The organism is Phragmitibacter flavus (assembly GCF_005780165.1).
Classification (GTDB): Bacteria; Verrucomicrobiota; Verrucomicrobiia; order Verrucomicrobiales; family Verrucomicrobiaceae; genus Phragmitibacter; species Phragmitibacter flavus.
Genome location: NZ_VAUV01000002.1, coordinates 1 through 115,343, shown reverse-complemented (window position 1 = coordinate 115,343; position 115,343 = coordinate 1). Strand labels below are relative to the sequence as shown.

Here is a 115,343-nt window from a genome sequence, read left to right as displayed (position 1 = left end):
TCAGACACGTTAGCCATATCGAAGTGGCGCTCACAAGAGCCACTCCGATACATCGAAATTTTGCTGCGAGAACGTTAAGCATCGTTTGATTCAATGTCCTGAAGAAAAAATACACAGATCCATAATCCTAGTAAATGTCTTTCTTGAATCCACAAAGAATGACCTGACGTGCCCAAAGCCAGTCGCTGAATTACGGACTAATAAAAAACGCGCCCAGGTTACTGGACGCGTCTCTCAGTGAAGAGGTGCGAACCTCTTGCGTGCGATGGTTTATTCAGCAGCCACTGGCTCAAGATCAGGAGCGGCGGCGGCGTCTTTTTCTTTCAAAACGGCTCTGCGGCTCATTTTCACGCGGCCTTTGTCGTCAACACCAACGCACTTGGCGGTAACGATGTCGCCGACCTTGACGACGTCTTCAACGGCCTGCACTCGGTATTCGGCAAGCTCGCTGATGTGGATGAGGCCGTCCTTCTTGCCACCGAGGGACATGAAGGCACCAAAGTTGGTGGTGCTGACCACACGACCCGTGTAGTTCTTGCCAACTTCGATTTCACCGACGGTGTTGTTGACGAGTTCAAGTGCACGCTCAAGAGCTTCTTTCGAGGAAGCGTAGATGAGGATGGTGCCGTCGTCGTTGATGGTGATGTCAGCGCCAGATTCCGCCTGGATGGCTTTGATGTTTTTGCCGCCAGGTCCGATGAGTTCACCGATCTTGTCAGGGTTGATCTTGGTCTTCTCGATGCGGGGAGCAAACTCGCTGAGAGCCGCTGGAGCATTGATGGCTTCGTTCATCACTTTGAGGATGTCGGTGCGACCAACCTTGGCCTTGTGAATGGCTTCAACGAGGATGTTGAATGGCAGGCCGGGAAGCTTGAGGTCAAGCTGGTAACCAGTGACGCCGAGTTCGGTGCCGCAAAGTTTGAAGTCCATGTCGCCGAAGTGATCTTCGCTGCCGAGGATATCCAGCATGGTCAGGTAACGGCTCATCTGATCGTTCGAATCGAACTCGGAGACAAGACCAACGCTGATGCCAGCAACCGGGCGCTTGAGAGGCACACCAGCATCGAGCAATGCCATGACACCGGAACAAACCGAGGCCATCGAGGTGGAACCGTTGGATTCCATCACTTCGCTGCTGACGCGCATGGCGTAAGGGAAGTCTTCAGCGGAAGGAATGACTGGAGCAACGGAACGCTCAGCAAGCGCACCATGACCGATTTCGCGACGGTTCTGACCGCCAAAACGACCGCACTCACCGACCGAAAACGGAGGGAAGTTGTAATGAAGGATGAAACGTTTGGAATCAACACCACCTGCGTAGGTGTCCATGTCCTGGGCCTCGTCGAGCGGAGCCAGGGTGGCAAGCGCCACGGCCTGAGTTTCGCCACGGGAGAACAAAGCGGAACCGTGGGAACGTGGGATGAGGCCGACTTCGCCGGTCAATACACGCAACTGGTCGATGCCACGACCGTCGCAACGGTTTTGTTTGTCGAGGATGCTGATGCGGAAGGCTTTTTTCTGCATGTAATCAAACGCCTGGCCGATTTCAAAACCGCCGGCTTCAGGGAAACGCGCTTTGATGGCGGCTTCCACTTCGTCACGCAATGCGCCAACGGCTTTGTTGCGTTCGACTTTGCTGGGACGATAAAGAGCGTCTTCAATACGGCTGCCGGCCACTTCGTAAGCCACTTCGAGGAGTTCGTCATTGACGACCATCAGAGCGACTTCGCGTTTTGGTTTGTTGACCAATGCGGCGAGTTGTTCTTGAACGGCGACGAGCACCTGAACCTGCTCCTGGGCGAATTCGAGGGCCTTGATGAAATCTTCTTCAGGAAGTTCTTCAGCAGCACCTTCGATCATGATGACGTCGGTTTTGTTGCCGACATAAACGAGGTCGAGGTCACTCACTTCACGTTGAACGTGGGTCGGGTTGACGACGAATTGACCGTTGACACGGCCAACGCGAACGGCACCGATCGGGCCTGCGAAGGGAATGTCGGACACGCAAAGGGCGGCGGAAGCACCGTTCATCGCAAGGATGTCGGAGTCATTTTCGCCGTCGGCGCTCATGAGGATCGCAACGATTTGGGTTTCGTAAAAATAACCTTTAGGGAACAACGGACGCAATGGGCGGTCCGTCATGCGGCAGGTGAGAATTTCTTTCTCGGTAGGGCGGCCTTCACGCTTGAAGAAACCACCAGGGAAGCGACCGGCGGCGGCGGCTTTTTCTTTGTATTCAACGGAGAGCGGGAAGAAATCGAGACCTTCTTTGATTTTGGTCGCGGAAACGGCGGTCACGATAACGATGGTGTCACCCATGCGGACGGTCACAGCGCCGTCTGCGAGTTTGGCGAGCTTGCCAGTTTCGATCGTGATGTCACCGCCAGGAAGCGATGCAGTAATGGTATGAATGGACATAAGTTAAAGAAATGAAATGAAATGAGTTGGCGTTTGCTTTGGCTTTTGATTGGGTCGCGTTAGGGCAACCGCTTTGGCTTTGGATAGACTGGGCCGGGATTTAGAATGATCCGGGTCCGGTGTTTTGAAGGCAGGAAATCATGTTCCTGCATGGAACCGTGAGAAATTCGTCTTCAAATCCGGGCAAGCCAAAGGTGGCGCAGATCATCAAGACCGGCGACCCGTGACTACCACATCCGAAGTGAAAAACGAAAGGCGAGACTTCGCGAGTCTCGCCTTTTCAAAATTCTCTAGCGGCGCAGTTTGAGCCCTTTAAGCAGGCTCTGATAGCGGCTTTCCTCAGTGTTTTTGAGGTAGTCGAGCAGCTTGCGACGACGTGCGACCATGCGCAACAGACCACGACGGGAGGAGTTGTCCTTGTCGTTGGTGCTGAGGTGCTTGGTCAGGTGCGTGATGCGGGCGGTGAGGCGTGCGACTTGCACGTCCGCACTGCCGGTGTCCTTCTCATGAAGTTGGAAGGACTGGGGTTCAGTGGTTGCGTTTTCGCTCATAGTATTGATTTTTGCCGCCTACCTGACGGCGAGGTTCCATATTAAGGGGCCGGTAATCAAGCATGCCGACCGTCAGTTGCAAGCGAAAATTGCCTTGGTTGGACCTGGAATTCGTGGTTAAGCCTCCCCCGAATCGTTGCGATGACGAAATTTTCCCAACACGGGCACGTTGGCATCTGTTCCCATCCGTATTGTCATTCGGTTTCGGATTCCCTACAGTCATTTTGAAATTCCACATGAGCCTTGAAGAAAAGCCACCAGAAGGACATGAGCACGAGGACGCTTCCATGCTTCTCAAACACCTCAAGGCAAGCGAGGAGAAGTTCCGCACCGCCTTCGACCAGTCGATCATGGGCATGGTGCTCTCCGATGAAAATGGGGTGGTCCTGAGTGCTAACGCGGCCTTCTGCCGGATCGTCGGCCGCACGGAGGCGGAGGTGGTCGGACGGAATTCGGAGCACATGACGCATCCCGATGACCAGCTTCAAAACGTGGAACAGCTGACACGAATCAAGGCGGGACAGCAATCCAGCACCACGTTTCAAAAGCGCTACGTGCTCAAGGACGGCCGCATCGTTTGGACCCAGATCAATGTCTCCTCCCTCCCCCGCGTTGAAGGGGAGGAAGGGGCTTTGGTAGTGACCATTGAGGACATCACCGCCCAAGTGCAGGCTCGCAAGGCCCTCCAGGAAAGCGAGCAGCACCTGCGACTGATCCTCGAAAGTGTGCGCGACTACGCCATCATGACGGTGGATGTCGAAGGCCGGGTGACCGAATGGAACTCGGGATCCCAGCGTGTGTTTGGTTACTCGGCGGCAGAAATTCTCGGCAAAGACTCCACCGTGCTGTGGACCCCCGAAGACCAGGCCGCCGGTGCCCCCGCGCGGGAAAGACAGCATGCCCTCAATCACGACGGCTGGGAGGGCGAACGCTGGTTGCAGCGCAAGGATGGTTCACGCTTCTTCGCCAGCGGCCGATTACGCCCGATGAGAGATGAACAGGGCCATCTGATCGGTTTTTCCAAAGTATGTCAAGACATCACCCAGCAGCATGAATCGGTGGTCGAGCTTGCCAAAGCACGGGCCAAAATCGCCGAAACCTTGGAATCCGAACGTCAACGCCTGGCTGACATCTTCAAACGATCCCCATCATTCATGGCGGTGCTGCTCGGCCCCAATCATGTCTTCGACATGGCCAATGATGAGTATTACCAGGTGGTGGGCCATCGGGAACTCATCGGCAAGCCGATCCGCGAAGCCATGCCCGAGATCGAGGGCCAGGGCTTTTTCGAATTGCTCGACCACGTTTTCAGCAGCGGCGAAACCTTTCACGCCACCGATGTTCCGATTGTCCTGCAGCGCACTTCAGATGCCCCGCCAGAAAAACGCTTCGTGGATTTTGTCTATCTCGCCACCCGCGATGCCGAAGATCAAATTACCGGCGTTTTTGTGCATGGGGTTGACCAAACCCATCGTCGCACCGCCGAGCAGGCACTGACGGTGGTTGCCGAACAACGTCGGGTCGCGCTGGATGCCGCCGGCATGGGCTGGTGGAATCTCAACGTCATCACCGGCGAGGTGCATTGGGATGACCAGGTCAAACGCATCCTCGGACTCGACGCCAACACCATTGAACTCGATGCCGTTCTTGAAGTGATCGAGCCGGTGGACCGCGAAACCATCCGCGAGTCGATCAGGGCGTCCTTGAACGTGGATGATCCACAACCTTACTCGGTCGAATACCGCGTCCGCCACTCCGACGGCAGTGTGCATTGGGTGCAATCTAGAGGACGCGCCTATTTTGCCTCCGAACCCACCCGTCATGCCACCACTCTGGTCGGCACCGCCGTGGACATTACCGAGATCAAACTGGCCCAGGACACGCTGCGTGAAAGCGAAGCGCGCTTTCGTCAAATGGCCGATGCCATGCCGCAAATTGTATTCATGGCGCAGCCCGACGGCCATGTCGATTACTTCAACGCCAAGTGGTATGACTACACCGGCTTCGACGCCTACACCGACACCGGCATTGAACACTGGCGGCATGCCCACAATGAGGACGGCTTCAATCGCGCCTCCATCGCGTGGCCAGAATCCATTCGCACTGGCAACCCCTACGAGATCGAATACCAACTGCGCCGTCAAGACGGGGAGTTCCGCTGGCACCTGGGTCGCGCACTGCCGATCCGCAATGAAAAGGGCGAGGTCATCCGCTGGTTCGGCACCAACACCGACATCCACGACTACAAACAACTCCAGCAGGAAAACGAACATCTGCTTCTCTCCGAACGCTCCGCCCGCGAAGAAGCTGAGCGAGCCAACCGCATCAAGGACGAATTCCTCGCCACCCTTTCCCACGAGCTGCGCACGCCGCTGAGTGCCATTCTTGGCTGGTGCACCATTCTCAGCAACGAACCCGATCCGGAAGACTACGCCAACGGACTGGAAATCATCGAACGCAACGCCCGCGCCCAGGCACAGATCATCGACGACCTGCTCGACATGAGCGCCATCATCTCCGGCAAGGTGCGGCTCAACGTCCAAAGCACCGATCTCGCCCCCGTGGTGCGCACCGCCGTGGAAACCCTGCGTCCAACCGCCGATGCCAAAGGCGTGCGCCTGCAGAGTGTCCTCGATCCCCTCGCCCGACCCGTCAGCGGCGACCCCAACCGCCTTCAACAAATCTTCTGGAACCTGCTCTCCAATGCCATCAAATTCACTCCAAAGGGTGGGCGGGTGCAAGTGCTGCTTGAGCGCGTCAACTCGCACCTTGAAGTGAGCATCAGTGATACCGGCGAAGGCATCGCCCCCGACTTTCTGCCCCTCGTCTTTGATCGATTCCGTCAGGCCGATGCCTCCATCACGCGACGCCACGGTGGTCTCGGCCTCGGACTCGCGATCGTCAAACAACTGGTCGAACTGCACGGCGGATCCGTGCGGGTGAAAAGCGTTGGACTCGGCTTCGGTTCCACCTTCACCGTCTCTCTTCCACTCACGGCGGTGCATACCGATCCTCCTCCCAATGAAACCCGGCGACATCCGCAGACCGGTAGCGGAACCGGGGCCGCTCCAGCGATCCCCGCCAGCGTGTTGAATCTCGAAAACGTCAAGGTGCTGGTGGTTGATGACGAAACCGATGCCCGCGCCTTGATCTGTCGTTTTCTCAAGGACCAGAAAGCCTTGGTGTCGATGGCAGGCTCAGTCAACGAGGCCATGGCCATCTTGGAGACCATCGTTCCCGACGTCCTCATCAGTGACATCGGCATGCCAGGCGAGGACGGCTACTCGCTCATCCGCCGCGTGCGCGTCCTTCCCGTTGAAAAGGGAGGAGCCGTCCCCGCCATTGCCCTCACCGCCTACGCACGATCCGAAGATCGCATGCGCGCCATCGTCGCCGGTTTCCAGATGCACATCGCCAAACCCGCCGAAGCCGCCGAGCTTCTCGCCATGGTGGCCAGTCTGGCCGGCAGAATGCAGCCCGGCGAAACACCCAAGTAAGCCGCTTTGTTTCGTTGTGGCACGAACTGCACAACCAAATCATCCAAAGCGCCGTAGAGCCGCGCACTCCAAAAGTTGCGGTTCTGACATTGACAACCTCAGGTGAAAATGCCGAAAACCCGCCGAACTCCTCAGCAAAATTCGTGCATACACACGCACAGTGCCCCGCTGCCCCGATTCATGGGAAAGGACAACCCATGAAAAACGCGCCTCCCAAAAACACTCCCGACATCGATCCCGTCAGCGCAGATTCCACCTCCGCCGATCCTGTCGATGAAATCGTCGAAGACCTCACGCAGCAGGACGTGCTGCCGAGTGTATCGGGCAGTCTTGACGAGCCGGAAGAGCCCATCGTCGGCGGCATTGATGAAACGGGGCGCTGGGACGAACCCATTGGCGAACGCGGCCATCGCGCCCATCGCAACCCGCTGGATGACGAAACCAATTATGCCGAACTGCTCGTGAATGACGGTCTGGATGAAGCAGATGAAGAACTTCGCGACCTGGATGAGGACGATGAAGCGGAAGAAAGTGACGGGGCAAACGTCTCCTGAGTCGTCTTCAACATCAACCAAGTGATCGAGACCACTGCCATGCCCACCGTATTCCGCCTGCTTCCCACTGATCGCCCCTCCGCATCAGTCAGACTGCTCCTGCGCCTGATGGAAAAAATTTTACCCTCCCCGCAACTGGCACCGCTGCCGGTCAGCAATCATTTGCGAGTCCGGGTCTCTGCCCAGGAGCAATCCCAAACTTTCAAACCCCCTCTTGAACAAACCCTACCAACACTAACCAATAAAAAACATGACTAAACTATCCTTGAAAGGCAACTGGAACGAAGTGAAGGGCAAACTGAAACAACAGTATGGCCAGCTAACCGATGACGATCTCACCTTCGAAGAAGGCAAGGAGGACGAACTTCTTGGACGCATGCAAAAGCGTCTTGGCAAAAGCAAAGAAGAGCTCCGCGAATTCATCGAACGCATTTGATTTCGCGACTCCGTTAAGCTAAAACCCAGCGTCCCCGGTCCAAACCCGCGGGCGTTTTCGCTTGACAAAAATGCTGATCTCCACTGCTCAGCGATTGAATTTAAACTGGCAAATTGCTTCCGCCAGAGCCATCTTTGGCATTCACGCGTCGCTCGACTTTTCAACGAGAACTCATTTCATCTCTTTTTATGATCTCGGCATCTGGCGCACATGATTCTGTTTCTAAGAGGATCCTAATTGTAGACGATCATCCTGTGTTTCGCAAAGGACTCGCTGCGGTGATTCAGGAGCAACCCGACCTGCGGGTTTGCGGCGAAGCGGAGAGTTCCCAAACCGCACTGGAGGCGATGCGCAATCTTCAACCCGACATCGCTCTGCTCGACATTTCCCTGCCCGGCACCAATGGCATTGAGCTGACCAAGATGTTTCTCGCCGAGAATCCAAGAATCATCATTCTCATCCTTTCCATGCATGACGAATCCGTCTACGCCATGCGCGCTCTGCGTGCCGGAGCCAGCGGTTATGTGATGAAGGCCGAAGCACTGACGCACGTCGTCACCGCCCTTCGTAAAGTCATCAACAAAGGCATCTACGTGAGCTCGCGACTGAGTGAAAGCCTCATCTACAAGGCGGTGCTGGACAAAGACGGATTGAATGCAAACCCGATCGACAAACTGTCGGATCGCGAAATGGAAGTTTTTCAATGGATGGGCCGCGGGTATGGCACCAAGGAAATCGCCAAAGCCCTCAATTTGAGCGCCAAGACCATCGAAACCCACCGTGTGCATATCAAGGAAAAGCTGGGCTTCTATGATGCCCGTGAGCTTTCCCGCTTCGCCATCGAATGGAACACCCAGCAAAGTTAGTCTGCCCCGCTTAAATTTCCCTTGGATACAACCGCTTGTGTCATCAACGGCGAATGTTTGTGAGCACATCGCAGCCACCGCGTGGATGAACATCAGGGATATGCCGGATGCGTCGCCGGGAATCATTCCTGATTGGCCAGCGTCTCCCAACCGCTAGGCTCCCGCATCCGCCTAGCTGATGAATTCCGCCTACCTCCCCAACGACACCCTCTTTCCACTCGACGAATCCCTCATCGAAGCCGTGGTTGAAGATCAATCCGAAGCCGCCCTCACCAGTCTCTACCGGCGCTATCGACACGTGCTCCGCAGTGTCATCATTCGGGTCATGCGCGACGAGGCCGATGCCGATGACGTCTTGCAAGACGTTTTTCTCCAGGTTTGGAATCGCGCTGAGAGCTACACGCCGGAAAAGGGTCGCCTGCTCGGCTGGCTGATCGTCGTCGCCCGGCGACGCGCCCTCGACCGCCTCCGTCAGAAGTGCGCCTACAACCGCGCACGTGATCGATTCGAATTCGAATACCGCATCCCTGTGGTTGAACAATCCCCCAACTGTGGAGTCGACCAGCAACTTTGCGAAGATGATCTCCGCAATCTGCTCGGCAACCTGCTTCAACGACTTCCCCCGCACCAGGAACAGGTCGTTCAAATGACCTACTTCAAAGGCATGAGCCAGCGTCAAATCGCCGCAGCTCTTGAATTGCCGCTTGGAACCGTCAAGACCCGGATTGAACTTGGCATGCGCAAACTGGCCAACAGCCTCCGCCCGCTTCGATTCAAGATCGCCTGATTGCTCCAGTCAGTCGTCCGCAGGAACCTCCTTCACCTCCGGCGCGGTCGTCTGCATTTCGGTGAAGGCCTTTTCCCTGTCGGTATCCGTAATCTCGGTGCGACCATCCCTTTTTGCCACTTCCGCGGCACGAACATCCACAGGGTCCGTCTTGTTTTCACTTGGGGTTGTGTCTTCGTTCATGAGCTGATTCCTTTTCAATGAAATCGCATCCCCTTGTGTTGTTGGGGGTATCTTCCAACCCCGCCGATTCGAAACACATCCGATTCCGCATCTCGGGGCGATCCTAAAGTGGAGTTGTAGTTGTGCAGCGCCATTTTTCCCGCATTTAGTATGCAGTCCCCGTAACGAGCCTCCGACCTTCCATCTCCTTCCATGAACCCTGCCACTGAGACATCACTGGAACACGCCGAACGCGTTCAGATCAAGGATCTCGTCCGCCACCATGTTCATGATCTTCGCAACTGCATCAACTGCGCGAACATGGAGGCTTCCCTTCTCGGCGATTCCGTCACTGATCCCGACATGCTGGAATCCCTGGCCAGCATCCGTCAGCAAATGATGGACATGGACAAACTCGCCAGCAGCTTCGCCAAAAACTTTGCCCATTATCCAGATCCCGAAGATCCAACGGATTGAAATCTTCCCCATGCTGGCTGATGGACACGCCCCCCTTTCCTATCAACGGACTAGCACCCCGCACGCACCATGCCTTCCTCTTCAAAACCAACCGCCGCCGTTTCCAAACCCATTCGAATTGCCGCCCTTGACGACCACTCCATCATCCGCGCCATCATCCGCACCATTGCTGAGGATGCGCCTGACATGGAGCTCGCCTGGTCAGCCCACAGCATTGCCGATGCCCGTGAAAAACTAGCATCAGATGTTCCCGATCTGGTCCTCGTCGATGTCACCCTTCCCGACGGAGAAGGTTATGAGTTCATCGAGGAAGCGTTAAAACAACATCCCCACGTGCCCATGCTGGTCATTTCCATGCACCATGAGGAGCGTTATGCCCGGCGCGCCCATGCCGCCGGTGCCCGTGGATATGTCATGAAAAACATTTCTCCCCACGACCTTGTCCATCTCATTCAACGCGTCCTCAGAGGCGAGATGGTGTTCGACCCCGCTCTCGCCCTTCATTGAGCCGGGATTCAGCCTCTCCCCTTCTTCGCAATCGCGAAGCCAATCTTCACGACGGCACCTTCTTCAGCGCCGTTATCCAAGCTCAAGGTCGCACCCAAACGATCCGCCGCACGTTTCGCCGCCGCAAGGCCAATTCCCAGCGTAGGTTTCGCCTTCTTCTCGTTTGCCGTGGCAATTCCCCGGTTCAAGTAGGGATGAAACGTTTGCTCCAGATAAGATTCCGGGAATCCCGGACCAGTGTCGGTCACCGTCATCACCGCACGTCCGCCGTCGCGTGAAATCGACACCTTCACCCGACCATTCATCGGTGTGTAATTGATCGCGTTCTGCAGCGCCGCATCGACGATCTGCCTGGCCATAAAAGAACTGCCTTCCAGAGGAACTCCGCGCGCTGTATCCTTCAAGACAATTTCCAAAGGCTTCCGTTTTGCGGTCGCATACCAGCGCCCCATCATCCGGCTCAAGTCATCACTGGTGAACGCTTCTTCACGGGCTTCACCGTCGCCATTCTCGTCTCCGTCTACCGCCCGCAATTGCAAAAACGCCTCAATCGAAGCCAGCATGCGTTCCGCAGACGTCGCCTCCGTCGCAAGCACCGATGCTGTCACATCATCCAACTTCCCACAAAGCATCTTCATCTTGGAGGTTGTCAGCACGATCCGCTGCAATGGCTTGTGCCACTCATTTGCGATCAGTTTCAACACCTGGTTGCGCTCCATCAACTGCGCCGCATGACGCTGATGCGCCCGACGCAACTCCACGTGAGTCCGCACCCGGGCGAGCAATTCCTCCTTGTTGAAAGGCTTCGTCACATAGTCCACGCCACCAACCTTAAAACCGTTGCGAATCGAGCCCTGATGATCATCTCCCGATAAAAAAATCACCGGGATGTCATGCGTCGCCGCGTTTTTCTTGATCCGACCGCATAACTCAAAACCATTCATTTCCGGCATCATCACATCCAGCAAAATCAAATCCGGCGTCCTCTCCGACAGCCAGCGCAGCGCCGTGGCGGCGTCCGTGGCCGTCTCCACCTCAAACCCATCGCGACTTAGGGCCGTTTTCACCAAACCCAGATTGCTGGCCTGATCATCCACCACAAGCACCAGACCGTCAGATTCATTGGAAGACATAAGCAGGAAGAAATATAGGACAATTCAATTCGATTTCTTTCAATCTCCACCGCACCAAGCAAAGATTGGAAGCATGTCATCAATCGTGAATGGGGAACCACCAAACCCATTGATCAACACAGAGTCTGGATCGCACAAACCGTCACCGGCGGTTGTGCATTCCTGATCAAATTGATCAAAAAATTACCCTAAACCATCACCACAACCCCGACTACAAAATCCAAGCGTGCCATTGCCCTCAATTCCGAATCCATTCCAAGCACCCGCACCATACACAACATGGACCTTCTCGCCCTCCAACAACTTGCCGTCTCCATCGGTCTCGGTCTGCTTCTCGGACTTGAACGCGAACGCTCCGAAAGCTCCATCGCCGGCATCCGCACCTTCCCCTTCATTTCGCTGTTCGGCACCGTATGCGCCCAAATTGGCGTCGCTACTTCCAGCGAAGGTTGGATCATCAGCGCCGGACTTCTTGCCGTCACCGGCATCATCGTCTTCGCCAACTACGCCAAACTCAAGAACGGAGCCGATGATGTTGGCACCACCACCGAATTCGCCGCCTTGCTGCTCTATGCTTTGGGCGCGCTCATCGTGGTCGGCAACATGCTCGCCGCTCTCGTGGTCGCTGGTCTCGCCGTGGTCCTGTTGCACTTCAAAGCCGCCCTCCACCGCACGGTCGCTGCCGTGGGCGAACCTGACATGCGCGCCATCATGCAGTTCGTCTTGATCAGCATGGTCATCCTCCCAGTTCTGCCGAATCAAGACTACGGCCCCTATGAAGTGTGGAACCCCTTCAAGATCTGGCTGATGGTCGTATTCATCGTCGCCATCAGCCTCTGCGGTTATGTCGCCTACAAACTCTTCGGCACCCGTGCCGGTGTCCTCCTCGGTGGCATCATCGGCGGGGTCATTTCCAGCACCGCCACCACCGTCAGTTTCGCCCGCCGCTGTGCCAGCAGCGCCGCCCTCGCTCCGCTCGGTGTGCTGGTCATCATGATTGCCTCATGCATCTCCATGGTGCGGGTGTTGATCGAAATTGCCGTGGTCGCTCCAACCATTTTCCCCGCCACCGCCATCCCGCTCGGCGTCATGCTCGGATGGAGCACAGTTATTGCCACCTTCCTGTATTTTCAAAGTCGCAAAAGTCAGGGCGAGATGCCCGAACAAAAAAACCCCGCCGAATTCAAGTCCGCTTTTTTCTTTGGCCTTCTCTACGCCCTCGTGCTTCTTGGCGTCGCCGCCGCCAATGACTATTTCGGCTCCGCCGGACTCTATGTGGTCAGTATCATTTCCGGTCTCACCGACATGGACGCCATCACCTTGTCCACCGCCCAGATGGCCGCCAACAACCAAATTGACGCCCCACTGGCCTGGCGCGCCATCCTCGTCGCCACCATGTCCAACTTCGTCTTCAAGTTTGGCACTGTCTGCGTCCTTGGCTCTTCCGCCCTTATCTGGCGCACCGCCATCGCCTTTGGACTCGCCATTGCTGGCGGCCTGCTGATTTTGTTCGCCTGGCCTTCGTGAGTCCTGGGGTTCAATTCACCGCAATGGCAGCCCATGCCGCAGCCAAAAACTCTGCATCGCCGCATACGATCCATTGAAAACATTGCGTTCCAATGGCCGGTCCATGTTTCCGAAATACGGGCTGAACCGATACGGACCTGCGTTGTAAACCTTCGCCCGCGAACGTCCGCCCTGCCACTCCACCCCGCCATACTGCCAGATGGTCCACGTGGGCCAGACCCGATACTGCGCCACCAAACCCTGTGGATTCCCCGGTGCCGGATACTGCGGTCCCGCACCGCTTTCATGCGAATACAGCGCCAGCCAATACGGCATCCGACGCAACCTCGCCTTCGTGCCTGGATCCGCATTGCCCAGCAAATTTTTCAAATGGCTGCTGTTCTCCAAATACGCCACCGGCACCACCCCAGTGCGCTGCTCCACCCGGTCCATGAATCGCAAGATGTCCGACATCCGCGAGTTCGCATCAAAGTCACCACAAAGCAGCAACGACGACGCATTCCACGACCGGCTCCTTGCCAGCGACTGCGCCCGGTTCACAAACTGATCCGCCTGCGCCACCGCATCAACATGGTTCTGAAGCCGGTAATAAATCCCCGGCATCAATCCCACCCGGTCCGCCGCCGCCAGAAAGTTCGCACATTTCGTATCCAGATTTCCGCCCTTCCCGGCACGGGCAATCAACGCCGTTGCTCCATTTGCCCTCAGCGCCGACACATCATTCTCCGTATACCCCCGCCCCTCACGCTGCTTTTCCTTGGGATCATAAGCCGACACATTGATGATCTGCGGCATCCCACGTGGAACCATCGGAGCCCTCCCCGCCGTCGGCGCTTCCACCGAAGAAACCACGCCCACCGTGGCGCACTGGGACAATAGACAAACCGCGGGGAGAAGCAAAAGTCGTTTCATAAGAGAAGTGCCTCCATCATCCAGCCATCAAGCCATTCCTGCAAGACTGCTCGACCTCATTCCGCCAAAACTTCCACTCCCACCACGCTCGCGCCCTCTCCATCCACCTTCACCTTCAACTCATAGGTTCTCCCCAAGCCCGTGTTGCCAGGACCATCCGCATTCGGCTTCTCAAAATAGTCATGACGCTGCACCATCAGCACATCCCCGTCCCACCGCAGCGGCTCGATCCTCGAAAAAATTAACTTCGCCCCTTTTAATTGCTTGTCCCCGGCACGCCCCGGAAGCTCATCCAGGTCCAGTTCCACGTTTTCGAACATCACCCCACGAGCACGCTGAAACACCAGCAGGTTCCCGTGCTGCAATCCGTCATGCACAAACAAAGCCACCTTTTGTGAGTCTTCCGCCCACAACGCCCTGCCCTCTCTCGACACGCCCATGCCAATATCCAGGTCGCTGAAATCCGCCACCACCCCGCCCGTGGTCTTGTCCACAATCTGCGCCGTGTCCACCTTCACATTCTCACGCGCATCCCAATCACTGAACACCTTGCGGATCGCATACTTTCCATCCGGCGACGCCCACGCCACCCGTTCCTTGCCCAGCAACAATTTTGCCGTCTTTGGGAAATGACGCTGCGCATAACCAAACGGCTCAAAGGGCCACAACGCCACCTCGCTCATCCACTGCGACCGCACGTCCAGTTGATACTCAATCGACTGCTTCGCCAGGAACGCCGACAATTTCTCATCCCCCAACAAATGCACCACGCTGTTGATCATCGCCGCATGAATCTCACCCGCCGCCCCGTCCGTGTCATTCAACCCAAAATACCGCTTCATGCCCGCCGCATCCCCCTGTGCCGCCTTTCTCGCCAGGGCAAAGTAGTTCACCCCCTTCGACTTCCCATACAGCTCCATCTCGGACGCCACATCACCATCCTTCAAATCGTCCATCGTCGCATGAAACTTGATGCGGTCGTAATACATCCAGCCGGATTTTCCCGACCCCAATTCCACCCTCCACCACGGCGACCCCTCGGAATCCGTAAACTCAAACACCTCACCCGTCTTTACCTTGGCCACCACCTTCGATTTGCCGTCCTGTTCCGACCGCAAATTCACAAATCCATCCGGGTCCACCGCCACCCCCTCAAACTGCGCCAGTGCGTTCGAACCCACGAGGCCCATGCCAAGGCCAAGCACCACTGCCTTCAACCAATTTTGAATCTTCATGCCACCTTCATGTTCACGACGCGCGATTCTGTGACATCCCCCCGCCCTCAACATCAAACATTCTTCACAAACCCACTTTTCTCTCTTGCCAAAAGAGCGTCCCTTTGGTTTTCTTAACTCACTCTCATGAAAAATAAGATCATCCTCTCACTGATCGGTGTGCTCGCTCTGGGCAGCTTCGCCTATGCTGACATCCAGGCCCCGCCAAAAGCGCAGTGGAACTGGAGTCGTAAACTTTCCCGCAGCGTGGCCAACCTCGCTTATGGAGTCTCCGAAATCCCGCTTCATTGGCAAAAAGTTGAGAGAGTTGATGGCGCCAACGCCGCCGCTTCTTCCATGGTGATCGAAGGCACCGTCCGCACCGCCGTCCGTCTTGGCTACGGCGTGTTCGAATTCGTCACCTTCCCGGCTCCCGTTTATAAAGGTGGTTACCGTCCCCCTTACTACGTGAACGACCGCTTTGATACCTGGTATGGCTACCAAGAGTTTCCACCACAGGTCGGCTTTATGTCCCAGACCCGCTACAGCCGCGGCCAAAGCTGGTAATTCAGCCATCTACTTAATTTTTCAGAGAAGCCCGGTTTCAACCACCGGGCTTTTTTGTGCCCTCGCGTCAAACCCAATATAACCGTGCCAACGCCACGAAGACCAGCCCCGTCCGCACCTTCTCTACCGGCAACCCCGTCAATCTCGACACTGCCAGCGCATACAACTTCAATTGCGGCTTATATCCCTCCGCCTTCGCCCTCGCCGATGCCTCATCGACCACCATGTCCGTCTTGAAATCCAATACCCACGCCGACGTCACCCTCCCCGCTCCATCACGCTCAAGCACCACCCGATCAAACACCCCGCTCACCCAGCCCTCCGCACTGAACAAATCAAACGACCGCTCCCGCCACACTTCGCGCAATCCATTCGCATTTCCAAACCAAACCCTTACCTCCGGCTCCGATAGCACTGTCAACACCCGTCCTCTCGCCTCCTCATAACCAGGCCGATCCTGCCAGCCCAATGCCGCCCAACGGTCCTCAATATCCTTAGGTTCCAAACCATCCAACCAGTCCACCGTCGAAAACAAATCGTGCACCAGCGTCCCCATCCGACGCGCTGACTCCCGCTGCGGCGAAAGCAAATCCTCGCCCAACATCCTGAACGACTCCTCGCCCGAAGGCGTCTTGCGCGCCGCCGGCCGATTTGCCGCATTCAACAACGCCCCCAACTTCGGCCCCTCCTCAACCACCGCCACCTCGACGCGCTCCCCGGCCTTCTCCACCTCTTCAAACCACGCACGGGTCCCCGCCTCATACCAGCAATCAGCCTCGCAAGTTTCAAAGCCCATCTTCACCGGCTCCGCATTTCCCAAAGCCTGCTTCAGCAAATCCGCTTCCGAACGCGCATTTCCTTTGCCTTTCCCCGGCAAAATCAAATACAGCCCCCGCTTCGCCCGCGTCATCCCGACATACAAGCGGCACAACCCCTGATAAGCCAGCCGCGCCTTGTCTTTCTCATACGCCGCCCGCAAACGTTTGTCCCGATCCCGCAAAATCCCCGGCGGCTCATCCAGCAGCCACACCAGTTCCCCCCGTTCATCGCGCTCCACCAGCAACCGCTCGGTGTCATTCTGCCGCATGGGCTGATCCAACGCCGTGCTCTGCAACTGCGGCATGATCACCACATCAAACTCCAAACCCTTCGCCTTGTGAAACGTCATCACCTGCAAGGCCTGACCCTGATCCACCGCACTGATCGCAAATCCCCGCGCGGCCTCCACAAACTCATCCACATCCCTTCGCCCTCCCTCATCAAACTCCGCCGCCAGATCAAAAAACTGCCCCAGCCGCATCGAACTAAACGCATCCCACTCGCCATCCCCCTTCAACCTCTCCGCCCACTCCTGCGCCACCGCCAAAAATCCATCGCGACTCACCCCGCGCCGCACCATTCCACCCAAGGTCCCCACCGCCATCGCCAACTCTCCCTGCTCATCAAACCAAGCTCCCAACGGCGACATGCGCAGATGCTCCCGCGCATAGCTATCCGCCGGATGAACCGCCAGTTGAAACACACTCAACAATGCCAGCGTCACCGGATTATCCACCGCTGCAAACACCTGCGACTCACACACCACCTCCACCTGCAAAATCCTCCGCAACTCCTCACTCACCCGCTCCGCCTCCTTGTTGGTCCGCGTCAACACCACACAAGACAGCCCCCGCTCCAACGGCTCCACCTCGCGAATGATCGCCGCCGTCATCTCATCACGCGCAGCATCCCCCTCCAATTCCGCATCCTCCGGCACCGACAACAACGCCGCATAACCACTCAACCCCTTCGTCTTCCCCGACGCCTCATGCTTTTCATAACGCCACCAACGCATCGCCTCCGGATACAACTCCCTCAACAATTCCCCTTTTCCAAACACCTCATTCACCATCCCCAACACCACCGGACTCGACCGATACGACGTCGACAGCGGTGCCCGCTTCTCCATCCGCGCATTGGCATACCGCGACTCCACATCCAAAAACAACTCCGGCTCCGCCTGCCTGAACAAATACAAACTCTGCTTCAGATCCCCCACCGCAAAAAAGCTCCGCCGCCCTTCCGGGTCCGTCGCCGCCTCGTCCACCAAGTTCGCCACCACCTCCCACTGCCTCCGACTCGTGTCCTGAAACTCATCAAACAGCCAGTGTTGAAACCGGCTGTCCAACCGGTATTCCCACTCACGACGCATCATCTCCAGCCGCTCCACCTCATCCTCATCTTTCGCCAATCCCGCCGCCTTGACCTGACCCGACAACAACCACGTCAAATCATCAAACGCCAGCCTTCCCCGACCTCGCACCCGCTTCGCATACTGCGCATCAAACCGCGCCACCAACGCCCTCCGACCCTGCGTCCGCTCCGCCCGACAGTTCATCTCCCGTCCGACCAGCACATCCAGCAAATCCGCCAGCGCCGTTCCTGTCACCCGATCCAGCGGCACGCCCTTCCGACTGTCCATCTTCCACTCCGCACGCCCTTCCCGAAGCAGCTCAAACTCCCCCCGCTCCGCCTTCAGCATATACTCAAACGGCGAACTCGGCTTCACCGGCTCCCCCGCCCGCCGCTTCGCCGCCGCCTCAAAAAACACTCCCCAGCGCTCCTCCGCCTTTTTCACAAAAGCCGTCACATCCAACACCTCGCGCAACCTCTCGATTACCTCCACCACGTCCCGATCCGCCATCCACACCGGCGCATCCTTCCCCGGCCAGATCCTCTCCGCCCCACCCCACACCGCCTCGTCCCGACTCTCCAAAAACAACGGATGCAGCGCCCGAAACCATCCCGCCAGATGCTTCGATGGCAAGTTCAACTCATCCCCCGCCGTCGCCCGCTTCCACGCCTCCAGCATCTCCCTCAACGCCGCCTCATCCCCATCCCGCGTCAACTCCACCAACAACCCGTTCATCACCTCATCCCGCGCCCGCGCCGTCTCATCCTCTGCCATGATCGAAGCCGCCCCCGACAACCCCAACTCAAACGGAAAACACCGCGCCACCGATGCAAAAAAGCTGTCAATCGTCCCCAACCTCAAGCGGTCCATCGACCCAATCACCCTCCGCAACAACTCCAGCGCCCGACCATTCTCCGCCAGCTCATCCACATAGCCCCGCGCCTTTTCCGGCGACTCCGCCAGCTCAGCCAGCTTCTGCAAAATCCGCTCGAAAAACTCCCGCGCCGCCTTCCGCGTAAACGTCATCGCCGCAATTCCCTCCGGTGCCTCGTCCAACGCCAGCAACCGCAAATACCGCTTCACCAACTCATAAGTTTTCCCCGACCCCGCCGAGGCTCGAATGATTGCATTGTGAATCTCCTTCTGCTTCATCGCTTCAACATCCCTTCCATCAACGCCGAAGGATCCACCGTCAGCAGCGGATCACCCAACAAAAACTCAAAATCCCCATTCCGCACCTCGTCCGCCGGTGGCCAAAAAATCCGCGCCTTAATCCGACTCACCGCCTCCTCCGCACAGCGCACCGCATCCGCCACCGTCCCGGCGTCGAGATCCTCCCACAAGGTCACCCCCGACTCCGTCACCGTCGCCGGCAAATGAAAATACCCCACCTGCACCCTCCGACCCGGATTTTTCTGCCCCACCGCCCACGCATACAACGGCAACTGCACCTCCACCCAACGCTTCTCCCCACCTTCCGCCATCTGCCACTCAAAACCCTCCATCAACTCCCCCGCCTTCACCTTCCCCCAATGCGCCTCCACCGGCTTCTTCCGCTTCCCGGTTTTGTAATCCAGCACCAAAAATTCCTCCACGCCGTCCACCGACCGACGATCCACCCGGTCCACCTGACCACTAAACAACACCCCACCAATCCGCAGCCCCCACACCTTCGCATTCTCCTCCACCATCACCGTGCGCCACCCTGCCGATCGCAGCTCCGCCAACCCCTCAGCCGCCGCCAGCAACCGCTGCCGCGCCGACTCCAACTGCATCACCACCGACAGCAACGGACGTTTCCCAAACTGCTTCTCCCAAAGTCTCGACACCGCCCCGTCCAGCCATCCCGCAATCGCCTTGGCATCCACACACTCCTTCATCCCCTCCGCCTTTGCATACTCCTGCAACACCGCATGCACCAGATTCCCAAAATCCATCGCCGAAGCCTCACGCAACCCCGACTCAACCTGCTCCATCCTCAGCACCTGCTGCAAATAATACCGAAACGGACAGCTTAAATAGGCCCGAATCCCCGTCGGCGAAATGCTCCCCAACTCCTTCTCCACCAACTTCGGCCTCAACAAAAACCCCACCGACCGCGGCGGATCGCTCTCCTTGCCTTCCTCCGCGTGATCCGGAAACAACCGTCGCACCCGACCCACCAGCGCCTCATCCTCACAATCAAACAACAACCTCGACGGCCTCAATCCCTCCCCCTGTTCATTCACCCGACCCAACACCACCCTGAACGCCCCACCATCCCGACGCTGCTCTACCATCGACCGCAACAAATATGCATCCCTCGCCCGTCTCGAATCCTGACACGCCAACCCCAACCTCTTGCGCAAACCATCCGGCAAAAACGCATCCCCCGTCACAATCCCCGGCACATACTCCTCATTAAATCCCGCCACCACCAACCCAGGCGCAGGCTCCCACGGCAACTCCAGCCAGCCGTGCAAAACGAAATCCACCTCACCCCGCACATCCGCCAGCCTCACCGCCGACAACTCATCAAGCAACACCCCCAACAACGCCCCCGCTCCCACCTTCAACCCCAACGCCACCCGACCCGCATCCAGCTCACCCGCCAGCCGGATCGCCTCCCCGACCAGCTTCGCATAATCCACATCCACCTCATGCGACGTGTCAAAAGTCCGTCCTCCATAAACCCAACCCAAAAGCCCCCGCAGCGCCACCTCCATTCCTGCCCCCTCCCACTCCCTCACCCGCCCTTGCAAACCCAGCAACACCGCACGCAACTCCCCTGCTTCCCCGCACAATCCCACCGCCTCCTCCAAGGTCGGCGGCAAATGCGCCTGCTGCAGCTCATCCAACAAACCCAACACCCGCGTCGGCCCCAATCCCACACCCTCACCCGCCACCCTCAAAACATCGTCCAACCTCAAAAACGCCGCCACATCCTGCCACAATCCCGACACCAACACCCTCTGCCACGCCTTCAACACCAACGTTAGCGCGTGCATCTCCGCCTGCCGCCCCGCCGGATCAAACGCTCTCACCTCTTCCGCCGCCAGCGCCGCCTCCAGATGCGAGGTCAAAGCCGGATCACCACTCCCCAACGCCATCTCCAATCCCTCCTGCGCCATCCCCCGCATCACCCCCATCACCGCCGTCGCCTGATCCCTCGGCGTCGCCACCATTAAGAGATCCTCATCGCGCATCGGCAGCACCAATCCCGCCCCCTGACCCCACGTCTCAAGCCTCGGCACGCCCAACCCATCAAACATCCCCGCCATCTGCGCATTCGCATAAACAAAAATCTCCATCTCCACGTCCAGCAACGACCCCACCTTCAGCATCCACTCCCGCAACAACCTCGGAGGATCTGCCATCGCAAAAACCGAAACCTTCTTCACCCCCTCCGGCAACACCGGCTCCATCGACCTCGACCGCTTCAATGCCTGCCCATCCTCCACCCCCAACCCCTTCAACACCCGCAAATATGTTTCCTCCAATCCCGCCAGCTCCCGCCAGCGTTCCCCATCCATCTCCTCGCCCATCTGCTCCGCCACCGAAGCCATCGTCTGCCCCCCCGCGCCCAGCGTCCTTTTCAACGCCGCCAATGTCTCCGCCATCCCGCTCACCCACCCCTCATCCATCCCTTCAGCCATTCCCGGAAACAACACCTTCACTTCCTCCGCCCGCACTCCCTGCAACACCATCATCCAGGCCAGCTGCTCCTGCACCGAACTCGCCGCCCGTCCCGTGGCCGTTCCAAAGGTCAGCGCCGCCTCTGGATGCCACACAAACGGCACCATCGCCGCCCCCTCCTGCTCCGCTACGGCCCGTGCCAGTGCCTCGCGCAATCTCCGGCCCGTCTCCGCCGTCGGCACCAAAATCACCCGGTCACTCAAATCCAAAAGCCCACCCATCCAACCCTTCAGCAATTCCCTCACCGCCCGCGTCAGCACCGGCTCATCCCACCCCCAAAAACTCAATTTCAGTCCACTCATCCCAGTCAAAAAATCTCAAATCTCAAATTTTAAATTTTCCATGATCACATCGACAATTTCTTCCGGCGTCCCCGACACCTCTACCACCAAAGCATTCACCGGCTCTTCCAACGTCGCAAACTGCGAATCCAACAACGTCGTCGGCATAAAATGCCCCTTCCTCGCCGCCATCCGCGAACCGATCAACTCCTTCGACCCCTTCAAATAAACCACCTTCAAAACCGCATCTTCATCCTTCCCCCGCAGCACCTCGCGATACCCCTCCTTCAACGCCGAACACGCCAACACATAAACCCCGCTGCTAGCACCACGCACCTCCTCAATCCTCGCCCGCATCGCCTCCAACCAGGGCCAGCGATCCTCATCCGTCAGCGCAATCTTTGCCGTCATCTTCGACTTGTTCGCCGCCGGATGAAAATCATCCCCATCCTCAAACAACCCGCCCAACCTCTCCGCCAGCATCTCCCCAATCAGCGACTTCCCCGATCCCGCCACCCCCATCACAATCAAAGTTTTCAAAGCCATCACGTTCATAATTTCAGCCCTTATCCCTTAGCCTTTATCCCTTATCCTTTCTCATGCCACTATCCACAACGATCCCAGCGGCAACAAAAACCCCAACACCGCCAGCCAAGCCGTCAACCTGCCGCTCAGCGTATGTCGCAGCATCAACAACCAGATCGCCGCATATATCCCCAATACTCCCCACGTCAGCACCATCTTCGCTCCACTGATCGGCTCCTCAATCAGAAACGTCGTCCCCATCATCGCCGCCAACACCAGCACCCCAAATCCCACCATCCGCACAATTGCCTTCGACAAATGGTGGATTGGCGGCAGCTGATAAAACAGCGCATGGATCTTGTGTTTTTTCAGCAGGAAATCCTGGATCAAAAACATCACCCCCGAGATGCACGCCAGCGCAAACGCCGCATACCCGATCATCGCCAGCGGTGCATGCAGATGCTCCCAGAAACTCAACTCACGCGGCAGCGGCCTCGCCACCATCGGCGTAAAAAACCCCGGCAACATCAGCAACGCCACCAGTGGTGCCGTAAAGACCCCGAGCAACGACAGCCGATACGCCGCCCCCACCAAAAAATACAACAACACAATGCACCAGCCGATGAACACAAACACCTCCGGTAAATTCGTCAGCGGACAGCGACCATGCACCTCCCCTCGCTGAGCCAGAAACGCACATTGCAAGCCAAACCCCACCACCATCGGCAACAAATGCCAGCGACTCTCCTTCCACGACCCTGCGCGAATGGACCACAGCGCATGCGCGAACCCGCCCGCAAAAACGAACATCGCCAGCAACAGCAGCAGCCTAGAAGATTCCATCATTTTTCCAATCGAAACGCCAGTATCAACCTAGCTCAGACACACGCAACCCTGCAAACGTTCCGCCTTCAAAAAACTCTTGCCGTCATCGGCCCTCAGTCCCATCTCCACCTCCTGATGATAGGGTTCCTCCATTTGCGATGTCCTCACACCAGCGGAGATCCGGCTGCTTTGAATCGCTTCGATTCCTGCCCAACGATTGGCAGCCATCATTGGCCGATTCGCCCGCTTGGAGCACCCTGCGTGTGGCGTGCCGTCGTTTCGCAAACCAAAAAGTCACCAACCCTCAACTCCCATCTCGCGCCGTGAGCTCAATAAAAAAAGACAGGCCGGACCACCCGGTCCGACCTGCCTTTTTCGCACGCTTCCTCACTCCGATGGTTAGTCGGAAATTCTTGTCAGCCTGGCTCTAGCTCCCGGTGATCGCCTCACGACCACGTTCCCCAGTGCGGATCCGAATGGCTTCCGCGACATCACTGACGAAAACTTTGCCGTCACCGATTTTTCCGGTGTTTGCGGCTTTAACAATGGCATCCACCACGGCGTCGGCGCGATCGCCCTCCACCACAATCTCCACTTTCACTTTAGGAAGAAAATCGACAGTGTATTCACTGCCGCGATAAATTTCGGTATGGCCTTTCTGGCGACCAAAGCCCTTCACTTCAACCACGGTCATGCCCTGGACACCTACTTCAGCGAGGGCCTCCTTGACGTCTTCCAGTTTAAAGGGCTTGATAATGGCTTCTATTTTTTTCATGGATGAGGATGTGGTGTGATGTAGGTTTAGGGTGATCGTTCAATCAGTAAATTCGATCGACTGACAATCTATTCTAAGCGGGCAGCGTGCCAAGTTCAGGCCGAAAATTAAAAATTTGCATCGCGCCTAATTGCACCCTGCACCCTTCAATTCCTCAAACCTAAACCCGAAATCACCACTTAGCAAAACTTGGCATAAGCCCCGCCTCGTGGTTTTGTCCCTCCACCATCGTTTCCCACATGATTCCAGCGCGTAAACTTTTATTTTTCAGTCTGTTTATCTTCGCATCCGCCGCCTCTGCCGATGAAAAAACCTCTCTAACCCAGCGCTACCAGCCGGGCAAAACCTACCAACTGGCGGTCGAAAGCACCATCGAAACCCGTCACTTGGCAACCGACGAAGTTGCGCATAGCACCGCCAAGATCAAACAAACTTACGAAATGCAGGCCAGCAAGGAAGCGACCGGGCAAACCCTCGTCAAAGTCCACATCGCCTCCATTGAAGCCACCATCACTTCGCCAGAACAGCTCCTCAAATACGATTCGGCCAATCCCGCCCTTTCCCCGCCCGCGCTCCAGCAAACCTTTGGAGCGATGAAGGACAAATCGTTCACCCTCGTCTACGATTCCAGCCATCGCCTCGTCGAAACCCGCGACGCCGCCAATGACGACACCACCCCACTCGGCACCCAAACCGGAATGACCAGTAAACAGCTCGCCGAAGCCTTTCATCGCTTGCGTGACCTGCCTCTCCCGGTGCAACCGATGGCTCCAGGGAAGTCGTGGACTTGGGAAAATCAGCTCGAACTGCCGCCAATTGGAAAAATCTTAATCAAAGGCATTTCCACCCTTGAGCCGCCCGCCTCACCGACCCCTCAAGGCATTGCCTCCATCAAAATCACTGGGCAAATTGAGTTCCCGCCCTTGATTGCTGCCGACTCCACCCCGATCACACTCAACAACGCCTCCTCCACCGGAACCCTGTTGTTTGATCAAGAACTCGGCCAGGTGAAAAAGCTCGAAACCGTCACCTCTCTCACCGTTCAGCAGCAAGGCCAGACCTTCCATCTTCGTCAGACCGAAAAAACCGAACTGATCTCCGTCACTGACACCGCCACTGACACCCCCTGACTCATCACCTCAGCAATTGCCCGCCATGGCCGAACACCCCCACGACCTGCTCTCAATCCGGGACCTTAAACAGGTCGCCAGCCCTACGCCCGAACCCGCCCGCATCCACGCACAAGTCGAGGCCTGCCACATCAAGGAAACCTCCAACGGCAAACCCTACCACGAACTGCGACTCAGCGATGGCAGCGAGTCCCTCACTTGGCGCGTCTTCGACAGCAATCCACTCTTCGCCCAGGTGGCCGATCTCAAACGCAGCGATTGGATCGAACTCAGCGCCCAGTGGGTCGACACCGGCAAATATGGTCTCGATCCCCGCTCCGCCGAGCTTAGTGCCCTTACCGATGACGAAATCGCCACCCTTCTGCACGGCGACCCCACCACCAGCGCCCGGCAACGCAGCGATTTCGACGACATCCTGCGTCTCACCGATTCCATCGTTGACCCCCGTCTCCACGCCCTCTGCCAGATCTTCTTCCAGCAACACAGTGACCGCTTCAAACGCGCTGCCGCCGCCCGGGAATACCATCACGCCCGACGCGGCGGCCTCGTTGAACACGTCGCCCAAATGATGCGCTGCGCCGTCAAGATCATCGAAGCTTATCCCCAACTCAATCGAGACCTGCTCATCGCCGGCGTTCTCTTTCACGACTGTGGCAAACTCTGGGAAAACAACTACCCCGAACAAGGTTTCAACATGCCCTTCTCCATCCATGGAGAAATGCTCGGCCACATCCCCCTCGGTCTTGAACTGGTGAACAAACTCTGGCGTCAGCTTCTCGAACAACCCGAAGCCGCCGCCTGGACCACCCTCGAACCCGCCAACGAACTCGTCCGCCTGCACCTCCTTCATCTCATCGGCTCTCATCACGGCGAATACCAGTTCGGTTCCCCCGTTCTGCCCAAAACTCCCGAAGCCATCGTCCTTCATCACGTTGACAACATCGACGCCAAAATGGAGATGTTCCGCCGCGCCTACGAAACCGGCAACGAACTCGGCCACGGCATTCACGAACGCGTCCGCCCCCTTCCTGCAAATGTCGTAACGCCCCTCGCTCCCTTCCAAACCGAACCCTGATTCGGACGGCAGTGGCAAACTGAAAGCGCGACACCGCCTACTCCTGGTCCGCCGCCATCACCTGCCGCACCAGCCACTCCTGAATCAGCGCAAAAAACTCATACCTCATGTAAGCCGCCAGACGTTCGTGCAGCGTTTCCCCCTCATCCAGACCGGCATCCAGTTGCAACTGCAAATGCTCCCCATCGGGATGCAGCGCATACTTCAAGTCCAACATCAAACGCGCCTGATTTAAACTGCTGAACCAGGCCCCCGCATGATCCAGCGGCACCTTCACCAGATAACGCGGATCGATCGGCTCCTCATCAGCCGTGTGATGAATCTCCACCCCGTCCAAATCCGCCAGCAGGGTCCCCACATCTTCTGCAAACTGCGTGTCCAGCTCCCCCGTCACATACTCGTTCCAGTCCTCCAAAAACTCCCCCTCCCGCAAACGCTGATCCTGCGGCACCGGTGAAGGAAAAAGCCGCTGCCTGCCCTCCGGACAATCCGTCATGCTCGCATCGTCCGCAGCCTGACGCAGCAACTCCACATGAACCTCCTCCATGTCACTAAGCTGCCACAATTCCTGTTCCTTTAACAAAGTCAAACGCATGATGATGATGATCAACTAACTGGCTAACTGACTAACCGCCCGCCTTTTCCATCGTGGCCAGGAGCTGGTGACCGTGCAATTCCTTCACATAAAGTTCCGCACGCTCCCGCGAACCACTCCAAACCATGCTCTTCCCTTCCTGATGCACTTCCAGCATCAACTTCTCCGCCTGCTTCGCATTGTAACCAAATATTTTGCGGATCACATGCGCCACATAACTCATCAAATTCACCGGATCATTATGGATGAGCACATTCCACGGCTCATCAAACGTCACCTCGGTGTCGGTCTCAAGTTCAGGCGTCGCAGTGGTCGAAGGCATGGGGTCGGACTATTTAATACAAACGCGTCGATAGGGCAAACCGACTCTGTCAATCCCTGCAACTTAGGCCTCCCATTTCTCTCCCCACCGATAAAACCTACTTGCCATATCGGAAAAAGGGTATTAGCCTCTTCGTCCCATGTCACCCGAGCAAATCGACGCCCTCAATCAAGAAGTTTCCGGCTTCAACGCCACCCAACTCATCGAGTGGGCCATCGCCCGGTCTGAAGGTCGCGCCATCGTCACCACCAACTTCCGTCCCTACGAGGCCGTCATCCTCCACCTCGCCACCCAAGCCAAACCAGACATCCCCGTCCTCTGGGCCGACCACGGCACCAATCTCCCTGAAACCTACCGTTTCGCCGAGCAAACCCGCACCCAGCTCAACCTCAACATCAAACCCTTCCTCCCCCAACAAACCGCCGCCCACTGGCTCGCCCTCAACGGCGGCAGCATCCCCATGCCGGATGAAGTCGAACGCGTCGAATCCTTCAGTCAGGTCATGAAGCTCGAGCCCTTCCAGCGCGGCATGCGCGAACTCGCCCCCACCGTCTGGATCACCGCCCTGCGCCGCGAACAAAATCCCCAACGCGCCGCCACCCTCCGCCCCGTGCAGTGGGACAGCGGCTTCAACACCCTCAAGGTCAACCCCATCCTCGATTGGGTCCCCTCCGACCTCGAAGCCTACCTCACCGAGCACCAACTCCCCAACGAGCGCACCTATTACGATCCCGCCAAAGGCGACGAAAAACACGAGTGCGGCCTCCACGCCCCCCTCACCACCAAATAATTCAAAGTCGGAAGTGGGAAACCGGAAGTCGGAAGTATTGCCCTCCCAGCCCCATCGCCCTCCGTCTTTATCCTTTATCCTTCATCCTTTAGCCTTTCAAGATATGACCCACCTTCAGTTCCTCGAAAGCGAAGCCATCTACATCCTTCGCGAAACCGCTGCCCAGTTCAGCAAACCCGCCATGCTCTTTTCCGGCGGCAAAGACTCCATCGTCATGGCCTGGCTTGCCAAAAAAGCCTTCCATCCCGCCCACCTTCCCTTCCCGCTCCTCCACGTCGACACCGGCCATAACTTCCCCGAAGCCATCGAATACCGCGACTGGTTCGTCAAAGAAGTCAAAGCCAACCTCGTCGTCGGCTACGTCCAAAAATCCATCGACGACGGCCGCGTCAAGGAAGAAAAAGGCATCAACGCCAGCCGCAACAAACTGCAAACCGTCACCCTTCTCGACACCATCGAAGAACACCAGTTCGACGCCGCCCTCGGCGGTGGTCGACGCGACGAAGAAAAAGCCCGCGCCAAAGAACGTTTCTTTTCCCACCGAGACGAATTTGGCCAATGGGACCCCAAAAACCAGCGCCCCGAACTCTGGAACATTTTTAACGGACGCAAACACTTCGGCGAACACTTCCGCGTCTTCCCCCTTTCCAACTGGACCGAAATGGACGTCTGGCAATACATCCGCCAGGAAAACATCCCCCTCCCCAGCCTCTACTTTAGTCACCAGCGCAAAATCATCGAGCGCCACGGCCAGCTGCTCGATACCGAAACCGGCTTCATCCCCCTCCTCGACGAAGAGAAGCCCAAGATCCAGGAAATGACCGTCCGCTTCCGCACCGTCGGCGACGCCACCTGCACCGGCGCCGTCCTCTCCACCGCCAGCAACCTCGACGACATCGTCGCCGAAGTCGCCGCCGCCCGCCAGACCGAACGCGGCACCCGCGCCGACGACAAACGCTCCGAGACCGCCATGGAAGACCGCAAAAAAGAAGGCTACTTCTAACTCCCAGCCCCTCAGTTTTTAGCCCTTATCCTTTAGCCTTTATCCTTTCCATAAATGTCCCTCCCGCTCAATCCCACCGAGTCCAGCCTCCTCCGCTTCACCACCGCCGGCTCCGTTGACGACGGCAAATCCACCCTCATCGGCCGCCTCCTCTACGACTCCAAATCCATCTTTGAAGACCAGCTCCTCGCCGTCGAAGAATCGAGCAAACGTCGCGGCGACGAACACGTCAATCTCGCCCTTCTCACCGACGGCCTCCGCGCCGAGCGCGAACAAGGCATCACCATCGACGTCGCCTACCGCTACTTCGCCACCCCCAAACGCAAGTTCATCATCGCCGACACCCCCGGCCACACCCAATACACCCGCAACATGGTCACCGGTGCCTCCACCGCCGACCTCGCCATCATCCTCGTCGACGCCCGTCACGGCGTCGCTGAACAGACCCGCCGCCACGCCTACCTCGCCTCCCTGCTGCGCATCCAGCACATCCTCGTCGCCATCAATAAAATGGACCTCGTCCATTGGAGCGAAGATACCTACAACACCATCGTCTCCACCTTCACCTCCTTCGCCAAAGGCCTCGAACACAACCCCAAAGTCACCTTCATTCCCATTAGCGCCCTCCACGGCGACAACGTCGTCGACGCCTCCACCAACTCCCCTTGGTATACCGGCCCCACGCTGCTCCATCATCTCGAAACCGTCGAAGTGCTCACCGGCGAAACCCAGGACGAAGCCCGCTTTCCTGTTCAATGGGTCATCCGTCCCCAGTCCGACGATTACCACGACTTCCGTGGCTTCGCCGGACGCCTTGCCAGCGGCAAATTCAAAGTCGGCGACGAAGTCATCGCCTACCCCGCCGGCATGACCAGCCGCATCACCAGCATCCACACCGGCGACGGCGACGTGACCGAAGCCGAACCCGCCCTCAGCTACGCCCTCACTTTGGCCGACGAGATCGACATCTCCCGCGGCGACATGATCGCCCAAGCCAGCGCCCCGCCCCAGCACAGCGCCTACATCGACGCCATGATCTGCTGGTTCACCGACAAAAAACTTCGTCCGCGCGCCCGCTTCCACCTGCGTCACACCACCCGCGACGTGCGCGTCACCGTCACCGACCTCGTCTATCGCGTTAACATCACCACCCTCGATCACGAGCAAGGCGACGAAGGCTTCGGCCTCAACGACATTGGCTGCATACGCATCCGCTGCGCCAGCCCCCTCTACTTCGATCCCTACGCCCAAAACCGCACCACCGGCAGCTTCGTCCTCGTCGATGAAATGACCAACAACACCGTCGCCGCCGGCATGATCCTGCGCGCCGTCGGCGACGACACCACCACCAGCACCGACGAGTTCGCCATCTAAGAAATTCCCCGTAGCAGCCGACGTGAGTCGGCTCTAACTCATCTAGTCAGCGATCCCACTCGCTTCACCGCAAGAGCCTCCACACGTCGGCTGCTACTTGCAACAAAACCATTCATGGCCGCGTAACCCTCGCCGCCATGAACATCAATCGCCGCGCCTTTCTCAAACCACTCGCCCTCAGCGTCATCCCCGCGAGCGCTTTCTCTCAAACCCCCTCGCTCCCGCCCCACGCCCAAACCGTCCCCACCACCCCCTTCGACGCTCCACCCGGCACCTGGACCCTCGCCGTTTTTCCCGACACCCAAAACCTCACCGACAAAGCCCCCGAAGTTTTCATCCGCCAGACCGAATGGGTCGCCGCCCACAAGGCAAGCCATGACATCCGCTTCGTCATGCACCTCGGTGACATCACCGACCACAACCGCCCCGACCAGTGGCAAAATGCCCGCAAAGCCTACGACATTCTCCATCAGGCAAAAATTCCTTACTCGCTTCTCCCCGGCAACCACGACCTCGGCCCAGACGGCAAAGCCGCCGACCGCAGCACCCTCCTCAACGACTACTTCAAGCCCACCGACTACTCCAACAGCAGCACCGTCCACTACTTCGAACCCGGTAAACTCGAAAACACCGCCCACACCATTTCCACCCCCACCGGCGAACTCCTCATCATCGCCCTCGAGTTCGGTCCGCGCGATGCCGTCATCCAATGGGCCGACAAAATCGCTGCCGGGCATCCCAACCACTTCATCATCGCCTCCACCCACGCCTACCTCTTCCACGACGACACCCGCTATCACCTCGAAAAATACGGCAAGGAGCAAAAGTGGAACCCAAAGACCTATCCCCTCGCCAAAGCCACCGACGTCAACGAAGGCGAAGACCTCTGGCAAAAACTCCTCTCCCGTCACCCCAACATCCATTTCATGCTCAGCGGCCATGTCCTTGGCGACGGCACCGCTCACCTCATCAGCCCCGGCAAAGCTGGACAAAACATCCATCAAATCCTCTCCAACTACCAGGCCGGCGTCGACCCCAAACGTCCCTACCAAGGCGGGGGTTACTTCCGTCTGATGCAGTTCCTCCCCGACAAAAAAACCGTCCGCATCAAAACCTATTCGCCTTGGATGGACCAATTTCTCACCGAACCCAACCAACAGTTCGAAGTCACCCTTTAATTGTTCGCCCAACCCTGTGAAACCAAGTGATTTTCCAAACCTGGTTGATTGTGGTTGGTCTCCCAAAGACAAGCCTGCCAACAACGATGAGGTAGCCCGCCTGGAGTCCAAGATTGGCGTAAGCCTGCCACCTGAATATCGGGATTTTATTGCCTTTATTGGTCCAGGCTTTTTGGATGGTTGGGTGCCATGTAGTTATCCAACTCCTTTCGGCAGTCACGGACTAACCTCGCTTCACTCTATTATTGAAGTGGAAGAGCTGTTGGATTCGCTTATTGTGCCCAGAAACATGATTTGCATAGGTTCCGGCGATTTTGGAGCCTTCACTTGCTTGTCTGTATGTGGTTTGGATCGAGGTGCTATTTACAGCCTCGACGGGGAAATGAACTACTACAAGGACATTGCCGACCCTCAACAATTCTACTCCAACAGTCCAAATGCGATCGAATTTTATCGACTGCGAGATGAAGACCAACTCCCTCCCCGTCCATGCGGTTATGATAACTGCTATCACATCACCGACTCGTTTGCCAACTTCTTAAAGGCGCTACAGTCTTCTACAATCGATGACTAATCTGGGCCTTTAAACAACTACCCTTTAACCCTAAACATGCCCATTCAAGGCGACCAGTGCTCCATCCGCGCCAATTCTTTGAAGATAGACTCATCTCCCACTACCGCCGGAAACCGGCCATAACCATCATGCGCTCCCTCATCACGCTCCTCTTTCTCACCGCCCTCACGCTTCACGCCGAGGACAAACCCCACTTCAACCTCCGCAACGGCCTTCCCAACTTCCAGAAAAAACTCACCACCCCGGGCGATGACACCCGCATCATCTACTTCGGCGGCTCCATCACCGCTGGAGCCGGTGCCAGCAATCCCAAGTTCTGCTACCGCGAACTGCTCACCCCTTGGTTGCGCCAGGAAAATCCCAAAGCCCGTATCCAGCCCTACAACGCCGCCATTGGTGGCACCGGTTCCTGGCTTGGCGCGTTCCGCTGCTGGAACGACGTCGGCTACTACCGTCCTGACCTCGTCATCGTCGAGTTCGCCGTCAACGACGGAGGCCTCCCCGAAGATCAGGTCGTCGCCAGCATGGAAGGCATCGTTCGACAACTGCGCTCCAAAACCCCTTCCAAACCCGACATCCTCTTCGTCTATACCCTTGTTGCCGGTCACCTCGAAGACTTCAAAAACGGCAAGCTCCCCCCAACCATGCAATACCACGAAAAGGTCGCCGAGCACTACGGTATTCCCAGCGTCATCATGGCCAAACCCGCCGCCGAACACATTCTCAGCGGCAAAATGACCATCGAAGCTTTCGCCAAAGACAACGTTCACCCCACCGACGCCGGTTACGCCCTTTACCTCGAATCCCTCAAGCCCTTCTTCCAAGCCAGCGCCACCTTCACAGGAAGCACCACCGTCTCACTTCCCCAACCCCTCAGCCCCCGCCCCATGGAAAACGCCCGGCTCGTTCCCTACGACTGGGCCACCCTCGACTCCGGCTGGCTCGGCTGGCAGCTCAGCAGCACCAATCGACTTCCTCATCTTGCGGTCAGCAACCAACCCGGCGCTACCATCACCCTTAAATTCAAAGGCAGCCAGGTCGGCATCTTTGACCTCATTGGACCCGACACCGGCAATCTCGAATACCGCATCAACGACGGCGAATGGAAACCCAAAGCCCGCTTCGACAAATACTGCCTCAACTCCACGCGCCCCCACGCCACCGCCCTCGAACAAAACCTTGATCCCACCAAGGAGTCCATCCTCGAACTGCGCATCTCAGAGATCACTCCGGAAGGCAGCAAAGGCCGCTACTCCCGACTCGGCTGGTTTCTCATCGATGGCGAAGCCAAAGATCCCAATGCCGGACTCGATCCCCTCGTCCGCATCGACAACATCTACCAAGGCATGAAGCCGGTCACCTGGACCGCCCCCACCAATCGCTGGCAAAACCTCTCCCAAACCAAAACCAAACTCGCCAATGGCCCCAGCTTCCGCATGGTCATGCTCGGCGACAGCATCATTGGCGACACCTCCGGCTCCGAATTCGAACACCTCCTCGCCCGCGACTACCCCCAAACCAAAATCAAAAAGACCCTCAGCGTGCGCGGCTCCACCGGCTGCTGGTGGTATCAGGAAGAAAACCGTGTCGAGGAATACGTCATCCGCCACAACCCCGACCTTCTCGTCATCGGCGGCATCAGCCAGCGCGATGACATCGCCGCCATCCGCAGCGTTATTCATCAATGCCGCGCCAAACTTCCCAACCTCGAAATCCTCCTCCTCAGCCCCACCTTTGGTGCCCCGCAAAACGCCCACAACAAAAACTGGACCCCGCAACCCGACGCCAAAGCCTATCCTTACCGGGCCAATTTACAAACCCTCGCCCAAGAAGAGAAATGTGGATTCTTCGACATGACCGGTCCCTGGTGGGAATACGTCAAGACCAGCGGTTACGCCCTCGATTCCTTCAAACGCGACCCCATCCACGCCAACGACCGCGGCAAACAAATCCTTGGTCGCCTCATGCAGAGATTTCTCGCTCCAGATAAGTAGATCAGCTATACAAACTGTCGCACTGCATCCAGTGGCACTGAAAACCTCGTCCCAACGGGACGATTCATCAATCGGGTGGCCCTGACGGGATTTGCACCCGTCAGGGCTCCCACACCACCGGACGTGCGGTTTTCCGCATCCGGCGGTTGGACACAACGCGGGGCTTATCCCGCGAGGTCAGATGGTGTGATAAACCCATATCGTTTCAGTCTCCGGTTGTTGAGCGCTTCCTGCATCACGGGGTGCCGCCCCATGCGCCAGGCTCCTCGACTGCTGTGAGCTATATCGACTCGACTCGGGGGGATTCCCAGTCGGACAAAGGCTGCCCGGCGTCCTTTGGCGTTGTGCCATCGGAGCCAAAAACACTTCCTGATGTGGCGGCGTATCCATCCGCTGAGTCTCAGGACGCTTTTGCGATCCTCCGCCTTCCCATAGTATGCCCACCAGCCTCGCTGATAGTTCCTCCATTGGTCGCGCATCTCTTCGCTGGTCATCGATTGTCTCGCATCCCATTTCGTCCGGACTTGGTCTTTAAACTTCGCCACAGCTTGCGGGGATATGGCGATGAGCAGCGCGATGGTGAGAATGAAGCCCAGGAACTTGCGTTCCCAAACCCGGCCTGTGCCGCTCTTCTCCACGTTGACTTGCAGCTTCAGCCTCTTGGCTATCCATTCCTTGATGCTTTCCATCGCTCGTTGCGCAGCCTTCTGGCTGCTCACGTAGATGTTGCAGTCATCGGCGTAGCGGACGTGTTTGAGGCCTCGGCGTTCCAACTCTTTGTCGAGCTGGTCCAGATAGATGTTGGCCAGCAGCGGTGATAGTGGGCCTCCTTGTGGGGTGCCCTCTTCGGTGCTTACTTTGCATCCATCTGGCAGGACGATCCCTGCTCTGAGGAACCGCCCAATGAGTTTTAGCACTCGTTTGTCCTTCACGACGCAACTCACCTGCGCCATGAGGATGTCGTGGTTCACATGGTCAAAGAACTTGGTGATGTCCATGTCCACCACCCAATCCCTCCCTTCCTGTGCGTGATGCCGTGCTGCTCTGACGGCTTGGTGCGCACTACGTCCGGGTCTAAACCCGTAGCTCGCTTCACTAAACCTTGGTTCAAAGCTCGGCTGCATGATTTGCAGCAGCAGTTGTTGCACGAACCGATCCAGCACGTTGGGGATGCTCAATGGCCGGGTGCCGCCATTGGGTTTGGGGATCTCTTTACGCCTTGCTGCAGAAGGTTCAAAACTGCCTCTCAGCAGCTTGGCTTTGATCCCTTCTCCATGCTTGGCGAGGTGATCCCGCAGTTCTTTAGCTCGCATGCCGTCGGGGCCTGGGGCACCATTGTTGCGCTCCACAGCGTGGAGTGCGGCATCCCAGTTGGCTTCCTCTACGGCAGCTTCCATCGTTACCTCCTGCATTGCTGGCCTCTGTCCTTCGCTACGCGTGGTTGCCGCAGTGCCACTCCCCTCACCGTTTACAAGGGCTTCACCCTCTGGGCGGTTCGGGTTCGTGCCGTGCTCGGTGGGGCTTCCACTTCCGACGGCTGACGTTTGGGCGGGTTCTGCGCGGTCCACAGTCGCGTTGGTCGCTTTGCAGTTGTTCCTTCGGCCCTTCGCTCCTTCCAGCTTTCGCTGGCTCTCTTCACTACTACGACCTCTGCTGACTCCTGTCTGATTTTCATCAAACAGGTCTCCTTGGGTAAGAACATGCACTGTCCTCTCGGGCCACGAGCCTTTACTTGATGCGTCTTGATGGGTTTTGGGCTTCGCGTTTGCTGGCACGCTCGCCGCCCGCATCCTGCCTCGCTGACTCTTCGTGTTCCTGTGGTCGAGATTTTGCCTCGGAGTTGCTGTCGCTTCGCTCCACCCCTTCGGGGCAGCCTGCGGCTGGCTGTCTCCCTTCGGTCGACCTTTCAGCCACGGCCTCGCGGTCCGCTACCTTGTCTCCGGCTACGGTTGACTCCCATCGTCTCCGATCAGTTCCTTTCATCTGATTAGTTCATGTTCATGCCAAGCACACCAGCCGGCACAAGGTGCCGGGTTTTGTCGAGGGTTTGGTTGCGTCCTACTGGGACGCCTCATGCGGAGTGCATCTCTCGCCACTTAATGCGCATGATTCGTTCCTTTAGAACGCCCCCTAATTTCTCCCCACCGGCACCCTGTGCCGGGCTTTGATGAATCGTCCCGTTGGGACAATGAGAGCCGCATCAGCGAACCTGTGCTTCCACAACTCGGACGACCAGTCAGCACCGAAGGCTTCTCGAAATAGAGGTTTCGACAAAAAACAGCCATCCCCTTTTGAGGGCGTCGATTTATCAAACTCACCTTTCACCACCCTAATGCCGCCGATGATTCTTAACATTGCCACTCTCTGTGCCTGTCTCGCCAAAGAACGATCATATGCCTGACCAAATCGTCTACTTCGCCGGCGGCAACATCGCAAAATACTGCTCACTGAGCTGCTTCACTTTATCCCGCAGCGGCTGCAAACCCGGCTCCTGTTTGGCTAGCTCCTGTTGGATCTCCACCAGCATCTTCTCGGAATCCGCGATCTGTTTCGTTGCTCCGTCAATTGACTTCTGCGCATCTGCCTGTCGCTGACGGACCGCCTCCGCATCACCTTTAGCCTTGGCCAACGCAGCACGTGCCCCCTCCACCGTTTTCTGATCCGCCGCCAGCTTGGCACGCACCTCGGCGAGTTGGGTTTCCATCGGTCCGACCACCGCCTTCACCTTGCCGATCTCAACGCGATGAGGCTGGGACGCTGCCGCAAACTCGGCATTCGCCTTCTCCGGCTCCGCTTTTTTCGCCGCGAGCTCCTGATTGCGAATCCCAATCTGCTTGTTCAAGTTCGCCTGCTGCTCGCGCAATGGGGCCGCTGCCTTAACTGCTGCTTCATGCTCCGCTTTCGACTGCGCCGCCGCTTTCTCACGCTGTGCCAGCAGTCCATTTCCTTGACCCAATGCGCCCTGCGCCTCCGACATCGATTTCCGAGCCGCATTCAATGCCTCCGTTGCCGCCTTCTCCGCTTCCGCATTGCCTTTCGCCGCCGCCAAAGCTTCCTCCGATTTTTTCACGACTGCTTGAGTCTCTTGCGCCCTTTGATTCGCCAGACCGGCAAGTGACCTCGCCCCCTGCAAGTCCTCGTTCATCTTGTTCATCGCCACCTGTTTGGCCTCCGCCGCTTTCGCCGGGCCATCGAGTTTGCCATTCACATCTCCAAGCTGCTTCTGCAAAACTTGGATCTGTTTGGTGATTTCTTCTGCTGCCTTGGCTGCCGCCGCAATGCGTGCATTCTTCGCATCATCCAATGCCTTGATCGCCGCCTCCTGGTCCACGACCTTCTTCTTCTCCGCATTCACCTGTCCCAGCAGTTGCCCTTCCTGCGCCTTGCCCGGCTCAACCATCTTCTCAATGGCTGGCTGATCCGCCGTCAATTTGGCGAACACCTCATCCAACGCAGGTAAAGCCGCAGCACTCTCCGCCATCACCTTGCGACTCTCATCAATCTTCGTCTTCGCCGCAACGAGCGTCGCATCGGTCTCCTTTTGAGCTTCCTGCAAACCTTTGACTTCCGCCTCCAGTTTTTCGAGGGCATCACGCTCCGCCAGCAATCCCAAATTGAACTGTGCCGCACGCAGCTTCACCGGCATCTGCTGTTGGAAAGCCAGGTCGCCCTGCACCTTCTTCAATTGATTCTGCGCAGCGGCAAGTCCGGCACTCAAAGGGGCCACTTCCTTTTCCAGAGCCGCCACCACCTCCGGCTGTTTGGCCGCCTTTGGCTTCAATTCATCCAACTGCTTTTTCTTCTCTGGCAGCGCTTTGTTCAACGCCGTCAACTGCTCCTGAATCTCGCGAATCTTGCCATCGACCTCAATCATCTGTTGCGGTGGTTTTGCCATCGCTGCTTTCGCCGCCTCAATCGGTGCTTTCAAATCCGCCAATTTTTTGTCGACTTCTGCCGCTTTCGGCTGCTGCTCCGGTGTGGTCAATGTCTGGCGTTCAGCCGTCAGTGCCGCCAAACTCGCTTCATCTGTTTTCAACTTGGCAGCGATGGCTTCATGCTTCTTCCACTCAGCCCCCAACTCGGCGCGACGCTGGTTCGTCTCCGCCAACGATTTTGTAAGTGCTTGCTGTTGACCATTCGCTGCAGCCACTTCCTGCTCCAGTTTTTTAACCCCGGCCGTCATATCCCCCGCCAGCTTCTTGGCCGCTTCGACCGCCGCGTTTTTGGCATTCAAAGCGTCAGTCGCTTTCTTGACCCCAGCTTCCGCCGTTCCGACCTGAGTCATCAATGCCGCCGCCAGTTTCTCGCTTTCCGAGATCCTTGCAGCAATCGGCTGTGGATTGCTCGACAAGGCACCCACTTCCGCGAACACCCCCGCAAACGACCACATCTTGGTGTTGCCAAGCCAGTCACCCGTCACACAGGTTTTGCTGTCATGAAGTGCTGCCACCTTGGTGACCAGGTCCGGCTGTTTCGGCGACTCCATCAGCTTTTTGCCGTTCACATCCCAGATGCGAACCACCCCGTCGCGTCCTGAAGAAACCACATTGCCATCTGGAGTGAAGCTTACCGAAAGACAGCCACCCGCATGGGCATCCCAAACCTTCACCACCTTGCCATTCGTCATTTCATAAGTGACAATTTTCCCATCTTCCCCCGACGTCGCCAGGATGTTGGAATCGGCCCGCCAGGCCACACTCGTGCAAGCCGTCTTATGCGTGTCCAACACATAAAACTCCGCGCCGTTTGAGGCTTCGCTCACCACCACTCCGCCGTTGCGATCCGCACTCGCCAGCAAGACCCCATCGGGACTGAAAGCCAGCGACATGATCCACTCGGTGTGTTTCTTGATCGCGTAAACTTCCTCATTGGTGGAAAGATCATAGACCTTGGCCGCTTTGGAAGGACCACCCAACGCCACCATGGTCTGGTTTGGACTGATGTCCGCCGTCATCACCTGGTCAAATTCATTGCCCACCTCGGCCACGCGTTTGCCGGACTTCACATCCCAAACCACGACGTTGCCTTTGCGACCACCCTGTCCGCCTGCTCCGACCAGCAAACCACCGCTCTGACTGAACTTAAGCGAACGAATCTGCCCTTCCTCATACGGATAAATGCCCGCGAGACTGCGCGTGTCGGTATTGTAAATCAACGCCTGTTTCTGGCCGCTGATCGCCACCAGAGGAGCCCATGAACTGGCCGCAATCGCCGTGATCGCGCTGGTGCGTGGAGCGACCACCACCGGCTCGAGCAACACGTGCTCCGGCATCGCCACCGGACCTTCCGGCTTACCTGAAGCACTTACCGTCAATGCAATGCTTGCTTTCGGTGCCGCCTTGCGGGCAATGCTGGATGCGGTTTCCAGAACTCCGCCATTGATCCATTTGGTCAAGATCTCAACCTCCTGAGGCGTCAGCGGAGAACCTTCCGGCGGCATGAACGGCTCCGCCTTTTTCGTCGTGGTGGTGATCAACTTGCTCCCCTCATGATCCCCAGGAATGACAATGGCACCCGTGCCACCACCGGTCATCGTCGCCGCAAAACTGGTCAGATCCAAGTCCCCGCGCTTTTTGTCAGGGTTGTGGCAGGAGAAACATTTATTCTCCAACACCGCCCGCACATGGTCATTGAAGTTGATCTTCTCCTGGGCATGCAAGGTGACCGCCTCCGCTGACAGCAGAGCAAATGACACAAAGGCAACGCGTCGCGCGATGATCACGGGTTTAGGGGCAATGCTTGGTCTCACGGAATGGGTCATGAATGATGGGTGAATGAGTCACTTAAATACGCGCAAAGCAGGCAAAATTTTACACAACTTGATTTGGCCATCTCAACGACAGCCGGATGGCAAATGTGGATGATCTTAGCCCCGATCTGAAATCAGGACCGAGTCGACCACTAAAGAAACGAAAGGGTCAGTGGTTGAAATAAAACTCCTTCGAGTTCAACAACGCCCAGAAAACGTCTTCCAAAACAGCGACACGTTCTTCAGGCACCTCCTGGATTTGTTTGATGACCGCCGCTTTTTCTTCAGGACGCACATCCCGGCCCAAGCTGCGCAGGAACAGTTCCTGAATGATTTCCTCATCCGATTTTTTGTCCTTGGCGACCATGTCGGCAACCACCTTGCCCTTCTTGATGTTGTCGTGAACCGCATTGCCATTGATGAAATGCAACGCTTGGCCCAGCGCAGGGTCCATCTTCACTTCACAGGAGCAGACCGTGGTGCGTTGAGCGCGGCCAAAGGTGGTGAGGAAATAGTCCGACACCGAACCATCGGCAATTTGCACCGCACGCGCACCGAGCGGCAGGCCCTGATATTTCATCGGCACGTTGGTCACATTACTTAGGGCATCCGCCAGCACTTCCGCGCGCAGACGACGCACCTGGGCTTTGGCAAAGTTGAACTTGTCGTTCTCGTTGCTCTCGTTGGCCTTGGTGCTGCGCTGATAGGTCATCGAGTTGCAGATGTCGCGCACCAGACGTTTGAAATCGTATTTGTATTCCGAGAGTTTCCCGGCCAGCGTCGCCAGCAATTCCGGATTGGAGGCCGGATTGCTCACCCGCACATCATCCACCGGGTCGATGATGCCAACGCCGAAGAAATGCGACCAGGTGATGTTGGAAAGGTTGCGGGCAAAGAACGGATTTTGATCCGAGGCAAGCCACTTGGCCATGACAGCGCGACGGTCTTCACCCTTCGCGATTTCAGGCTTGTCGCCTCCCAGAAATTTCGGCATCACCGCTGCCTTGGTCACCGGATGCACCGCATTGCCAGTGCCTCGGTCGAACACGATTTGTTCCCTCGGATCATCCGTCGTCTTGCGGCCGATTTGCGTGAAAAAGGCCATGAACCCGTAGTAGTCATCCATCGTCCACTGGTCGAATGGATGGTTGTGGCATTGGGCGCACTGAATGCGCATGCCCATGAACACCTGAGCCACGTTCTCCGTCACCAACAACGTGTCACGCTCCGTCTGATAATAATTGGTGGGCGGGTTGGCAATGGTGCTTCCCTCAGCCGACAGCAACTCGGCAACCACTTCATTCAAGGGCACGTTGTTGGCGAGCCGCTCCTGAAGCCATCCATAATAGAGCAGCACGTTTTTGTAGAAAGTGCCCTCATTGGCGTTGTCGACGCTGTGCATCTGCAACAACTCCGACCACTTCATCACCCACATCTCCGTGAACTCCTTGCGGCCCAGCAGTTGGTCGATCAACGCTTCACGCTTCTTCGGATTGGCATCCGCGACAAAGTTTTTCACTTCGTCAGGGCTTGGCAAAAGTCCAACCACATCGATATACACACGACGCACAAACTCCTGATCGGAACAGATGCCGGATGGCAGAATGCGCAGCTTGTGCAGCTTGTCATTGACCAGCGTATCAATGTAATTGTTCTCGACCAGCTTGGGCCGCTCATACTTCAAATTCTCTGGAATGACGATGAACTGCGACACGACCGAATAAGTGGAGAACCGCGCCAGCACAAACGCCTCACCGCGCTCATGCGAAGTCACCACGCCCAGCTTGGACACACTGGCACAAGGATCGTTGTTCGATGAAAACACCACCTGGTTTGTTACATCACGATCCGTTCCATCGGAATAACTGGCACGCACCGTAACCTGCTGGGTTTCCGCCTGCCCTTCCATCACGCACATCTTGGGGAAGATCTCGATGCCGGTCACCGTCGCCACCTCCTTCGCATCTTTCGGCACTCCATTGGCGATCCATTCCACCATGGTTTTGTGAAACTCACTGCCCGGAGCAAAACATTCATTGCCGGAGTGCGGCACCGTTCCCAGCGATTTTTCCACAAGCGTGCTTTCCTCAGGAAGCGCTACGTTCACCCGACGTCCAGCCAGTTCACGCGTGATGCGTTTGTAATCGCCATCAGGATCATACCCAAACAGCGAAAGCATGAATCCGTCCTTACCGCGGGCAGAACCATGACAGCCCCCGCCATTGCAGCCAGCCGCCATGAAAATGGGCATCACATCCAGATTGAATGAAACCGGGCGGTCAGTCCCCGCACCCACCACCTTCACCGGCGCGACAGCCGTCTTGCCATGATACGCCACCTGGATTTCCGTCGCTCCATCCTGAACGGGATACAAAACGCCTGCATCCAGTTTCGCGAACTGTCCATTGGCCACCTTGATCTCAGCAAACTCACTGACATCACGTGTCGTGTCATCATCAAAAGTCGCGAACACCATCACGCGATGTTTGTCGCGTTTGGTTTCCAGATTGAAGTTGGGTGGCAAAACCTCAATGCTGCGGATCCGGTTCACCTTCTGCTCGAGACGCGCAATCGCCTTCAATTCTTCCTTCGAACGGGCCTTCAAGGCCACGCCCTGCGGCCAGTTGGCACCTTCTGCAATCCAGGTTTTCAACAATGCCTGTTGCTCCGCAGTGAGTGGATCGCCCTTGGGCGGCATGATGTCACCATCATCATGAGGCAGCATCACCCGCGCGAGAATCTCGCTCTTGTCAGGCTGACCAGGAACCAATGAAGTTCCGCTGTCGCCACCCTTGATCATGCCCTGCAAGGTATCGAGAAGCAGACCTCCCTTGTCTTCACCAGGATGATGGCAAGATACGCACTGCGCTTCAAGAATCGGCTTGATCTGCCGGTTGAAATCCACCGTGACGGGATTGGCGGAAAGCGCGGTGGCAACGCCCACAGTGGCGAGGCTGAGAGAAATCCGGGTGAGTGATCGATTCATGAAGGCTGGTGCTGGTGCAGGGCTGCAAAGGTGGTCATCTTAATACGTCGAAATGGCTGGCGACATTTCATTGGGCACCGGCTTGTTCGAGACGCAGCTGCTCAAGACGTGAAAGTTGTTTGGGGGCCTCCGGCTTTGGAGGTGCTGGTTTGGCTGCATCCGCCACCGCAGCGGGTTTCGGCGGCGGGGCTTTGCGCGGTGCATCCACGCGCAGGGTGGAACCCACGGCAATACGATGCAATGTGGTGCCGCCACCGGCAGCAGGCACCTGGACCTGACAAAAAACCGTCGTGTGTTTGCCCACCGGAGTGACGGGCTCGGTCTTCAACTTGAAGGTGATTTCATTGGTGTCCTTCTTGATCCTGGCCGGCTCCGCAAGCACCCCGTTGGGAATGCCCACCAGCTCAGCCACTGCCTCGCCTTCGAAAGGCACCGCGTGTTCGAGTTTGCAAACAAACGTCGTCTCCTTGCCCTGCTCAACCACCGCCAGATCCATCGTCCCGGAAAGGTGCGCTGGAGCGATCACCACCTCACAATATGGTGCCGCTTGATAAATGGTTCCATTGCCCCCGTTGGCTTCGCCGAGCACCGTAAATTTATAAGTTCCAGGAGTGACGTTCGCATTGCAATCGAGATTAAAAACCGCTTCGGTTTGTCCTTCGGCAATGTCGATCTCACCTTCGGAATTTACCCCCGGTGGCTTCCAGGTCATCAACACACGAATGGGGGCCTTGAATCCTTCCTTGCGCTTGGCCACGACTTTCAAAGGAAGCACGCCATTCGCCACCATGGGAACCGTTGGCTTCTGGATTTCGAGTGTGAATGGCAACTCTTCGACCACCGCCACCGGCAGTTGATTGACTTCCTCAGTATGATAAACGGTGTTGCCATTGCGAACGATGTCGAACACCTGTGCAAGCCTGCCGCTCACTTTCTGTTCTTCGGGTTTGGTAGGTTCCAAAGTGATGGGCACCGCCGCTCCACCCAATGGGGCATCCGCTTCCGCTTTGAAAAGCAGCGGGTAGCTGGCAAAATTGCCGGGCAGGGTGTCACTGATCAGCGTCACACCCGGAGGAAGATTTTTGGCAGCGAACTTCATGTCGCCCGCAATGCTGTTGCGAACGGCATTAACCAAAATCGCGTAATAACCTCCGCGAGGCACCGTGATGAACTGGCGGGTATGACTGTCATTCACGCCAAAGTGCGGCGAGGAAAAGGTCAACTCAGGCACCGCACTCACGGCCTCAATCCGGTAAACATAGTTCGGACCGCCACGCGACAGATGGTCTTTGATGATCACACAATATTCACCGTCTTCAGGGGCGGTGATGGAAAGCTTGCAATCAAGGCGACGCCCGGTCCCACCATCGTCATTGGAACCAATGCCCGCGCCCTTCACGTTGGTCACCACCAACACCGGATCCAGCGGCGAACCGATGGATTGCGCATAAGCAAAGAATTCCACCTTGGTCCCTTTTTTCAGCGTGATCATGAACCGGTCTTCGTCACCTGGCTTTTCAATGATGCCATTCATCGCGCATGGGGCTGTCATCGCCGTTTTGTTGGCCTGCGGCATGGTGTCATTGGGTTCAACTTCGAGATAGTTTTCAAAGGCACTGACGCGAACCGTGTTGCCGGAGGGCGCAGGGTTTTCGTTCAGAAAAGCCACAAAACCATTGGTCGGTTCGGCCGGCAACTGCACCTCCTGTTCGGTCGACTCGCCATTGCCCTCAATGAAACGCACGTTCAGCTTGGATCCCGCCTTGCCTCCAGAAGGATAAACGACATCCGGCCGACGAAAGTTCCCCACATGCAGCCGGTAGAAGGCAAGATCAGAACCCCGGTAGGAAGCTTCCCGAATCTGGATAAAATATTCGCCATCTTCCGGCGCGATCACCGACAGATAACCATCCTGACGCAGCAGAATGGTGTCATCGCTGGAAGCGATCTCAAACCGATCCTTGTTCAGCACGCTGATGGCCGGATCAAACAAAGCATTGTTACCCGTCCACCCGAGGCGGACGCCTTCCACCTCAAGGCTAATGCGTTGCCCCTTCTTGGCTTGCAGCCTGAAATAATCCACATCCTCGGTCTTCACGACCCCTTCAATAGTTTGGTTAAAATTGATCAATTGAGTGGTGTCCAAATCGTTATTGGGCTCCACTTCGGCCACATTGGGATAGGGACCCACGAAAATTTGGCGAATCACGGAGATACCCGACTTGGTGCGCAGCCGGAACATGTGATTCCCCAGCGGCACTTCCGGAGCCACGTGAATGACCATGTCCACCTGATTTTTCGCCACCTTGTCCACTTTCTTCACGGTGAGGCCGGGCGAATAAAAAATGAGCCCTTCAAAATCCTCCAACCGATCCCCTTTCATCGTAACCACGGCCTCCGTGCCGCGCTGAATGCCCCGAGGTTCCATGGTATTCAACGCGGGGAGAGCAGCGCTCAAACTGACTGACAGCGCAACCAGGGATAGACAAACAAATGCAGCGACTTTCATGATGAGAAAAGAGAATGACCGACTAACGGGGCTATGAGCAAAATAGGCTAGAGATACGTCAAAGGGCGGCGGATTAACCTTACCGCCCTCGGACGTTGGAGATATTAAGATACATCAGTTGAAGCAAACAGACCGCCTGCCCCTGATCTTCCTTAGGCAAGAATGTCTTTGATCAACTCACCGCCATTCACGATGTCGATCGGACGTCCACCATCAGCCATCAGACGTTTTTCGGCATTGATGCCAACAAGATGATACATGGTTTTCGCGAGGCTCTCAGGACCCACAGGATTTTCGGCAGGCTCACCACCAAGGGCATCAGAAGAACCGTAAACCAAACCGCGCTTCACCCCGCCACCAGCCATGGCAACGCTGAACACACGTGGATAGTGGTCACGACCATTGGTGCTGTTGATCTTCGGCGTGCGACCAAATTCCGAACTGACCAACACCAGGGTGCGATCCAGCATGCCACGCTCTTCCAGATCGCGAATCAAACGGGCAAAAGCGATGTCGAACTGAGGAGCATTGCTTGCAAATCCCGCCTTGATGTTGCTGTGGTGATCCCATCCACCGTAATTCACGGTGACCAAACGCACACCAGCCTCGACCAGACGACGAGCCATGAGGAAACGCTGACCAGCCTGGTTGCGGCCATACTCATCGCGAAGTTTGCCTGCCTCGGCCTCAAGATTGAAAGCCTCACGAGCCGCTTTCGAACTGATCAAGCCATAAGCATTTTGATAAAACGAATCCATGGCCGTCAAAGCATCCGACTTTTCCACGGAGCTGAAATGGGCGTCCACCGACTCCAACAGCGTGCGACGGCGATTGAAGCGCGCTTCGCTCACATCCTTTGGCAAGGCGAGATCGCGAACACTGAAATTACTGGCGGCCGGATCACTACCCAGGGCAAATGGACCATAAGCCGTGCTCAAATAGCCGGTGCCATTCTCCGGAGCAAACATATTGGGAACCACGACATAGGGAGGCAAGCTGTTCTTCACGCCCAGCTCATGGGAGACCACGCTGCCGAAACTTGGATACTTGATCGCCGGACTTGGACGATATCCGGTCAACATGTTGTGCGTGCCACGCTCATGCGCCGCTTCGCCGTGGGTCATGGAACGAATGATCGTCAACTTGTCGGCAATCTCCGCCGTCTTCTTGAAATGCTCGCTGAAAGCAACGCCCGGGATTTTTGTTTTGATCGAACCCAGTGGTCCGCGATAATCGGCCGATGCAAAGGGTTTTGGGTCCCAGCTCTCCTGATGCGCAATGCCGCCGGGGAGGTAAATATGAATGATCGAATCTGCCTTGGCCGCCACGGAAGGCACATCGGCAATTTTCTGCTCGGCCTGCAGTTTCATCAGCATCGGCAGCGAAAGCCCCATCCCACCAATCAGACCGGTGTAAAGGAATTCACGGCGGCTGTGGCCCACACTGAGATCGATGTGGTTTCCCTGGCAAAGCGGATGCATTTTCATGGTGAAAAAAGAGATGGATTAAGCAGCTGGAATTAATTGGAGAACGGCGATTGGTTCTCTTGGGGAAAATACGCAAAGCGTTCAATTTTTCTTACACGGCGTTAAAAATATTTAGTTGGGAAAAATTAAAGCCCGCGAGGACAACGTCCCCACGGGCCAAAAATGAAACTTCAAATGCCTGTCCGTTACTTGGCAGCTTCGGCTTTCAAGTCGGAATACATCTGGAAGCCCTGCTCAGGGGTCAAACCTTCGTGAACCACGCCACGCACTGCGCGCATCATCGGAATCGGAGCGTCCGATTGGAAGATGTTACGGCCCATGTCCACCCCATTGGCACCTTGCTGGATGGCATTGTAGCACATCGTCAGCGCTTCAAGCTCAGGGAGCTTTTTACCACCGGCGATCACGATCGGCACCGGACAGCAGCTCGTCACGGTTTCGAATTCGGTGTCGGTGTAGTAGCATTTTACCACGTTGGCACCCAGCTCAGCCATGATGCGCGTCGCAAGACGGAAATACTGCGGCGTGCGGGCCATCGCGCGACCAACCGCAGTCACGCCCATCACCCCAATGCCATAACGGCTGGCGGCATCCACCAAGTCGGTGAGGTTCTTCAACGACTGACGCTCATAAGCCCCACCGATGAACACCTGCACCGCAAGAATGCTGGCGTTGAGACGGATCGCCTCTTCAATGTTCAAAGCGGTGCTCTCGTTGGAAAGCGGCTCAAACCCAGGACGACCGAACTTGGCTTTCTTGCCGTCGATCTCACCTTCCCACTCTTCAAATGGGCTGACCATCGAGGTGCCGCCGCTGGCGCGAAGGGCGATCGCCTTCTGCGTGCTGGCAGGAATCACGCTGCGCTGGATGCCACGGGTCAGCATCAAGCAGTCCGCATAAGGCTCAAGAGGGAGAATCGTCTGGTCAACACGCTCAAGACCGGTGGTTGGACCCTGGAAATAACCGTGGTCAAATGCCAGCATCACCGTGCGGCCGTCCTTCGGATTGAACACCTGGCTGAGACGGTTTTTGAGACCCCAGTCATACTGGTGCGAGCCTTTCAAAAAGAAGCCAGGCGCGGCTTGGGGAACATCGGAGAAAAACTCCTTTTCTTTCTTGTCGGATTTGCTGACGTCGATATCGGCCATGTTCGTAAGTAGGTTTGGTTTGAATAAAACGGGCGGCAAAATGGACGCTTTTGCGGCAGGTGCAAGCAATCAAAGTTTTCGTGCAAGCCCCCCGCAATGATGTAACAATGCCACCCACCCAAAACCCGGGGCCCGCCAGAGCCCCGTCCGCCATGCAAAAAACACAGCAAGAAATCGTCAACCTGCTGCTCGATTCCTACCGGGATATCGGCGGCATCAATCACCTCGACTGCGGGGATCTACCTTCAAAAATCGGCATCGCCACCCTCTGCGAAGACCTTCTCTGCCTGCTGTTTCCCGGATTCTTCGACTACGAAGCCGTCGCCTCCACCGAAATCTCCATGCGCACCAACGAACTCGTCGCCGGCATCCGCGAGCGGCTCAGCGTCGAACTGCGCAGCGTTCTTCGCGCCCAAAACGGCGGCAATGGCGATCACGGTGCCAAAGCCGACGACGTCTGCTGCAAATTCTTCAACTCCTTCCCCGAGGTCCGTCAGCTCTTGCAAACCGACGTGCAAGCCGCCTACGAAGGCGACCCGGCCGCCAAAAGCTACGACGAAATCATTCTCGCTTATCCCGGCCTCGAGGCCATCGCCATCCAACGCCTCGCCCATCTTCTTTACAGCGAGGGCGTGCCGCTCATCCCACGCATGATGACCGAATGGGCGCACAGCAAAACCGGCATCGACATCCACCCCGGCGCTCAGATCGGCAGCCATTTCTTTATCGACCACGGCACCGGCGTGGTCATCGGCGAAACCTGTGTCATCGGCACCCGTGTCAAACTCTACCACGGCGTCACCCTGGGAGCCCGCAGCTTCACCAAAGATGAAGACGGCCACATCGTGAAAGGCATCAAACGTCACCCCAATGTGGAAGACGACGTCACGGTGTATCCCAACAGCACCATCCTCGGCGGGGACACCACCCTTGGTGCCCGAAGCACCATCGGAGCCAACGTTTTCCTCATGCAAAGCGTCGACCCTGACACCCTCGTCATCCGCGGCGAACAGCCCAACCGCTCCCTAGACAAGCGCGTCGGCAAGAAGAAACAAAAGGCTGATCCTTTCGAGGAATGGGCCTTTCAAATTTAGTGCAAGTTTGGAGTGCGGGGCTCTGCACCGCTTTGGTTGCGCGGACGAAAAATTCGCCACGTATGCAGCCAATCGACGGTGTCATCAGCCCGAATCCAAAGCGCCGCCAAGCGGCGCACTCCAAATCTCCTCAATCCAGATCCAGCTCCGGCTTAAAATCCGCTGCATGATACGAACTGCGCACCAGCGGCGCACTCGCCACATGCCTGAAACCTTTTTTCAACGCGATCTGCTTGTAATTCTCAAACATCTCCGGCGTCACATAGCTCACCACCGGCAAATGTTGCGGTGAAGGACGCAAATACTGCCCCAAGGTCAACACCGTCACTCCGTGCTCCAACAAATCGTCCATCGCTTGAAACAACTCCGGCTCCGTCTCACCCAATCCCAACATCAGGCCGCTCTTCGTCGCCACCTTGCCGCCCAGTTCAACCGCCATCTCTTTTGCCCGCTTCAACACGTGCAGACTGCGATGATACATCGCCCGGCTGCGCACCAGCTTGGTGAGACGCTCGACCGTTTCGAGGTTGTGATTAAAAATGTGCGGACGCGCCTTCATCACCTCAATCAGCGCATCATCCTTCTCATTGAAGTCCGGCACCAAAATCTCAATCGTGATCGTCGGTGCCACCTCACGAACCGCCTCAATCGTCCGTGCAAAATGATTTGCCCCGCCATCCTTCAAGTCATCCCGCGCAACCGCAGTGATGACAATATGATTCAACTTCATCCTCTTTACCGCTGCCGCCACGCGCTGCGGTTCATCCGCCTCCAGCATGAATGGTTTCGCCGTCTTCACCGCGCAAAATCCACAGGCACGCGTGCAGCGGTCCCCCGCAATCATGAACGTCGCTGTGCCCTGGCTCCAGCACTCCCAGCGGTTCGGACACTGCGCCTCTTCGCACACCGTGTGCAGCCGCAAATCGGAAATCAGCGCTTTGGTGCTCCAAAACACCGGGTCGCGTGGCAGCTTCACACGGATCCAGTCAGGTTTCTTGTCGGTGTGAAGGTTGGGATCAATTTTCGGGACCATGAACAGAAGGAACGTAACGAGGAATACGCGTCCCACAAGTGCCAGACACCGGGAAAATGCCCCCGGCCACCCGACTGCTCAGAAACTCAAGCTTTTGCCCGTGCGCGTGTGTTTCAAAAAGGCACCCACATTGGCCCTGCCCTGCGGAAGCTCCACCACCTCCACCGTTCTCATCGGTCCAGTCGTCGGCAGCGACTTTCGATGGTTCACAAAAATGCGGGTTTTGATCGGCGTTTTGATCTTCATTTCCCCATCCGTTTCCAAAAACTCGCAGTCCACAAACATGCAATCCCGTGTCGCCAACAAAAAGCTCTCGGGGATTTTGCAGTTCACAAACAGGCAGTTGGTGATCTGCATCCACGGACGCTTCACCTCATCGCCCGCGTCCTCCCGGTATCCAATGCCTGAAAACTCCACCCCGTAAAATGTGCAGTTGTTCACCTTCACCCCAACGTTTCCCACCTTCCACTCCCGCACAAAGGATCCGGTGAACACACAGTTATCGAAAACCCACTTGCTGGAAAAATAATCCACAAACCATGCTCCGCCCTTGCCCACGGAAGTCTCCTCAAAAAGCGAATCCCGAGCCTCGAACTCCCCTCCTAAATCCACCCGCAATGCCATGTCCTTGAAGTGCGTCCCCTCCGCCTTCAAGAATCCCTCGTCGATAAAAATCTCCCCTTTCTCAAAACGGCATCCCTTCGGGCTCAGCACCTTTCCCGGATACGAACGCTGAGGTTCCTCCTTCTTTCCCTGCCTGCCCAGCACCATCCGCTCACGCAACAGATACCGCTTCGGCTCCAGGGTGAAATTTCCCACCCAAGGATCCTCGCTCTTGAACAGGGAAGCGTCCGGCACCTTGCCATCCACCACCAGTAAACTCGATGCCTCCGGTTTCCCCCCTTCCACCGCCCCTTCAATCGCCTTGATCTGTTCATCCACCGCCACCGCCGCTTCCACATTCCCCGCCTGCGTCAGTTGCGTGCGCAAAGCGCTCAGAGAGGTCACCGTATTGGCATCAATCCCTTTCACCGTCGACTCAACCGTCAACTCATACTTCGACAGCGTCTCCCCCAAAGTCTTTCGATAAGGTGCCAGCACTGGCGCGTCGGCATCCGTCGTCTCCCTCTGTTCTCTGGCCGACTCCTGCTCTTTCGTCACGGCCAGCAGATTTTGCAAATCGCCACCCTGCCGGTAATTCGCCACCTCACGCTCCAAAGCCGCTGCATACTTGTCAAAAAGATCCGCCTTCTGCTTGTCGAATTCCTCATGCACCCGGCCGATCGCCGCACTCCGCTCATCCAGCAATGCCTGCGCAGCCGGAGGAACTGACGCAACCAACCGACCAAAAGCTGAAAAGATCACCAAGACCGTCAGCCATGCCAGCCGCCGCAACCCTTCATGCTGAATGATGCCATCGTTCATCGGATCAACATAAAAAAATCCCGACCTTATTGCATCAAAACACTTCATCTCCATCAACCTACCCCCCTGACAGTTTTTTGTTTCATTGTCTTTTTCCCTTTGCGTCGCTTCCTACTCCGTGCTGCAATCTCTTCCATGACCAAGAAAACGCTCCTCACACCTCTGGCAGCCATCTTCATGAGCATGACCTGCGCTGTCATGGCTCAGGAACCCACGCCGGAAACCAAACCGGAAGAACCAAAAACCGATACAACCACCCAACCCGTTAAAGGAATTGTGAAAGCCATCATCGAAACATCCAAAGGAAATCTCGAACTCGAGCTCGACGCGGAAAAAGCCCCGCTCAGCGTGCAGAATTTCGTCAACTACGTCAACAAAGGCCACTACAACGGCACCATCTTCCATCGTGTCATCCCAGGATTCATGATTCAAGGCGGCGGGTTCACCCCCGACATGCAGCAGAAGCCGACTGACAAGCCGATTCAGTGCGAGTCCAAAAACGGCCTGAAAAACGCCAAAGGCACCATCGCCATGGCCCGCACCAACGATCCCCACAGCGCCACCACCCAGTTCTTCATCAACGTGAAGGACAACGCCAGCCTCGACTTCCCAAGCTTTGACGGCTGGGGCTACGCGGTCTTCGGCAAAGTGACCAAAGGCATCGAAGTGACCGACGCCATCGTTGCCTCTCCGACCACCTCCAAGGGCCCTCACAGCGACGTGCCTGCGGAAGCCATCACCATCACCAAGGTGAGCATCGTCGAGTAGACCGGTCGCGGTGCCACCCGGCCCCGATCCACTCATGAGTGTGGCGGAGATTCGTCCCCGTCACACTCTTCAGTTTCATCAGTTCCCCCACTCATTCATTTATTTCTCCCCACCATACATGCTTCCGCTCGAAGACCTTTTTAACGACATCATCAACAAGGCCCAGCGCGGCCTTGGTCTCAGCAACGAAGCCCTCGCCCAGCAAGCCGACGTCGCCCTCCCGCAGCTGCTCGCCACCAAGGATGGCGAGATCAACGAAACCGTCATCAGGCTCGTCAGCCCGGTCCTCCATCTCCATGCGCCCTCCCTGCTTGCCATGGCACACCAGAACTGGCACCCGCGCCCCGTCGAACTTCCCGGCCTCGCCCAGTTCAACACCCCTTTTGACGACATGACCGTCAATGCCTACATCGTTTGGGACAGCAGCACCCGCGAAGCCGTCGCCTTCGACTCCGGTGCCACCGCTGAGCCAATGATCAAATTCCTCTCCGACCGCGATCTCGTCCTCAAAGCCGTTTACCTCACCCATACTCATCCCGATCACATCGCCGACCTCGCCACCCTGCGCGAAAACGACGAGCCTCTCTTCGCCAGCGCCAAAGAACCCTGGCAGGGCGCCACGCTTTTCGACTGCGGCCAGACCTTCACCCACGGCAAATTGCGCATCGAAACCCGCCAGACCACCGGCCACAGCATCGGTGCCACCACCTATGTCATCCATGGCCTCGCCAATCCGGTCGCCATCGTCGGCGATGCCCTCTTCGCCAGCTCCATGGGCGGCGGTGCCATCTCCTTCACCGAAGCCCTCGCCACCAACCGCAGCGAAATCTTCACCCTGCCCGACCACACCATCCTCTGCCCCGGACACGGTCCGCTGACCACCGTGGGAGAAGAGAAAAACCACAATCCTTTCTACCCTGAGTTCAAGTAACTCGACTCAACCGACAAACCATCGCACCACCCCCTTCCTACCTTCCTCACCTAATATCATGAGCAGCAAAACCATCGCATTTGTCGGAGTTGGCCGCATGGGAGCCAACATGGCCCGCCGCCTCAAAGACCGCGGCTACACCATCAGCGCCGTGTTCGACACCCACACCGAAGGGGCCAGCACCCTCGCCACCGAACTCGGCTGCCAGCACGCCACCACCCTTGCTGACGTCACCGCCAGAGCCGATGTCATCTTCACCGTTGTCACCAACGACGCCTCGCAGCGCGCCATTTTCGCCTCCAGCGGCGACAGCCTGCTGACCAATGCCGGCGGCAAAATTTTCATCAACTGCGCCACCCTCAGTCCACAAGCCCATCGCGAAACTTACGACGCCGCCAAAGCGGTCGGTGCCCATTCCCTCGAAGCCTCCATGGCCTCCAGCATCAGCCAGGCACGAGAAGGAAAACTCTATCTCATGCTCGCTGGCGACGAAGCCATCTACAACGAAGTCCAGCCCATCATCGAAGACCTCAGCATCAACCGTCGCTTCATTGGTGGCGCGGGTCGTGCTGCTGAAGTCAAGGCACTCGTCAACATGGTCATGAACATCAACACCGCCGGCCTCGCCGAAGGCCTTGGACTCGCCGCCGCGCTCGGTCACGATCTCGACCTCATCCGCGAAGTCTTCTCACAGACCGGTGCCAACTCCCGCGTCCTCGAAACCGACGGCGAAGACATGGCCACCCGCTCCCACGACTGCTGGTTCAGCGCCGAACACGCCGCCAAAGACAGCGGCATCGCCGCCCAGGTCGCCCTCGAACAAGGACTCAATCTCCCTCTCAACGCGGCCACACAGGCCCAATATCAAAAAATGGTTACCCTCGGCCTGGGCGGTCTCGACAAAAGCGGAATCGCCGAACTCACCTTTAAAGGACGACATGCCTGAATCATCCGGGAAGAACAACATTCTCATCGTCGGCGCTGGCGGCCGCATGGGAGCCGCCCTCGCCAGGCACTACCGCCAAGATCATCAAGTCACCGCCCTGCGGAGGACCGATCTCGATGTCACCAAGGTCGACACCCTGCGTCCCACTCTCGCGCCGCTCGAGTTCGACACCCTGATCTACACCGCCGGCCTTACCAACGTCGACCAATGCGAAGATCAACCCGAAGAAGCCAGGCTCTGCAATGCGGAGACCCCGAAAATCCTCGCCCAGATCTGTGCGGAAAAAGGCGCACGGCTGATCCACATCAGCACCGACTACGTGTTCGACGGCAGGAAAAACCTGGCGCTCACCGAGACCGAGCCTCCGAATCCCCTCAGCGTTTACGGCAAAACCAAACTCGCCGGCGAAACCGCCGTCCTCAAAGTCTCTCCCCATTTCCTTGTCATCCGCGTTTCCTGGCTGTTCGGACCCGACCGCCCCAGCTTCCCGGACATGATCCTCAAAAATGCCCTTGCCCAGGATCACGTCGCCGCCATCGCCGACAAAGTATCCTGCCCCACCTACAGCGAAGACCTCGCCTCGTGGATCGAACCCATGCTCAGCGACAACCGTTATTGCGGCCTGCTTCATCTCAGCAACTCCGGCAGCACCAACTGGCAGGCCTACGGTCAGGCCACCCTCGACATCGCCGCCGAACTTGGCCTTCCCCTCAAGGCCACCAAAGTCGACGCCCTGTATCGCGCCGACTTCCCCATCTTCAAAGCCGAACGCCCCGAATTCACCGCCTTCGACACCTCAAAATACACCAAACTCTCTTCCATCGTCCCGCGCAACTGGCAGGACGCCCTCAGAGACTATCTGCAAAAGCAGTATCAAAGCTCCGCACGCTTCTTCATCGCCGTCAGCAGCATCGTCGCGATCTAACCGTAATCCCTTGCCCGACAGTATCCGTGGGATACAACCCACGGCAGGTCGGTGCCCACGTTCAACCTGCCAATTGGTTGTTGATCGCTGTTCCCCGCGCGAATTTACGAGTCCAACACAAAATCACGCATCGCGTCGATGATCACCGTCACCGAAATCGCGCCGGCGTCAGGGAACCCGATTGCCCCTTCACCCAAAGTCTTCGCACGACCAAACTTCGCCACCATGGCTTTGGTCGCCTCTTTCCCACCCTCGGCCCCTTTGCTTGCCGCTGTAATCGCATCCGCCAGCGAACCACCCGAGTGCTCCGCCGCCGCAACTGCCGCCGGTTCCATCGCATCCACCGTCGTTTTGTCGCCCACCGCTGCTCCACCGCGCGACTTCACCCCATCGACACCCGCCTGCAAAAACAACGCCAACCCCTGCGCGTCCAACTCACCGCGACCCTGCAAAGCCTTGCCGCCATTTCGGAAAAAAGTCCCAAAAATGGCACCGCTCGCCCCGCCCATGCTGCTCATCATTGCCATGCCCACGGCTGAGAAAGCCTTGTCCACACTCTCCTGAGGTGCGCTCGTCAATTTCTCCTTTGCTGCCGTCATGCCACGCTGCATGCCCAGTCCGTGATCTCCATCCCCCAAATTGCGATCCGCTTCGGAAAGTTCAGGTTCGGCGGCGATCACCCGGTCGCACACCAGCAACAACATGGAGGTGACTTCTTCTGTGGAAAGCGTGGTTTTTGGCATGGTCAGCCGATACAAGTCGAGACCCCGCCCAATGTCAAATCACCAGCACTTCGCAAGCAAGGTTTTTACCCCCACCAGACCCCGCGCCCGCCACTTTCTTCGGCATTGCGCATTTCATGGCGAAAATTTCGCTTCTCTTGGCTTGCCACCTGCGTCATTGTCCGCCTAAGCAATTGAACACCCGCATTCTCATGCTGCGTTCCCCTGCCTCCATACCCCCAATCATCGCCGTCCTCTGTCTCGGTTTCGCCTCCATCGGCAGCCTCTCCGCGCAGCAACCCGCTCCCGACCCCACCCAACTGACTGCCAACGAACTGCTCAGCGCCGCCCGTGGCGCTTATGATGCGGGCGACTGGCCCCAGGCCGAATCCCTCTTCCAATCCTTCATCGACACCTACGGCGGCACCCCCGAGGCTGCCGACACCTCGCGCAAAATGAAGCCCCTGCTGGTCATCAGCAAACTGCGCCAGAAAAAATACGCCGACACCCTCGAACTCCTCGAAGAAACCCTCAAGGATCCCGTCCTGGATCCCGTCTCTGCCGACGAACTCGCCTTCTGGCGCGGCATCTGCCATCTCCAAACCGAAGCCCACGACCCCGCCCTCGCCGCCTTCAACGAATTCCACAGCGGCAAACTTCCCTATGTAATTAGCCTCCCTCCGGCTCACCGATCCATCCACAACGGGCGCCGCGTCGAAGCCATCATCCTCCACGCCGTCTGCCTCATTCTCAAAGAAGACCACCCCGCCGCGGCCCAATTCCTCGGTGAACAAATCCCCAATCTCCGCCAGCTCAATCGCGAAGCCGCCGGACGCGCCACCGTCCTGCGACTCCACAGTCTTCTCGCCTCCAACGACGACAACACCGCCCTTCAACTCGTCAAGGAAACCTTCACCCGACTCGAAGAGATCAGCCAGATCGTTGCCTTTCAAACCCTTTCCCTACAGCTCGGCGCCAAGCTCCTCGAACAGGAGCGATTCTACGACTCCATCGCCTGCCTCCAGCGCATCTGGCCCAAAAAACGCCTGCTCGCCCATCAGCAAACCTCCCTCGCCAACTTCAAAACCCGCCTCGCCCAGGTCCAGAAAAATCCCGCCCAGGAATACCTCGCCTTTCAATACGACGGCCTCATCACGCGCATCGAACGCGAGATCAAAAACTTCGAATCCATCCCCAACTTCGACTCCGCCCTGCGCCTCCGCGTTGCCACCGCCTACCAGGGCCTCTACCGATACCGCGAAGCCGCCCTCATTCTCGACGACATGCTGCAAAACATGCCCGTCGACGACATCGTCATCGCCGCCAGCCTCAACCTCATCCAGTGCTGGCTGCAAGTCGAACGCTGGCCCAACGCCATCGCCGCCGCCGACACCTACCTCGAAAAATTCAACACTCCAGAGAATCAGGCCAACATCCCCACCGTTCACTTCCTGCGCGCCACCGCCTTCCACTCCGACCGTCAGCCCTACGAAGCCGAACTCGCCTTCACCACCGTTCACAATAAATTCCCCGACCACGAACTCGCCCCGCGCGCCCTCTTCATGGAAGGCATCACCCTCCTCGAACAGGACCTCAATCTCGAAGCCATCGACGCCTTCAACGAAACCGCCCGACGCTACCCCGACAGCGACATCATCGAAGACACCCACTACTGGACCGGCATGGCCCTCTCCTTCGACAAACAGCACGAAAAGGCTCGTCAACACATGCAGGAGCACCTCGCCCGCTACACCGACCATCCACGCTACCGGCCCGACGCCAAATTCCGCATCGCCCACGCCACCTTTGCCCTGGCCGACTACCCCCTCGCCATCACCGAACTCCGCCAGTTCATCGACGAACATCGCGGCACCCAGTTTGCCGAGGAGGCCAAACTCCTGCTCGGCGACGCCCTCGGCTCCGAAGGCAAAATCGACGAAGCCATCGCCGCCTACCTCACCATCGACCGCGACGCCAACCCCAAATTCTTCGAAGACGCCCAATTTCGTGTCGGCAACATCTACAAGCTTGCTGAGCGCTTCGATACTCTGCGCGACCACTTTCAAACCTTCATCGCCGACCATCCCAAAAGCCAGCGCATCGGTGAAGCCGTTTACTGGATCGGCTGGACCCACGACACCTCCGGCGACCGCGACCTTGCCCGCCAGACCTACTGGAAAACCATCGACCAATACGGGCCCAATCCCGAAATCACCGGTATTGAATCCATCCTCACCGCCCTCACCAAACTCTATCCAGGCGAAGACGGCCGCGAGCAACTCTCCAAAGAACTCGAGGCCCTGATCGCCAATTCCACCGACTCCAACCCCACTCTCACCCTTCGAGCCACCTGGGCCAAAGCCAATCTCGTCCAGAAAACCGACCCCGACGCCGCCCAAAAACTCCTTATCTCCCTCCGGCCCACGCTCGACCCCAAAATTCACGCCCCCCTCATCAGCGCCGACATCGCCGACGCCCTCCGTCAAGCCAACCAGCTCGACCCCGCCCGCGAGCTTTACACCGACCTCCGCAAGTGGCATCCGCGCGCCCTTGAAAAAGACCGTGCTTACTTCGGCCTCGGCATGATCGCCCTCACCCAAAAACAACCCGACGAGGCCCTCAAACACTTTCAGCGCTTCGAAAAAGAAACCCTCGGATCCAGCCTCCTAGCGCAAGTCTACCAAATCAAAGCCCAGCTCCATCGCGACAAAAATCGCTATGCCGAGGCACAGGCCGAATACGAAAAAGTCCTCGAAATGCCCACCGCCCCAAGGCAGATCAAAGCCCAAACCCTTCTCAACCTCGGCGAACTTCTCGTCCAAAGCAAAAACGACCTCAAAGCCACCGCCTATTTCGAGCGCGTCTATCTTTCCTACGGACGATATCTTCCCGAAGTCGCCTCCGCCTACTGGCAGCGCGCCCAAGCTCTCGACCGGCTCAACCAGCCCGACAAGGCCCTCGAAGTTTACCTCGAACTCGCGCAGCGCCCCGACCTCGTCGCCCAATCCCAACAGCAAGACGCCATCCAACTTCTCAACCAGCGCAACCCTCAATGGCGCTTCCAGAACAACGCCCCCGTTCAGGAAACCAAACTCGAAAAGTAAATCGCTAACGTGTTTCCGCATTCTCCATTCCGAAATCCGCATTCCGCATTTTTGCTGTGGCTCTTGCTCGCCCTCAGTTTCTTGTCTCACGTCAACGCCCAGCAACCATCCCCGCCTCCCACCGACATCCTCAATCTAAAGAACGGTGCCCGCGTTTCCTGCCGCGTTCTCGACATCACCGACGCTACGATCAGCATCGAATACCGCGCCCCCACCGGTGCTGGCCTCCTCAAACGCGACGTCCCCTGGACTGAAGTCAGCCATGTCGACTTCGCCATGGATTCCGAATTTCAATCCCTTCTCAAATCCACCAAGCCTGTCGTCGACACCCCCAAGTTCGCTACCCAATGGCAAAAATTTTTCCCCCTTATCAAACACCCGAACCATCCCGTCGGCGACCTCGGCCTCCTCTACATCCAGGCCCTCCTGCAAAACCCCGACCCTGCCGCACAGGGCCAGGCCCTCCCCATCATTGACACCATCATTACCAGCGACTGGAACCCCGCCCGCCGCCAGCAGGCCAAAATCCTCCACCTCCAGGCCCTCGCCATTCGCAATCGACCCGAAGAAACCCGCGCCGCCGCCAAAGCCTTCCTCGCCACGCCCGATCTCGATCCCGCCCAGGCCGCCAGCACCCATCTCATTCTCGCCAAGCTTGCCCACAAAGAACTCACCCAGCTCGAAACCGACAATCCCCGCTGGCAGGACGACGACCTCATCCGCCCGACCCGCAACGACCTGTTCCACACCCTCATCGACCACTGCCTCACCCCCTCCCTCTTTTACGGAACCCTCGAATCCCCTGCCTCCGAAGGCATCGCCCTCGCCATGCAATTTTTCATCGATCACCAGGACCTCCCCTCCGCCGCCGCCCTCGCCCGCGACCTCCTGCAACTTTACCCCAACGCCTCCCAAACTCCTCAAGCCACCGCCTTTCTCACCAAACACCAGCTTCCCCTCACCCCACCCACCGACGTCGAAGAAGAAATTGCCCCGGCTCCTGTCGAAGACACCCCGGACGACAGCACCGAACCCGAAATCACCCGACGCAAACGCTACGAACGCCCCCCACCGACCAAACCCTGATTCCCAGACTCTCAACCATCAGCCCTCGACTCTCACCTTTACTCCCTCCTCAACCACCATGCCCCGCTCCCTCATCACCATCCTGCTCGTCCTCTTCACCCTGCTCCCCGCCCTCGTTGCCCAGGAACCCACCGCACCCGAGCCGGAAGTTGTCGCGCAAAAAAGCCTTCTCGACCTCTACAACACTGGCGGCTCCCTCATGCACATCATTCTGTTGTGCTCCATCGGCACCATCGCCGCCGGCATTTACTGTTTCATCGCCATCAACCCCAAAAAGATGATGCCCAAAACCACCCACGCCAGCATGATCCAGTTCGCCCGTCACAAAGATGTCAACTCTGCCTACCAGCTCTGCGAAAGCGCCCCTTCCACCTATTCCAACATCATCTCCCCCTCCCTACTCAAAATCAATTTCGAGCGCGACCTCGCCAACAAATCCAGCATGGAACAAGCCGCCGCCGACGCTCTTGACCGCGAAGAAACCAAACAGATGACCTGGGTGAACTACCTGAACGTCTTCGCCACCATCGCCCCCATGCTCGGCCTGCTTGGCACCGTCACCGGCATGATTGCCTCCTTCGACATGCTCTCCGCCGGCAAATCCGAACCCTCCGACCTCGCCGGTGGCATTGGTGAAGCCATGACCACCACCGCCGCCGGTCTCATCGTTGGCATCCCCGCCATGTTCCTCTATTTCTTTTTCAAAGGCCGGCTCACCATCGCCATGTCCGACATCCAAAAAAACGCCACCTTCATCATCGACATCTTCTCCGGTGACGTCACCCTCGCCGAAGACGACGCCCGCGCCGAAACCACCCCGCCCGCACCAGCGGAAACCACCGAGCCCGCCCTACAATCATAAATCATAAATCATAAATCATAAATCATAAATCATCAATCATCAATCATCAGTCGCATGATTCGCCGCAAACATCGTCAGGACGATCCCGTCAGCTTCCAGATCACCCCCATGATCGACATGACCTTTTTGCTGCTCATCTTTTTCATGCTCACCACCCAGATCAGCAAAGAAAAAGTCAAACTCGACGTCGCCCTTCCCGCTGCCTCCGCCGCCATCACTCCCGACGACCTCAGCAACCGCGACATCATCAACCTCGACGCCGAAGGCAATTTCTACATTGCCAACGACCAGGTCACCCGCGACCAGCTCAACGCCTACCTCAAACAGCGCTTCATCAACGCCCCCCCACTTCGCATCTACCTTCGCGCCGATAAACTCACCCCCTCCAAAACCATTCGCGACTTCATGAAAATGGCCACCGAAGCCGGTGCCACCAACGTCATCTTCGGCAGCTACAGCCGCCCTTAAGCCAACTCCACTTCCCACTTCCGACTTCCCACTTCCGACTTCCCTCCCATGATCCGCCGCCGACGACGCAAAGATCCCCCTGTAGAAATGCAAATGGGCCCCATGATCGACATGGTGTTTCTCCTGCTCGTTTTCTTCATGGTCAGCGCCCGCCCCATCAAACAGGAAAGCGACATCAACCTCGGCCTCCCCGGAGCCGTCCCCCAGGACGAAGCCGTCGAGATCCCCGACGAACAACGCATTGAAATCCAGCCCAACGGCACCGTCGTCCTCAATGAACAACCCATGGGCGCACCCGAAGATCTGCAACTTCCCCAGCTCGTCGCCCATCTCGACCGCTTCAAAAAATCTGCCGACGCCGCCAAAGCCAGCGCCCTCGTCACTCTCGCCCCCGACGACGTTGTTCCGCACCAGCGCGTCGTCGACGTGCTCAACGCCTGCGCCAAGGCCAACATCACCGGTGTCACCTTTGCCGACTCCATCCAGCCTGAATAACCAACCATGCCCGCCGCCAGCATCACCGCCCTTGACGAATCCGCCCGCGAGAAAAAGCGTCGGCGCGGCATCATCGGCTCCGTCATCGTTGGTGCCATCGTCGTTCACCTCGCCGGACTGTTCGTCGCCGGCGTGGTCATCGTTGCCAAGTTCTTCGCCGAACCCAAAGCCACCTTTGAAATCCCCCGCGAAATTCGTGTTCCCGTGCAAACCCGCGATCACAAAATGACGATGGCCAAAAACGAGGCCATCGCCCCCAAACCCTCCTTCAACGACCGGCTCGTCAGCACCCGCCCCACCAACTTCGCTCTGCCGGAAATGCCCAAGATCGACATGGACCAGCTCCTGCCGCTCGATCCCAGCGAAATCGTTTCCGATCAAATCAGCAGCCTCGTCGGCAGCGCCGGACTCGGCTCTGGAGCCGGCAGTGGTGCCCTCGGCTCCGGGGGCATCGGTGGCACCGGACTCAGCTTCTTCGGACTCAAAACCGAAGGCAGCCGGATTCTTCTGATCTTCGACGTTTCCACTTCCGTCGTCAACAAAGCCACCAAAGCCGGAATCCCCCTCGCCCGCATCAAGGAGGAGACCATCAATCTTATCGACAAACTCCCCATCAACGCCCGCTTCTCCATCGTGCAGTTCGTGCGCAACTACAAACCCTTCACCGAGGAACTCCTCGTCGCGAGCCCCCCCAACAAGGACCTCGCCCGCCAGTGGATTGAAACCGAATGGAGCGACACCGGCATGATGGCCGCGAGTGGCAAAGGCGTCAAAACCGCGCCCGTGAACGGACTCCCCCTCGTCCTCGATTTCGCCTTCACCCTCAAGCCCGACACCATTTTCATCATCTCTGACGGCAGCTTCCAACAGACCACCCCGGCGAGCCGCAATCATACCGTCACCGCCGACGAATTTGAAGACCAGCTCAAACGCCTCCAGGACACCGTCGAAAAACCCGTCCTCATCCACTTCATCGGTTTTGAAATGAAACCCGAAGACCAGTCCACCTGGCGCCGCCTCTCCCAGCGCTCCGGCGGCAAACTCCGTGAGATCAAATAACCGAAGGGGGCGATTCTACTGCGCCTTCAAATTCGGTGCCCAGAACAACATCCGCTGCGGTTCCTCAGCTCCCACCGCCACCCGCAATTCAATCAACTGCGGACGCTGACCGCGTTCCATCGCACCCATTGCAGACGTTGCCGTTTGACCCGCCATCACCGCCGAATCCTCCGGAGTCATCACCGCCTCCCGCGCATTGGTCACCCGGCGTTCCTCCAGCGGCAACGCCATCGCCTCATTCCACAATGGTTCCCATTCTCCACTACGCGGATTAAAAAATCGCCACTCCAGCATCGCCACCTGATCCAGCAACAACAACCTCGTCCCAGCCTCACCCTCACCACGCTCCCACGCCATCGCGTGCTCCGTATTCAGCGATCTTAAAAACAGCCGCAAGTATCCGTCAGGCGCTTCGTCGGTTTCCAATACACTCACCTCCGCCCCCTCCCCGCTTGCCGACATCGGCGACGGCACATTCACCAATGCCAGTTGATAAAGATACCGGCTGCCGATCTGCTTGTTCCTCAATCTCACCATCGCCTGCGCCGGAAGATGACGAAACATCCGCTCACATAAACGCGACAACCCATGCATCCTTGACTCACGAGTCTGCACCACCGCCAGCTCATCCGTCAATTGCACCGTCCCACGAACAATCGCGAAAATCGACCCGAGCAACAGCGTCAGCACAAACATCACCATCACCATCTCCAGCAGGGTGAAGGCGCGCTTGCGGCACCGGTGTGGAACGTGAGGTTGCAGCTTCATTTTGCAATCACCTTTCCGCCGCAAATAAGGGCGGCCAAAACCACGTCTCCGCCTCCGCCGTTTGCGTCTGCATCGACTCCCGCCAAGTCGCCGTCACCCGCGCCGCATAGAGCCCCGTCAACCGCTCACCATCCATGTTGTCGAGCTCCAGCTCCACCGTTTGGATGTGATATGCCACCCCGTCTTCCGTCACCTTCGTGTCCACCAACTCCGGCGGAAACTCAGTGCCACCCAGTTGCGACAACCGCGTCGCCTCCAGCAACAACGTTTCCAATCGCGCCTGCACCCGACCTTCCAATCGCGACTCACTCGAAGCCAAGCCACTCAAATTGATTGCCTCCACCAGTGCCACCACTGCGATCGAAAACACCATCAACGCCAGCAACACCTCCAGCAAGGTGAACCCGCTTCCATCCCTCAACCCTCGTTCCTTCGCCCTCATCACGTCCCGTCCTCCGCCACAAACATGGCCTCCTCTGCCACCCCGCCGCTCAATGGGTCCAGCGTCAACTCCAGCCACGATCCAAGATGCTCAAAACGCACCGTCAACGGCTCGCACAATCCTCCAGGAGCAATCACCAACCGCTGTCCCGGTGCCGCAGCAAACTGATTTTGCCCCCAGCGACGCAGCTTCACCACCATCTCCAACGGCACCTCCACCCGACGCTGCCAGACCTGCTCATCCCCATCCGAACTGCCCGCATCCTGATCTCCGCGATAGCGAAACAGGAACCCCTGTCTATCAAAAACAATCACCTGCGGCCTCTCGTAAAGCGAAGCTCTTCGCACCGATTCCAACACCATTTTTTGAAACTCCGAAGCCGGACGCCGCAACACCTCCTCACCCGACACGCCACCGAAACTATAAGCCGCCATGCCAATGATCAATGCCATCACCAGCATCACCAGCGTCATTTCCATCAGGGTAAAACCCCGCTTCGAAATGCGAAAGATGGAATGCCGATGTGGGAATGACTGGCAGGCGTTCATCAAACATCAAAACACATCAATTCCGCATTCCGCATTCCACTCACCAGTTCCCCACATCATCCTCCGTATCTTCCAATCCATCCGGACCCGCCGAAAAAATGTCATAACTCGAAGGATTGCGTTTGCCAGGATTGCGATACTGATACTTCCGACCCCAGGGATCTGTCAGCGCCTCTGGCTTCGCCATTGGCAGCCAGTTTTTCGGTTTAGGATCCACCGTCGGCCGCGTCACCATCGCCTCCAAACCCTGCTGCTGTGTCGGAATTATCAGCGCCTTGGTTTTGTAGCGGATCATGTTGGTCTCCCACATCCGGATGTCCGACTGAGCCTTGGAAATCTCCGCATCCGTCCCCACGTTCTGCATCAGCATCACCCCGCCCCCCACGATCAGCGCGATGATAAAAAGCACCAGCATCATCTCCATCAGAGTGAAGCCACGTTTTAAGGCAGTCTTTGCGGAAACGGGAACAGCAACAATCATGCCCTCATACTAGAATGCCCGCCCCCCACGTTGCAAGCAGACATCATCAATCGAACAAAAAAGAACTTTCAACGCCAAAAGTGGTGCATCCTCCCACCTCCCACATCAGCTGCTTGTTCCCTTTAGCCTTTATCCTTTCAATCTCACCTGCTCCGAATGTTCTCCAACGTCCCGTAAACCACGTTCACCATCATCCACGCCATCAACCCCACCGCCACGGCCATCACCAGCACAATCACCGGTTGAATCAATGCCGTCGCGCGATCAATCAATTTGCTCAACTGCGCATCAAACCGCGTCGCCGCTTTCTGCAACGCCTCCGCCATCTCGCCCGTCTGCTCCCCCACCCGCACCATGTCCACCACCAAGGGTCGTGCCACATCCGCCTTCTCCATCGCGCGACTCAACGATCCACCATCCCCAACCGCCGTCTCCACCAGTCCCAACCGCTCCCGCAAATACGAGTTGATTGTCGCCCGCCGCACCAGCTCCAAGGCCCGGTTCAACGGCAACCCGTTCACCAGCAAATTTCCCAGCGTCTCCAAAAACTGCACCTCAAACCGGCTGCGCAACACGGGACCATACACCGGAAGATTCAACTGCACCCGATGCCACCACCCCAGCCGACGCCGATCCTGAAACAACACATGACACGTCACCGCCGCCCCAATCATCAGCATCACCAGCAGCCACCACCACGATTTTAAAAACGCACTGAACCCCAGCAACCACTGCGCAATCGCCGGCAACTCCCCCTGCGTGTTCTTGATCAACAACGCCAGCTTCGGCAGCAAATAAGTGATGAACACAATCGCCAGCGCCACCCCTGACATCACAATGAACGCCGGATAAATCAACGCACTGATCACCTTCGCCCGCAACGCCTCCATCTGGTTAAGATAGCGCACCTGACGCTGCAAAATCGATTCCAGCGCCCCGCTCGCTTCACCCGCCGAGACCAGATTGCAATACAACTCCCCAAACGACGGACTCACCTGCGCCAGCGCCAATGAAAACGGCACCCCATCCCTAACCCGCGCCCGCAACCCCACCGCCAAGTCCCTCGACAACTCCGAACTGCGATTTTCCATCGCATGCAACGCCTGCTCCAGTTGCAATCCCGCATGCAAAAGATCACACAATTCCTCCGTGAACTGAATCACCTGCGCCCGCTTTAACTTCAATCCCGTCGGCAAGCCCACCGTCTTGCTCTCCGCCTTCCCATTCGCCTTCACCTCAACCGATTTCCCCGTCGACGCCGCCGGTGCCGATACAACGGCAGTCTCACCGCCCCCACCCGTCGATGCATTCAACGTGAATGGCTGCAACCCTCGTCTCGACAACTTGCGCACCGCCTCCCCACGATTCGTCGCCTCCAGAGTCCCGGTGCTGCGCTGACCCGATGCAGAAATGGCTTCGTAATAAAATTCCGGCATGGCTTCAACTCCCCAATCCTACCGACAGTTCTCAATCATTCAAAAAAATCCTCGCTCGTCACCCTCATCACCTCTTCCACCGTGGTAATCCCGTCCAGCACCTTGCGCCAGCCATATTCACGCATCGACACATATCCATCCCGACGCGCCTGCCGCATCATCTCATTCGAACTTGCCTTGCGCGAAATCAAATCCTGCATCGGCGTCGTCACCATCACAATCTCATAAATCGCCAGCCGGCCATAATATCCCGTGCTGCGACAAGCCTGACACCCGCCCACCGACGCCCCAAAAAGCGTGCTCCCAATCCCTTCGCTGAAATTGCATGCCGTCAGTTGCTCCCTGCTGTAATGCGCCGGTTCTTTGCAATGTGGACAAAGACTCCGCACCAGCCGTTGCGCCAAAAATGCCCGCACCGATGAACTCACCAAAAATGGCTCCACCCCCATCTCCACCAAACGCGTGATGCCACCGATCGCATCATTCGTGTGCAGCGTCGAAAACACCAAATGCCCCGTCAACGACGCCCGAACCGCAATCTCCGCTGTCTCCAAATCTCGAATCTCCCCCACCATCACCACATTCGGATCACCCCGCAAAATGCTCCGCAAGCCACTCGCAAAGGTCAGATTGATCTCCGGCTTCACCGCAATCTGCACCACCCCGTCCAGCTTGTGCTCGACCGGATCCTCAATCGTCACGATGCGCCGGTTCACCTTGTTTAACTGCGAAAGAAACGTGTAAAGCGTCGTGCTCTTGCCGCTTCCCGTCGGACCCGTCACCAGCACAATTCCGTTCGGCTTCGCCAAAAGCGTGTCCACCTTCGCCCGATACTCCGGCGTCAGCCCCAGCTTGTCCAAAGTGAACCGCTCCTGTCCCAGCAAACGCAAACTGATGCTCTCCCCCTCCACACTCGGGATGCACGCCACCCTGACATCAATGCTATGACCATCCAGCTTCAAGTTGATGCGACCATCCTGCGGCAGCCGCTTCTCCGCAATGTCCAGCTTCGCCATCACCTTGATCCTCGCCAGCAACGACGCCTGCAAGGTCTTGATGTTTTCCGGCACCGACGCCTCATGCAACTCGCCATCCACCCGATACCGGATGCGCAGGTTGTCCCGCAACGGCTCCACATGAATGTCCGTTGCCCGCTGCGACAACGCCTCACGGATGATCTGGTTGACGAACTTCACCACCGAAGCCTCCGCATCATCCGCCGCGTCGATCACATTCGCCTCATCGCGCAGATGCAGATCGTCCTCGTCCAGATCCCGATTCCTCAACAAATCATCAAACGTGTCCGCCCCCACCCCATAAAATGCCTGGATCCCCCTCAACACCTCATCGCGAGGAGCCAGCGTCCACACCGTCGTCATCGGCACCACCCTCGCCACCGCCTGCCGGGCCATCAGATCAAACGGATCATAACACGCCACCACCAAAACCTGCTCTCCGACCCCGCTCCCCATCGGCACCAGAGCTGGCAAATTTTCGGTCCCACCCGCATCCGCATCCACGCGCTCCAATCTCAACGGCAACACCCGATGGCGCAGCGCCAACCGCGCCGGAAAAACCCGTTTCAACTCGCCCCCCTGACTCGAATCTGGAAGCGGTGAAGGTGTCCACTGACATCCCAACTTTTGCGCGAGCTCCCACTGCAAAGCCGCTTCATCCACGGTCAGCCGACCCGCAATCGCATCCATCGCCGACTCACCACTCAACGTCGCATCCCTCAACACTGTCGCCACCGCCTCAGCATCATCCGCGCCCGCATGGACAATCGACTGGAGCAACAGACTCATGCGTTGGTAAAGTTGCCTCCGTGTCCACCCGTGACATTAGCGCCGCATTCCACCCACCGGAGCCAGCACATCGTCCGTGGTGATCTCGGTTCCGCGGAAGTTCAATTCAGAAACCTCGATCTGCTCTTCCTCATCCTCATCGTCGTCATCATCCCCTTCATTCAAATTCACATATCCCTGACGTTCCAGTTCAAGCTTCAAAACCTCCACCGCCTGTTCCACGGAATTGCCGTTCTTGTTCGCCCGCTCCGTCTCCCGCTCATCCAACGTAAATTTCACCGCCGAAATTCCTGCCACGCCAATGCTCTCCTGGTTCACCTCATCCACCGTCAATTCGCTTTCGTCATCCGCCGTCACTGAAGTTCCCGTCAAAGTCTTGGCCACTTTTGCCGTCAAATTAAACGCCGCTCCTGACACCCGCACGGAATGGTTGATCTCGCCCATCGCCACCAAAGCGCCCTGCGCCGAACCCTCACCAGTGGTTGCCGAAATCACCGCCCGCCGATCCCCTTCGTTTACCGCCGTAAACAAACGTCCTCCCGCCGCCGACTCAATATAAGCACGGCCGCCATCGATCGAACTCAGCAGGAACGAACTTTCCCCTCCCAACAGCGGCGCCACCACATAACCACTTTCAAATGTGAAATAGTTGATGCCCTTCGTCTTGGTCGATTCCATCCGGTAAACCAGCACCTGCCCGTGCGCCTGCGTCGTCGTCAGGAACAACATCGCCAAGACAAAAATTCCGGCAAAGACAGTGGCGCGCAACATATTCGTTCATTGTGAAGACAATGCTTGGTTTTGTCAATCGAGACCAATGCAAAGATCTTGCTTCGCATACACCATCTGAATTATTGTCGAATTTAGATTATTCCTCTGCTCTCAATGAAACCCTCCGCCCTGTTCATTTTTGTTCTGTCGCTTGCCGCTTGGAACGGCCCGTCAACCGCAGCAACGCACTACTGGGATGGCCAGACCAGCAGCAGTTGGAACAACCTGACCAACTGGACTACTGACACCAACAACGCAACCGCCGATCCCGCCGCAATACCTGGCACCAACGGTGCAACCTCCCTCACTGACGACCAGGTGGTCTTCAACGCCAGCATCGCCATTGCCAACCAGATCGCCACCCTCGATGCCGCCCTGCAAGTCAACCAGATCACCTTCGACTCCAACTCCACCACGCCCCTCACCATCGCAGCAGGCACCGGTGGCAGCCTGACCTTGGGCAGCGGTGGCATCCTCATCAACAGCGGAGCGGCGGCCCATACCATCAGCGCCCCCACCACCATCGGTGCCGTGCAATCGTGGACCAACAACAGCGCCAGCCTGTTCACCGTCAGCGGCACCATCGCCGCCGCCAATGCCCTCACCATCGACGGCACCGGCAACACCACCATCAGTGGTATCATGAGTGGCGCAGGAAACCTCATCAAAGATGGCGCAGGCACCCTTCTTTTCACCGTCGCTTCGACCAAAACCGGCACCATCCAGGTCAACAGCGGTGTGCTGCAGCTTAACCACACCGTCGCCGGGACCATCGCCTCCAGCATCAGCGTTGCCTCGGGAGCCACCCTTCGCTCCACCACCGCCTCGATCGCCGACGCCCTTGCGCTCACCATAGACGGCACCTATGAAATCTTCGCTTCTGATACCATTGGTTCCATCTCCGGTGGCGGACTGGTCACCAAAACCACCGCAGGCAGCGCCACCATGACCCTCAACGGCAGCCAGGCCAACACCTTCACCGGCATCATTGAAAACGGCGCAGGGACCATTGCCGTCACGAAAACCGGCACCAACACCCAAACCTTCACCGGTGCCAACACCTTCACCGGCACCCTTTCCATCAACAACGGCACTGCGGGAAGTCCTTCTCTCCTCATCGCTGGTGCCAACGCCTCCCTGGCCACCAACACCATCAACGTCGGTGACGGCAACGGCGGCAACGAATCCCTCACCGTCGGAGCCGTCGGCGACGTCATCGCCACTCCGCTCAACCGCCTCTCCGACACCGCCACCGTCACCCTCAACAGCAGCACCGGGGGCGGATTCACCTACATCGGCCCCGCATCGGGCTCCGCCAGCAACGTCGAAACCATCGGCACCCTCGCCATCAGCGCCGGTCGGAACCAAATCACCCTCGTTCCCGGCACCGGCAACGAAGTCCAGATCACCGCCAGCGCACTCACCCGCGCCAACAACGGCACCATGCTGATTCGAGGCGACAACCTCGGCGGCGCCGGCCCGGGCTCCACGAGGCTCCTCGCCCCAGCCACCCTTTCCGGTGCCAACGGTGCCGACGGCACCACCCAAAAAAGCATCCTCGCCTGGGGCGTAGGCGGTGACTCCGCCACCAGCGCAGGAACCGACTTCCTCACCTACGACAACACCAGCGGCTACCGCCTTCTCACCGCTGCCGAATACGCCTCCACCATCTCCGGCAGCAACACCCCCTTACGCAACGTCAGCACTGCAGGCGCCGAATCGATCATTGAAAACCAGTCCATCAACAGCCTGCGCCTCACCGGCGGCACCACCACCATCGATGCCGGTCAACACCTCCTGGTCAACAGCGGTGCCGTGCTTTTCACCGGGGCCGCCACCATCAACGGACCCGGTTTCCTCAATTTCGGCACCAGCCAGGGCATTATCCAAACCACCCAAAACACCGCCACCACCAGCACCATCCATGCCCGCATCGGCGGAACCAACGGCCTCGTTGTTGGCACCCAGGGCACCGCCACCAACATCACCGAACTGGGAGGCGACAACACCTTCATCGGCACCCTCACCGTCAACGGCGGAACCCTGCGACTCGCCAGCAGCAGCGCCCTCAACGACAACTCCCTCCTCACCGTCACCGCCCGCGCCGGCTCCATCGTCCAGCTCAACGGCAACAACGCCACCGTGCGCAATCTCGCCAGTGCCTCCGGCGCAGGCACCTTCCAAAACGGCTCCGCCACCGCCGCCACCCTCACCACCTACCAAACCGCCAGTTCCGCCGTTTCCACCATCATGTCCAATGGCAGCACCGGCACCCTCGGCCTTGTCGTCGGCCTCGGTGGCACCGCCAGCTTCGATCTCACGCTCGGCGCCAGTAACTCCTACACCGGCAGCACCGAAATCCGCGGCGCACGGCTCATCCTCTCCGGCAACGGAGTCGGTGCCATCGCCAGCCAGGCCGTCAACGTCAATGGAGGCATCCTTCAGCTCGCCAGCACCAGCAGCAACAACCTCACCAACCGCATCAGCAACACCGCCACCGTTGCGCTCAACGCCGGCACCTTCGATTTCAGCCACAGCGCCGGAGCCGCCAGCTACTCCGAAACCGTCGGCAGCCTCAACCTCGCCTCCGGTGCCAACACCGTCACCGTCGACAAAGCCGACCTCTCCGGCAACCGCACCTCCGTTCTTACCTTCACCAACGCCCTCGCCCGCTCCGCCGGAGCCACCGTCAACTTCACCAGCCAGACCAACAACGTCGCCATCTACGACCTCGGCACCACCGCCCAAAGCCGCCTCGTTTTCACCGCCGCCCCCACCCTCGACGACGGCATCCTTGGCGGCTGGGCCACCATCGACTCCTCCGCGAACACCCGTGAATTCGCCAAATACGTCAGCAGCGGCATCATCTCCGTCACCGCCCTCACCGCCGGAGAATACACCAACACCCTCACATCGGGCACCAACACCGCCCAGAACGTCAAAATCACCGCCAGCCCCGCCGCCCTGACCGGCGCCACCCAAATCAACTCCCTCAATGTCCAGCAGGCCTCCGCCACCACCCTCGACCTCGGCGGCCACACCCTGCGAGTGGAAACGGGCGGGATCATCACCTCCGGCGACTTCAACGCCTCGTTCATCAACGGCACCCTCACCGCAGGCACCGGCGACAACGCCCCGGGCGAACTCATCTTTCACACCCTCCCCACCACCACCTCAGCCGTCAGTTGGGTCAACGCCACCGACCTCATCAACTACACCGGCATGACCAACGGCAGCCCGGTCGCCTTCACCACCGCGCCCGGCGGCCTCACCGCCGGAGTCACCTACTACGCCGTCAACTCCACCGGCACCACCTTCCAGGTCGCCACCTCCCCGGGCGGCCCGCCCATCGCCCTCAGCAATGACGGCACCACCGCCGTGGTCATCGAATCCAGCATCCTTACCGTCGACGCCGTCATCCAGGACAACGGCACCGGCAGCGTTGCCCTCACCAAAACCGGCAACGGCGTGCTCGACCTCCAGGGAGTCACCAACACCTACTCCGGCAAAACCACCCTCAGCGGCGGCACCCTGCGCATTGATGCCGACGCCAACCTCGGCACCGCCCCCGCCGCCCCCTCCACCGGTCACCTCACCCTCTCCAACAACTCCACCCTCAACATCACCCAAAATTTCACCCTCAACGCCAACCGCGGCATCACCATCGGAGCCGGCAACAACATCATCAGCATCGCCTCCGGCACCACCGGCAACGGCAAAACACTCACCTACAACGGAGCCATCACCAGTCTCGGCAGCTCCGAAGGCAACCTCCACTTCAAAAGCAACGCCGTCACCACCAGCGGTGCCGATGTCGGCGAAATCAACGCCAACCTCACCGACCTCGACATCGGCGGCAGCCTGCGTGTCGACGCCGGCAACATCACCGTCACCGGTCCCACCAACACCATCGGCCACAGCCTGCAGGTCGGCATGGACGGCGTCACCAACTTCACCTACTCCGGCAGCGGCGGCAGCCTCACTGTCGGTCAGGGTGCCAGCGAAGTCCTCGATCTGGGCGTCAGTTCCTCCAACGCCGTCACCACCGCCGGCACTCTCGACCTCACCGCCCTGGACAACTTCACCGCCAACGTCAATACCATCCGCCTCGGCATTGGCTCCACCGACCGAACCGGCCAGGGCACCCTGAAACTCGCCACCAACAACAAGATCACCGCCACCACCTCCATCATGATCGGCAGCAACGGCGGCGGCGGTCAGGAGGGCATCACCAGCTCCATGAGCTTCGGCAGCGGCCAAAACGACGTCATCACCCAACTGTTCACCGTCGGCAGCCTCAAATCCACCTCGGTCGTCGACATGGCCAACGGCGGCACCCTCAGCCTCAACGGAGCCGGGCAACGCACCCTGGACCTGCGCATCGGCCATCAGGCTGGCAACACCGCCACGACCGCCACCGGCACCGTCAACCTCTCCAATGGCACCCTCACCGGCAGTTTCGACGAACTGATCGTCGGCTTCAAAAGCGGCGGTGGTAATGGCGGTGGCCTCGGAACCCTTACCCTTAGCAGCAACACCGCAAACCTCGTCGAGGCCAACACCGTCACTCTCGGGAGTCTCGACGGTGCATCCGGTTCCAGCGCCAAAGCCAGCGGCTTCGGCACCTTCAGCATGGGCGGCGGCAGCTTCACCCTCTTCAGCGATCTCGCCATGGGCCTCCACACCAACTCCGGCACCTTTGGCACCTCAAGGGGCATTTTCAACCTCACTGGCGGCGAATCCATCATCGGCGGCAACATCCCCAAACCCGACAGCGATCGCAGCGCTGCCATCATCACCGTCGACGGTGCCACCGCCGTGCTCGACCTGCGCAATGACGACTTCGGCGACGCCACTGAAGGCACCATCAACGCCAGCCAGCTTATCTTCCGCCAGGGCAACATCATCGACACCGCCTCCGCCACCCTCGACGGACGCGGAGTCACCAGCGCCACCGTCTTCGCCGCCCTTGATGATGCTCTGATCATGCGCGATGTCACTGTCGATTTCGATGTCAACCTCACCCAAGCCACCGCCGGCCTTGGCGGCATCCTTTACGAAAGCGCCGCGGCAGGTGCCGGCGGCACCATCAACGGAGATGTCGACCTCGGCACCGTTGACCGCGACATCAACGTCCAAGACAACGCCTCAATCGCCGCCGACCTCACCATCGCCGGTGCCATCACCAACGCAGGCGGCGTCAACAAACAAGGTCTCGGCACCCTGGTATTAAGAAGCTCCGCCAACACCTATGGCGGTCCCACCACCGTCACCAACGGTGTGCTCCAAGTCGGCCTCGCGGGCATCGGCACCACCGGCTCGGCTGCGACCGCCGTCACCTCTACCGGCACGCTCGCCGGCACCGGCACCGTCACCGGCCCCGCCGTCACCCACACCATTAGCGGAGCCCTCCGTCCCGGAGACGACAATGGCAACGCCATGGGTATTCTCAACTTCGAAGGCAGCCTTACCTTTTCCACCACCGCCACCGCGTTCTTCCAACTTGGCAGCCCCGGCAGCACCTACGACCGCATCAACGGCACCAGCACCGGCGACACCATCAGTCTCGACGGACAACTCAGCGCAGCCGAACCGGACGACAGTTTCTTCGGAGGTTACCTTCCCTCTGCTGGTGACACTTGGACGCTGCTGTTGGACTGGAGTGTCATCGACCTCGCCAACTTCGACATCGGCAGCAACTTTCGCACCGGCGTTGATGGTGGCAGCGAAGGCGACTTTGACCTCCCCACGCTCACCGGCGGCCTGCTCTGGGACATCAGCAACTTCGGAGTCAACGGGTCCATCAGCATCGCCGTTCCTGAACCTTCCCGCGCCCTGCTGCTAACGCTCGGTCTCGCTGTTGCATTGCTGAGCCGCCACAAGCGCAAAATGGCAATTGATTGAGACAAACATCGCGACAAGTCCAAGATTCTTCATCCAACGATTCCCTGGGATGAAACTATCCACCTCCAATGTCCTGATCGTTATCGCACTGGTCCTCGCCATCATTTCCCTGATGGGTGGCAATGTGCCAAGCTCCATCAGCATCATCCTCATCTGTGTCGCGCTTTTGCTTCCGACCGTTAAAGCGTAACCCGGCTTGGATTTCCTAATCATTGCAGCACTACTGACGTGCAAGATTAACCCTTTTATGAGGGGGGAGTGCACCCAAGAGGATTCGAACCTCTAACCTTCTGATCCGTAGTCAGATGCTCTAATCCGTTGAGCTATGGATGCTTTGCTGAACCGTTTGAAACGGCAGGATGGATATGATATCGATCTTGCCGGAATTGTCAAATCGTCTGAACGACTTTTCGCGTAGCCGGTTAAATTTTATTTCATTTACCTTCAATCACTGCCCAGGCGTTGTGATTGTGGATGGACTCGTAGTTCTCCGCCTCGACGCGGAACCAGGTAATGTCGGGATGAGCTTTCATTCTGGCGGCCACATTGCGAACGAGATCCTCCACAAAAACCGGGTTGTCATAAGCGGCTTCGGTCACGGCTTTTTCATCGGGACGCTTCAAGACACTGTAAAGCTCGCTGCTCGCGCTGGCTTCCACCATCTCCAAGAGATCCTCGATCCACACGGGCTTGGAAAACCTCACCGCCAGGGTCACCATTCCCCTTTGATTGTGCGCTCCACGAGCAGAAATCGCTTTCGAACACGGACACAAGGTGGTGACCGGAACTTCTACCGTTACTACGAAATCCACCGCGTCAAGACCGGCGGTCACTTCAAACATCACCCCATAATCAAGCAATCCTTCCGCCCCGGTCACCGGGGCTTTCTTGTTGCGAAAATACGGAAACCGAAACTCCACATGAGCTTTCTCGGCATGCAGACGCTGCAACAGTTCCTTGGGCATGCTGGCAATATCCGCCACGGTCAGCACATTGCCGTGGGCATGCAACACCTCGACGAATCGGCTCATGTGGGTGCCTTTGAAATGATGCGGAAGGTCAACGGCAAGCGACACCACGGCAACCGTGCTTTGCTCGCTGTGATCGCGATCTTTGATGCGCAGGGGGAAACGCAGGTTCTTGACCCCCACCTTGTCGATGGACAATCCACGGGTGTCCGGCTGGTTCTGAGTGTCTTGCATGAGGCTTGGGAAATGCGGTGAAGGAACTTCGGAAGAAGGATTTATACTCGGAAAATCGAAAATCAGCGAAACCACCTCCGAGCCGATCCCGTCGTCGTGGAATACCAAGTTCTAAAAATCCGGTCCATCTTGGCTGAAAAAGAAAAGCCCCAGCCGGTAAGACTGGAGCATTTCAAAAGGAATTCACATCTGAAGGAGACGCGCAGTGGCGTCGCTCAGAATCAGGGAAGAAGATTCAAAGAACGGGCGCGCTTGATCTCGCGGGTGATGGTGCGGTGAATGAACGCCGAAACACCGGTCACGCGACGAGGAAGGATTTTGCCCGTCTCCGTGGTGAATTTGGAAAGGATCTCTGGATGCTTAAAATTAAGCTTGTCCATCGGGATGTCCATCCGGCGGCGGGGAAGCTTACGGTTGGCGCGGCGGAAGTTGGCGAGGCGTTCGCGGGTCTTGGGTTGCATAACAATAACAGTCGCTGATTAACGAATTTCGCGGTGAAGGGTGCGGCGGCGAAGGAAAGGATTAAACTTAACCTTCTCAAGACGGCCTGGGGTATTCAGGCTCTTCTTGTTGCGCGTCGTCACAAAGCGTGACGTTGGCTTGCCTTCAGCCTTGGCTTCGGTGCATTCGAGGATGATGATGTCGCGGGGCATGGGAAGAAAAGGGTGGGCAAATTGCGTCAGTCTTTCCCGAAGTCAAGAGAAGAATCGTTATTTGGTGTGGAATTGCTGGTGGTGTCGTCGTCACCGTCCTCATCATCTTCTTCCGACGCGTCATCGAGACCGAACACCGAACGCACCACCGGACGGCGGAATTTGCCCCCGATCTGATCCCTCTCGATCTGCTCCTGCATCTCACGGGTGTAGCGGGTGTAGGGAAGCGCTTCGAGGCGCTCTTCGTGAATTTTGTTGGCGGACATCTCACAGATGCCGTAGACGCCACCGTCGATCCGCTTCAATGCTTCATTGATTTCATAAAGCGCATCCTGCTCTTTCGCGAGCATGCTCAGGGCGAAATCGCGATCATAGGAATCGCTGCCCGCGTCTCCCATGTGCATGCCGCCAACGCCGGAGTCGCCGCCTTCAGGCCGGGTGCGAATCGCGTCTTTGGTCACCCCATCAAGGGTGTCCAGCAAGGCGCTGCGGAGCTCAATCAACCGCTGCTGCTGCTTCTTGACGAACGGTGGCAGCTTGGCCGGATTGTAAGCCTGTTTGATGACAATTTCAGGAGCCGTGTCAACCGGTCCCCGGGAGACCTTAGCAGAGGAGGAAGCCGCATTGACTTTCGGTTTGTCAGCTTTGGCGCTGGCCTTGGCCGCTTTGACCGGCTCAGCCGCTTTCACGACCTTGGCTGGCTCGACGGCAGCGGCGACGACTTTGGTCGCTTTTGCTGGCTTGGCTGCTTTGGCCGGTTCGGAGGCTTTCGCGGGGGTGTCGGTTTTTGATTTCACTGCCGCCGTTGTTTTGGTGGCTTTGGAAGATTCCGTTTTGGTGGACTTGGCGGGAGTGGTTTTTGGAGGAGCGGATTTCACCTTGGTAGTATTTTTCTGGCTAACGGCAGGCTTGGCGGCGGGCTTCTTGGCCTTCGCCACGGCGGCACTGGGTTTTGATTGCGGTTTCGGATTGGATGTCGACTTTGAAGTCGCTTTCGATGGGGACTGCGACTTTGGATTCGGCTTGGGACTCGATTTTGGCTGCGGTTTTGCTGCTGGTTTCGCCACTTTCTTCACCGCCTTGGGCGCAGTGACCTTGGCTTTGGTTTTGTCATCCTTTTTAGCAGGACCGGCCTTGACCGGATTGGCGGAGGATTTTGAGATTTTTTTGGCCATGATGGTGGAAGATTAAAAAATGGCAAAACCGGCACAGCTCAACCGCTTGCATTTGGATTGCTCCAATCATGAACGGAAAAAGAGGGGCCGATATTAACGGTGAATCATCACTGTGCAAGACGAAAAAAACGCCCGACAATCCCTAATCACGCTTCCCGGCACCAAAGCTTGGTCATCGGCAGCACCATCATCACCCGCAGAAATCACTTGGCTTCTGCCTTCGCCGCCGTTGTGTCGGACGGGTTCTCGTCCCCAAAGATCTTCACCAGCAGATTTCCGTATCCCGCCTCCTTCATCTTTTCCTTGGGCACAAACCTCATTGCCGCCGCGTTGATGCAATAACGAAGTCCCCCCAGCTCTTTGGGACCGTCATCAAATACATGGCCGAGATGCGCGTCGCCCGACTCGGAACGCACTTCCACCCTGGTCATCCCGTGGGACACATCTTTCAATTCTTTAATCTCATTATCGGTGATGGGTTTGCTGAAAGCCGGCCAGCCACACTTCGCATCAAACTTGTCTTTTGACGAAAACAACGGCGCTCCCGAAATCAAATCCACGTAAATGCCGTCGCCCTCTTTTTTCCAGGTGTCATACAATTCCGTGAACGGACGCTCCGTCCCATTCTCCCTCGTCACCGCATACTGAAGCGGAGTCAGCGTCTTCTTCAATTCCTCATCCGTCGGCAACGGTTTGGCTTTTTTTCCTTCAGCAGTGGCCTGGGCGGATGCGGGATCGGTGTTCACAGTTTTGGATGGAGTGTTGGTCTCTGGAGCGCTCTTCGATGAATTTTCTTCAGCATGAAGGCCGATGGACGTGGCCAGCATTGCCGCCACGCAGCAATGGCACAAGGGGAAGCGAAAAACGGATCTCATGGACATCATTAGACCAATACGCCGCCAATCCGTTGTCTTGCTCACACAAATAATGCAATCCGCAGCAAACGCCCGCCTACCACCTTCGGATTATTTACTCAATGGAGGTGTGGCATGGGCAATGCTTCAGCGAACACATCGACCAAACACCTCCTCAATCATCAACCTCATCAATCCTCCCACCAACCCGTCAACTCCCATGAGAACATTCAGCCCCACCAAAAATACCGGCCTCATCGCCATCGCCTGCATGACCCTGCAACTGCTGATGATCGCCCCACCAACAACCCACGCCGGTGAAACCCCGAGCGGCAAAGGTGTCGCCACCACCGAAACCAAAAGCAGCGGATTCTTCAACTTTACCTCCACCAGCCTTTGGTATCTCTACGGTTTCAATTGGGACACGCCATTCAGCGCCTCTGAGGAACGCGACCTGATCACTCTGGAGCATTTCAACGACAACAAGTTCGGTGATTTTTTTCTGTTTGTCGACTTCATGAACCTCACCACCTATGACACCGGCCTCGAACCCAAAACTGGCTTTGATGTCTACGGAGAAGCCAGCCCGCGCCTGAGCCTCAGCAAACTCACCGGCAAGGAACCCGGCAAAGGATTCATCAAGGACTTCTTCATCTACTCCGGCACCTTTGAATTCGGTCGCGCTGGCTCATTGAAGAACATCAACCAGGCCTTCGGCACCGACATCGACTACACCCAGACCCGTCAACTGCACGGTGTCGCCGTCGATTTCAACATGCCAGGGTTCCTCGTCTCCAGCCTCAACCTCTACTGGCGCGATGACCTCGATCTTGATGGCTCCACCTGGCAGCTCACTTATGTATGGATCATCCCCTTCAGCATCGGCAGCTGCGACTTCAAATTCCTTGGTTTCGCGGACTTCGCTGGATCGGAAGATTACACGGTTGAAACCTTCCACAGCAGCCCCCAGCTCATCATGGACATTGGCAAACCTCTCGGCCTCCCCAAAGGCAAACTCTACGCCGGGGTTGAAGTGGACATCTGGATCAACGAATTCGGCGTCAAAGGCCAGGACGACTTCGTTCCCCAAGCCCTCATCACTTACTTCTTCTAAGCTAAAGCATTCCATTCCTCTTAATGTATCGGATAGACCCATCAGTGGCTGGCAAATCTGCCAGCCACTTTTTTTGTTGAGCGATCGACTAACGCTTCCCAGCCATGGACCGAGAAGGGCCACTTCACATCAGCGCAGATGATTGAAGGATAATTCAACCCCACTGTCCCCCGTCAGTCATGGACAGCATTCGCCACCGTGTTTGATTTGGTTGCACTTTGACTCAAGACTAATCGATCACCTGCGTCTTCTCAAAAACATCAAGGCGCAACCCGCCACCAACAGCAATACGCGACCTGGTTCGGGCACAATACTGGTGGCGTTTATACCGAATCGCAGGGTAAAGGGATCACTGGTCACCATCTCCCCATCAAGCATAGTGCGGGCAACAAACGTTAGGTCATAAATGCCCTGACTGGTAAAGCCCCAGTTCATATGAGAGTGTCCGCCTGGAAGCATAAAGAAGGCGTCGTTGGAATCAATTCCATTGGCGGTCGACATCCAGACGTTGGAACTGCCAAATGCTCCGGCGATCCACATGGAAAAATGATTGGCCGTCCCCTCACCATAATACTGCATGTCAGTTAACCGCAGCTCCATGTATGAATTCGCTGCGGTGAGAAGAGGATGATCAGGCCGCCAGGTGCTGATTAATCCCGGCGTCGTTTCTTCCGTATTTAAACCGGGCCACACGAAACTTTGATCCTGATTCTGTCCAAAGATCCACAAGGGCTGTCCCGCCCCCACACCAAAAAAATCCCATGTGCTTCCGGAAGGTCGATTCAGGCTTTTTGATCCCGGGATGTAGATCACCGTTTCAACATCCGCTTCTCTTGTGAAGGCGCCGCTCCCGCCACCGCCTTCAAATCCGCTGCCTGCTCCATCGTGATCGAGCGCAAAGGTCCATTGGCCATCCTCATCAATGTTCATGTTGATGTCCATATGCCCCGGACCAGCGATCACCACACCGTGGACAAAAGCGGGAGACACCGTCACCCATGCCGACATCGCGGCCACCACGCTAAAAAATCGAACACTCGTATTCATAAACAATTTACTCAGGATTTTGTTTTGGATGCTGGATCGGCAAAATTATAGCCGCTTGAAATCCATCCTTGGATGACTTCCGCCTTGATGTTTTCCACATGACCATCAACAAACAGGTAGTTGGACGAGCCAGAAGAACGATCAGGACGCTCTGATCCAAGGCGGAATGCATCGGGTTGAATGTCCTCAACCACCCTGCCCCAGTTTGTCCACGCTTCGGAATGCGTGTGATCGTTGGTCACCCCCACACCCTTGGAGAAATTGATGATGAACGCCATGGGCGTATTCGTCATAGATGAAAGCCCGTTCAAATTGGTGAAACCTCCCATCGGCTCACCAAACGGACTGAGCTTGGGAACCGTCAGGAAGCTGTTCATGATGTAACTGGTGCCCTTGGCCTCCAACCGTTCGGCTGACTTGGGATCGGCCGGACAAATGCGCACTTCCTCCACATCAGACAAATAGGGCGCAAGCGAGTAGATCCACGCGTTCCCGTAAGTGGTGACATCAAGCCCGTGAGTCGACACGGGGAAATTTCCAGCGTTTTCCTGGGTGTAACCAATGACCGCGACCCCAATCTGGCGCAAATTGCTGGCACATTTAGCCTGCCTGGATTTGACCAATATGCCTTGGGTTGCGGCGAAACCCATCGATCCCAACAGGGCAATGATCCCTATCACCACCAAAAGTTCCAGCAGGGTAAACCCGCGCTTATTAAAGCAAGTCATTTGCATTATTACGGTCTATCGTCAATTGCGCCACCCGTCAAACTGCTATTGCATTTTATTTGCATTACTATTTGGAAACCTGGGCAGTTCTTCGAACTGCCGCCGGGCATCGCCTCCCTTTCCAACCGGCTTGATGGTGCCGATTTTTCAATCCGGCTCAGAGCTTCGGCATAAACAATTGAAGCCGGATCAATGTGGAGAATGCTGTTTGCCAGTCACGATGAAATCTATCCTGGGAATCATCGTTCACAGGAAAATCACCATCACGACACTGGCCATCGCCGACGTTGCGGCCTGTCTTCCTGCCAACTTGAATGCCGTCATCCAGCCCAATTCCTTTTTAATCGTCCACAGCGTCACCAGGCAGGCCGTCAACGTCGAAGCAAGCCACACCACCAGAAAAATTTGTGCTTCACCCATTGAAACGAGCAAGGTGCCCTCATTGCTGTTGAGGGTCAGCAAACCATCCTTGCGAAGAACCGAAAACAGGATGGCACCCGCCGCTTCCACCGGGAGCTTTAACCAGGTCATCAACGGGGCCAGTCCGACTTCAAGAACGGCCATCACACCCAGATACTCCAGCAAGGCAGCGATGATACAGATCAACAAAAATACCGGCATTGCTTGCAGCAGGAATTGCTTGAGCGATGCCTTCACCCGCCAGCGGACCGCGCGAGCGGAAGGCACCTGCAAAAACGCGCGCTCGTGCAAAGGTTGCGCATGAGTTGACGACAATCCACCATGCCAAAAACGGGTGTGCAGGGCACCGACCACAATCAGCATGAATAGATACGGAACAAACAACCCTGGATGGCCAGATGCCGCGAAGATGCTCAATGAAGCCCCAATCTGATAACTGCAGGCACTTCCAAAGGCGATCATCGACACGCAGGATTTGCGGGTGCATGACGAGCAGGAGCGGCTTTGAAAAACCGCCACCACATTGCAGCCGAATCCCATCAGAACGGGGATCAAATCGCGACCGTCCAGGCCCACCCGCCGCAACCATGGATCCAACGCAGCCGTGATGCGATCTTTCAACCCGGTCTCCTCAGCAATGGCAACGCTCAAAGCCAGCAAAACCACCACGGGGAAAGCCCACAGAAAGGAATACCATCCCAAAGTAATGACTCCATAACCTCCGGTCAGCAAAGCTTGCGGCAACGACGGCAGCCACGAGAACGCCTCCTTCATCGGAGAAATCAACCGCTCATCCAGCAATGGTTGCGCCCAACTGGCAAACCAGTAGGCCGCATACACCGGCAACGCAAACATCATCGCCATGGCCAGCAGCGACAACCATGGTCCCCACAACCGCTGCTCGAACAGCGTGGTCTGAGGTCTCACCCGAGCCATGACGGGTGGGGCGAACTCCAACGCGCGACCACCATTCACCGGCGACGCCTGGGCCATGGCCTGCAAAACCGCCTCGCGCGAGGTCGCATCCAGCGTGCGGGAATTGACCAGCACCACGGGAATTTCCAGCGCTTCACGATAGTGGGCGGCCAACGCTTCGATCTCCGCAGGGGCTTTGTCGAGAAAGGTGATGGCAAGCGCGCTGCGCTTCTGCTTCAGATCCAGTTCCTTCAGCAAAATCTCGATTTCACTGCTGGCATCCGTGCTGCGGGCCACCAGCAACACCACGTCCGCCTCCCCCGTCGCGTTCAGCGCCAGTTGGGTGGTGGCGGCATCGGACTTCGCCCGTATTCCCGGGGTGTCCACCACATCGCAGGCACAACCCGTGACACGACACTTTCGACACACCACCGTCGACCCCCGAAAATTCGCCTCATCGCCGGCAGCATGTCCGGTGAGTCCGCGAAACAGCGCGCTTTTGCCCGCCGACTCAAGGCCTGCCAGCACGATGGTGGAAGTGTCAGTCGTCTTCATGAATGTTTGGTCAATCTGGAACTGCCGGAGTTCCAGCCGCAACCGATCCTCGCCGGTTCAACAACCCTCCGCATTTTGTCCCGCAAGAAACGCCTCGCCGCAGGCACCGTCAGCGGATTGTGAAGAAACAACTCCAACCATTCGCGCTGCACCTCAGGGGGTAGCCAGTGCATGGCATTGGGCAGCTTGTCATACTCACGAAAAATGCTCGAACGGTAGCCACCACCATGCTGCGCCTCCACCCAGCTTTCGTAGCCCAGCATCCAATGGACAAAGTTCTGCATCATTGACGCCAGCAACGACCAGTCCTCCGCAGACACCGGAGCACGCAGACTCTCCCTGGCAACACACTCCGGCTGCGGTGGCGCTGGCGAATCCCAAAGGAACAAACGATGCCGGCCACGCACAAACACAAATCCTGGCTGACCTTCACGATACCAGCCCAAACACCAGCCGTGCAGCTCAATCAATCCATCCCCCAGTTCGATCCGGTAACGACTGGTGCCCTCCTTCGTCTTCTTCGCGATTCGCTCAAACCCATGCGTCACCAACTGGTTCCCGTGCGCGTGCATCACATCCCTTCCCCAGTAATAGAGTTGCAGATAAAGACAATCCTCCAGATCGCTCAACCGGTGAAACAGTCGCGCCACCTCACGATCATTCGCCACCATCTCGCTCATTTCTCTCCCGCTCCGGCAAATTCCACCGCCTCCGCAATCTCGTCATTTTCTCCGTTCACCGCACATTGGCAGTCCGTGCAGCAACTCAGGTCATCCACCATGAACCCATGCTCGCGCCAAGCCTGAAGAGGCTCCTCCCAAGGCAGGCCCAAACGCTCCGCGATGGCACGGGCAATGATGCCAAACCGCGAGCGGAATTTGTAGATAAAACAAAACAAACTCTGCCGGTGGCTCAGCGAAGGACCACTGTAAAACAACCCCTCATGCAAGGTGCTTTCATCCGCGTCTTCACTAAACACCATCTGCCCGTCATGCTCCGCAAACAGATGTTTCACCGGTGCCAGCGCCTTGTGAAACCCGGTGCAGAGAATCGGCTGCGTGACTGAATCAAAGACATTGCCCGCATCATCCAGCAAACGCCATCCGCCATGATCGTGCCGCACTTCCGTAATCACCGCATTCTTGTAAAAGCGGATGGTCCCCGGTGCATCTTCCAACGCCTCGCGCAACCGGTCCCGCGTGAAAGGACTCAGGCTGCGGCTCGGATCAGGATCATCGTCATGCCAAGGCTCGCCCCTGCTCAACACATTCACCTGTTTGCCCCGCCACGCGAGATGAATGGCCGCATCGATGCCGCTCTCATAACCACCTACCAAAGTAAACGTGTCCCCCTCCAGCTTGCTCCAGTCTTTAACCTGCGAATTGTGAAGGCAATGCTCGCCACCGCGAATGCCACCATCATGGGGCTGGCTGAACTCACCCGCCGCCCAGATCACAAACCGTGCCTGCAACTCCCCCCGATTCGTCATCAAACTCCACCCCTGCCGATGCGGGGTCAACGCCAACACTTCAACGCCCACCTCCACCGGCACCTGATAATGCCCCACGCATGCCCGCAGATAGTTGGCGTAATCCTCCCCACTAGGATGCTCCTTGTGAACAAAATCCGCCAGCGACGATTGCGGCGTGATCGCATTCAGATCCGTTTGTTTAAACGGATTGCTGTAAAAACTCGGCGTGATCAAACGCATTTGTTTGGGCCACTTTCGAAACGAACTTCCCACGCCATCCCGCTCCAGCACCAACAGCTTCTTCACCCCACAATCCCTCAACGCCACCGCGCATCCCAAACCCGCCGCACCTGCGCCGACAATGACAACCTCCAGTGTTTTGGTCTGATCCATAAAATAAAAAAATTCCAACAAAGCTCCACCCCTGATCAATCCAGCTTGCGCAGATTTTTGGGCCACGGATCAACGAATTCCCGCCCCCGTTGCCAGTCTTCAATTTCATCTTCCGTGCAGAAACACGCCTCCATCTCCCTGGCAAAAATCTCCCGGTCACGCGCTTGTCCGATCAGCGTAATCTCACACCCCCGGTCCCCGAACAATGGATGCGCACCTGCGAGTTTCTCTTGCAAATGGGCGATTTCTTCCGGCAACAAACGACCGTCCGTCGCAAGAATGTGCGCCCGCCAGATCCCGAGAAATTCCAACCCCATTGCACCTCCCGCCTGATTCCAGAGAAGCACCTGGTCCGGTCTGCTCGCCAGCCAGATGAAACCTTTGCTACGGAACAGCCCCAGCCCAAGTCGTTGCTGATACTGCTCAAAAAAGCGTTGCGGATGAAGCGGTCGTGAATCGCGAATCACCGTGGAACCAATGTCATGAAACTTCGCCATGGCGGACGACGGCGTCGCCTCGTTGCGTGAATACGGCGGTGCATCCAGCAATACCGACGCATCCAGACGTCCATAGGCGCAGGCTGCCAGTTGTGCCCCGGGATTCAAGACTTGCAGCGTTCGAAAAATCATCGGCAACGCATCTTCCGGCACCATGTCCAGCTTGGTCACAATGATGACACTGGCCGCGCGAAGTTGATCCGCCAGCAGGTTTTCCGCCGTGCGCAGATCGTTTTGCTCGTTGTCGGCAAGCTGACGGATCAGTCCCACGCCCCCGTCATAATCGTGCAACAACGCACGCGCATCCACCAGCGTCGCCACGGCATGCAGCGTGGCACCACGGCAGGAAAGCAGCTCGTCAATCACCGCTTGCGGATGCGAACCGCCAGAAGTTTCCACCAGCACATGCTCCATCTTCGCTTCGCGCATGCTTGCAAGTGCCTGGGAGAAATCCGCGCGACGCTCCCCGGAAATGGACCCATCAAACAAACTCACCAGCGTCCCCGCCTCTTCAGACACCGCATGCCCGATGCGCAACAATTCACCATCCACCTCCAACTCGCTCAGGTCATTCACGATCACCCCAAACCGGTTCGCCAAAGCCTGTTCACGCAACAGACGCTTCAAAAATGTCGTCTTCCCCGCTCCAAGAAAGCCGGTGATGAGCGTGATTTTCATATCAAGTATTGCTCCCAAAGCGAACTCAGACTGACCGTGATGCAGAGATTCCCCATGCATTCAAAACAAAGGCACTGGAACAAAATTGATCCTCCGGGAAACCGCTCGATGCATCAGCTGCCCAGCTTTTCCAACTTGGGTTTGCCCGCACGACGCAATGCACTGTCACCAAAACGTTTGGTGAATTTGTCAATCCGCCCCTCCGTATCAACGAACGTGCTTTTGCCCGTGTAGAACGGATGCGACTCCGCAGAAACACTGATGGCATGCACAAAATGCTCCACCCCGTCGATCAACTCAACTTTGTCGCTTTTCATCGTCGAACGCGTGACGAATCGAGCCCCGCAGGTGATGTCGATGAATACAACCGGATAACTTACAGGATGGATGTCTTTTTTCATGATTGTAAACGCATGTAGCTTGCAACAAATTCAAACCAACCCCGCAAAAGTCAATTCTTATATTGCAATTTAATTGCGTTTAATTTCGTCAGTCAATCAGACATATCCGACTGCGACGCGTCGCATAACTAGATTGGTTGGCCACTCTGCCACTGATCAAACCAGCATCCCCGCCTCTCCATCCCCCGCTCTCCATGTTCCCTACAAACCTCAAATCGAGTCACTCGACGCCTGCTTCCTATGAACTCATCGCCACTTTCCGGTCCTCTCTTCTCATGGCCTCCGACAACGGCTGCGGAATCATCCCCGACGTCTGCGCGATGATCACCACCTCCGGCAACGACCTCACTTCGAGTTTTTCCATGATATGACGACGGTGAATTTTGATGGTTGCCTCCGCCGTTCCAAGCGTCTCCGCGATTTGACGATTCAGCCGACCGCGAATCATCAACCTCAACACTTCCACCTCACGCCGCGTCAGCGAATCCATGCGCGCCCGCGCCGTCGACTGGCTTGATCGCTTGCGCCACCACGATCCCGAACGCGCCAGTGCAATCTCCACTGCCTGCAGAAGCAACTCGGGCATCACCGGCCACGCAAAAAAATCCACCGCCCCCGCCTTCATGGCCTGCACACAGGAAACCAGTGTCCCCTGCTCAGCGACAAACACCACCTTCTCTCCACGGTCACCAGCCTTCATCGCCAGCTGCACCTCAAGACCCGTCATGTCTGGCAGTTCAAGCGCGAGAATCACACAAGCCGGCAACGAGCATGGCAGCATCGACAAAAAATCCCGACCCGAACCAAATCCCAAAACGCGATACCCGGCATCGCGCAAATTTCGCTCCATCTGCAAACGTCGCGCCTGCTGGTGATCCACCACGCAAACCAATCCCCCCGCCTTTGCTGGAGGAACGGCATGCGAATGGGTAAACGCATTTTCCTGGCGGCTCTGTCGCGATCCATCGGTTGATAGGGTAACCATGGTCCAAATAGTAAGATCAGGCAATCATTTGAAAAATTGGAATGCTGCATGCTTTCCATGCAAAAAACGAATCCATGGATCTGCGCGCTTTGAGGGTTTTCGTCGAAGTGGTGAAGCTCGGAGGTTTCACCGCCGCGAGTCGAAGTGTGCATCTGACGCAGCCCTCCATCAGCCGGGTCATCAAACAACTCGAAGACGATCTCGGACACCGATTGCTCACCCGCGACCACCGCGAGGTGACCCTCACCGACGCCGGGAATATCCTCTACACCCACGCCCTGACCCTTCTCGGTGAAAGCGCCCGCTTGCGCACCGCTTTGTCCGACATGGCAGACCTCGAAAAAGGCGAGCTTCGTCTCGGCATCCCGCCCCTCGGCGGCACCATGTTTGTGCCATTGATCAAACGCTTCAAATCGCGTTATCCCGGAATCGAACTGCACCTTCACGAACTGGCCTCCAAACCCACCGAACTCGCACTCACCAACGCTGAACTGGATCTCGGCACTTTGCTTCTACCAGTGGACCCCTCGCGCTTCAATTCCGTGCCGCTCTCCCGCGATCGACTGATGCTGGTGACCCAACTGGAATCGTCATGGTCACAGCGCAAGCAGGTCAAGCTCGACGAACTTCGAGAAGAATCCTTCATCCTTTTTCCCGATGGTTACGGCTTGAACGATCTCATCCACACCGCGTGCCAGGCAGCCGGCTTCACTCCACTCGTAGCGGGCCGCAGCAGCCACACGCAGTTGATCACCGGATTGGTCGACAGCGGCATGGGCGTGGCATTGTTGCCGATGTCGGTGGTTCACGATGCCACCAACGTCGCCGTGATCGAACTCACCAGCCCCAGCATCGCCTGGCATATTGGTCTCGCCTGGCTGCAAGGCACCTACCTTTCTCATGCCGCCAAGGCGATGCTGCAAATGGTGAAACAACATCCCTTGCCATCAGCCCGACCACGACGCGGATAACCACGGATGCCTACCACTTTTGGCGTAGACATTCCCCCCAATCCCCAGGCGAAAGGGGCACACTCGATGCTTGAGAACTGGATGAATCCCGAACCCCTGTCCGCCATCGACCCCAGGCCAATAATTTTACTCCATGACTAAGGCATGCCCAATGCTGGATGATGTTCCTAATCTCACATTGACCCCCGCCAACTTTTGTCAGCCCACGCCACGTCATGAACCTCACCATCAACGACCAGCCCACCACCGCGGACCCCCGCCCCGGCCAGTGCCTGCGCACTTTCCTGCGCGACCTCTCCTGGTATGGACCCAAAAAAGGCTGCGACGGCGGTGACTGCGGAGCCTGCACCGTCCACGTCAACGGCCAACCCGTCCACAGCTGCCTCTACCCCGCCCAACGCGCCGCCGACAAACACATCACCACCATCGAAGGCCTCGCCAAAGAGGGAAATCTCCACCCCATCCAACAACAATTCCTGGCCGCCCAGGGCTACCAATGCGGCTTCTGCACCGCCGGCATGCTCATGACCGCCTGCACCCTCACCGACGAACAAAAACAAAACCTCCCCCGCGCCCTCAAAGGCAACCTCTGCCGCTGCACCGGCTACCGCGCCATCGAAGACGCCATCAACAACATCTCCCATATCGAAACCGACACCCCCGGCAAAAGCGCCGGCCTCAGCCTCGGCAACCCCCTCGGTCAATCCATCGTCACCGGCCAGGCCCGCTACACCGCCGACTTCCACCTCGAAGGCCTCCTCTATTTGAAGGTGCTTCGCTCCCCCCACGCCCACGCCAACATCCTCTCCATCGACAAAACCAAAGCCCTCGCCGTCCCCGGCGTCCACGCCATCTACACTTGGGAAGACGTCCCCCGCAAACTCTACACCACCGCCACCCACGACGACTACCACGTCGACCCCGACGACACCTACATCCTCGACAACGTCGTCCGCTTCGCCGGTCAACGCATCGCCGCCGTTGTCGCTGAAACCGAAGCCGCCGCTGAAGCCGCCTGCCGCCTCCTCGAAGTCGACTACCAAATCCTCCCCGCCGTCTTCGACCCCGAACAAGCCATGCTCGAAGGCGCCCCCATTCTCCACACCGGCAAAAACGCCACCTCGCGCATCAGCCGACCCGAACAAAACATCCTCCGCGAAATCCACGGCGAAAACGGCAGCGTGGAAACCGGCTTCGCCCAGGCCGACCACATTTACGAAAACACCTTCACCACCCACCGCCAGCAACACGCCCAGCTCGAAACCCACATCTCCATCACCTCCCTCGACCACGAAGGCCGGCTCCACGTCCGCACCAGCACCCAAACCCCCTACCTCACCAAAGCCAAACTCGCCTACCTCTTCGAACTTTACCCCGACAACATCCACGTCTACACCGACCGCGTCGGCGGCGGCTTCGGAGCCAAACAGGAACTCCTCACCGAAGACCTCTGCACAATGGCCACCCTCGACCTCGGCCGCCCCGTGAAATGGGAGTTCACCCGCACCGAAGAATACACCTCCGCCGTCACCCGCCACCCCTTCAAAGTCACCGTTAAACTCGGCGCCAAAAACGACGGCACCCTCACCGCCATCCAGTTCCGCGTCGTCACCAACACCGGCGCTTATGGCAACCACGGCGGCGAAGTCATGGGCCACTCCCTCAACGAATCCATCGCCCTCTACCGCTGCCCCAACAAAAAAGCCGGCGCCTACTCGGTCTACACCAACAACGTCCCCGCCGGGGCCTTCCGCGGTTACGGCATCACCCAAACCTCCTTCGCCATGGAGTCCGCCATGGACGCCCTCGCCACCCAGATCGGCATCGATCCCGTCGAACTCCGACGCAAAAACATCATCCGTCCCGGCGACACCCTCCTCAGTATCTGGGGCGGCCCCAGCGACCTCGAAATCGCCAGCTACGGTCTCGCCGAATGCATCGACCTCACCCAATCCGCCCTCAACAGCGGACGCGGCCAACCGAAACCCGAAGGCGACCACTGGCTCGAAGGCTCCGGCCTCGCCATCAGCATGCTCGACTGCGGCCCGCCCACCGAACACCGCTCCGAAGCCCGCATCGATCTCCTCCCCAACGGCCACTACCACCTCGCCATCGGCTCCGCCGAATTCGGCAACGGCACCATCACCGTCCACCGTCAAATCGCCGCCACCGTCCTCGGCTGCACCGTCGATAAAATCCATCTCGTCAACGCCGACACCGACAAAGCCCCCTACGACTCCGGCACCTTCGCCAGCACCGGCACCCTCGTCGGCGGCGGTGCCATCCTCGCCTCCGCCACCATCCTCAAAAACCAGCTCCTCCACCTCGCCGCCAGCTACCGCAACGTCCCCCCCGAGACCTGCCAGCTCACCGACAACACCATCACCTACCCCGACGGCTCCATCCTCCCTCTCACCGACCTCCTCACCCGCGCCACCGCCGACGGACACAAACTCAACGCCACCCGCCGCGCCTACGCCGCCCCCCGCAGCGTCTCCTTCAACGTCCAGGGCTTCCGCATCGCCGTCCACCGCATCACCGGCGAAATCCGCATCCTCCACAGCGTCCACGCCGCCGACGCCGGCACCGTCATGAACCCCATGCAGTGCACCGGCCAGGTCGAAGGCGGCATTGCCCAGGGCATCGGCTGGACCCTCATGGAACACATGATCACCAACGCCGACGGCCAGATCACCAACCCCACCTTCCGCAACAACCGCATCCCCTCCTTCGCCGACATCCCACGCAGCGAAATCTACTTTGCCAAAACCTACGACCGCATCGGCCCCATGGGAGCCAAACCCATGAGCGAAAGCCCCGTCAACCCCATCGCGCCCGCCCTCGCCAACGCCCTGGCAAACGCCACCCAAGTTCGTTTCACCGACCTCCCTTTCACCGCCCCTCGCATCTACCAGCAACTCCATCCAGCCATCAACTCCTAACATCATCATGAGCAAATCATCCTCCCCCTCTGGCTTCATCGAACGCCAGTTCAAAGTCAAAGAACTCGGCTCCACCATCCCCCGGGAAATCATCGCCGGCGTCACCACCTTCGCCGCCATGGCCTACATTCTGGTCGTCAATCCGGACATCCTCTCCGTCGCCGGCATGCCCAAGGAAGCCCTCATCACCACCACTGCCATCAGCGCCGCCATCGGCACCCTGCTCATGGCCTTCATGGCCAACTACCCGCTCGCCCTCGCCCCCGGCATGGGCATCAACGCCTTCTTCGCCTTCGGCGTCTGCCTCGGCATGAACGTCCCCTGGCAAAGCGCCCTCCCCCTCGTCTTCATCAACGGCATCCTCTTCATCATCCTCTCCGTCTCCGGCATACGGGAAGCCATCGTCAATGCCCTGCCCAACTCCCTCAAAGCCGCCGTCTGCGCAGGCGTCGGACTTTTCATCTGCTTCATCGGACTCAAGAACGGCGGCATCGTCACCGACCACCCCGCCACCCTCGTCACCATGGGCGACTTCACCTCCCCACCCGTCGCCCTCTTCGGCATTGGCATCCTCCTCACCTGCGTCCTCGTCGCCCGCGGCACCCCCGCCGCCATCATCATCTCCATGGGCGTCATCACCTTCATCGGACTCTTCGTCTCCAATGGCCAAACCGGAGAACTCGCCGGCAAAGTTACCGAACTCCCCACGGCCATCTTCTCCATGCCCGCCTCCATCGAGCCCATCTTCATGAAGCTCGATTTCAGCTTCCTCATCAACGAACCCCTCAAAGCGATCCCCGTCATCATCACCCTCCTCCTCGTTGACCTCTTCGACGGCATCGGCACCCTTATCGGTGTCGCCAAACGCGCCGGACTCATGACCCCCGAAGGCAAAGTCCCCCGCGTCGGCAAAGCCCTCACCGCCGACGCCATCGCCACCACCATCAGCCCCCTCCTCGGCACCTCCACCGTCACCAGCTACATCGAAAGCGCCACCGGCGTCCAGGCCGGCGCCCGCACCGGACTCGCCTCCGTCGCCACCGCCGTCCTGTTCCTCCTCGCCCTCTTCCTCACCCCCATCATCCTCATGATCCCCGCCGTCGCCGTCGCCCCCGCGCTCGTCGTTGTCGGACTCCTCATGTTCGAGAGCGTCAGCGAAATCGACCTCAAAAAATTCGACGTCGCCGCCCCCGCCATCATCACCCTCATCGCCATGCCCCTCACCTTTAGTATCAGCAACGGCATGGGCTTCGGATTGATCACCCTGGTCGCCATCTCCCTCGGCATGGCCATCGGCAGACCCAAAAAATCCTCCGCCATGGGCGAGTTCCACCGCGAATACACCGAAGGCGAAAAACCCCACACCACCCCCGCCCTCGGTGCCTTCACTTACATCCTCGCCGGCATCTTCGCCCTCCACTTCGTCGAAAAATTCCTCTTCAAAATGTTCGAGTAAGCTCCCCGTCCTGCCAGACCCACCTCCAGCCGGCAGCCCAATTCCAAAAGGCTGCCGGCCTTTCTCCTTTATCCCTCCGCCTTCATCCTTCATCCTTTCGCGATGCCCACGCTACTTATCAAAAACGCCGAAGTCCTCGTCACCATGGACAGCGACCGACGCGAAATCAAAAACGGTGCCCTCTACGCCGTGGACGGCATCATCCAGCAAGTCACCACATCCACCGACCCCACCCTCCCCACCACCGCCGACACCGTCATCGACATGACCGGCCAGATCGTCCTCCCCGGCTTCGTCAACACCCACCATCACCTCAACCAAACCCTCACCCGCAACCTCCCCGCCGCCCAAAACAACAACCTCTTCCCCTGGCTCAAAGCCCAATACCGCATCTGGGCCAAAATCAACGAAGAAGCCTCCCGCGCCAGCACCCTCATCGGCCTCTCCGAACTCGCCCTCTCCGGCTGCACCACCGTCTTCGACCACACCTATCTCTATCAAAACGGCAACAACGTCGACTGCCAGATCGACGCCGCCAAACAACTCGGCGTCCGTTTCCACGCCAGCCGCGGTTCCATGTCCCTCGGCGAATCCCAAGGCGGCCTCCCCCCCGACGACTGCGTCGAAGACGAAACCATCATCATGCAGGACAGCGAACGCGTCATCAAAGCCCACCACGACGCCAGTATCGGCTCCATGACCCAAATCGTCCTCGCCCCCTGCTCCCCCTTCTCCGTCACCCAATCCCTCCTCAAAGACTCCGCCGCCCTCGCCCGACAATACGGCGTCAAACTCCACACCCACCTGTGCGAAACCCTCGACGAAGAACGTTACACCTTAGACAAGTTCCACCTCCGACCCGTCGACTGGATGGCCACCCTCGACTGGCTCGGCGACGACGTCTGGTTCGCCCACGCCATCCATGTCGACGACGAAGAAATCGCCCTCTTCGCCCAAACCGGCGTCGGCGCCGCCCACTGTCCCTGCTCCAACATGCGCCTCGGTTCCGGCATCGCCCCCATCAAAAAATACATGGCCGCCGGCGTCAAAGTCGGCCTCGGCGTCGACGGCTCCGCCAGCAACGACTCCTCCAACATGCTTCTCGAAGTCCGCCAGGCCATGCTCCTCGCCCGCCTCCGCCTCGGCCTCCTCCCTCCCGAAGGCCCCCGCAAAAACTTCCTCCTCTCCCCCTCCCATCCCAAACGCGCCAACGAATGGATGACCGCCAGAGAAGCCCTCGAACTTGCCACCCTCGGCGGCGCCAGCGTCCTTGGCCGCACCGACATCGGCTCCCTCGAGCCCGGCAAATGCGCCGACCTCTTCTCCCTCGACCTCCACACCGTCAACTACGCCGGCGCCCTCCACGATCCCGTCGCCGCCGTCGTTTTCTGCGCCCCCCAAACCACCACCCACACCATCATCAACGGCAACCCCGTCGTCCAAAACGGCCACATCATCACCATCGACCTCCCCCAAACCATCGAACTCCACAACCGCCACTCCCTCGCCCTAACCAACCACTAGCCCAGTCGTTTGAGTCAAAAAATTCCAACCACGAATGGACACCAAAAGACACGAATAAATACCTACCCAACCCAATCTCAAAACATTCGTGTTAATTCGTGTCCATTCGTGGTTCCTCCTTCCCCCTCCTCAACCTCAAATAATCCTCCGGTGTATCCATATCCTCAAACACCACCTCATTCCCCCACTCCATCACCTTCCTCAACCCCTCCCTCTTCGCCATAAACACCTTCAACGTCTCATCCCCCCCCCCCGCCAACTCTTCAAAAACCTCCCTCAAAAAAAACACCGGATGCCCCCTCCTCCCCCCACAAACCGGCTGACAAATTTCTCCCCCACTCCCTCTCGCAAATTCCGCCAACTCCCTCACCAATTTCACCGAAACCCCCGGCTGATCCACCAACGCCACCGCCACCCAGTCAACCTCCCAACCCTCCCACCCCCCCGCCGCCTGCAACGACGACATCATCCCCTCCGCCGCCCGCTCATTCACAATCCGCTCCGCAATCCCCAACCGATCCAACTCCCCCACCACCGCCAGATTCCCCGGATCAAACACCACCGCCACCTGCTCCGCCCCAGCCTCCTTCCAAACCCCCACCACATGCTCCAACACCGTCCCCTCACCCCACCTCAACAACGCCTTGGGCGACCCCATCCGCCGCGATGCCCCCGCCGCTAAAATCACCACCCCAAAACTGCAATCGTCCACCGCGCTCATCTCCGACTCTCAACTCTCAACTCTCTACTCTCAACTCTCAAATCTCAACTCCCATTCCCCGTGGACCTCAACACCGTCACCTCCTACCACCGTCCCGCCAGCCCCGACCAGATCACTTCCTGGCAATTCGGCGACTCCTGGCTTGCCGGCGGCACCTGGCTCTTCTCCGAACCCCAAGTCGGCATCACCAACCTCATCGATATCACCGCCTTCGACTGGCCCTCTCTCACCATCACCCCCGCCGGACTCGAAATCGCCGCCACTTGTAAAATCACCGACCTCGAAACCTTCACCGCTCCCTCCCATCTCCACTGGCAAAGCCTCCCCCTGCTCGGCGAATGCGCCCGCTCTCTGCTCGCCTCCTTCAAAATCAAAAACGAAGCCACCGTCGGCGGCAATCTCATCATGTCCCTCCCAGCCGGAGCCATGATCTCCCTCACCGCCGCCCTTGAAGCCATCCTCACCCTCCACCCTCGCCAGGGCGAACCCCGCCAGACCTCCGTCATCGACTTCGTCACCGGCAACCATCAAAACACCCTCCAACCCGGCGAACTCCTGCGCAGTATCTTAATTCCCGACCACGCCCTTCAAAAAACCTACGCCTTCCACCGCTTCTCCCTCTCTCAAGAAGGTCGTTCCTCCGTCCTTCTCATCGGCACCCTCTGTCCCAACACCGGCAACTTCATCCTCACCATCACCGCCGCCACCCCCCGCCCCATCCAGCTAACATTCGACACCATCCCCGACGCCGACGCCATCAAGTCCACCATCACCACCGCCATCCCCGATGGCCAATGGTTCGACGATCCCCACGGCACCCCCGACCACCGCCAGCACCTCACCCACTACTTCGCCCAACAAATCCGCGAAGAACTATCATCCATCTGAGCCCATCTGCGGAAATCTGAGCCCATCTGTGTTAAAAAAATTCTCTCAGATTGCCTCAAGTGACCTCAGATTTTCTCAGATAACAAGCCCAACCCCCAACCCAAAAAAATCCCGTAAATCCAGCACAAATCCCGTTAATCCTGTCTCGAAATGCCAACCCCAGCGACCCTCGTCTGCACCCTGCGCGCCCGCACCGGCCCCCACCTCGCCCGCTTCGTCTCCGCCTGGCAGGTTCGCTACCACACCAAAGTCATCCGCTTCGAAGGTTTCGTCAGCGCCGACCTCCTCTCCCCAGTCAGCCCCGAAAGCAACGACTGGCGCCTCATCGTCCGCTTCCGCACCCAGCCCCAACTCGACCTCTGGCGCACCTCCCCCGAACACGCCTGGCTCACCGCCGAAGCCCACGAACTCCTCGACGAAAACGCCGTCTTTCAAGAAACCATCGGACCCGAAGCCGAGCACCAACAACCCCCTCACAGCGTCACCGAAATCATCCGTTCCGAAATCCTTCCCGGCATGGAAGACGCCTACCGCGCCTGGACCCAAAAAACCCAGCACACCCAATCCCAATTCCCCGGCTACCGCGGCGTTCATGTCATCGCCCCCATCCCCGGCCAAAGCAACGAATGGACCACCCTCCTGCGCTTCGACAACCTCGACAATCTCGACCGCTGGCGACACTCCTCCGAACGCGCCACCCTCCTCGAAGAAGCCCGACTCGTCATCCAGCGCACCGAAATCACCCGGCTCGACTCCCCCTTCCCCGGCTGGGTTCCCCTCGATCCCACGACCGGTGCCAATCCCCCCAAATGGAAAACCGGCCTCCTCGTCCTGCTCGGCCTGTATCCCGTGGTCATTCTCACCATCCGTTTCATCACCCCCCACCTCACCGCACTCAACCCCACCCTCGCCATCCTCCTCGGGAACCTCCTCACCGTCACCGCCACCACCTATCTCACCGTGCCCTTCCTCGTGCAACGATTCGCCTGGTGGCTCTTCCCCAACCCCAAATCCCCACCCCAAACCCAACTCAAAGGCCTCACCCTAATCCTCCTCCTCATCATCATCCAAATCACCCTCTTCTGGGGCCTGATGTGAGGCAAATAAAAATATTTGTCACCCCGTAATCCACACCACCAAAACACGCGAATACGCAGGACACGCCGCACCTTCCCTGTCACATCGGGACAACCATGGAGCGCCGATGTATCATCGGCTTTCAGTCCACCCCAATTGCGTCCCCGTAATCCCCCGGCGCATCCCCCCGTCGGACCGCCGATGTATCATCGGCCAGCCCAGGCAGCCGGGCACCAGTGCGTGATTTTTTCAAACAGAGATCCCAGCCGTCCTGCGCGAACGGGCCATGGCGTCTTGCGCTTCGCCACACCCACCGCCCACAAAGCGTCTCCGTAGATCGCAACGCAATCTGCCAACCCGTCCTCCATAACACTCAGCCGCGTCAGCAAACTCCACAAGTGCTGGAGATAAATACCGGAAGTTTACACGTTGAATCTTGAACGAAGTTCCGCCATCGCTGCAGGGCCATCGACCGCCTCAATCTCACCCCGCTGGTAAGCGTCCATGCGCGAATCCAGCTCACGAATCCACTCCTCTTTAAGTTCAATCGGAACCACCGAAATGCTCTCCAGCAATCGGTCAGCAAGCAAGGCGCGTTGGCTGTCAGGCAAAAGAAGCGCCTCTTTCTCGATGATCGCAGAGTCCATGGATCGCCAGCTTAACAGAAAACATTGGAAACGCAATTCCTCCATTGGTGCTTCTTCCCACCCCCCCCACCCTACCCCCGTCGTCGTAGCCCTTTCCCCCAAAACCCCCTCCACCGGGGCACACCCACTGCTAAAATAAAATCCATCATGCCCCTCCTCACCCCAGCCGACCTCAACCAACTCTCCGAAGCCGACTTCACCACCACGTTCGGCTCCATCTTCGAACACTCCCCCTGGGTTGCCCAACAAACTTATCCAAAAAAACCCTTCACCGACCTCGCCGACCTCCACCAAAAAATGTGCGCCACCCTGCGCGCTTCCTCCCCCCAATCCCAGCTCGACCTCATCATCGCCCACCCCGACCTCGGCGAACGACTCGGAGCCCTCACCCCCGAATCCACCCACGAACAAGCCTCCGCCGGCCTCAACCAGCTCACCCAAACCGAACTCGACCGCTTCAACGCCAACAACACCGCCTACAAACAAAAATTCGGATTCCCCTTTGTCATCTGCGCCCGACTCAACGACAAAGACACCATGCTCGCCGCCTTCGAAACCCGCCTGCAAAACGACCGCGAAACCGAACTCGCCACCGCCCTCGAACAAATCGAAAAAATCGCCCTCCTCCGCCTCCAGTCACTCATCCTTTAGCCTTCATCCTTCATCCTTCATCCCTCATCCTTTCGAAGATGCTCACCACCCACGTCCTCGACGCCGCCCACGGCTGTCCCGCCCCCAACCTCACCATCGCCCTCTACCAAATCGACGGCGACCACCGCACCCTCCTCAACACCTTCATCACCAATACCGACGGTCGCACCGACACCCCGCTCCTCAGCGCCGAAGAAATGCGCATCGGCACCTACGAACTCCTCTTCCCCCTAGGCGATTACTTCCGCTCCAAAGACCTCGACCTCCCCACCCCCCCCTTTCTCGATCAAGTCCCCATCCGTTTCGGCATCGCCGACCCGACCGCCCCCTACCACGTCCCCCTCCTCGCCACCCCCTGGACCTACAGCACCTACCGCGGCAGCTGATCTCAACAAAAGCGCACCCATGCCGCCTCCCTCAAAACACTTCCAGCTCCTGCGCGGCTTCGCCATCATCCTCGCCTTCACCCTCGTGGGCCAGCTGCTCTCCGCCACCCTCATCCCCCTCCCCGGACCCGTCATCGGTCTCATCCTCCTCGCCACCGCCCTCTTCACCGACCTCATTAAAATCCACTGGGTCGAATCCGGAGCCAACGCCCTCCTGCAGAACCTCATGCTCTTTTTCGTCCCCGCCCTCGTCGGCGCGCTCGATCTCCTCCCCATCCTCGGCAACCACACCGTTCCCTTCCTGCTCGCCATCCTCATCAGCCTCATCACCGTCCTCATTGTCACCGGCACCACCGCCACCCTGCTCACCCGCCGTCCCCCGTCGTCCGCGCCCGCACCTCCCACCGACCCGGCATGAGCCCCGCCCTCGACCACTTCTATACCCATCCCATCTTCGGTGCCGGCATCACCGTCATCGCCTTCGCCATCGGACTCCAAACCCAACGCCGCTGGTCCTGGGCCCAACCCGTCGTCATCACCACCCTGCTCATCATCGGCACCCTGCTCCTCCTGCGCATCCCCTACGCCAGCTATAAAATCGGCGGCGACCTCATCTCCACCTTCCTCGCCCCCGCCACCGTCGCCCTCGCCGTCCCCTTCTACCACCACGCCAAACGCATCCGCCACCAACTCCGGCCCATTCTCATCGCCTGCACCCTCGGTGCCATCTTCGGCATCCTCAGCGCCGGACTCGTCGCCCATCTCGCCCAACTCCCGCGCGAAGTGATCCTCGCCCTCCTTCCCAAATCCGCCACCGCCCCCATCAGCATGGAAGTCGCCCGCCACATCGGCGGCAAACCCGAACTCGCCGCCCTCGCCTCCGTCCTTTCCGGACTCCTCGGCAGCATCATCGGCCTCCCCCTCCTACGCCGACTCCACATCAACGCCGACATCCCCACCGGCACCGCCATCGGCACCTCCTCCCACGGCCTCGGCACCGCCCGACTCCTGCGCGAATCCGAATACCTCGGCTCCATCAGCGCGCTCGCCATGGCCCTCACCGGCATCATCACCGCCCTCTTCACCCCCCTCCTCAAACACTGGCCCGGTTGACCCGCCAAAGATCATCATTGCCCGAGCTGGCTCACTTATTGCAATATCCAATTCACCCCAACCACCGCCTTCGCCCAACGCACCGCATGGACTCCACCTCACCCTACCCACGCGACCTCATCGGCTACGGCAAAACACCCCCGCATCCCCACTGGCCCAACCACGCCCGCATCGCCGTCCAGTTCGTCCTTAACTACGAAGAAGGCGGCGAAAACAACCCCCTCCACGGCGACCCCGCTTCCGAAACCTTCCTCTCCGAAATCATCGGCGCAACCCCCTTCCCCAACCGCCACCTCAGCATGGAGTCCATCTACGAATACGGCTCCCGCGCCGGCGTCTGGCGCATCCTCCGCGAATTCAAAAAACGCCAGCTCCCCCTCACCATCTTCGGCGTCAGCATGGCCCTCGCCCGCCATCCCGACCTCACCCAAACCTTCATCGACCTCGGCCACGAAATCGCCTGTCACGGCCACCGCTGGATCAGCTACCAAAGCATCGACGAAACGACCGAACGCCAGCACCTCCAACTCGCCGTCGAAACCCTCCAAAACCTCACCGGCCACCAACCCCTCGGCTGGTATACCGGACGCGACAGCCCCAACACCCGCCGCCTTCTCGCCGACCACGGCGGTTTCCTCTACGACTCCGACTACTACGGCGACGACCTCCCCTTCTGGACCCAGGTGACCAAATCCGACGGCACCACCGTCCCCCACCTCATCGTCCCCTACACGCTCGACACCAACGACATGCGTTTCGCCAGCCCCCAAGGCTTCAACACCGCCGACCACTTCTTCACCTACCTGCGCGACGCCTTCGACGTCCTCTATCAAGAAGGCACCGAAACCCCAAAAATGCTCTCCATCGGCATGCACTGCCGCCTCCTCGGCCGCCCCGGCCGTTTCATCGCCCTGCAACGTTTCCTCGATCACCTGCAAAAACACGACCACGTCTGGATCACCCGCCGCATTGACATCGCCCGCCACTGGCACCAACACCACCCCTTCTCCATTTAGTCAGTCATTCCGCATTCACACTGCCCACTGCCCACTGCCCACTGCCTACTGCCTACTGCCTACTGCCTACTGCCTACTGCCTACTGCCTACTGCCTACTGCCTACTGCCTACTGCCTACTGTCCACTGCCCACTGCCCACTGCCCACTGCCTACTGCCTACTCCACCGACTTCCTCGCTTCCTCATGATCTCATCGCTTCCTCCCGACGCCCCAGATTTCACCCGGCGCTACACCAACCTCGCCGACCCCCGCCTCGGCGCCATCGCCCTCCTCGCCAGCGACGAATTCTTCGCCCCCAAAGAACGCATGCTCAGCCCCGAAGCCCCCATCTTCATCCCCGGCAAATACGACACCCACGGCAAATGGATGGACGGCTGGGAAACCCGTCGCAAACGCACCACCGGTCACGACTGGTGCATCATCAAACTCGCCCGACCCGGCACCATCGAAGGCGTCGACTTCGACACCAGCCACTTCACCGGCAACTTCCCCCCCGCCGCCTCCCTCGAAGCCTGCTACCAAGCCGACACCGACCCCGACGACACCACCGAGTGGATCGAAATCATCCCCTCCACCACCCTCGCCGGCAACAGCCACCACTACCTCAGCGCCAGCAGCATCCGCGCCTTCACCCACGTCCGCGTCAACCTCTACCCCGACGGCGGCCTCGCCCGCCTGCGCGTCTACGGTCAGCCCCGCGCCGACTGGCACGACGCCCCCAAAGGCACCCTCGTCAACCTCTCCGCCATCGAAAACGGCGCCTACATCGTCGCAGCCAACAACCAGCACTTCGGCCTCGCCTCCACCCTCCTCATGCCCGGACGTGGTCAAAACATGGGCGACGGATGGGAAACCCGCCGCCGACGCGAACCCGGCCACGACTGGTGCATCATCTCCCTAGCCACCCCAGGCACCATCCACAAAATCGAAGTCGACACCATCCACTTCAAAGGCAACTACCCCGACCGCTGCACCCTCCAGGGAGCCCACGTCACCGCCGGCACCGACACCTCCCTCATCACCCAGTCCATGTTCTGGCCCACCCTCCTGCCCAAGTCCAAACTCCAAATGGACCACCTTCACACCTTCGAAGAAACCCTCATCGACCTCGGCAAGATCACCCACGTCCGCTTCAACATCATCCCCGACGGCGGCGTCTCCCGCCTCCGCCTCTGGGGCACGCTCGACTGATACTCATCTCTTAGCCTTTATCCTTTAGCCCTTAGCCTTTCGATATGACCACGTTAAGTTCCGAAGATCTCGCCCCTATCACCAGCGCCCTCAGCCGCGCCAACACCGCCTTCATCCAAACCTACCCCGGCGAATCCAACGCCCGCCAACCTGTCCACACCGTCTATGGCGGCGGCCACCTCTTCAAATCCGACACCGCCCGCCGCCTCGGCGACACCGCCATCCGCAACCTCGAAGAATACGCCCCTGACCCCGAAACCTTCGCCCACGCCTTCAATCTCGACCGCGATCGCGACCTCCCCATCGCCACCGCCCTGCGCGCCCGCGTCCTCGAAAAACTCCAGCGCGAACCCACCGAAGACTTCCGCCTCGACTACGAAGACGGCTACGGCAACCGCCTCGACAGCGAAGAAGACGCCCACGCCGCCCAAGGCGCCACCGAAGTCGCCAAAGGCCTTGCCGACGGAACCCTGCCCCCCTTCATCGGCATCCGCATCAAGCCCATGAACGAGGACCTCCGCGCCCGCGCCACCCGCACCCTCGACATCTTCATCACCACTCTCATTCAACAAACCGACGGCAAACTCCCCGACAACTTCGTCATCACCATCCCCAAAGTCCAAATCGCCGAACAAGTCATCGCCGTCGTCCAACTCTTCCGACTCCTCGAGAAAAAACTCAACCTCGCCCCCGACACCCTGCGCATGGAACTCATGCTCGAAACCCCCCAGGCCATCATCGGACGCGACGGAAAAATCACCCTGCCCAGCCTCATCGAAGCCACCCAGGGCCGCTGCACCGGCGTCCACTTCGGCGTCTACGACTACACCGCCGGACGCAACATCACCGCCGCCTACCAAGGCATGAGCCACCCCGTCTGCGACTTCGCCCGCGAAATCATGGCCGTCTCCCTCGCCGGCACCGGCATCTTCCTCTCCGACGGAGCCACCAACATCCTCCCCGTCGGCCCCCATCGCGCCGCCGAAGGCCAAACCCTCACCAAAGAACAAACCACCGAAAACCACATCGCCGTCCATCAAGCCTGGAACCTCGCCTATCGCGACACCCAGCACTCCCTCAAAAACGGCATCTACCAAGGCTGGGATCTCCACCCCGGCCAGTTCATCGCCCGCTACGCCGCCGTCTATCAATTTTTCCAGTCCGGCCACGCCGCCGCCGCCAGCCGTCTCAAAGCCTTCGTCAGCAAAGCCGCCCTCGCCTCCCTCCACGGCGATGTCTTCGACGACGCCGCCACCGGCCAGGGTCTCCTCAACTTCTTCCTCCGCGGCATCAGTTGCGGTGCCATCACCGAAGCCGAAGCCCAAGAAACCGGCCTCACCCTCGAAGAAATCCGCACCCGCTCCTTCCTAAAAATTCTCTTGGGTCGCAGGAAGTGAAAAATCCTACTCCTACTCCTACTTCTACTCCTACTCCTACTCCTACTCCCACTCCTGCTTGGTCGCCTGCTCGGCCGCAAGCCTATGTGTGGGGAGTAAGAGGAAGAGTAAGAGGAGGAGTAAGATAGCCACCTTCCCTACTCCCAAAGTCGTAACTCCTCGCCCAAACCCCGATCCCCACTGGCAACCTCCCTGCTCCCACTAAACCACCCATGAAAATCATTTCCCAACAATACGGCAAAGCCCGCGTCCGTGTCATGAAACTCCTCAAAGACGGCCCCGTCCACACCGTCAAGGAACTCACCGTCAAAACCCTTCTCGACGGCCCCACCTACGGCCCCAGCTACACCGCCGCCGACAACTCCATGGTCGTCCCCACCGACACCGTCAAAAACACCATCAACTGCCTCGCCTTCGACCAACTCGGACCCGACACCGAACTTTTCGCCCTCGCCCTCGCCAACCACTTCCTCACCAAATACGACCATATCACCCGCGTCATCGTCGAAACCGAAGAACGCCTCTGGACCCGCACCAGCATCGACGGCACCCCCCACCCCCACACCTTCACCCAGGCCCAACCCGCCATCCCCATCGTCAAACTCGAAGCCACCGCCACCACCACCGTCCTCGAATCCGGCATCAAAGATCTTCTCATCCTCAAAAGCACCGAAGCCGGCTTCTCCGACTACCCCAAATGCGACTTCACCACCCTCAAGGAAACCCGCGAACGCATCGTCGCCACCTCCCTCCTCGCCACCTGGCTCTGGAACAGCGACACTCCCCCCACCAGCTACAGCGCCGCCAACGCCACCATCCTTAATTCCTTCATGAAACCCTTCGCTGAAAAATACAGCGAATCCGTTCAACAAAACCTCTGGGACATGGGCACCCTCGCCTTGGAAACCGTCCCCGAAATCACCCGAATCAGTCTCGCCGCCCCCAACAAACACTGCAACCTCATCGACCTCACTCCCTTCAACCGCGAAAACCACCACACCCTCTTCGTCCCCACCGACGAACCCCACGGCCAAATCGAAGTCACCATCGGCAGATAACATGGAGCGCCGACGTGTCGTCGGCCAAAAATTCACAACGCCCCCATCGTCCCCTTTCCCCAAAAATCATCCCCCCAGTCGGACGACCGACGTGTCGTCGGTCATCATTCAAATCACTCCAGAGACCCATCCCTCCCAAAATCATCCCCCAGTCGGACCACCGACGTATCGTCGGTCATCATTCAAAATATTTAACCGTTCCCCACCAAGCCAACACGTTCCAACCAAACTTCTGCCGACGACACGTCGGCCCTCCCAGTCCGTCGGCCATCACTCTCTCAAACCCCCATCGTTGCCATCGTCGCCATCGTTCCTTCATCCACCACCCCTCCATGACCGACGAAACCCTCCTCACCCACCTCCTCGAAGCCCGCCAACGCCGCGAACCTTGCGTCCTCGCCACCGTCGCCGCCATCAAAGGCTCCGTCCCCCGCGAACCCGGAGCCAAAGCCCTCATCTTCTCCGACGGTCGCATCCACGGCACCATCGGCGGAGGCAAATTCGAATCCCTCGTCATCACCGACGCCCAATCCCTCCTCCAAACCCAAAAAACTCCCCTCCTCAAAACCTATCCCCTCCACGAAAAAAGCCCCGACTCCTTCGGTGCCATCTGCGGCGGCGAAGTCACCGTCCTCCTCGAACCCCAACTCCCCCGCGAAGCCCTCATCATCTTCGGTGCCGGTCACTGCGGCGAAGCCCTCGCCAAACTCGCCCGCGCCTGCGGCTGGCACATCACCGTCATCGACGACCGCCCCGACCTCCTCGCCCGTTGCGACGCCCATCAAATCCACCAAGGCCCCGCCCCCGACTTCATCAACGCCCACCCCTGGCAACCCGACGAAGCCCTCGTCCTCGTCAGCCGCAACTACCAGCTCGACCGCGACGCCCTCGCCGCCGCCCTAAAAAACCCCCACTTCAACGCCGGTTACCTCGGCATGATTGGCAGCCGCAAAAAAGTCACCTCCGTCTTCGAAGAACTTCAATCCCAAGGCATCCCCAAAACCGCCTTCGAAAAAGTCCACGCCCCCATTGGCCTCGACATCCAAGCCGACACCCCCACCGAAATCGCCATCAGCATCCTCGCCCAGATCATGAGCGTCCTGCGCAAACGCGAAGCGTAAAAATCGTCCTCGTCCTCGTTCTCCTACTCGTCCTCGACCCCCGAAACATCTCCAATACACCAAGTCGGCAACTCACCATCGACATCTCCAGCCGCCTCCTCCTCTTACTCCTACTCCTACTCTTCCTCCCCTCTCCGCGCCTCAACAACTTCCCCGCCACCAAACCTCCAGACATCATCTCAATACATCACTCCGTCGACACCCCCTGATCGAGGACGAGTAGGAGAACGAGGACGAGGACGACAAAATTCCCCCATCACCCTTCTCAATCCCTCGTTCACACAGCGAGCCAAGACTTTCAGTGTGGGGAGTAAGAGGAGGAGTAGGAGTAGGATAACCCCCAGGATTGCCCCCAAACCCAATCCATGCTTCAATCCCCACACCCATGTCCACGACTCCCTCCAAAGCACGCTACATCATGATCGGCGGATTCCTCGGTGCCGGCAAAACCACTGCCATGGGCAAACTCGCCCAACACCTCACCGCCCAGGGCCTCAAAGTCGGCCTCATCACCAACGACCAGGCCGGCGGCCTCGTCGACACCCGCCTCCTCCGCTCCCAAGGCTTCGCCACCGAAGAAATCGCCGGCGGCTGCTTCTGCTGCCGCTTTAACTCCCTCGTCGAAGCCGCCGACAAACTCAGCAACAACGACAACGACACCACCCGACCCGACATCTTCCTCGCCGAACCCGTCGGCAGCTGCACCGACCTCGTTGCCACCGTCACCTATCCCCTGCGCCGCATGTATGGCGACAACTTCACCATCGCCCCCCTCAGCGTCCTCGTCGACCCCACCCGCGCCCGCCGCATCTTCAACCTCGACCCCACCCCCGGCAACTTCTCCCACAAAGTCGTCTACATCTTCAAAAAACAACTCGAAGAAGCCGACCTCATCCTCATCAACAAATCCGAAACCCTCCCCGCCGAAGACATCGCCACCCTCCAGCAAACCCTCGCCGCCGAATACCCCCACGCCACCGTCCTCAGCGCCTCCACCCGACTCGAACAAAACCTCACTCCCTGGTTCGACCTCCTTACCAACACCGAACAAACCGCCCGCCAAATCATGGCCGTCGACTACGACACTTACGCCGACGGCGAAGCCCTGCTCGGCTGGCTCAACGCCACCGTCTCCATCAGTCCCAACGACGAATTCGAAGCCGAAGCCTTCCAAAAAGTCCTCGCCAACGAAACCCAGACCCGACTCAACCCCCTCACCGCCGAGATCGCCCATTTCAAAATGACCTTCAGCCCCAGCGATTCCCTCAACGGCGAGCTCGCAAGCATCCATCTCGTCCGCAGCGACCTCAAACCCGAGATCGGCCTCGAACTCGACGAACCCGTCACCCAAGGTTACCTCATCATCAACCTCCGCGCCGAAACCGATCCCGACGCCCTTTCCGAAGCCGTCCAATCCGCCCTCGCCGTCACCACCGCATCCTTCCCCACCCTTGTCGCCACCATCGACCACCAAGAACACTTCCGCCCCGGCCGCCCCACCCCCACCCATCGCGACACCAACCAACTCGCGTAATTCGACAAAAAAAGTAGAAGGCTCGTCCCGAGCCTTTCATCCAAAACGACAAGGGCCGGGACGGCCCTTCTACTTTTCCGACCTTCCGCCCGCCCATCCCCATCGACGTTCCGTCGACCCCACCCCATCGGACCACCGACGTTTCGTCGGTCATCATTCAAAAATTCCATCGTTCCCCACCAACTCCACACACTCAAACCCACTCTTTTTGCCGACGACACGTCGGCACTCCCAGTCGGACCACCGACGTTTCGTCGGTCAAAATTCACAGCCCCCAGCCACCCCCACCCTACCCCCCCAACTTCGACATCTCCGCCCTCGGCATCCCCGCCCCCTCAGACCGCACCTCACTATAGCGGTCATCCCTCGCCCCCCACACCGCACGAATCGCATCCGCCACCCGCTCATCGCTCAATCCGCCGCGCAACAACGCGCGCAAATCGTGTCCCTTTGCCCCAAACAGACACGTGAAAAACTCCCCATCCGCCGCCACCCGCGCCCGCGTGCAACCCCGGCAAAACGGCTGCGTCACCGACGCAATCACTCCGATCTCCGTGTCACTCACCGCACAGCGAAACCGCCGCGCCACCTCTCCAACATAGTTCGCCGCCACCGGCAGCAAATCCATCTCCCCACTCAACCTCCGCACGATCTCCTTCGCCGTCACCACATCATCCAGACGCCACCCATTCGTCGCCCCCACATCCATATACTCAATGAACCGCAACACATACTGCGGCCCCGCAAAATGACGCGCCATAGGCACCATCTGATCCTCGTTCACTCCACGCTTGACTACCATGTTGATCTTCACCGGCCCAAACCCCGCCTCCAGCGCCGCATCAATCCCCTTCAACACCCGGTTCACCGGAAAATCCACGTCATTCATCCTCCGAAACACGGAATCATCCAGCGCATCCACACTCACCGTCACCCGCTTCAACCCGGCCTCAAACAACGGCTTCGCCATCACCGCCAACGCCGACCCATTCGTCGTCATCGCCAGATCCTTCAACCCCTTGAGCGCCGCCAATTTCCCAATCAACACCGGCAAATCCCGCTTCAACAGCGGCTCGCCACCTGTCACCCGAATCTTCTCCACCCCCAACCCCACAAAAATCCGCGCCAGCCGTTCCATCTCCTCAAAAGACAAAAGCTCACTTTTCGGCTGAAACGCATGATCCCGACCAAACACCTCCTTTGGCATGCAATACCCACAACGAAAATTGCACCGGTCCGTCACCGACAACCTCAAATCCCGCAACGCCCGCCCCAAACCGTCCGCCCCTGCCACCGGCAGCCGCGCCCGGTCATCCGTCGTCGGCGCCTCGGTAAACATGATCAATAGCATACGCCTGACGACCATCCCTTCAACCGTCCGATCCATGAAATAAGAGTCGTCTTTAAAAAATGCTGCTTTTCTGTCCAACTTGCACCTCAACTCGCCTAACCTATGGACTCAATCCGTTAAACCGCCCGTTCAGAACGATTTTCCTCCGCACCCTCCTCGTCCATGACTGCTTCTTTTCGCCCACAACATCGACCATTTTTGGTGATTGCTATTGTCGCTGTTGCTGCTCTTAGCGCTATGCTGCCATCCCAGGCCGCGACCTTGCTGACCGAACATTTCTGGCGCTCCACCGGCAACGGCGGCGTTACCGGCCTCGGTTGGAATGCCTACCGCGGCTCCACAGCCGTCAACCTTAGTGCTGCCGCCCCCAGCGGAGCGACCTACGAAGGGGCCGGCTGGATCAACAACAATACGGTGGCCAGCGCTCCTGACTCGAACGTGGCCGGCTCCACTGCCGGCTATATTTACGCCCAGAATAGAGCCACCGCAGTCACCGAAGGCACCCCCGTGACTTCCGGTTCAACTCCACCCAACTACTTCATCCACACCACCACCGGCATCAGCCAGGAGGTCAGTAATTTTAGTTCCCTCTCCGCAAGCTGGAGCCAGTCCACCAGCGCAAACCTCAACGCCAACACCCGGCTGGCGCTTAGAGTCGACAACGTCTGGTATGTTGCTCTCACCCCCGACAATAATACTCTGAGCAGCACCTGGCAAACCTTGGGCACCAACATCCTTGCTGAAAGCTGGTATCGACTCGACTTCACCGCCAGCAGCAACATGAGTGTCGACACCGGAACCACCTACACCAGCGCCACCTTTGGAAACACCATCAGCGGAATCGGTTTCTATGTCGACGCGCTGCAAACCGCCAGCACCTCAGTCGTCGCAAACGCCGATTTCCGCACCATTCGATTTGATCTTCTCACCCTCACCGGTGAAGCCGTGCCAGAGCCCAGTCGCGCTCTGCTGATGTTCAGTGCCCTCGGTCTGATCTTGTTGCGTCGCCAACGCTCGTTTAGTCTCTGACGCCGCCCTCCTGGATACGCCATTAAGAACAAGAGACCCGTGGCGCATCGCACCACGGGTTGCTTTGAGTTTGATGAGTAATCGCTTGGGACTTTACAGCCCACAACTGTTATGACAGCTCAATCGAACGAGGTTTGCTCTGTTCCGCCTTTGGAAGCGTCACCACCAAAATCCCATCTTCCAATTTCGCAGAGATCTTCTCCGGATTCACGCTGTCAGGAAGACTGATGGAGCGGGTCAACGTGTAGCTCGATTCGCTCTCGCCCTGCCGGACTTTTTTCTCAACGTTCACGGTCAGCAAACGATTGTTCAGATCCAGCTTCACGTTTTCCTTCTTCACCCCTGGCACCTCGAAGTTCGCATAGAAATTCTCCGCGTCTTCGTGCACCTCGGCCACCAAAGGTTTCTGAGCCGAGAAATATCCCGGATCCAGATAACGGGTAAACGCTGGGAGCCCTGCAAAAGGCGAGAGAAGCCAGTCTTCGACATTGGATTCACGATTGGTCTTTGGAGCGCAGTAGTTGGTAAGTTTCATAATCATAGATTCCTTTCAATAGAGTGATGTTAATGGTTAACACATCCACTCAATGCACTCGCCATGCCAGCCTCGTTCTCTTCTATTTTTTCACTCATCTTCAATGAGTTACGAATCTTTCAACCTTGCCAACTCATCACTTGAAGCGCCATTTTGCCTCTCTTGAGAAAACTTGCCGCCTGCCCATTCGCGCCTATTTGGCTCACTCACTGAACGCGGACACGTTCATCCACATCAATGCCAACGGCTGCAACGCACCTAATCTCCAACTCCCAACCACGGACAAGAATGTCCGCACTCCTCACCCAAAACAAAGCCCGATCGAATCCACTTCGACCGGGCTCAAATAGATCGTCTTCAACCGCCAATCCCCACTTGCCTCAACCTCAATGCCCCACCACACCTGCCGCCTTTTTCTTCTGCTTCGCACTCACACGGATGTTCAGCATCTCCACCATGACTGAGAACGCCATCGCAAAATAGATGTAGTTCTTCAGATGCAAATCATGCGCCTTTTCTGGTGCCACCCCTTCGATGGTCAGCATCACCCCAATCAAAATCAAAAAGCTCAACGCCAGCATCTTCACCGTCGGATGACGATTGATAAAATCGCTCACCGCACCCGCAAACACCATCATGAAACCCACCGCGATCACCACCGCAATCACCATCACCAGGATGCTGTCCGCCATCCCCACCGCTGTAATCACCGAATCCAGAGAGAACACCAGATCCAGCATCGCAATCTGAATCAAGATCGCCCCCAAAGCCGCCCGCGCAGGAGCCGATGCTTTGATGTCGCCCTCAGGATCCCCTTCAATTTTGTGGTGAATCTCCCGCGTGCTCTTGAACAAAAGGAACAATCCGCCACCGATCAGAATGAGATCCTTGCCAGAGAACCCCTGGCCAAAAACCGCGAACAAATCGTTGTTCAACGTCATCACCCAGCTGATCGAGAACAACAGCGCAATGCGCATGAACATCGCCAGTCCCAAACCCAAAAATCTCGCGCGCGGCTGCTGATCTTTTGGCAGCTTGTCCACCAGAATGCTGATGAACACAATGTTGTCGATGCCCAAGACAATCTCCAGAATCGTCAGCGTCAGCAAGGCAACCCAGGCATCCGGCTGATGAATCCAACTCAAATCATTGATCGGTAAAGCAGCCAAAAACTCCATGGCCGCCGAGACTAGTTCACCTTTTGCAATGCGCAAGCGTCCTCATCGACCATTTTCGCATCAACTCACCCAGCGCCTCATCCTCAAGGAAACTTGCGCCGACACAACAGCAAAAACACCCCAATCGTCCCAATCAGCAACGCGCCTCCCGGCTCCGGGACCGAAGAGACAAACGCAAACGTGCCTGTGTAGGATTGAAACGGATCATTCAAAGCCACCCCGCTCGACGTTGCATTGCCGAACGAATAGAACGCAGCCCCATTCAACATCACCACCTCGCTGTATTGAATCCCCGCAGGAACAAACCCCGCCACTGCTCCATACCCGGCATCCGTCAGAAACTGCTGAAATCGAGGCGACGCATCCAGAAAACCTTCCAATCCAAAACGTAAATTTCCACCCACCCCATCCTGATAGACATAACCAATGTTCGGATCCGACAACGATGCAAAACCGCCCGCATCGCGCCAGTCATCAAACAACCCACCCCGGTTCGCATTCAAAACCGCCGCGACGAATCCCCCGCTCAACGCAGCCACGTGATCCATGAATCCATCAAACCACTCCGTCGCCAGCGTCGACGCTCCATAAGTGGTGTCATGCCCCGACGTCGAACCAAACCAGCCCGTCCCGTTCAACCTCCGGAACTCAAACGCAAAAGCCCCCGCCACCCCTGACAGCGTCACCGGAACCACCGTCGCAAATGCCCCGCCACTTGACGCATCGACATACCCCGGCAACTCGCTCCACGCAAACAACTCCAAATTCCCACCCGGTGCCCCCGCATGCCCTCGCAATACCGCATGCAACTGACCCGCATCATTGGTCAAAACCAAATTCCCCGGCGTCGACTCCTCGTAAATCCAAAACTCATTCCCCACCGTCCCCGGAGTCACCACCGCATCCGTCGAATACATCGCTCCAGGCAAGGCCTCATCTGCTTTCACCGTCGTCTGAACGCTCATCGCAACAGCGATTGCACCAGCCAGTAACGGAACGAACCGCAATTCTAAAAACTTCATCGGGGGTTGGGTGTGGGGGTTAGGGGGTAACCGAGCCGCACATTGGATCCTCTGGAGAAAATATCAACCTGGAAATTGGGCCAACACCACATCCTGCCACCCATCCCACTTGTCACCTCCTCTTAAAACCCTTTTACTGATACCGTGACTTCCCGGCCCCGACCCACACCCCAATCCCACGCCACCCTCAGCGGCGTCGTCGAGCGCGTCACCCACCACAACGAAGAAGACGGCTACGCCATCCTCAAAATCCAGCCCCCCGGCCGCAGCGACCTCATCACCGTCACCGGCAACGTCCCACGCGTCGTCCCCGGCGAAAAAATCGAAGCCCGCGGCGAATGGATCAACAACCCCGAATACGGCCGCCAGTTCAAGGCCGCCACCATCCATCTCAGCCAGCCCGACACCCTCCAGGGCCTCGAACGTTACCTCGGCAGCGGCCTCATCGACGGCATCGGACCCAAATACGCCAAACGCATCGTCAAAAAATTCGGCACCACCATCTTCGACATCATCGAAAACGAATCCGCCCGCCTCGAGGAAGTTGAAGGCGTCGGCAAAAAACGCCGTCAGGAAATCCGCGCCTCCTGGATGAAACAAAAAACCATGCACGACATCATGGTCTTCCTCCACCAGCGCGGCATCAGCACCTCCCGCGCCCAACGCATCCACCGCACCTACGGCGACCAGTCCCTCGAAATCCTCCAAACCAACCCCTACCAACTCGCCGACGACATCCACGGCGTCGGCTTCAAAACCGCCGACGACATCGCCGCCCACATGGGCATCGAAAAAGCCGCCCCCCAACGCCTCCGCGCCGGCCTCCTCCACGCCCTCGAAACCGCCACCACCCACGGCCACAACTGCCTCCCGCGCGACCTCCTCATCAGCGACGCCGAAAAACTCCTCGCCGTCCCCCCAGCCGAACTCCAGCCCCAGCTCGACCAGCTCCTCGCCGACGACACCCTCATCAGCGACCCCGTCGAAAAACGCGACCTCATCTACCTCCCCACCGCCCTGCAGGGCGAGATCAGCATCGCCAAACACCTCCAAAACCTCCTCCGCAGCCCCTCCAGCTATCCCCCCATCGACATCGACGCCGCCCTTCAATGGTGCGCCCAGACCACCAAAATCCAGCTCGCCCCCAGCCAGCAAGACGCCGTCCGCGCCGCCCTCACCCAACGCGTCCTCATCATCACCGGCGGCCCCGGCGTCGGCAAAACCACCATCATCAACAGCATCCTCGCCATCCTCACGGCGAAAAACATCAAACCCATCCTCGCCGCCCCCACCGGACGCGCCGCCCAACGCCTCGCCGCCAGCACCGGTCACGACGCCTCCACCATGCACCGCCTCCTCGAATTCCAGGGCAACGGCGTCTGGGGCCACCACCACGGCCGACCCCTCAAAGGCGACCTCTTCGTCCTCGACGAAGCCTCCATGATCGACACCCCCCTCATGGCCCAATACCTCAGCGCCATCCCCACCGGCGCCCATCTCCTCATCGTCGGCGACGCCGACCAGCTCCCCTCCGTCGGACCCGGCTCCGTCCTTCAAGATCTCATCGCCAGCCAAAAAATCCCCACCGTCCACCTCAGCGAAATCTTCCGCCAGGCAGCGAAGAGCCGCATCGTCACCGCCGCCCACGCCATCAACCAGGGCAAACTCCCCGACCTCAAACCCAGCCCCGACAGCGACTTCTTCTTCCTCGAAAAATCCGATCCCCTCACCCTCCAGCAAACCGTCCTCAACCTCTGCCACCACCGCCTCCCCACCAAATACCCCTTCGATCCCATCCGCGACATCCAGGTCCTCACCCCCATGAACGTCAACGAACTCGGCACCCGCCGTTTCAACCAGCTTCTTCAAAACGCCCTCAACCCGCCGCACGAAATGAAATTCGAAATCGAACGCGGCAACCAACTCTTCCGCGTCGGCGACAAAGTCATCCAAACCCGCAACAACTACGAAAAAGAAACCTTCAACGGCGACATCGGCCACATCCTCCGCATCGATCTTGATCCCATCACCATCCACGTCCGATTTGAAGGCAACCGCGACGTCACCTATGAACCCATCGACCTCGACCAGCTCCAGCTCGCCTACGCCATCACCATTCATAAGAGTCAGGGCAGCGAATTTCCCTGCATCATCATCCCCTGGAGCATGTCCCAATTCATCATGTTGGAGCGCAGCCTCATCTACACCGCCCTAACCCGCGGAAGAAAACTCGTCATCATCGTCGGCGAAGAAAAAGCCCTAAACATGGCCATCCAAAAAACCAATTCCCGCAAACGCTGGACCGGCCTCCGTTCTCGCCTCACCCTCCCGTAACCCCAAGTGTGCAGCCAACAGGAGTCAGGACATTCCTGTCCGTCATTCTGGAACCGCAACCCAAGCGTGCAGCCCAAAGGAGCCCGGACATTCCTGTCCGTCATTCTGGAACCCTCAACCCAACCTTGCCCCCCCGATAGGGGTAGGGACGGCGCATTGGTTTGCGCCGCCCCTCCCTCCGAACCGGACTGGCGGGTTTCCCGCATCCGGCTCTCCGATTGTTGAGTGCTGACAGTGGTTTCCCACTTGCGTCAGGTTTCAGG

101 protein-coding genes and 1 tRNA gene (1 of these 102 running past the window's edge) are annotated in these 115,343 nt (G+C 58.1%); 51 read left to right on the top strand and 51 right to left on the bottom strand.

The genetic code is table 11. From position 1 onward, the window contains the following. The 3 genes from FEM03_RS02450 to rpsO form a co-directional block, all read right to left on the bottom strand. On the bottom strand, nt 1-82 hold the 5' end (the start) of the coding sequence (locus FEM03_RS02450; RefSeq protein WP_138084593.1) for a DMP19 family protein. Its footprint begins 1,217 nt before the window's first position; only the first 82 of its 1,299 coding nucleotides appear in the window; the start codon lies at nt 80-82; its stop codon lies off the left edge, out of view. 188 nt (nt 83-270) lie between these two features. Continuing rightward, complete coding sequence (locus tag FEM03_RS02445) at nt 271-2,418, bottom strand: polyribonucleotide nucleotidyltransferase (protein ID WP_138084592.1); 2,148 nt, start codon at nt 2,416-2,418, stop codon at nt 271-273. A 290-nt stretch (nt 2,419-2,708) separates the two neighbouring features. Then, nucleotides 2,709-2,969, bottom strand: coding sequence for a 30S ribosomal protein S15 (gene rpsO, locus FEM03_RS02440; protein WP_138084591.1), 261 nt, complete (start codon nt 2,967-2,969; stop codon nt 2,709-2,711). A 236-nt stretch (nt 2,970-3,205) separates the two neighbouring features. Here rpsO and FEM03_RS02435 point away from each other — a divergent pair, with 236 nt between their 5' ends. The 6 genes from FEM03_RS02435 to FEM03_RS02410 all read left to right on the top strand — a co-directional run bounded on the left by FEM03_RS02435 (nt 3,206) and on the right by FEM03_RS02410 (nt 9,109). Further along, complete coding sequence (locus FEM03_RS02435) at nt 3,206-6,466, top strand: PAS domain-containing hybrid sensor histidine kinase/response regulator (protein WP_166442560.1); 3,261 nt, start codon at nt 3,206-3,208, stop codon at nt 6,464-6,466. Nucleotides 6,467-6,663: 197 nt separating this feature from the next. Then, nucleotides 6,664-7,020, top strand: coding sequence for a hypothetical protein (locus FEM03_RS02430; RefSeq protein WP_138084589.1), 357 nt, complete (start codon nt 6,664-6,666; stop codon nt 7,018-7,020). A 39-nt stretch (nt 7,021-7,059) separates the two neighbouring features. Further along, a complete protein-coding gene (locus FEM03_RS02425) occupies nt 7,060-7,278 on the top strand; it encodes a hypothetical protein (RefSeq protein ID WP_138084588.1) in 219 nt (72 codons plus the stop codon). Then, complete coding sequence (locus tag FEM03_RS02420; RefSeq protein WP_138084587.1) at nt 7,271-7,456, top strand: CsbD family protein; 186 nt, start codon at nt 7,271-7,273, stop codon at nt 7,454-7,456. The genes FEM03_RS02425 and FEM03_RS02420 overlap by 8 nt, the downstream gene beginning before the upstream one ends. A gap of 188 nt (nt 7,457-7,644) precedes the next feature. Beyond that, complete coding sequence (locus FEM03_RS02415; RefSeq protein ID WP_138084586.1) at nt 7,645-8,322, top strand: response regulator transcription factor; 678 nt, start codon at nt 7,645-7,647, stop codon at nt 8,320-8,322. A gap of 178 nt (nt 8,323-8,500) precedes the next feature. Further along, nucleotides 8,501-9,109 (top strand): RNA polymerase sigma factor, encoded by a 609-nt coding sequence (locus FEM03_RS02410; protein WP_138084585.1) that lies wholly within the window; start codon nt 8,501-8,503, stop codon nt 9,107-9,109. A gap of 9 nt (nt 9,110-9,118) precedes the next feature. Here the strand turns inward: FEM03_RS02410 and FEM03_RS24245 are convergent, their stop codons facing one another. Further along, complete coding sequence (locus tag FEM03_RS24245) at nt 9,119-9,292, bottom strand: hypothetical protein (RefSeq protein WP_166442559.1); 174 nt, start codon at nt 9,290-9,292, stop codon at nt 9,119-9,121. 192 nt (nt 9,293-9,484) lie between these two features. Between FEM03_RS24245 and FEM03_RS02405 the strand changes: the two genes are divergently transcribed. Both FEM03_RS02405 and FEM03_RS02400 read left to right on the top strand, forming a co-directional pair. Then, complete coding sequence (locus tag FEM03_RS02405) at nt 9,485-9,748, top strand: hypothetical protein (RefSeq protein ID WP_138084584.1); 264 nt, start codon at nt 9,485-9,487, stop codon at nt 9,746-9,748. A 69-nt stretch (nt 9,749-9,817) separates the two neighbouring features. Beyond that, nucleotides 9,818-10,255, top strand: coding sequence for a response regulator (locus FEM03_RS02400; RefSeq protein WP_138084583.1), 438 nt, complete (start codon nt 9,818-9,820; stop codon nt 10,253-10,255). Nucleotides 10,256-10,263: 8 nt separating this feature from the next. On the opposite strand, the gene FEM03_RS02395 is transcribed toward FEM03_RS02400, so the two are convergent. Continuing rightward, nucleotides 10,264-11,388, bottom strand: a complete 1,125-nt coding sequence (locus FEM03_RS02395) for a hybrid sensor histidine kinase/response regulator (RefSeq protein WP_138084582.1) — start codon at nt 11,386-11,388, stop codon at nt 10,264-10,266. A gap of 279 nt (nt 11,389-11,667) precedes the next feature. On the opposite strand from FEM03_RS02395, the gene FEM03_RS02390 reads away from it, so the two are divergent. Beyond that, on the top strand, nt 11,668-12,915 hold the full coding sequence (locus FEM03_RS02390; RefSeq protein ID WP_138084581.1) for an MgtC/SapB family protein: 1,248 nt from the start codon (nt 11,668-11,670) through the stop codon (nt 12,913-12,915). Nucleotides 12,916-12,930: 15 nt separating this feature from the next. Here FEM03_RS02390 and FEM03_RS02385 read toward each other — a convergent pair whose 3' ends face one another. Further along, nucleotides 12,931-13,827, bottom strand: coding sequence for a GH25 family lysozyme (locus FEM03_RS02385; RefSeq protein WP_138084580.1), 897 nt, complete (start codon nt 13,825-13,827; stop codon nt 12,931-12,933). A 56-nt stretch (nt 13,828-13,883) separates the two neighbouring features. Then, nucleotides 13,884-15,062, bottom strand: coding sequence for an SH3 domain-containing protein (locus tag FEM03_RS02380; RefSeq protein ID WP_166442558.1), 1,179 nt, complete (start codon nt 15,060-15,062; stop codon nt 13,884-13,886). Between the two features lie 126 nt (nt 15,063-15,188). Here FEM03_RS02380 and FEM03_RS02375 point away from each other — a divergent pair, with 126 nt between their 5' ends. Continuing rightward, entirely contained in the window at nt 15,189-15,608 is a 420-nt protein-coding gene (locus tag FEM03_RS02375; protein WP_138084578.1) for an exosortase system-associated protein, TIGR04073 family, read from the top strand. Between the two features lie 67 nt (nt 15,609-15,675). Here FEM03_RS02375 and FEM03_RS02370 read toward each other — a convergent pair whose 3' ends face one another. From FEM03_RS02370 to FEM03_RS02345, 5 genes are all read right to left on the bottom strand, one after another. Beyond that, nucleotides 15,676-18,933, bottom strand: a complete 3,258-nt coding sequence (locus FEM03_RS02370) for a UvrD-helicase domain-containing protein (protein WP_138084577.1) — start codon at nt 18,931-18,933, stop codon at nt 15,676-15,678. Continuing rightward, nucleotides 18,930-21,758, bottom strand: coding sequence for a PD-(D/E)XK nuclease family protein (locus tag FEM03_RS02365; protein WP_138084576.1), 2,829 nt, complete (start codon nt 21,756-21,758; stop codon nt 18,930-18,932). The genes FEM03_RS02370 and FEM03_RS02365 overlap by 4 nt, the downstream gene beginning before the upstream one ends. Before the next feature lie 15 nt (nt 21,759-21,773). Further along, the gene (locus FEM03_RS02360; protein WP_206170811.1) at nt 21,774-22,283 is read right to left on the bottom strand and encodes a gluconokinase; all 510 of its coding nucleotides are present in this window, start codon (nt 22,281-22,283) and stop codon (nt 21,774-21,776) included. A 51-nt stretch (nt 22,284-22,334) separates the two neighbouring features. After that, nucleotides 22,335-23,108 carry a cytochrome c biogenesis protein CcsA gene (gene ccsA, locus FEM03_RS02355; RefSeq protein ID WP_138084575.1) on the bottom strand — a complete coding sequence of 258 codons (774 nt, stop codon included), beginning with the start codon at nt 23,106-23,108 and terminating at the stop codon, nt 22,335-22,337. A 406-nt stretch (nt 23,109-23,514) separates the two neighbouring features. Beyond that, complete coding sequence (locus FEM03_RS02345; protein ID WP_138084573.1) at nt 23,515-23,862, bottom strand: P-II family nitrogen regulator; 348 nt, start codon at nt 23,860-23,862, stop codon at nt 23,515-23,517. 239 nt (nt 23,863-24,101) lie between these two features. Between FEM03_RS02345 and FEM03_RS02340 the strand changes: the two genes are divergently transcribed. Then, the gene (locus FEM03_RS02340) at nt 24,102-24,992 is read left to right on the top strand and encodes a hypothetical protein (RefSeq protein ID WP_138084572.1); all 891 of its coding nucleotides are present in this window, start codon (nt 24,102-24,104) and stop codon (nt 24,990-24,992) included. Nucleotides 24,993-25,017: 25 nt separating this feature from the next. After that, a complete protein-coding gene (locus FEM03_RS02335; protein ID WP_138084571.1) occupies nt 25,018-26,067 on the top strand; it encodes an HD domain-containing protein in 1,050 nt (349 codons plus the stop codon). Between the two features lie 37 nt (nt 26,068-26,104). On the opposite strand, the gene FEM03_RS02330 is transcribed toward FEM03_RS02335, so the two are convergent. Further along, nucleotides 26,105-26,662 carry a DUF2017 family protein gene (locus tag FEM03_RS02330; protein WP_138084570.1) on the bottom strand — a complete coding sequence of 186 codons (558 nt, stop codon included), beginning with the start codon at nt 26,660-26,662 and terminating at the stop codon, nt 26,105-26,107. A 31-nt stretch (nt 26,663-26,693) separates the two neighbouring features. Continuing rightward, nucleotides 26,694-26,984 carry an ATP-dependent Clp protease adapter ClpS gene (clpS, locus tag FEM03_RS02325; RefSeq protein ID WP_138084569.1) on the bottom strand — a complete coding sequence of 97 codons (291 nt, stop codon included), beginning with the start codon at nt 26,982-26,984 and terminating at the stop codon, nt 26,694-26,696. Between the two features lie 139 nt (nt 26,985-27,123). Between clpS and FEM03_RS02320 the strand changes: the two genes are divergently transcribed. From FEM03_RS02320 to FEM03_RS02295, 6 genes are all read left to right on the top strand, one after another. Beyond that, complete coding sequence (locus FEM03_RS02320) at nt 27,124-27,774, top strand: phosphoadenosine phosphosulfate reductase domain-containing protein (RefSeq protein WP_138084568.1); 651 nt, start codon at nt 27,124-27,126, stop codon at nt 27,772-27,774. A 103-nt stretch (nt 27,775-27,877) separates the two neighbouring features. Continuing rightward, nucleotides 27,878-28,777, top strand: coding sequence for a sulfate adenylyltransferase subunit CysD (cysD, locus tag FEM03_RS02315; RefSeq protein WP_138084567.1), 900 nt, complete (start codon nt 27,878-27,880; stop codon nt 28,775-28,777). Nucleotides 28,778-28,831: 54 nt separating this feature from the next. Next, nucleotides 28,832-30,151: a sulfate adenylyltransferase subunit 1 gene (locus FEM03_RS02310; RefSeq protein WP_138084566.1), complete on the top strand. Its 1,320-nt coding sequence runs from the start codon at nt 28,832-28,834 to the stop codon at nt 30,149-30,151. A gap of 137 nt (nt 30,152-30,288) precedes the next feature. Further along, nucleotides 30,289-31,329, top strand: a complete 1,041-nt coding sequence (locus FEM03_RS02305; RefSeq protein WP_138084565.1) for a metallophosphoesterase — start codon at nt 30,289-30,291, stop codon at nt 31,327-31,329. 16 nt (nt 31,330-31,345) lie between these two features. Further along, nucleotides 31,346-31,903 carry an SMI1/KNR4 family protein gene (locus FEM03_RS02300; RefSeq protein WP_166442557.1) on the top strand — a complete coding sequence of 186 codons (558 nt, stop codon included), beginning with the start codon at nt 31,346-31,348 and terminating at the stop codon, nt 31,901-31,903. 128 nt (nt 31,904-32,031) lie between these two features. Further along, nucleotides 32,032-33,897, top strand: coding sequence for an SGNH/GDSL hydrolase family protein (locus FEM03_RS02295; protein ID WP_138084563.1), 1,866 nt, complete (start codon nt 32,032-32,034; stop codon nt 33,895-33,897). Nucleotides 33,898-34,061: 164 nt separating this feature from the next. On the opposite strand, the gene ltrA is transcribed toward FEM03_RS02295, so the two are convergent. The 7 genes from ltrA to FEM03_RS02260 all read right to left on the bottom strand — a co-directional run bounded on the left by ltrA (nt 34,062) and on the right by FEM03_RS02260 (nt 47,776). Next, the gene (gene ltrA, locus FEM03_RS02290; RefSeq protein ID WP_206170809.1) at nt 34,062-35,294 is read right to left on the bottom strand and encodes a group II intron reverse transcriptase/maturase; all 1,233 of its coding nucleotides are present in this window, start codon (nt 35,292-35,294) and stop codon (nt 34,062-34,064) included. Nucleotides 35,295-35,625: 331 nt separating this feature from the next. Beyond that, nucleotides 35,626-35,880, bottom strand: a complete 255-nt coding sequence (locus FEM03_RS02285; RefSeq protein ID WP_138084561.1) for a hypothetical protein — start codon at nt 35,878-35,880, stop codon at nt 35,626-35,628. A gap of 427 nt (nt 35,881-36,307) precedes the next feature. Then, nucleotides 36,308-39,658: a WD40 domain-containing protein gene (locus FEM03_RS02280; RefSeq protein ID WP_138084560.1), complete on the bottom strand. Its 3,351-nt coding sequence runs from the start codon at nt 39,656-39,658 to the stop codon at nt 36,308-36,310. Between the two features lie 157 nt (nt 39,659-39,815). Further along, nucleotides 39,816-42,632, bottom strand: coding sequence for a PSD1 and planctomycete cytochrome C domain-containing protein (locus FEM03_RS02275; RefSeq protein WP_138084559.1), 2,817 nt, complete (start codon nt 42,630-42,632; stop codon nt 39,816-39,818). 67 nt (nt 42,633-42,699) lie between these two features. Continuing rightward, entirely contained in the window at nt 42,700-45,141 is a 2,442-nt protein-coding gene (locus FEM03_RS02270; protein ID WP_206170808.1) for a PPC domain-containing protein, read from the bottom strand. A 152-nt stretch (nt 45,142-45,293) separates the two neighbouring features. Continuing rightward, nucleotides 45,294-46,628, bottom strand: a complete 1,335-nt coding sequence (locus tag FEM03_RS02265; RefSeq protein ID WP_138084557.1) for a DUF1501 domain-containing protein — start codon at nt 46,626-46,628, stop codon at nt 45,294-45,296. 185 nt (nt 46,629-46,813) lie between these two features. Continuing rightward, on the bottom strand, nt 46,814-47,776 hold the full coding sequence (locus tag FEM03_RS02260) for a 3-hydroxy-5-phosphonooxypentane-2,4-dione thiolase (protein WP_138084556.1): 963 nt from the start codon (nt 47,774-47,776) through the stop codon (nt 46,814-46,816). 152 nt (nt 47,777-47,928) lie between these two features. Between FEM03_RS02260 and epsC the strand changes: the two genes are divergently transcribed. Beyond that, complete coding sequence (epsC, locus tag FEM03_RS02255) at nt 47,929-48,870, top strand: serine O-acetyltransferase EpsC (protein ID WP_138084555.1); 942 nt, start codon at nt 47,929-47,931, stop codon at nt 48,868-48,870. Nucleotides 48,871-49,000: 130 nt separating this feature from the next. On the opposite strand, the gene lipA is transcribed toward epsC, so the two are convergent. Together lipA and FEM03_RS02245 are read right to left on the bottom strand one after the other, a co-directional pair. Next, the gene (gene lipA / locus FEM03_RS02250; RefSeq protein ID WP_138084554.1) at nt 49,001-49,903 is read right to left on the bottom strand and encodes a lipoyl synthase; all 903 of its coding nucleotides are present in this window, start codon (nt 49,901-49,903) and stop codon (nt 49,001-49,003) included. A gap of 78 nt (nt 49,904-49,981) precedes the next feature. After that, a complete protein-coding gene (locus FEM03_RS02245) occupies nt 49,982-51,328 on the bottom strand; it encodes a hypothetical protein (RefSeq protein ID WP_138084553.1) in 1,347 nt (448 codons plus the stop codon). Nucleotides 51,329-51,463: 135 nt separating this feature from the next. Here FEM03_RS02245 and FEM03_RS02240 point away from each other — a divergent pair, with 135 nt between their 5' ends. The 4 genes from FEM03_RS02240 (at nt 51,464) to rfbD (ending at nt 54,898) form a co-directional block, all read left to right on the top strand. Then, nucleotides 51,464-52,096, top strand: coding sequence for a peptidylprolyl isomerase (locus FEM03_RS02240; protein WP_166442556.1), 633 nt, complete (start codon nt 51,464-51,466; stop codon nt 52,094-52,096). Nucleotides 52,097-52,214: 118 nt separating this feature from the next. Further along, nucleotides 52,215-53,027 carry an MBL fold metallo-hydrolase gene (locus tag FEM03_RS02235; RefSeq protein WP_138084552.1) on the top strand — a complete coding sequence of 271 codons (813 nt, stop codon included), beginning with the start codon at nt 52,215-52,217 and terminating at the stop codon, nt 53,025-53,027. A gap of 58 nt (nt 53,028-53,085) precedes the next feature. Then, nucleotides 53,086-53,973 carry an NAD(P)-dependent oxidoreductase gene (locus FEM03_RS02230; RefSeq protein WP_138084551.1) on the top strand — a complete coding sequence of 296 codons (888 nt, stop codon included), beginning with the start codon at nt 53,086-53,088 and terminating at the stop codon, nt 53,971-53,973. Then, nucleotides 53,966-54,898: a dTDP-4-dehydrorhamnose reductase gene (rfbD, locus tag FEM03_RS02225; protein WP_138084550.1), complete on the top strand. Its 933-nt coding sequence runs from the start codon at nt 53,966-53,968 to the stop codon at nt 54,896-54,898. Before FEM03_RS02230 ends, rfbD begins: the two co-directional genes overlap by 8 nt. Before the next feature lie 104 nt (nt 54,899-55,002). On the opposite strand, the gene dhaL is transcribed toward rfbD, so the two are convergent. Beyond that, nucleotides 55,003-55,641 (bottom strand): dihydroxyacetone kinase subunit DhaL, encoded by a 639-nt coding sequence (gene dhaL / locus FEM03_RS02220; protein WP_206170806.1) that lies wholly within the window; start codon nt 55,639-55,641, stop codon nt 55,003-55,005. A gap of 191 nt (nt 55,642-55,832) precedes the next feature. Between dhaL and FEM03_RS02215 the strand changes: the two genes are divergently transcribed. From FEM03_RS02215 to FEM03_RS02190, 6 genes are all read left to right on the top strand, one after another. Beyond that, nucleotides 55,833-58,724: a tetratricopeptide repeat protein gene (locus tag FEM03_RS02215; protein ID WP_166442555.1), complete on the top strand. Its 2,892-nt coding sequence runs from the start codon at nt 55,833-55,835 to the stop codon at nt 58,722-58,724. A gap of 81 nt (nt 58,725-58,805) precedes the next feature. After that, complete coding sequence (locus tag FEM03_RS02210; protein WP_138084548.1) at nt 58,806-59,810, top strand: hypothetical protein; 1,005 nt, start codon at nt 58,806-58,808, stop codon at nt 59,808-59,810. A 58-nt stretch (nt 59,811-59,868) separates the two neighbouring features. Next, the gene (locus FEM03_RS02205; protein WP_138084547.1) at nt 59,869-60,672 is read left to right on the top strand and encodes a MotA/TolQ/ExbB proton channel family protein; all 804 of its coding nucleotides are present in this window, start codon (nt 59,869-59,871) and stop codon (nt 60,670-60,672) included. A gap of 54 nt (nt 60,673-60,726) precedes the next feature. Continuing rightward, nucleotides 60,727-61,140: an ExbD/TolR family protein gene (locus FEM03_RS02200; RefSeq protein ID WP_138084546.1), complete on the top strand. Its 414-nt coding sequence runs from the start codon at nt 60,727-60,729 to the stop codon at nt 61,138-61,140. 48 nt (nt 61,141-61,188) lie between these two features. Beyond that, nucleotides 61,189-61,635, top strand: coding sequence for an ExbD/TolR family protein (locus FEM03_RS02195; RefSeq protein WP_138084545.1), 447 nt, complete (start codon nt 61,189-61,191; stop codon nt 61,633-61,635). Between the two features lie 6 nt (nt 61,636-61,641). After that, nucleotides 61,642-62,694: a vWA domain-containing protein gene (locus FEM03_RS02190; protein ID WP_138084544.1), complete on the top strand. Its 1,053-nt coding sequence runs from the start codon at nt 61,642-61,644 to the stop codon at nt 62,692-62,694. A gap of 15 nt (nt 62,695-62,709) precedes the next feature. Here the strand turns inward: FEM03_RS02190 and FEM03_RS02185 are convergent, their stop codons facing one another. From FEM03_RS02185 to FEM03_RS02155, 7 genes are all read right to left on the bottom strand, one after another. Continuing rightward, a complete protein-coding gene (locus FEM03_RS02185; protein ID WP_138084543.1) occupies nt 62,710-63,462 on the bottom strand; it encodes a PulJ/GspJ family protein in 753 nt (250 codons plus the stop codon). 7 nt (nt 63,463-63,469) lie between these two features. Continuing rightward, nucleotides 63,470-63,904 (bottom strand): type IV pilus modification PilV family protein, encoded by a 435-nt coding sequence (locus FEM03_RS02180; protein WP_240772658.1) that lies wholly within the window; start codon nt 63,902-63,904, stop codon nt 63,470-63,472. Continuing rightward, a complete protein-coding gene (locus FEM03_RS02175; RefSeq protein WP_138084541.1) occupies nt 63,904-64,452 on the bottom strand; it encodes a prepilin-type N-terminal cleavage/methylation domain-containing protein in 549 nt (182 codons plus the stop codon). The genes FEM03_RS02180 and FEM03_RS02175 overlap by 1 nt, the downstream gene beginning before the upstream one ends. A gap of 40 nt (nt 64,453-64,492) precedes the next feature. Next, entirely contained in the window at nt 64,493-64,933 is a 441-nt protein-coding gene (gene gspG, locus FEM03_RS02170; RefSeq protein ID WP_138084540.1) for a type II secretion system major pseudopilin GspG, read from the bottom strand. A 143-nt stretch (nt 64,934-65,076) separates the two neighbouring features. Beyond that, a complete protein-coding gene (locus FEM03_RS02165) occupies nt 65,077-66,369 on the bottom strand; it encodes a type II secretion system F family protein (RefSeq protein WP_138084539.1) in 1,293 nt (430 codons plus the stop codon). A gap of 35 nt (nt 66,370-66,404) precedes the next feature. Further along, the gene (locus tag FEM03_RS02160) at nt 66,405-68,174 is read right to left on the bottom strand and encodes a GspE/PulE family protein (protein WP_138084538.1); all 1,770 of its coding nucleotides are present in this window, start codon (nt 68,172-68,174) and stop codon (nt 66,405-66,407) included. A 36-nt stretch (nt 68,175-68,210) separates the two neighbouring features. Next, nucleotides 68,211-68,945: a hypothetical protein gene (locus FEM03_RS02155; RefSeq protein ID WP_138084537.1), complete on the bottom strand. Its 735-nt coding sequence runs from the start codon at nt 68,943-68,945 to the stop codon at nt 68,211-68,213. 114 nt (nt 68,946-69,059) lie between these two features. Here FEM03_RS02155 and FEM03_RS25490 point away from each other — a divergent pair, with 114 nt between their 5' ends. Together FEM03_RS25490 and FEM03_RS24240 are read left to right on the top strand one after the other, a co-directional pair. After that, the gene (locus FEM03_RS25490) at nt 69,060-74,849 is read left to right on the top strand and encodes a beta strand repeat-containing protein (RefSeq protein ID WP_138084536.1); all 5,790 of its coding nucleotides are present in this window, start codon (nt 69,060-69,062) and stop codon (nt 74,847-74,849) included. Nucleotides 74,850-74,898: 49 nt separating this feature from the next. Continuing rightward, the gene (locus FEM03_RS24240) at nt 74,899-75,039 is read left to right on the top strand and encodes a hypothetical protein (RefSeq protein ID WP_166442554.1); all 141 of its coding nucleotides are present in this window, start codon (nt 74,899-74,901) and stop codon (nt 75,037-75,039) included. A 69-nt stretch (nt 75,040-75,108) separates the two neighbouring features. Here the strand turns inward: FEM03_RS24240 and FEM03_RS02145 are convergent. The 5 genes from FEM03_RS02145 to FEM03_RS02125 form a co-directional block, all read right to left on the bottom strand. After that, nucleotides 75,109-75,182: transfer RNA gene (locus FEM03_RS02145), tRNA-Arg, on the bottom strand. Between the two features lie 101 nt (nt 75,183-75,283). Next, nucleotides 75,284-76,051, bottom strand: coding sequence for a GTP cyclohydrolase FolE2 (folE2, locus tag FEM03_RS02140; protein WP_138084535.1), 768 nt, complete (start codon nt 76,049-76,051; stop codon nt 75,284-75,286). Nucleotides 76,052-76,272: 221 nt separating this feature from the next. After that, nucleotides 76,273-76,512 carry a 30S ribosomal protein S18 gene (gene rpsR / locus FEM03_RS02135; protein WP_138084534.1) on the bottom strand — a complete coding sequence of 80 codons (240 nt, stop codon included), beginning with the start codon at nt 76,510-76,512 and terminating at the stop codon, nt 76,273-76,275. Between the two features lie 18 nt (nt 76,513-76,530). Beyond that, nucleotides 76,531-76,704, bottom strand: coding sequence for a 50S ribosomal protein L33 (gene rpmG, locus FEM03_RS02130; protein WP_138084533.1), 174 nt, complete (start codon nt 76,702-76,704; stop codon nt 76,531-76,533). Nucleotides 76,705-76,730: 26 nt separating this feature from the next. After that, nucleotides 76,731-77,642: a TraR/DksA family transcriptional regulator gene (locus FEM03_RS02125; RefSeq protein ID WP_166442553.1), complete on the bottom strand. Its 912-nt coding sequence runs from the start codon at nt 77,640-77,642 to the stop codon at nt 76,731-76,733. Between FEM03_RS02125 and FEM03_RS02120 the strand changes: the two genes are divergently transcribed. Further along, the gene (locus FEM03_RS02120) at nt 77,629-77,895 is read left to right on the top strand and encodes a hypothetical protein (protein ID WP_166442552.1); all 267 of its coding nucleotides are present in this window, start codon (nt 77,629-77,631) and stop codon (nt 77,893-77,895) included. The genes FEM03_RS02125 and FEM03_RS02120 overlap by 14 nt on opposite strands. A 187-nt stretch (nt 77,896-78,082) precedes the next feature. Here the strand turns inward: FEM03_RS02120 and msrB are convergent, their stop codons facing one another. Further along, nucleotides 78,083-78,754 carry a peptide-methionine (R)-S-oxide reductase MsrB gene (msrB, locus tag FEM03_RS02115; protein WP_206170804.1) on the bottom strand — a complete coding sequence of 224 codons (672 nt, stop codon included), beginning with the start codon at nt 78,752-78,754 and terminating at the stop codon, nt 78,083-78,085. A 199-nt stretch (nt 78,755-78,953) separates the two neighbouring features. On the opposite strand from msrB, the gene FEM03_RS02110 reads away from it, so the two are divergent. Further along, nucleotides 78,954-79,847, top strand: a complete 894-nt coding sequence (locus FEM03_RS02110; protein ID WP_138084529.1) for an outer membrane protein OmpK — start codon at nt 78,954-78,956, stop codon at nt 79,845-79,847. Nucleotides 79,848-80,084: 237 nt separating this feature from the next. Here the strand turns inward: FEM03_RS02110 and FEM03_RS02105 are convergent, their stop codons facing one another. The 8 genes from FEM03_RS02105 to FEM03_RS02070 form a co-directional block, all read right to left on the bottom strand. Beyond that, nucleotides 80,085-80,894, bottom strand: coding sequence for a choice-of-anchor M domain-containing protein (locus tag FEM03_RS02105; RefSeq protein ID WP_138084528.1), 810 nt, complete (start codon nt 80,892-80,894; stop codon nt 80,085-80,087). Between the two features lie 11 nt (nt 80,895-80,905). Beyond that, nucleotides 80,906-81,622 carry a type II secretion system protein gene (locus tag FEM03_RS02100; protein ID WP_206170803.1) on the bottom strand — a complete coding sequence of 239 codons (717 nt, stop codon included), beginning with the start codon at nt 81,620-81,622 and terminating at the stop codon, nt 80,906-80,908. A gap of 246 nt (nt 81,623-81,868) precedes the next feature. Further along, nucleotides 81,869-83,512, bottom strand: a complete 1,644-nt coding sequence (locus FEM03_RS02095) for a nucleoside recognition domain-containing protein (RefSeq protein WP_138084526.1) — start codon at nt 83,510-83,512, stop codon at nt 81,869-81,871. Further along, nucleotides 83,509-84,192, bottom strand: a complete 684-nt coding sequence (locus FEM03_RS02090; protein ID WP_138084525.1) for a hypothetical protein — start codon at nt 84,190-84,192, stop codon at nt 83,509-83,511. The genes FEM03_RS02095 and FEM03_RS02090 overlap by 4 nt, the downstream gene beginning before the upstream one ends. Next, nucleotides 84,189-85,376, bottom strand: coding sequence for an NAD(P)/FAD-dependent oxidoreductase (locus FEM03_RS02085; protein ID WP_138084524.1), 1,188 nt, complete (start codon nt 85,374-85,376; stop codon nt 84,189-84,191). Before FEM03_RS02085 ends, FEM03_RS02090 begins: the two co-directional genes overlap by 4 nt. A gap of 35 nt (nt 85,377-85,411) precedes the next feature. Next, nucleotides 85,412-86,551 carry a CobW family GTP-binding protein gene (locus FEM03_RS02080; RefSeq protein WP_166442551.1) on the bottom strand — a complete coding sequence of 380 codons (1,140 nt, stop codon included), beginning with the start codon at nt 86,549-86,551 and terminating at the stop codon, nt 85,412-85,414. A 113-nt stretch (nt 86,552-86,664) separates the two neighbouring features. Next, the gene (locus tag FEM03_RS02075; RefSeq protein WP_138084522.1) at nt 86,665-86,952 is read right to left on the bottom strand and encodes a type B 50S ribosomal protein L31; all 288 of its coding nucleotides are present in this window, start codon (nt 86,950-86,952) and stop codon (nt 86,665-86,667) included. Nucleotides 86,953-87,190: 238 nt separating this feature from the next. After that, nucleotides 87,191-87,937 carry a response regulator transcription factor gene (locus FEM03_RS02070; protein WP_138084521.1) on the bottom strand — a complete coding sequence of 249 codons (747 nt, stop codon included), beginning with the start codon at nt 87,935-87,937 and terminating at the stop codon, nt 87,191-87,193. 74 nt (nt 87,938-88,011) lie between these two features. Here FEM03_RS02070 and FEM03_RS02065 point away from each other — a divergent pair, with 74 nt between their 5' ends. The 4 genes from FEM03_RS02065 (at nt 88,012) to FEM03_RS02050 (ending at nt 94,830) form a co-directional block, all read left to right on the top strand. Further along, on the top strand, nt 88,012-88,908 hold the full coding sequence (locus FEM03_RS02065; RefSeq protein WP_166442550.1) for a LysR family transcriptional regulator: 897 nt from the start codon (nt 88,012-88,014) through the stop codon (nt 88,906-88,908). 215 nt (nt 88,909-89,123) lie between these two features. Further along, on the top strand, nt 89,124-91,850 hold the full coding sequence (locus tag FEM03_RS02060) for a molybdopterin-dependent oxidoreductase (protein ID WP_138084519.1): 2,727 nt from the start codon (nt 89,124-89,126) through the stop codon (nt 91,848-91,850). A 7-nt stretch (nt 91,851-91,857) separates the two neighbouring features. Beyond that, entirely contained in the window at nt 91,858-93,306 is a 1,449-nt protein-coding gene (locus FEM03_RS02055) for an NCS2 family permease (protein ID WP_138084518.1), read from the top strand. Nucleotides 93,307-93,408: 102 nt separating this feature from the next. Further along, nucleotides 93,409-94,830, top strand: a complete 1,422-nt coding sequence (locus tag FEM03_RS02050; protein ID WP_138084517.1) for an 8-oxoguanine deaminase — start codon at nt 93,409-93,411, stop codon at nt 94,828-94,830. 91 nt (nt 94,831-94,921) lie between these two features. Here the strand turns inward: FEM03_RS02050 and FEM03_RS02045 are convergent, their stop codons facing one another. After that, nucleotides 94,922-95,551, bottom strand: coding sequence for a nucleotidyltransferase family protein (locus FEM03_RS02045; RefSeq protein ID WP_138084516.1), 630 nt, complete (start codon nt 95,549-95,551; stop codon nt 94,922-94,924). 60 nt (nt 95,552-95,611) lie between these two features. On the opposite strand from FEM03_RS02045, the gene FEM03_RS02040 reads away from it, so the two are divergent. Both FEM03_RS02040 and FEM03_RS02035 read left to right on the top strand, forming a co-directional pair. Then, a complete protein-coding gene (locus FEM03_RS02040; protein WP_138084515.1) occupies nt 95,612-96,439 on the top strand; it encodes an FAD binding domain-containing protein in 828 nt (275 codons plus the stop codon). A 150-nt stretch (nt 96,440-96,589) separates the two neighbouring features. Next, on the top strand, nt 96,590-97,537 hold the full coding sequence (locus FEM03_RS02035; RefSeq protein WP_138084514.1) for an antibiotic biosynthesis monooxygenase: 948 nt from the start codon (nt 96,590-96,592) through the stop codon (nt 97,535-97,537). 401 nt (nt 97,538-97,938) lie between these two features. Here FEM03_RS02035 and FEM03_RS02030 read toward each other — a convergent pair whose 3' ends face one another. Next, nucleotides 97,939-98,208, bottom strand: coding sequence for an addiction module protein (locus tag FEM03_RS02030; RefSeq protein WP_138084513.1), 270 nt, complete (start codon nt 98,206-98,208; stop codon nt 97,939-97,941). 102 nt (nt 98,209-98,310) lie between these two features. On the opposite strand from FEM03_RS02030, the gene uraD reads away from it, so the two are divergent. The 10 genes from uraD (at nt 98,311) to FEM03_RS25485 (ending at nt 107,631) form a co-directional block, all read left to right on the top strand. Next, the gene (gene uraD, locus FEM03_RS02025) at nt 98,311-98,814 is read left to right on the top strand and encodes a 2-oxo-4-hydroxy-4-carboxy-5-ureidoimidazoline decarboxylase (RefSeq protein ID WP_138084512.1); all 504 of its coding nucleotides are present in this window, start codon (nt 98,311-98,313) and stop codon (nt 98,812-98,814) included. Nucleotides 98,815-98,852: 38 nt separating this feature from the next. Then, nucleotides 98,853-99,200, top strand: coding sequence for a hydroxyisourate hydrolase (gene uraH, locus FEM03_RS02020; protein ID WP_138084511.1), 348 nt, complete (start codon nt 98,853-98,855; stop codon nt 99,198-99,200). 19 nt (nt 99,201-99,219) lie between these two features. Beyond that, nucleotides 99,220-99,618, top strand: a complete 399-nt coding sequence (locus tag FEM03_RS02015) for a CidA/LrgA family protein (protein WP_138084510.1) — start codon at nt 99,220-99,222, stop codon at nt 99,616-99,618. Then, nucleotides 99,615-100,313: an LrgB family protein gene (locus FEM03_RS02010; RefSeq protein WP_138084509.1), complete on the top strand. Its 699-nt coding sequence runs from the start codon at nt 99,615-99,617 to the stop codon at nt 100,311-100,313. Before FEM03_RS02015 ends, FEM03_RS02010 begins: the two co-directional genes overlap by 4 nt. A gap of 86 nt (nt 100,314-100,399) precedes the next feature. Continuing rightward, the gene (gene puuE, locus FEM03_RS02005) at nt 100,400-101,329 is read left to right on the top strand and encodes an allantoinase PuuE (RefSeq protein WP_138084508.1); all 930 of its coding nucleotides are present in this window, start codon (nt 100,400-100,402) and stop codon (nt 101,327-101,329) included. 184 nt (nt 101,330-101,513) lie between these two features. After that, nucleotides 101,514-102,521, top strand: coding sequence for an allantoicase (alc, locus tag FEM03_RS02000; RefSeq protein WP_138084507.1), 1,008 nt, complete (start codon nt 101,514-101,516; stop codon nt 102,519-102,521). A 44-nt stretch (nt 102,522-102,565) separates the two neighbouring features. After that, nucleotides 102,566-103,918 (top strand): DUF6986 family protein, encoded by a 1,353-nt coding sequence (locus tag FEM03_RS01995; RefSeq protein ID WP_138084506.1) that lies wholly within the window; start codon nt 102,566-102,568, stop codon nt 103,916-103,918. A gap of 212 nt (nt 103,919-104,130) precedes the next feature. Further along, entirely contained in the window at nt 104,131-104,976 is an 846-nt protein-coding gene (gene pucL / locus FEM03_RS01990) for a factor-independent urate hydroxylase (RefSeq protein WP_138084505.1), read from the top strand. A 332-nt stretch (nt 104,977-105,308) separates the two neighbouring features. Further along, nucleotides 105,309-106,097 carry an XdhC family protein gene (locus tag FEM03_RS01985; protein WP_138084504.1) on the top strand — a complete coding sequence of 263 codons (789 nt, stop codon included), beginning with the start codon at nt 105,309-105,311 and terminating at the stop codon, nt 106,095-106,097. A 385-nt stretch (nt 106,098-106,482) separates the two neighbouring features. Then, nucleotides 106,483-107,631, top strand: a complete 1,149-nt coding sequence (locus tag FEM03_RS25485; protein ID WP_276609641.1) for a GTP-binding protein — start codon at nt 106,483-106,485, stop codon at nt 107,629-107,631. 289 nt (nt 107,632-107,920) lie between these two features. Here FEM03_RS25485 and moaA read toward each other — a convergent pair whose 3' ends face one another. Continuing rightward, nucleotides 107,921-108,970, bottom strand: coding sequence for a GTP 3',8-cyclase MoaA (moaA, locus tag FEM03_RS01975; protein WP_138084503.1), 1,050 nt, complete (start codon nt 108,968-108,970; stop codon nt 107,921-107,923). A gap of 174 nt (nt 108,971-109,144) precedes the next feature. Here moaA and FEM03_RS01970 point away from each other — a divergent pair, with 174 nt between their 5' ends. Further along, a complete protein-coding gene (locus FEM03_RS01970; RefSeq protein WP_138084502.1) occupies nt 109,145-110,011 on the top strand; it encodes a PEP-CTERM sorting domain-containing protein in 867 nt (288 codons plus the stop codon). 109 nt (nt 110,012-110,120) lie between these two features. Here the strand turns inward: FEM03_RS01970 and FEM03_RS01965 are convergent, their stop codons facing one another. The 3 genes from FEM03_RS01965 to FEM03_RS01955 form a co-directional block, all read right to left on the bottom strand. Then, a complete protein-coding gene (locus FEM03_RS01965) occupies nt 110,121-110,552 on the bottom strand; it encodes an Hsp20/alpha crystallin family protein (protein WP_138084501.1) in 432 nt (143 codons plus the stop codon). A gap of 380 nt (nt 110,553-110,932) precedes the next feature. Beyond that, nucleotides 110,933-111,724 (bottom strand): TerC family protein, encoded by a 792-nt coding sequence (locus FEM03_RS01960; RefSeq protein WP_240772646.1) that lies wholly within the window; start codon nt 111,722-111,724, stop codon nt 110,933-110,935. 83 nt (nt 111,725-111,807) lie between these two features. After that, the gene (locus FEM03_RS01955) at nt 111,808-112,746 is read right to left on the bottom strand and encodes an NF038130 family PEP-CTERM protein (protein WP_138084500.1); all 939 of its coding nucleotides are present in this window, start codon (nt 112,744-112,746) and stop codon (nt 111,808-111,810) included. 144 nt (nt 112,747-112,890) lie between these two features. On the opposite strand from FEM03_RS01955, the gene recD2 reads away from it, so the two are divergent. Then, nucleotides 112,891-115,080 carry an SF1B family DNA helicase RecD2 gene (gene recD2, locus FEM03_RS01950; RefSeq protein ID WP_138084499.1) on the top strand — a complete coding sequence of 730 codons (2,190 nt, stop codon included), beginning with the start codon at nt 112,891-112,893 and terminating at the stop codon, nt 115,078-115,080. Nucleotides 115,081-115,343 lie beyond the last annotated feature (263 nt).

Excerpts from the sequence above, each read along its gene's own strand:
- FEM03_RS02445 (WP_138084592.1), bottom strand. The coding sequence starts at position 2,418 with ATGTCCATTCATACCATTACTGCATCGCTTCCTGGCGGTGACATCACG.
- rpsO (WP_138084591.1), bottom strand. The coding sequence starts at position 2,969 with ATGAGCGAAAACGCAACCACTGAACCCCAGTCCTTCCAACTTCATGAG.
- FEM03_RS02435 (WP_166442560.1), top strand. The coding sequence starts at position 3,206 with ATGAGCCTTGAAGAAAAGCCACCAGAAGGACATGAGCACGAGGACGCT.
- FEM03_RS02430 (WP_138084589.1), top strand. The coding sequence starts at position 6,664 with ATGAAAAACGCGCCTCCCAAAAACACTCCCGACATCGATCCCGTCAGC.
- FEM03_RS02425 (WP_138084588.1), top strand. The coding sequence starts at position 7,060 with ATGCCCACCGTATTCCGCCTGCTTCCCACTGATCGCCCCTCCGCATCA.
- FEM03_RS02420 (WP_138084587.1), top strand. The coding sequence starts at position 7,271 with ATGACTAAACTATCCTTGAAAGGCAACTGGAACGAAGTGAAGGGCAAA.
- FEM03_RS02415 (WP_138084586.1), top strand. The coding sequence starts at position 7,645 with ATGATCTCGGCATCTGGCGCACATGATTCTGTTTCTAAGAGGATCCTA.
- FEM03_RS02410 (WP_138084585.1), top strand. The coding sequence starts at position 8,501 with ATGAATTCCGCCTACCTCCCCAACGACACCCTCTTTCCACTCGACGAA.
- FEM03_RS24245 (WP_166442559.1), bottom strand. The coding sequence starts at position 9,292 with ATGAACGAAGACACAACCCCAAGTGAAAACAAGACGGACCCTGTGGAT.
- FEM03_RS02405 (WP_138084584.1), top strand. The coding sequence starts at position 9,485 with ATGAACCCTGCCACTGAGACATCACTGGAACACGCCGAACGCGTTCAG.
- FEM03_RS02400 (WP_138084583.1), top strand. The coding sequence starts at position 9,818 with ATGCCTTCCTCTTCAAAACCAACCGCCGCCGTTTCCAAACCCATTCGA.
- FEM03_RS02395 (WP_138084582.1), bottom strand. The coding sequence starts at position 11,388 with ATGTCTTCCAATGAATCTGACGGTCTGGTGCTTGTGGTGGATGATCAG.
- FEM03_RS02390 (WP_138084581.1), top strand. The coding sequence starts at position 11,668 with ATGGACCTTCTCGCCCTCCAACAACTTGCCGTCTCCATCGGTCTCGGT.
- FEM03_RS02385 (WP_138084580.1), bottom strand. The coding sequence starts at position 13,827 with ATGAAACGACTTTTGCTTCTCCCCGCGGTTTGTCTATTGTCCCAGTGC.
- FEM03_RS02380 (WP_166442558.1), bottom strand. The coding sequence starts at position 15,062 with ATGAAGATTCAAAATTGGTTGAAGGCAGTGGTGCTTGGCCTTGGCATG.
- FEM03_RS02375 (WP_138084578.1), top strand. The coding sequence starts at position 15,189 with ATGAAAAATAAGATCATCCTCTCACTGATCGGTGTGCTCGCTCTGGGC.
- FEM03_RS02370 (WP_138084577.1), bottom strand. The coding sequence starts at position 18,933 with ATGAAGCAGAAGGAGATTCACAATGCAATCATTCGAGCCTCGGCGGGG.
- FEM03_RS02365 (WP_138084576.1), bottom strand. The coding sequence starts at position 21,758 with ATGAGTGGACTGAAATTGAGTTTTTGGGGGTGGGATGAGCCGGTGCTG.
- FEM03_RS02360 (WP_206170811.1), bottom strand. The coding sequence starts at position 22,283 with ATGGCTTTGAAAACTTTGATTGTGATGGGGGTGGCGGGATCGGGGAAG.
- ccsA (WP_138084575.1), bottom strand. The coding sequence starts at position 23,108 with ATGATGGAATCTTCTAGGCTGCTGCTGTTGCTGGCGATGTTCGTTTTT.
- FEM03_RS02345 (WP_138084573.1), bottom strand. The coding sequence starts at position 23,862 with ATGAAAAAAATAGAAGCCATTATCAAGCCCTTTAAACTGGAAGACGTC.
- FEM03_RS02340 (WP_138084572.1), top strand. The coding sequence starts at position 24,102 with ATGATTCCAGCGCGTAAACTTTTATTTTTCAGTCTGTTTATCTTCGCA.
- FEM03_RS02335 (WP_138084571.1), top strand. The coding sequence starts at position 25,018 with ATGGCCGAACACCCCCACGACCTGCTCTCAATCCGGGACCTTAAACAG.
- FEM03_RS02330 (WP_138084570.1), bottom strand. The coding sequence starts at position 26,662 with ATGCGTTTGACTTTGTTAAAGGAACAGGAATTGTGGCAGCTTAGTGAC.
- clpS (WP_138084569.1), bottom strand. The coding sequence starts at position 26,984 with ATGCCTTCGACCACTGCGACGCCTGAACTTGAGACCGACACCGAGGTG.
- FEM03_RS02320 (WP_138084568.1), top strand. The coding sequence starts at position 27,124 with ATGTCACCCGAGCAAATCGACGCCCTCAATCAAGAAGTTTCCGGCTTC.
- cysD (WP_138084567.1), top strand. The coding sequence starts at position 27,878 with ATGACCCACCTTCAGTTCCTCGAAAGCGAAGCCATCTACATCCTTCGC.
- FEM03_RS02310 (WP_138084566.1), top strand. The coding sequence starts at position 28,832 with ATGTCCCTCCCGCTCAATCCCACCGAGTCCAGCCTCCTCCGCTTCACC.
- FEM03_RS02305 (WP_138084565.1), top strand. The coding sequence starts at position 30,289 with ATGAACATCAATCGCCGCGCCTTTCTCAAACCACTCGCCCTCAGCGTC.
- FEM03_RS02295 (WP_138084563.1), top strand. The coding sequence starts at position 32,032 with ATGCGCTCCCTCATCACGCTCCTCTTTCTCACCGCCCTCACGCTTCAC.
- ltrA (WP_206170809.1), bottom strand. The coding sequence starts at position 35,294 with ATGGAAGCTGCCGTAGAGGAAGCCAACTGGGATGCCGCACTCCACGCT.
- FEM03_RS02285 (WP_138084561.1), bottom strand. The coding sequence starts at position 35,880 with ATGAAAGGAACTGATCGGAGACGATGGGAGTCAACCGTAGCCGGAGAC.
- FEM03_RS02280 (WP_138084560.1), bottom strand. The coding sequence starts at position 39,658 with ATGACCCATTCCGTGAGACCAAGCATTGCCCCTAAACCCGTGATCATC.
- FEM03_RS02275 (WP_138084559.1), bottom strand. The coding sequence starts at position 42,632 with ATGAATCGATCACTCACCCGGATTTCTCTCAGCCTCGCCACTGTGGGC.
- FEM03_RS02270 (WP_206170808.1), bottom strand. The coding sequence starts at position 45,141 with ATGAAAGTCGCTGCATTTGTTTGTCTATCCCTGGTTGCGCTGTCAGTC.
- FEM03_RS02265 (WP_138084557.1), bottom strand. The coding sequence starts at position 46,628 with ATGAAAATGCATCCGCTTTGCCAGGGAAACCACATCGATCTCAGTGTG.
- FEM03_RS02260 (WP_138084556.1), bottom strand. The coding sequence starts at position 47,776 with ATGGCCGATATCGACGTCAGCAAATCCGACAAGAAAGAAAAGGAGTTT.
- epsC (WP_138084555.1), top strand. The coding sequence starts at position 47,929 with ATGCAAAAAACACAGCAAGAAATCGTCAACCTGCTGCTCGATTCCTAC.
- lipA (WP_138084554.1), bottom strand. The coding sequence starts at position 49,903 with ATGGTCCCGAAAATTGATCCCAACCTTCACACCGACAAGAAACCTGAC.
- FEM03_RS02245 (WP_138084553.1), bottom strand. The coding sequence starts at position 51,328 with ATGAACGATGGCATCATTCAGCATGAAGGGTTGCGGCGGCTGGCATGG.
- FEM03_RS02240 (WP_166442556.1), top strand. The coding sequence starts at position 51,464 with ATGACCAAGAAAACGCTCCTCACACCTCTGGCAGCCATCTTCATGAGC.
- FEM03_RS02235 (WP_138084552.1), top strand. The coding sequence starts at position 52,215 with ATGCTTCCGCTCGAAGACCTTTTTAACGACATCATCAACAAGGCCCAG.
- FEM03_RS02230 (WP_138084551.1), top strand. The coding sequence starts at position 53,086 with ATGAGCAGCAAAACCATCGCATTTGTCGGAGTTGGCCGCATGGGAGCC.
- rfbD (WP_138084550.1), top strand. The coding sequence starts at position 53,966 with ATGCCTGAATCATCCGGGAAGAACAACATTCTCATCGTCGGCGCTGGC.
- dhaL (WP_206170806.1), bottom strand. The coding sequence starts at position 55,641 with ATGCCAAAAACCACGCTTTCCACAGAAGAAGTCACCTCCATGTTGTTG.
- FEM03_RS02215 (WP_166442555.1), top strand. The coding sequence starts at position 55,833 with ATGCTGCGTTCCCCTGCCTCCATACCCCCAATCATCGCCGTCCTCTGT.
- FEM03_RS02205 (WP_138084547.1), top strand. The coding sequence starts at position 59,869 with ATGCCCCGCTCCCTCATCACCATCCTGCTCGTCCTCTTCACCCTGCTC.
- FEM03_RS02200 (WP_138084546.1), top strand. The coding sequence starts at position 60,727 with ATGATTCGCCGCAAACATCGTCAGGACGATCCCGTCAGCTTCCAGATC.
- FEM03_RS02195 (WP_138084545.1), top strand. The coding sequence starts at position 61,189 with ATGATCCGCCGCCGACGACGCAAAGATCCCCCTGTAGAAATGCAAATG.
- FEM03_RS02190 (WP_138084544.1), top strand. The coding sequence starts at position 61,642 with ATGCCCGCCGCCAGCATCACCGCCCTTGACGAATCCGCCCGCGAGAAA.
- FEM03_RS02185 (WP_138084543.1), bottom strand. The coding sequence starts at position 63,462 with ATGAAGCTGCAACCTCACGTTCCACACCGGTGCCGCAAGCGCGCCTTC.
- FEM03_RS02180 (WP_240772658.1), bottom strand. The coding sequence starts at position 63,904 with ATGAGGGCGAAGGAACGAGGGTTGAGGGATGGAAGCGGGTTCACCTTG.
- FEM03_RS02175 (WP_138084541.1), bottom strand. The coding sequence starts at position 64,452 with ATGAACGCCTGCCAGTCATTCCCACATCGGCATTCCATCTTTCGCATT.
- gspG (WP_138084540.1), bottom strand. The coding sequence starts at position 64,933 with ATGATTGTTGCTGTTCCCGTTTCCGCAAAGACTGCCTTAAAACGTGGC.
- FEM03_RS02165 (WP_138084539.1), bottom strand. The coding sequence starts at position 66,369 with ATGCCGGAATTTTATTACGAAGCCATTTCTGCATCGGGTCAGCGCAGC.
- FEM03_RS02160 (WP_138084538.1), bottom strand. The coding sequence starts at position 68,174 with ATGAGTCTGTTGCTCCAGTCGATTGTCCATGCGGGCGCGGATGATGCT.
- FEM03_RS02155 (WP_138084537.1), bottom strand. The coding sequence starts at position 68,945 with ATGTTGCGCGCCACTGTCTTTGCCGGAATTTTTGTCTTGGCGATGTTG.
- FEM03_RS25490 (WP_138084536.1), top strand. The coding sequence starts at position 69,060 with ATGAAACCCTCCGCCCTGTTCATTTTTGTTCTGTCGCTTGCCGCTTGG.
- FEM03_RS24240 (WP_166442554.1), top strand. The coding sequence starts at position 74,899 with ATGAAACTATCCACCTCCAATGTCCTGATCGTTATCGCACTGGTCCTC.
- folE2 (WP_138084535.1), bottom strand. The coding sequence starts at position 76,051 with ATGCAAGACACTCAGAACCAGCCGGACACCCGTGGATTGTCCATCGAC.
- rpsR (WP_138084534.1), bottom strand. The coding sequence starts at position 76,512 with ATGCAACCCAAGACCCGCGAACGCCTCGCCAACTTCCGCCGCGCCAAC.
- rpmG (WP_138084533.1), bottom strand. The coding sequence starts at position 76,704 with ATGCCCCGCGACATCATCATCCTCGAATGCACCGAAGCCAAGGCTGAA.
- msrB (WP_206170804.1), bottom strand. The coding sequence starts at position 78,754 with ATGAGATCCGTTTTTCGCTTCCCCTTGTGCCATTGCTGCGTGGCGGCA.
- FEM03_RS02110 (WP_138084529.1), top strand. The coding sequence starts at position 78,954 with ATGAGAACATTCAGCCCCACCAAAAATACCGGCCTCATCGCCATCGCC.
- FEM03_RS02105 (WP_138084528.1), bottom strand. The coding sequence starts at position 80,894 with ATGAATACGAGTGTTCGATTTTTTAGCGTGGTGGCCGCGATGTCGGCA.
- FEM03_RS02100 (WP_206170803.1), bottom strand. The coding sequence starts at position 81,622 with ATGACTTGCTTTAATAAGCGCGGGTTTACCCTGCTGGAACTTTTGGTG.
- FEM03_RS02095 (WP_138084526.1), bottom strand. The coding sequence starts at position 83,512 with ATGAAGACGACTGACACTTCCACCATCGTGCTGGCAGGCCTTGAGTCG.
- FEM03_RS02090 (WP_138084525.1), bottom strand. The coding sequence starts at position 84,192 with ATGAGCGAGATGGTGGCGAATGATCGTGAGGTGGCGCGACTGTTTCAC.
- FEM03_RS02085 (WP_138084524.1), bottom strand. The coding sequence starts at position 85,376 with ATGGATCAGACCAAAACACTGGAGGTTGTCATTGTCGGCGCAGGTGCG.
- FEM03_RS02080 (WP_166442551.1), bottom strand. The coding sequence starts at position 86,551 with ATGAAAATCACGCTCATCACCGGCTTTCTTGGAGCGGGGAAGACGACA.
- FEM03_RS02075 (WP_138084522.1), bottom strand. The coding sequence starts at position 86,952 with ATGAAAAAAGACATCCATCCTGTAAGTTATCCGGTTGTATTCATCGAC.
- FEM03_RS02070 (WP_138084521.1), bottom strand. The coding sequence starts at position 87,937 with ATGGTTACCCTATCAACCGATGGATCGCGACAGAGCCGCCAGGAAAAT.
- FEM03_RS02065 (WP_166442550.1), top strand. The coding sequence starts at position 88,012 with ATGGATCTGCGCGCTTTGAGGGTTTTCGTCGAAGTGGTGAAGCTCGGA.
- FEM03_RS02060 (WP_138084519.1), top strand. The coding sequence starts at position 89,124 with ATGAACCTCACCATCAACGACCAGCCCACCACCGCGGACCCCCGCCCC.
- FEM03_RS02055 (WP_138084518.1), top strand. The coding sequence starts at position 91,858 with ATGAGCAAATCATCCTCCCCCTCTGGCTTCATCGAACGCCAGTTCAAA.
- FEM03_RS02050 (WP_138084517.1), top strand. The coding sequence starts at position 93,409 with ATGCCCACGCTACTTATCAAAAACGCCGAAGTCCTCGTCACCATGGAC.
- FEM03_RS02045 (WP_138084516.1), bottom strand. The coding sequence starts at position 95,551 with ATGAGCGCGGTGGACGATTGCAGTTTTGGGGTGGTGATTTTAGCGGCG.
- FEM03_RS02035 (WP_138084514.1), top strand. The coding sequence starts at position 96,590 with ATGCCAACCCCAGCGACCCTCGTCTGCACCCTGCGCGCCCGCACCGGC.
- FEM03_RS02030 (WP_138084513.1), bottom strand. The coding sequence starts at position 98,208 with ATGGAGGAATTGCGTTTCCAATGTTTTCTGTTAAGCTGGCGATCCATG.
- uraD (WP_138084512.1), top strand. The coding sequence starts at position 98,311 with ATGCCCCTCCTCACCCCAGCCGACCTCAACCAACTCTCCGAAGCCGAC.
- uraH (WP_138084511.1), top strand. The coding sequence starts at position 98,853 with ATGCTCACCACCCACGTCCTCGACGCCGCCCACGGCTGTCCCGCCCCC.
- FEM03_RS02015 (WP_138084510.1), top strand. The coding sequence starts at position 99,220 with ATGCCGCCTCCCTCAAAACACTTCCAGCTCCTGCGCGGCTTCGCCATC.
- FEM03_RS02010 (WP_138084509.1), top strand. The coding sequence starts at position 99,615 with ATGAGCCCCGCCCTCGACCACTTCTATACCCATCCCATCTTCGGTGCC.
- puuE (WP_138084508.1), top strand. The coding sequence starts at position 100,400 with ATGGACTCCACCTCACCCTACCCACGCGACCTCATCGGCTACGGCAAA.
- alc (WP_138084507.1), top strand. The coding sequence starts at position 101,514 with ATGATCTCATCGCTTCCTCCCGACGCCCCAGATTTCACCCGGCGCTAC.
- FEM03_RS01995 (WP_138084506.1), top strand. The coding sequence starts at position 102,566 with ATGACCACGTTAAGTTCCGAAGATCTCGCCCCTATCACCAGCGCCCTC.
- pucL (WP_138084505.1), top strand. The coding sequence starts at position 104,131 with ATGAAAATCATTTCCCAACAATACGGCAAAGCCCGCGTCCGTGTCATG.
- FEM03_RS01985 (WP_138084504.1), top strand. The coding sequence starts at position 105,309 with ATGACCGACGAAACCCTCCTCACCCACCTCCTCGAAGCCCGCCAACGC.
- FEM03_RS25485 (WP_276609641.1), top strand. The coding sequence starts at position 106,483 with ATGTCCACGACTCCCTCCAAAGCACGCTACATCATGATCGGCGGATTC.
- moaA (WP_138084503.1), bottom strand. The coding sequence starts at position 108,970 with ATGTTTACCGAGGCGCCGACGACGGATGACCGGGCGCGGCTGCCGGTG.
- FEM03_RS01970 (WP_138084502.1), top strand. The coding sequence starts at position 109,145 with ATGACTGCTTCTTTTCGCCCACAACATCGACCATTTTTGGTGATTGCT.
- FEM03_RS01965 (WP_138084501.1), bottom strand. The coding sequence starts at position 110,552 with ATGATTATGAAACTTACCAACTACTGCGCTCCAAAGACCAATCGTGAA.
- FEM03_RS01960 (WP_240772646.1), bottom strand. The coding sequence starts at position 111,724 with ATGGAGTTTTTGGCTGCTTTACCGATCAATGATTTGAGTTGGATTCAT.
- FEM03_RS01955 (WP_138084500.1), bottom strand. The coding sequence starts at position 112,746 with ATGAAGTTTTTAGAATTGCGGTTCGTTCCGTTACTGGCTGGTGCAATC.